The organism is Rhizobium sp. LjRoot254, assembly GCF_964254105.1.
Taxonomy (GTDB): Bacteria; Pseudomonadota; Alphaproteobacteria; order Rhizobiales; family Rhizobiaceae; genus Rhizobium_E.
Genome location: NZ_CAXUSM020000001.1, coordinates 1973292 through 2087052, shown reverse-complemented (window position 1 = coordinate 2087052; position 113761 = coordinate 1973292). Strand labels below are relative to the sequence as shown.

Here is a 113761-nt window from a genome sequence, read left to right as displayed (position 1 = left end):
GCCATATCCGCCTTACCGTTGCCGTCCACATCGGCATACAAGTGGGTGTCGCCGCGCTTGTGATCGACCCGAAGCTCGCCCGCATGGCCAGTGAAGTCGTGGTCGCCGATGAACTTGAAAGCCTGATTACCGTCCCTGTGGGTGTTGGCGTCGATGGACGAGAGATCAATGTGATCGCCGGACTTGCTGGTGCTGTCCTTCACTGATCCGAAGACGAAGGTATCGTTACCCGACCCGCCGTCGAGCCAGTCTGCGCCGCCACCGCCGTAGAGCCTGTCGCGGCCGCCGTAGGTGTTGAACCTGTCGGAGCCCTTGCCGCCGGAAAAGGTATCCGCGCCGTCCAAGACGCTGGCCATGAGGGCGAAGTCGTCGGCGGTCGAGTAGGTGCTTGCCGCTTGGTATAACGCGGTCACCGGGATAGCTACGCCCGTCATGATGACCGCCCTCGTCCCGCTTATATACGCCGAATAGCTCGTGACGGTGCCGCCATCAGGCGTGCCATATTGGTCGTAGTGAAAGCCGCTGCCGACGAAATACTCATATTTGTTGTCGTAGTGCGTCCGGAAGCTGGACGATCCCCGACTGTCGCTGTCGGCGTAAAGCAAATACGAAAAATCAAGTTTGTCGTGGTTGATCCAAAAGTTTGGATCGAGCGTGATATTTGCCATTCGGATGCTTCTCCTGATCGCTCCGGTTTTTTAATTCGTCAGCCTGCGCTTTGCGAGCTGGCCATAGAGCGTCTTCGGAAGCGATACACAATCGCGACGACGCCCAAGCTTCAGGACCCTGCTGTTGGCGGTGACGGCCCTACTTGCACGGCGGCATTGGCGCCGCTTCATCAGATATAGCAGGCGCGTTGAGCTGCTGATTGCTCGCCTCTGCCAATTGTTTGTGCCGTGCTGCCAAATGAGGCGTCTTCGAGCCTGACGCGGGGCCATTTTGGGGCGACTTCGGTGCCGACGGCTTTTTGGCCCTAGTTCGATGGCGACTTCGATGCCCAAGTCGGCTCGTTTTCATACAGACGACGATGCCAACGGCGACGGCCATCCTTCGGGTTTCCAGATAGGCGGCCTCGACGGTTTGGGGCAGTATAAAGCCTCAAGCGCGAGCTGGAGGGCATGGCGCGAAAGCGGTAAAATCGCTGAAATGCCCTGTTTTGCAAACGCCCAAAAATCATCCGCTGCAAGCCGCCACGGTTACGTCATGCGCGACGGCGCATGGGTCGCCGCCGCCTATCCGAAGACGATTGACCAGATTGCCGGAGCTAGGGCGCAAGCTTACGGCAACGCCTGTTGCGGCGATCAGCGAGGCGTGAAGATGAAAGGACATTGGATGGGTATGCTTCCACCGTATTTCGTGCTGCCCGTCACCACTTGCACGCTTCGACCTGTGAAATATTTGCAGTGCAGTTGTTCGTAGGGCGACCCGACTGGAACCCATGTTTTCAGAACGACGTTACCGTCTTGGCCGCTCGTTCTCCACTCCGAGATAAGCACCCATCGGTTCCCGACCAGAATGATCGCCTCTAGAACAATGAGGACTATTGCTGCCCACTTGGCAATACGAATGGTTGCTGGCCGTTTCGCGAAGTTCGTCAGCAGTTGAACGGCCGTCTCCATCCCTACCCCCGTTGTGTCGTCGCTCGTCAACCACCGGGTTCCGATCATTCAGCGTCACTCAGTTGATGTCAAATCGATTTGAGAAGCGCGGGATACTTCACACCATGGCCGTCCCAAACCGGCGTGCAGTGCCTTCATATGGGCGTGTAAGACGCGAGAGATGAGGTGTATAGCGGCGGCCCCAGGGAGTGGATCGCGCGTCAAGTTTGGAACAGGCATTTAACTTCAAGGAAACCGCTATCTCATCCGATCCGCAAATATTCTCGCTTGGGTGGCGAGAAGCCAACTTGCTTAATCTTAATTCGTCCAAGCAAAATAAAGTTTTTACCGTCTTGATAAAACAAAACGATGCGGAGACGCACAATCTATAAATAATGGAAAGCATACGATCAATCTAGCTGTGCTCGGCCATCTGAATAGACTGCGAGATTCAATCTTAGATTGTTATCCATCTTCCAAGGCAGAGTAGTAAAAATAAGTGATCGCAATAAAACGATCGAGAAACCGCGAAATCTTTTGGTAAACAAAACCTTAACATTATCTATTGATTCAAATAAAAATCGGAGTATTGTCTTATGTTCTTGCCATATGGGAGTGGAGTGTAGTTGCGTGGCACCGCATGAAGCAATTTACGAGAGTAACGTAGAAACGCCACACTGAGGCTGAGTTATCCCTGCGCTCATCTCAAGTTGCTTCGCATGGGAATTAGGAAACATTTCTAGCGCCTTACGACTGGCCGGACTGATACGTCTATGGCCGGATGGCTTTCTGTTTCCTGAAAACACGGAAATACACACGACCGTTCTCAAACGGCGAAGTTGTTCGATCATGCTCTGGGAGGAGAAGTGGTCTGTTTGAACGGGGACGCAATTCCCGAGGGAGCCGAAACCGGCGTCCGTAGGGCAGATGCCCGTCGTTTCCGATGAATTCGGGCCAGTGAATCCCAGCATAGCTTTAACAACGATGGGAGCGGAAACGCTCTCAGCAGACAACGTCTGTGCGCAAAAAGCCCACGGACTCAACAACCTCATGGGAGGATATAATGGTCGACATCAATCTTACCGCAGCTGGCGCGTCCACGACAATCAACGGCGCAATATTTGTCGATTCCGCAAATGTCGGATCTGGGACGGGCAACTACAATACAATCCTTGCCATCAGCGATAACGACGGCAACGAAACAGGTTTCAACTCGGATGATACACAGCCGTTGGACCCGTCCAACGAGGACATAGACCAAAGTAAGACGCACACGGTTTTGCTGTCCACGGTTCCGGTCACCATCGTCAATGGTGTTGAATATTACGAGTTCCGCGTCGATCTGAATGAAAGCAACAGCAATCCCGGAGGGCAGATTTCGCTCGATACGTTCAAGATTTACTCCTCGACCGACGGAACCATCCAGAAGCTGGCCGTACTGGAGGCCCAGACGGTCGCATATGACATGGACGCCGGCGGCGACAAGACGCTGCTGCTGAGCGAGGTTTCCACCGGCAGCGGCACCGATGACTACGCCGTACTGGTTCCGGTTTCCAGTTTCGCAGGCGCCGATCCTGCCACGACCTATATGTATCTCCAGGTCGGGATGGGGTTCAAGGGCGGCGACTATGTTTCACAGGGTGGCTTTGAAGAATGGAATCTCCAGTCGGCCGGCAGCCTGACGGGAACGAAGTTTGAAGACCTCGACGGCGATGGCATCAAGGATGCCGGCGAGCCCGGTATGGGCGGCGTCACCATCTTCATCGACACGGACAAGGATGGTGTGCGCGACGCGGGAGAACGATCGACGGTCACGGATGCGAACGGCAACTACACCTTCTTTGGCGTTCCGCTGGGAACGTACCAGATCGATGAAGAGGTGCCCGCGGGATCGACCCAGACCACCGGGGCCTTCGAAACGGTCACCGTCACGACCATAGGCCAAACTGCCGTGGTCGATCCAATCGGCAACTTCGTGCCGCGTCCCGGCATCGAACTGATCAAGACCGCCACGGCCGGCCAGATCGCCGACACCGCCGGCGAGGAGCTCGATTACACCATCACCGTCCGGAACACCGGCAATGTCACCCTGACCAACATTCTGGTCACTGACAACAATGCCGATGCCGGCAGCGTCCTCTATGCCAGCGGCGACACCGATGCCGACAACAAGCTCGATGTCGGCGAGACCTGGACCTACAATGCCACCCACACCGTCACCCAGGCCGAGCTTGACAGCAATGGCGGCGGCGACAGCGACATCGACAACATCGCCACGGTCACCACCCAGGAAGGCCCCACCGACGACGACGACGCCGTCGTGCCCCTCGACCAGAATGCCGGCATCGAACTGATCAAGACCGCCACGGCCGGCCAGATCGCCGACACCGCCGGCGAGGAGCTCGATTACACCATCACCGTCCGGAACACCGGCAATGTCACCCTGACCAACATTCTGGTCACTGACAACAATGCCGATGCCGGCAGCGTCCTCTATGCCAGCGGCGACACCGATGCCGACAACAAGCTCGATGTCGGCGAGACCTGGACCTACAATGCCACCCACACCGTCACCCAGGCCGAACTCGACAACAATGGCGGCGGCGACAACGACATCGACAACATCGCCACGGTCACCACCCAGGAAGGCCCCACCGACGACGACGACGCCGTCGTGCCCCTCGACCAGAATGCCGGCATCGAACTGATCAAGACCGCCACGGCCGGCCAGATCGCCGACACCGCCGGCGAGGAGCTCGATTACACCATCACCGTCCGGAACACCGGCAATGTCACCCTGACCAGCATTCTGGTCACTGACAACAATGCCGATGCCGGCAGCGTCCTCTATGCCAGCGGCGACACCGATGCCGACAACAAGCTCGATGTCGGCGAGACCTGGACCTACAATGCCACCCACACCGTCACCCAGGCCGAACTCGACAACAATGGCGGCGGCGACAGCGACATCGACAACATCGCCACGGTCACCACCCAGGAAGGCCCCACCGACGACGACGACGCCGTCGTGCCCCTCGACCAGAATGCCGGCATCGAACTGATCAAGACCGCCACGGCCGGCCAGATCGCCGACACCGCCGGCGAGGAGCTCGATTACACCATCACCGTCCGGAACACCGGCAATGTCACCCTGACCAACATTCTGGTCACTGACAACAATGCCGATGCCGGCAGCGTCCTCTATGCCAGCGGCGACACCGATGCCGACAACAAGCTCGATGTCGGCGAGACCTGGACCTACAATGCCACCCACACCGTCACCCAGGCCGAACTCGACAACAATGGCGGCGGCGACAACGACATCGACAACATCGCCACGGTCACCACCCAGGAAGGCCCCACCGACGACGACGACGCCGTCGTGCCCCTCGACCAGAATGCCGGCATCGAACTGATCAAGACCGCCACGGCCGGCCAGATCGCCGACACCGCCGGCGAGGAGCTCGATTACACCATCACCGTCCGGAACACCGGCAATGTCACCCTGACCAACATTCTGGTCACTGACAACAATGCCGATGCCGGCAGCGTCCTCTATGCCAGCGGCGACACCGATGCCGACAACAAGCTCGATGTCGGCGAGACCTGGACCTACAATGCCACCCACACCGTCACCCAGGCCGAACTCGACAACAATGGCGGCGGCGACAACGACATCGACAACATCGCCACGGTCACCACCCAGGAAGGCCCCACCGACGACGACGACGCCGTCGTGCCCCTCGACCAGAATGCCGGCATCGAACTGATCAAGACCGCCACGGCCGGCCAGATCGCCGACACCGCCGGCGAGGAGCTCGATTACACCATCACCGTCCGGAACACCGGCAATGTCACCCTGACCAACATTCTGGTCACTGACAACAATGCCGATGCCGGCAGCGTCCTCTATGCCAGCGGCGACACCGATGCCGACAACAAGCTCGATGTCGGCGAGACCTGGACCTACAATGCCACCCACACCGTCACCCAGGCCGAACTCGACAACAATGGCGGCGGCGACAACGACATCGACAACATCGCCACGGTCACCACCCAGGAAGGCCCCACCGACGACGACGACGCCGTCGTGCCCCTCGACCAGAATGCCGGCATCGAACTGATCAAGACCGCCACGGCCGGCCAGATCGCCGACACCGCCGGCGAGGAGCTCGATTACACCATCACCGTCCGGAACACCGGCAATGTCACCCTGACCAGCATTCTGGTCACTGACAACAATGCCGATGCCGGCAGCGTCCTCTATGCCAGTGGCGACACCGATGCCGACAACAAGCTCGATGTCGGCGAGACCTGGACCTACAATGCCACCCACACCGTCACCCAGGCCGAGCTTGACAGCAATGGCGGCGGCGACAGCGACATCGACAACATCGCCACGGTCACCACCCAGGAAGGTCCCACCGACAACGACGACGCCGTCGTGCCGGTCGACCAGAATGCCGATATCGATGTCGAGAAACTCGTGATCGTCAATGGTGGCACGCCTGAAGATGCCGACGTGCCGACCGGCCCGGAGGTAGCGGAACTCGGCGCCGACATCGACTTCCGCTTCGTCGTCAAGAATGAAGGCAATGTCACCCTGACGAACGTCAAGGTCACCGACTCGAAGTACAATCTGGACGGTCTCACCGGCGATGCCGTCTTGGGAGACAATGCCTATACTATCGGTAACCTTGCCGTCGGAGCTTCGATCACGTTCGACTTCAACGATGCGCCGTGGGAGGCCGGCCAGCATAAGAACACCGGCACCGCCGTCGGAAGTTACAGCGAAGGCACTGTGCAGGATTCCGACAATGCGCATTATTTCGGCCTGATCAATGAGGGGCCGGGTGTACGGACTCCCGGTTTCTGGTCCAATCTCGGCTCCACATTCTGGAATGGAATCATCGGCGATGAACCCAAGCAAGCCGGAACGCCGGGCTTCGCCGATGGCGAACTGCTCTACAAGGTCGATTGCAACGGCGACGGCGTGCTCGACAAGAAAGGCCTGCTGATCGGAGACTACAATAAAAACGGCCTGACGGATGGCGACGAAGACACGCTCTTCATCTCGATCAAGCTCGCCCAGACGCTGATCGACGCCTCGCAAAAGCAACAGCAGGACGGCCGTTACATGATCGGACGCGATGTGGTTGCCTCCTGGCTCAACTTCCTGGCCGGGAACGCCGTAGGCGACGGCTCGGACGACACCGCCCGACACTTTATCGATGAAGCCGTCGACTGGCTGGACTGGACGGACGGCACCAGGAATAACGGCAAGCTGGACGGACCCGATACGCTTTTGGGCAATGCGGTGAAGACCAGCTCGAACGCCTGGCAGCTCGGCATCAACACGGATGCGGATGTCGATCTGGAGATAGAAGCGGGCAAGGACATCCACAGCGCGCTTGATGAGTACAACAACCACGGAACCGTCAACGGCTTTGCCGTTGCCCATGATGCCGATAGCGCAGCATTCCTGACGGCGCTATCGATAGCCTCATCGGACACGCTGATGTAACGAGAACCGTGACGCTGCATCTCAGATGCAGCGTCACGACTCTTCCTTCGTCCGGCCGGCATCCGAATGGAACCGGCCGGCAGGTCGTTGCAAGCAATTCATTTTATGACAAAATCGGCAATGCGATCGCGGCCGAACGCTCCAAGGCATAGCGCTCCTATTCCGCCGCGCGAAAGCCGTATCATTCCTTCCAAGCCATGCAGTTGGTGCGAGAAGTAACCGGCTGCCACAACTAAGACCTTACGCAAGCAACATGGCGGCTTACCTCTCGATCAGCCTACCAGCCACGAGACAGCGTAGATTATCGCTAGCCAAATTATAATAAGAAGTTCTGCGCCTAGAATATACGCCTGAATCCTCATCACGTGTCCCCCGCGCCAAGCTCGCAGAGTATAGCTGCTGGGTGAAAGAATTCCACAAATAAAGTCGGACATTCAACGAAATACACAACATTTTCGTTATATATACACGGCCGAGCGGAAGTCACGCGTGAGATTCTCGGAATGACTGGCATACAGTCGGAAAAAAGACCGGCTCATCGGTAAGTTTTCTTAGGGCCAGCCCTCCGCAGGCAGGATTTTTGCGAGCGTGTTATTACCGGCCCGCTACTCAGACCACATGCCGGGCACAACTGGGAAACCCATTGAGCGCCTTCAATCCGTATCGCGTCCCAACGAAACTCGATCCCCACAACAGTGCCCCTGTCCCCAGCAATCTTTTTTGGTTTAATTGACCCAACGGCGCTATCATGGCCTATCCGAATCATCGGCAATCGGAGGGCGCCATGGAAACTGTCGGCATTGTCGCAACAAACCCTCTGTACCTGGGTAGCACTGTGCTTTGGATCATGGCCGTATGTGTCTGGATCACGGCAGTCGTTGATCTCTAGACGAAGTTCGCGCCGTCGAATGGACGACTGGGCGAACCGCCATAAGCCGGCCCTGAGCATCTCTATCAACCATTCCCAGCCACCGCGCGCCGGAAAGCCTGTTCCAGATCGTGGATCAGATCGTCGGGGTGCTCGAGACCGACCGAAAGCCGGATCAGCCCCTCGTTGACACCTGTCTGGCTACGTGCCTCGATCGGGACGCCGGAATGGGTTGTCGAGGCCGGATGGCAGGCCAGCGATTCCGAGCCGCCGAGCGAAACCGCCAGCTTGAAGATGCTGAGGTTGTTGAGAATGCGGAAGGCGAGAGCACGGTCGTCGGGGATGACGAAGGAAAAGGTCGAGCCCGCGCCTGAGCACTGGCGTGCATGGACCGCCTTTTCGGCCTCCGGCAGGTCGTGATCGACGTGAAGCACGCTTGCGGGAATGAATGGATTGCCGGCCAGCCAATCTGCGACCTTCTTCGCCGACTCCGCAGCGCGCTCCATGCGCAGCGCCAGGGTTTCCATCGATCGCGACAGCATCCAGCACGAATGCGGATCGAGCTGGAAACCATAGGCCGATCGGGCCTGGCGCACCGGCGCCAACAGTTCGCGCGACCCGGTGATACCGCCCGCAACCAGGTCGGAATGGCCGCCGACATACTTGGTCAGCGAGTAGACGCAGATATCGATGCCGAAATCGAGCGGGGTCTGGAAGACCGGCCCGAGCATCGTGTTGTCGCAGACGATGATCGGCTTCTGGCCGGTGGCGCGCGACCAGCTGTCGACCGTGCTGCGGATGAGCTGAAGATCGATCGTCGCGTTGGTCGGATTGGCGGGCGTTTCGAGGTAGACCATCTTGACCGGTCCGTGCCGCGCCGCCTTCTCAAGCATGTAGACCAGGGATTCGTCCTCGGTGCCATCGACGAAGGGGATGGGCTTGATTCCCCACTGGGTGAAAACCTTGCGAAAGAGCGTCTCGGTGCCGCCATAGAGCGGCGTGGAGTGCACCAGCGCATCGCCCGGCCGCAGGTAGGCAAGGGCGACGGCGCTGATCGCCGCCATGCCCGACGATGTCACCAGCGCCTTTTCCGCATGGTCGTAGATCGCCAGCCGGTCTTCCACGATTTCGAGGTTCGGATGGTTGAAGCGCGAATAGACGAGGCCTCCGGCGCCCATGCCCTCGGGTGCGGGCTTGCGGCCGGCGACGACGTCGAAGAAATCAGCGCCTTCCTCGGCACTGGCGAAAGCGAAGGTCGAGGTCAGGAACACCGGCGGCTTGACGGCACCTTCGGACAGAGAGGGATCATAGCCGAAGGCCGTCATCTGGGTGGATGGATGCAGCGGATGACCGTCAATATGTGTGCGTCGGAAATTCTTTGCCACGTCACGCTCCCAGCTGTGGATTTCTTTGACCATCATCTGCGCAGGCGAGCGAAAGAATCCCACTTGTTTTGGTCAAAATAATGAAGCTATTAGTCGATAATGACTACACTTGATAAAACCGACGCCAAAATCCTCCAAGTTCTGAGCCAGGATGCGCGGCAAAGCGTCGAGCGCGTGGCCGAGCAGGTGAACCGGTCGGCGACTCCGGTTCGCCGGCGCATCCGGCGGCTGGAAGACGAAGGCATCATCCGCCGCTATACGCTGGATGTCGACATGAAGGCCTGCGGCTATGGGCTCCAGCTCTTCGCCTTCATCAAGCTGCAGAGCCGCGATCGTCCGACGATTGCCGATTTCGAAGATCGCATTCGTCGACTGCCCGAGGTGACGACGTGCAATCTGGTGACGGGGGCTCATGACTATGTGCTCGAAATGCGCATGCCCGACATGGATACCTACAACAATTTCCTGCGCTCAGTGCTGTCCGAGCTGCCGGGTGTGTTCGGCATAGAAACGAGCGTTGTCATCGGGCCGGTCAAGGACGAGATCGCCCTGCCGTACTGATCTGTTTGAACGACAGGCTGTACTTGGACATGCAAACCCCCGGGGTTGGATGTCCAAGTCCCGGGGGTCAATTTAGACCTTGCTTCTTCTGATATCGTGGTCGCTTACTTCGGCAATTCGCCTTCGACGCCTTCGACGAAGAAGTTCAGGCCGCCGAGCACGCCGTCATCGGCGCTGACACCGGCCGCCAGCCACTCGGAACCGTCCTGCTTCTTGATCGGGCCGGTGAAGGGCTTCAGTTCCCCCGACTTGATCTTGGCTTCGGTCTCCTCGGCCATCTTCTTCACATCGTCGGGCATGTTGGTGTAGGGCGCCATGTAGAGCACGTTCTGCGCCAGGCCATCCCAGCTCATCTGGCTCTTCCACGTGCCGTCGAGGACCGCCTTGACGCGCTCGACATAATAGGCGCCCCAGTTGTCGACGATCGCCGTCAGCTGCGCATTCGGGCCGGCCTTGATCATGTCGGATGCCTGGCCGAAGGCGTGGATCTTGCGTTCCTCCGCGATCTGCATCGGGGCGGTCGAGTCGGTATGTTGCGTGATGATATCGACGCCCTGGTCGATCGCAGCCTTGGCGGCGTCAGCTTCCTTGCCGGCGTCGAACCAGGTGTTGACCCAGATGACCTTGAGTTTGAACTCGGGGTTGATCGAACGCGCGCCGATTACGAAGGAGTCGATGCCCTGCACGACTTCCGGGATCGGGAACGAGGCGATATAGGCAGCCGTGCCAGTCTTCGACATTTTCGCCGCGATCTGGCCGAGGATATAGCGGCCTTCATAGAAGCGCGAATTGTAGGCGGTCAGGTTCGGCGCCGTCTTGTAGCCGGTGGCGTGCTCGAACTTCACATCCGGGAATTTCGCGGCGACCTTGACGGTCTGGTCCATGAAGCCGAACGAGGTCGTGAAGACCAGACCGCAGCCCGAGCGGGCAAAACGCTCGATGGCGCGCTCGGCATCCGGACCCTCGGGCACGTTTTCGAGATACTGCGTCTCGATCTTGTCACCCAGTTCCTTTTCGAGCAATTGACGGCCGATTTCATGCGCCTGCGTCCAGCCGCCATCGGTCTTCGAGCCGACATAGAGGAAGCAGACTTTCAGCTTGTCGGCGGCTTGCGCACTGACCGAAAAGCCCAGGACGGCGGCGGTCGCCGCGAGTGCGAGGATCATTTTTTTCATTGTTAAACCCCTGTGGTTGGTACTCTTACATGTTGGTTCACCGGTCGGGAACGAAGCTCTTCCCGAGCGATGCGGGCGTGTTGATCAGCGTGAGCCGCCGATTCTGCGAAATGACGATCAGCACGAGGACTGTCGCCACATAAGGCAAAGCCGAGAGGAACTGAGCCGGAACGGCAATTCCAAAGGCCTGCGCATGGAGCTGCCCGATGGAGACAGCACCGAAGAGATAACCGCCGATCAGCAGCCGCCAGGGCCGCCATGAGGCAAAGACCACCAGTGCGAGCGCGATCCAGCCACGTCCCGCCGTCATGTTCTCCACCCATTGCGGCGTATAGACGAGGGAGAGATGCGCGCCGGCGAGACCTGCGCAGGCGCCGCCGAACATCACGGCGAGATAGCGGATGCCGATGACGTTCAAGCCCAGCGCATGCGCCGAGGCGTGATTGTCACCGACAGAGCGGAGCACGAGGCCCGACCGGGTGCGGAACAGAAACCAACTGACGCCGAAGACCAGCGCAATTGAAGTATAGAAGATCAAGTCCTGTCCCAGGATGACGCGCCCCACATAGGGAATATCGCTGAGCCAGGTCGGCAGCAACGCCGGCAGTTTGATGCCCTGGACGCCGACGAACGGCTCGCCGACCATGCCCGACAGTCCAAGCCCCAGGATGGTCAGCGCAAGACCCGTCGCGACCTGGTTGGCGACCAACGTCAGCGTGAGAAAACCAAACAGCAGCGACATCAGCATGCCGGCGCCGATGCCCCCGAGCACCCCGATATAGGGCGAACCACTCATCTGCGTCACGGCAAAGGCAACGACGGCGCCCATCACCATCATGCCTTCGACGCCGAGATTGAGCACGCCGGCGCGCTCCGTCACCAATTCACCGATGGAGGCGAGGAGCAGCGGTGTCGATGCGGTGATGATGGTGATCAGGATCGATTCGAAAACGGTCATGGCCGGGCTCCCGTCAGCCGCGTCCAGTTAAACCGGATCTTGTACATGATCAGCGTATCGCATGAGAGGACGAAGAACAGCAGCAGGCCCTGGAACAGCCGCGTGACCTTTTCCGATACGCCGAGCGACAGCTGTGCCGCCTCGCCACCGAGATAGGTGAGCGCCAGAATAAGTCCGGAAACAATGATGCCGATCGGGCTGAGCCGGCCGAGGAAGGCAACGATGATCGCGGTGAAGCCGTAGCCCGGCGATATCGACGGCCGGAGCTGACCCATCGCGCCCGAGACCTCGGCGATCCCGGCCAATCCGGCAAGCGCACCGGAGAGCAGGAACGAGAACCACACCATGCCCGAGGCCGAGAAGCCGGCAAACCGCCCTGCCCGCGAAGATTGGCCGAGCACCTTGACCTGATAGCCGCGCAGTGTGAATTCCATCATGAACCACAGGAGCACGGCGGCGACGATGGCGAAGACAAAGCCCCAATGCGCGCGCCCGGAACTTTCCCATATCGCGGGCAGCACGCCGGACGGATCGAACATCCGCGTCTCGGGAAAATTGTTGCCCTCGGGATTGCGCCACGGCCCGCGCACCAGCCAGTCGAGAAAGAGCTGTGCGACATAGACCAGCATCAGGCTGGTCAGGATTTCGTTGGTGTTGAATTTCGTCTTGAGCAGTGCCGGGATAGCGGCATAAAATGCACCGCCAACCATGCCCATCAGCATCATCAACGGCAGCAGCCACGGGCCTGTCCATGTGTGGAAAAGTACCGGGATGGCCGAGCCGAAAATGCCGCCGAAAATGAACTGCCCCTCGGCGCCGATATTCCAGTTGCCGGCGCGATAACAGACGGAAAGCCCGACGCCGATCAGGATCAGCGGCCCTGCCTTGATCGCCAGTTCATGCAGCGACCATTCCTCACGCAGCGGATCGATGAAGAACAGATAGAGCGCCTGCCAGGGATCCTTGCCGAGTGCGGCAAACAGGATGAAGCCGCAGATCAGCGTCAGCAGCAGCGCGATGAACGGCGAGAGAAACGTGAAGAGCTTCGACGCATTCGGGCGCTTTTCCAGTTCAATGTGCATTGACCGGCTCCCGGTGCGCATCCATGCCGCCCATCAGCAGGCCGATTTTCTCGCGGTCCATCTCGGCTGCGGGATACACCGCCGAAAGCTTGCCGTCATGGATGACCGCGACATGGGTTGCGACCTCGAAAATCTCGTCGAGATCCTGGCTGATCACCAGCACCGCCGAACCGGCTTTCGCCAGGTCGACCAACGCCTGGCGGATGCGGCTTGCTGCACCGGCATCCACGCCCCAGGTCGGCTGGTTGACCACCATCACACCAGGTTGCCTGTCGAGTTCGCGGCCGACGATGAATTTCTGCAGATTGCCGCCCGATAGCGAGCCCGCCGCCGGGTCCTCGCCGCTCTTGCGCACGTCCATCGTCTCGCAGATGCGCTTCGTGGCCGCCTTGATCGTCGATGAGCGGATGATCTTGAGCGCGCCGCCGGCGAGGAAGGCCTTCCGGTCCGACGCATTGCGCGACAGGACCATATTGTCCGACAGGCTCATGGCGGTGACGGCACCGTGGCCATGGCGCTCCTCGGGCACGAAAGCCGCACCGAGCAGCCGGCGCGCCGAGATGCCGGTCCGGCCGACCGAATTGCCACGGATCTTCACGGCGTCGTTGTCGGGCACGGTATATTCTCCGGAGAGCACGTCGAAAAGCTCCCCCTGTCCGTTGCCCGCGACACCGGCGATCGCCAGAACCTCGCCGGCATGGACATCCAGCGACACATTCTTGAGGGCGACAGCAAAAGGCGAACGACCAGGTGCACTGAGCGACCTCATTTCCAACCCGATCGGGCCGCTGGCATCCGAAACGGTCTTCTCGACCTCGGCAACGTTCGAACCCACCATCATGCGCGCCAGCGATGCCGGCGTCTCCTGCCGGGGGTCGCAGGCGCCAGTGACCTTGCCGTGGCGCAGCACGGTTGCCTTGTCGCAGATGCGCTGAACCTCCTCGAGCCGGTGGCTGATATAGAGCACCGAGCGCCCCTCGGCCTTCAGCTTCATCAATGTTTCGAACAGCTTGTCGGCCTCCTGCGGCGTCAGCACCGAGGTCGGCTCGTCAAGGATGATGAGTTTCGGGTTCTGCAGCAGCGCGCGGACGATCTCGATGCGCTGGCGTTCGCCGACCGAGAGATCGGCCACATGTGAATTGGGATCAAGCGGCAACCCATAGGCTTTGGATAGTTGCTCCGCTTCCTGTGCGATCTTTGAAAGCGGGATATTCGCGTCAAGCGAGAGCGCGATATTCTCGGCGACGGTCAAGGCCTCGAACAGCGAGAAATGCTGGAACACCATGCCGATGCCGGTCTTGCGCGCTTCGCCGGGGCTGCCGATCGTCACAGGCGCGCCATTCCAGATAATCTCGCCGGAACTCGGCGCCAGAACGCCGAACAGCATCTTCACCAGGGTGGATTTGCCGGCGCCGTTCTCCCCGAGCAATGCATGAATCTCACCGGGCGCGATCTTGAGGTCGATCCCGCTGCAGGCCGCGAACGACCCGAAGAGCTTGGTGATATTTCGCACCTCAAGGAGCGGGCTTACGTCGCCCGCAGCATTCTCCGTCACCGATTTCCCCAGTCTTACCTGATCCCTTTGTTTTTATTAGGGTATCAGCAATGTTGTTCCGCTCGTTCTTCTTGCCTCCAGATCGGCATGCGCTCTTGCGGCGTCAGCCAAAGGGTAGGTCTGATTGACATTGATAACCACTTTGTTGCCTCGCACAATAGCAAAAAGAGCCTCTGCACATTTGTTAAGCTCCTGCCGCGTCGCGATATAGTGGCCGAGTGTCGGCCGCGTCATGAAGAGCGAACCCTTCTGAAGAAGAACCAATGGTGCCAACGGCTCGACCGGACCCGATGCATTGCCAAACGTGACCCAGAGCCCGCGCGGCTTGAGGCAATCCAGCGACATCGGGAACGTATCCTTGCCGACCGAGTCGTAGACCACGTCCACACCTTTGCCAGCCGTCAGTTCCTTGACGCGTGCGGCAAAATCCTCCTCACGATAATTGATCACGTGGTCGCAGCCATGCTCCAGCGCCAGCTTGACCTTGTCGGCGCTGCCGGCCGTCCCGATCACGGTTGCGCCGAGTGCCTTTGCCCATTGGCAGGCGATAAGGCCGACACCGCCGGCGGCCGCGTGCCAGAGCAGAACCGTCTCCGGCCCCACCTGGTAGGTGCGGTTGAGCAGGAACTCCACCGTCATGCCCTTGGTCATCATCGCTGCGGCGACCTCGAACGGAATGTCGTCGGGCAGCGCCACCAAGGCGCTCGCACGGATATTGCGATAGTCGCAATAGGCTCCGTCGTTGTTGGGATAGGCGACACGGTCGCCGATGCGGAAGTCGTCCACCCCCTCGCCCACCGCAACCACGGTGCCCGCACCTTCGCTGCCCGCGACGAAGGGCAGGCCTCCGGCCGGCTTGTAGAGACCGGTCCGATAGTAGGTATCGGCGAAATTGAGACCGATCGCGGTGTGATGGATCTGCACTTCACCCGCGCCGGGAAGCGGCACGTCGATCTCGGCCAACTCCAGCACTTCGGGGCCGCCATAGCTGCGGATCAGAATAGCCCTGCTCTTCATGTCACTCACTCCGTCCGAGATTTGGGAAGATCTGCAGCACAAAGCCGATGCAGTACATATAGAGCCCCGTCGCCACCACGCCCCAGACGACCCAGTCCGGCGAATTGAAATGCTTGAGCAGGGCGATGCCGGACAGAACGGCCCAGACTGCGAAGACGGCGAGATTGACCAGCCTCAGCCGTTTGACGCGAACGGGATGCAGGAACCAGATCGGGAAGAAGGACAGTATCGCCGAGACGACGACGATGACGAATGCGACGTTCTCGCTCGGCTTGATGACGAAGAGCGTGAACACCACCATGTTCCACACGACGGGGAAGCCCGAGAAGAAATACTCATCCGTCTTCATGCCCATATCGGCATAGTAGATCGCCGAGGACACGACGATGATCCCGGCCGCGACGAAGGACCACGGCTCGCCGATCATGCCGCTCTGGTAGAGCGCGAATGCCGGCAGCAGCACGTAGGTCACGTAATCGATGATGTTGTCGAGTGTATCGCCCGACCAGTTGGGCAGCACTTCCTTGACGCGCACCTTGCGCGCAATCGGGCCATCGATGCCATCGACCACCAGCGCCAGGCCCAGCCACCAGAACATATCGACGAAGCGATGCTCTGCCGCGGCGACAACACCGAGAAAAGCGAGAAACGAACCGGACGCTGTCAGCAGGTGTACACAGAACGCCCGAATCTCGGCATAGGGAACGGCCTTGTAGTTGAATACATAGGAGAAAATCCGCATCCCCGTCCCGCCCTCCGGTTGCCTGGCGCCTTTCGGCCAGAAATTGATACAGGGGTTTTTGGCGGATCGCCAGCCAAAAGGTAGCCCCTTTCAAAGATGCCACCACGTGCAACCACGGTCACAAAAATTGCTACCGAAGATGGAGTTGCAATGCTATTCGTCGAGAATTCGGGGGCGGAAGCAGAAAGCGTCGGGGCCAGCGGCGCATCGATGGGGATAGGCCACATCGACATCAGGCGAGTGCCTCGCCTTCGAACGCGGAGGTGATCTATGTGGTGCAAACCATTTAGCGTCACGCTTACAGTGAGGAAAACCCGGACGGGCTGGTCAATGGCCGTCCGGGTTAATTTCACAAAAGCGTAAGTAAAACGATGGGCGGGGTTACCGCCTCGCCCATCACTCCGGCAATATAGCTGCCGAAGCTGTTTCAATCAAGGTCCGCCTCACTAGCCCTTCTTGGACACGTTTGGCACGCGCTTCTTCGGCTTGGGTGCCTCGTCCTCGGGCTCTGCGGAGGCGGTCACAACGACCGGCTCAACCTTGGCCTTTTTCGGTGCCTTGGTCGTGGCGGCGACTTCCGCTTCGTCCTTCGGCTTGACCGGCACGTTATCCGGCAGGCTTTCGAGCAGGATGCCCTGCTTGCCGTCAGGCTTGGTGCCGACCGAGACGCGGACGATGCCGCCCTTCTTGAGCTTGCCGAAAAGGATTTCCTCGGCGAGCGGCTTCTTGATGTTCTCCTGGATCACGCGGGCCAAAGGACGCGCGCCCATCTTGTCGTCGTAACCCTTCTCGGACAGCCATTTGGTGGCTTCCTCGGTGAGTTCGAAGGTAACGTGACGTTCGGCAAGCTGGCTTTCCAGCTGCATGACGAACTTCTGCACCACCTTGTGGACAACCGACATCGGCAGCGACGAGAACGGGATGATCGCGTCGAGACGATTGCGGAATTCCGGCGTGAACAGCTTGGTGATCGCCTCGATTTCGTCGCCTTCGCGCTTTGTCGAGCCGAAGCCAATCGCCGCACGTTGCGCGTCAGACGCACCGGCATTGGTGGTCATGATCAGGATCACGTTGCGGAAGTCGATCTTCTTGCCGTTGTTGTCGGTCAGCGAGCCGTTATCCATCACCTGCAGCAGGATGTTGTAGATATCCGGATGCGCCTTCTCGATTTCATCGAGCAGAAGCACGCAGTAAGGATGCTGGTCCACCTGGTCGGTCAAAAGTCCGCCCTGGTCGAAGCCGACATAGCCCGGAGGCGCACCGATCAGGCGCGAAACCGTATGCCGTTCCATATATTCCGACATGTCGAAGCGCAGCAATTCCACACCGAGAGAGCCAGCAAGCTGCTTTGCCGCTTCGGTCTTGCCGACGCCGGTCGGGCCGGAGAACAGGTAGGAACCGATCGGCTTGTTGGGCTCGCGCAGGCCGGCACGCGCCAGCTTGATCGCGGACGCCAAGGCCTCCATCGCCAGTTCCTGGCCGTAGACCACGGCGGCAAGCTCCGTCTGGAGATTGGCCAGCACCGCTTCGTCGTCCCGCGAAACAGTCTTTGGCGGTATCCGCGCCATGGTCGCGATCGTGACCTCGATCTCCTTTTCGGTAATCAGCTTGCGACGCTTCGAGATCGGCAGCAGCATCTGTGCCGCACCGGTTTCGTCGATCACGTCGATGGCCTTGTCGGGCAGCTTGCGGTCGGTGATGTAGCGCGCCGAGAGCTCGACCGCCGCCTTGATGGCGTCGTTCGTGTAACGGAGATGGTGGAACTCTTCGAAATAGGGCTTGAGACCCTTCATGATGTCGATCGCGTCGTCGATGGACGGCTCGTTGACATCTATCTTCTGGAACCGGCGCACCAGTGCGCGGTCCTTTTCGAAGAACTGGCGGTATTCCTTGTAGGTGGTCGAGCCGATGCAACGGATCGCACCCGAGGAGAGCGCGGGCTTCAGGAGGTTGGAGGCGTCCATAGCCCCACCCGATGTCGCACCGGCACCGATCACGGTGTGGATCTCGTCGATGAACAGCACGGCGCCCGGGAAATCCTCGAGTTCCTTGACGACCTGCTTCAGGCGCTCTTCGAAATCGCCGCGATAGCGGGTGCCGGCGAGCAGCGTGCCCATGTCGAGCGAGAAGATCGTCGCGTTCTGCAACGCCTCGGGAACCTGCTTTTCGACGATGCGCTTGGCAAGGCCCTCGGCGATCGCCGTCTTGCCGACGCCGGGGTCACCGACATAGAGCGGATTGTTCTTCGAACGGCGGCACAGGATCTGGATCGTCCGGTTGACTTCGGCCATGCGGCCGATCAGCGGATCGATGCGGCCGTTCCTGGCCTTCTCGTTGAGATTGACGCAGTAGGCCTTGAGCGCGTCGAGCGGCTTCTTCTGGCCGTCTTCGCTGTCCTTGGCGCCGGTCGGCTTGGCTTCCTGCTCGCTTTCCTCGACGCCCTTGGGAGAACGCGTCTCGGAAGCGCCGGGGCGCTTGGCAATGCCGTGCGAGATATAGTTGACCGCGTCGTAGCGGGTCATGTCCTGCTCCTGCAGGAAATAGGCGGCATGGCTCTCGCGCTCGGCGAAGATCGCCACCAGCACGTTGGCGCCGGTCACTTCTTCGCGGCCCGAGGATTGCACATGGATCACCGCGCGCTGGATGACGCGCTGGAAGCCGGATGTCGGCTTCGAATCCTCGTCATAGCCCGTTGCCAGGTTGGCCAGGTCGTTGTCGACATAGTCGCTGACGGCCTTCTTGAGCTTGTCGAGATCGACATTGCAAGCCTGCATCACCGCCGCAGCGTCGTTGTCGTCGATCAGTGAGAGCAGGAGATGTTCGAGAGTAGCGTATTCGTGTCGCCGCTCGTTGGCGAGCGTGAGTGCCCGATGAAGGGCCTTTTCAAGGCTTGACGAAAATGTGGGCACGATCAGAACCTCATTTCTTTTCCATAACACATTGCAGCGGATGCTGGTGTTCCCGGGCGAAATCCATGACTTGCATCACCTTCGTCTCGGCGACCTCGTAGGTGAAGACGCCGCATTCGCCGACACCATGATTGTGCACTTGCAGCATGATCCGCGTCGCCGCTTCCCGGTCCTTCTGGAAGAAGCGTTCCAGTGTATGGATCACGAATTCCATTGGCGTGTAGTCGTCGTTCAGAAGCAGGACGCGGTAGAGGCTCGGCTTCTTGACCTTCGGCTGGATACGGGTGATCACCGAGGTGCCTCGGCCTCCGGTGACGCCGCCACCTTCGTCTTCGCCCTGCATCCGGTATACGTATTCGCTCATGCCTGCCATTCTACCTTTTGGTTCCGCGTGCTGTTCACCAGGGCAAACCAGACGCCTTATGTGGTATCGCAAAGCAGTATTTTAAGAGCCTTTTTCTGGGTAGCAACACTAATCGCATTAACTTGCCCAGAAATGGAGACAAAATAGCGGCGGCGATGCCCTTGTCCCGGAATGAAAAAACCGGCCACCCCGCGGGCAGCCGGTTCTTTGAAAGGTTTGCCGATGGCGGATCAGGCGGCTGCGGCGGCAGCGGCCTTGGAAACATTCGACTTCACCGCTTCCGTCGCCTTGGCGGCAGCGGCCTGCGCCGGCTCATAGGTCTGCTTGGCGATGTCGGAATAGAGTTCACCGAGCTTGTTGAGTTCAGCGAGATAGCCTTCCACCGCGGACTTCGCGAAGGAGGTGTTGAGTTCGATCGCGGCTTCGAAGCTCTTGACCGACATCAGCTGCTCGAGATGGGCCACGTTGGCCTCATACGCCTTCTTGGAGTATTCAGCGGTTTCCGAAGCGATTGCCTGGAAGCCCTTGGCAGCCGTGGAATAGCTCTTCAGCACGGAGTCCACGGCTTCTTTCCCGTAGAGATTGGCGTCATCAAATTTAAACATGGTGGTGTCCCGTCGTGTTTGTTGTGACATCTCTAAAATACAGGTGCAGCGCACAAAAAGTCAATCGAACTTGTGCATCGCAAAAAGAAAACCCGCCTTGCGGCGGGTCTTGAAATTGCGATTTGTCAATCGTTTCAAAGGTCGACGTCGAGGATCGCCATCGAAAAATTATACGAGAGATCGCCGTCCTCGTCGTCGCGATAGATGACGCCAAGGAATTCCTCGCCGATATAGACCTCCGCCGAATCATTCTTGCGCGGACGCGCCTTGACGACCATGTTCGGGTTCAACGTGCGCTTGAAATAGGCGTCGAGCTTCTTGAGTTCCTCGGGCTTCACGTGGGCGTCTCCATCGGGGGTTTCTGTGATTTGCGCCGCTTTTGCCATCTTGGGTTCGGGCTGTAAACCCCGCAGACAGGCGGGCCGCCATCACGGCCCGCTTTGCCACGTCGCTCAGTCGATGGACGGCAGATGCACCTGGTCCATCGAACGCGACGGCTCGGAGCACCCCGCCTCGCCGACGATTCTCGCCGGCACGCCGGCAACCGTCGTGTTGTGCGGCACTGGCTTGAGCACGACCGAACCGGCGGCGATGCGCGAGCAATCGCCGACCGTGATATTGCCGAGCACCTTTGCGCCCGCACCGATCAGCACGCCGTTGCCGATCTTGGGGTGGCGGTCGCCCGCTTCCTTGCCGGTACCACCGAGCGTCACACCCTGCAGGATCGAGACATTGTCGCCGATCGAAGCCGTCTCACCGACGACCAGGCCCGTGGCATGATCGAGGAAGAATCCCTTGCCGATCCGCGCGGCCGGGTTGATGTCGGTCTGGAACACGCTCGAGGACCGGCTCTGGAGATAGAGCGCGAAATCCTTGCGACCCTGCCTCAAAAGCCAGTTCGCCAGCCGATAGGTCTGGATCGCGTGAAAGCCCTTGAAATAGAGCACCGGCTCGATGAACCGGGTGCAGACGGGATCGCGGTCGTAATAGGCCTGGATATCGGCGCGGATTGCGGCACTGAAACCCTGGTGGTCGTCGCACATTTCCTCGAAGGTCTGGCGCAGCAGCACTGCCGGCATGTCGGGGTGGTCGAGTCGCTCGCAGATCCGGTAGATCACGGCGTCTTCAAGACTCTTGTGGTTGATGACGGTCGAATAGAGAAAGGTCCCCATATAGGGGTCATGGTCGGCGGCAATGCGCGCCTCATTCTTCAGCGTATCCCAGATCGGGTCCACGGATGACAGGTGCTCGGCGGACCTGATTTCACTCTTTACGGCCATAGCCGCTCTCCTTCATTCATGCCTGAGGTCCATCAGTATAATGTATGTCCGGCGCTTTAGGAATGGGCCGCGCCGATCTCCTGGTGGAAGTCCAGCACCGCCGCCTTGAACACACGGTCCCCGACCGCCAGCATGTGGTCGCGATTGGGAATATCCACCGCCCGCGCATCCGCAAGCAGATCCGCCAGGTCATGGGGGGAACCCGCTATATCGTCCTTCGTTCCGACGCCGATGAGAACCGGCTGCACGACATGCGCCAACTCCGCCTCGCTCACCAGCGCCCTGTTGGAGGAAATACAGGCCGCCAGCGCCTGCCGGTCGCTTTGAGTCTTGTCGGCAAAGGCGCGAAACATACGGCCGCGCTCGTGGCTGACGTCGTCCAAAGAAGGCGCAAGCAGGGCCTCGGCGATCGGGTCCCAATCCCCTGCCCCATGGACGAGCCCCATTCCCAAGCCGCCCAGCACCAGCGAGCGGACACGCTCGGAATGTTCGAGCGCCATGAAGGTCGAGATTCTCGCCCCCATCGAATAACCCATGACATCGGCACGCGCGATGCCGAGATGATCGAGCAGAGCAGCCGCGTCCGCCGCCATCAGCGACGGATGATAGGCGGCGGGATCATGCGGCTTGGAGCTTCCTCCATGGCCGCGATTGTCGATGGCGATCACCCGCCTGCCCGCTTGACCGAGAGTCTGCAGCCAGCCCGGCTGCACCCAGTTGACCACGGCCGAGGATGCGAATCCGTGGATAAGCAGCGTCGGCGGTCCGTCCTTGTGCCCGGCATCGAAATAGGAAAATTCGAGGCCATCGTGCGAGAATGTCGAGAAAACAGGGCTGTTGAGATGCATTTTGGCGATCGTCTCCCGCATGTCAGTTATGCACCGATCTCATGAGACGGGCGCGTTTTGTCTCTACACTTTTGCTATGAACCACACTATGTTGCGGCACAACAAATATGGTCGGAGACTTGCATGGCCGGACACAGCATCCCACATTTCCAGAACGATGGCGGATATAAGACGATCGCGATCGGGGTCAAGGAATTCATGTGCACCGGTGCGTCGATTCCCTTCGATCATCCGCATATCTTCATCGACATGGGCGATGACAATGAGAATGTCTGTTCTTATTGCTCGACGCTCTACACGTATAACCCCGCTTTGAAAGCCAACCAGTCCGATCCGGCTGGCTGTGTCTTCGTTGATCGCGCCGCGTAGTTGCGCGAAGGCCCGGATGGGCCAAGGACAGAACAAATGAAATCCGTTGCTATTATGGGCGCCGGCGTTGCCGGCCTTGTGAGCGCGCTCGCCTTTGCGCGCAAGGGTGTCCGGTCCGTGATTCTCGAGCGTGCCTCAGCACTCCAGGAAGTCGGCGCAGGCCTGCAGCTGTCGCCCAATGCCACCTATGTGCTCGGCCAGCTCGGTCTGTCGGATGAACTCTCCGGCCTGTGGCGCGAACCCGACAATATCTGTCTGGTCTCCGGCCAGACGCTCGCCCCGATCACCTCGATCGCCACAAAGAGCCTGGCGCGCGAACGCTGGGGCGCACCCTATGCCTCGATCCATCGCGCCACCCTGCAAAAGGTGCTGATCGAGCGCGTCAAGGCCGAGCCGCTGATTTCGCTCAATCTCGATGTTGAAGCGCAGAACGAGAGCGAAATCCACGAACTGATCGGCGAGACTCCGGACCTCACGATCGGCGCCGATGGCGTCTGGTCGAAGTTCCGCCAGTTCGTGCCGCAGGCCGGCGCGCCGGAATTCTCAGGCATGGTCGCCTGGCGCTTCATCATTCCCGAGCGCGATGCGCCGTCTTTCCTCAATCCGCGCAATGTCACCGCCTTTGTCGGTCCGCGCGCCCATATCGTCGCCTATCCCTTGAAGGATGCCGGCGCGTTCAACGTCGTGGCGCTCTCGACCGGCCGTAACCCCGGCGAGACCTGGGCGGCCGATTGCAATCCGACCTTCCGCTCGGAAATGACATCGCAGTTCTGCAACTGGCACCGCGATATCCGCACGCTTCTGTCCTATGCGCCGAAGCCCACCTGGTGGCCGCTGTTCGGTGTCTCGAACGGCCGATGGACCGATGGCCAGAGCCGCATCCTGATCGGCGACGCCGCCCATGCCATGACCCCGTTTGCGGCGCAGGGTGCGGCGATGGCGATCGAGGATGCCTATGAACTCGCCGGCGTCTCGACCGGAAATGCGGCACTTTCCGATGCGCTGCTGTTCTTCGAGCGCAATCGCCAGCATCGCGTGTCGCGCGTCCGCTCGCGCGGCGCCTTCAACAAGTTCGCCTACCATGCCCGTGGGCCCGTACGCGTCGCCCGCGACTTCGTGCTGAAGATCCGCAAGCCGGAACACGTCGCGGCCGACCTCGATTGGCTCTACGGCTACAAGGCCCAGGGATAAGGACTGAGCGAATCGCTCAGCCTGCTGCCCTCGCCGCTGCAAGTCCACCCTCGATATCGCGCTTGAGGTCGACGACGTCCTCGAGCCCGATCTGCAGCCGGATCACCGGTCCGCCTTCGGGCGCCTTGGCGATCTTGCGGTCGCTGAGATTGGGCATGACGGCGAGGCTTTCATAGCCGCCCCAGGAATAGCCGAGCCCGAAGAATTTCAAGGCATCGAGGAAGGCAAAAGCGCGCGTCTTGTATTTCTCGGGATCGCTCTCCTTCAACACGATGGAAAACAGGCCGGACGCGCCCTTGAAGTCGCGCTTCCAGATTTCGTAACCTTCAAAGCTCGGCAGTGCCGGATGCAGCACCTTGGCGACATCCTCATGGCCTTCCAGCCACTGAGCCAGCGCCAGCGCGCTTTCCTGGTGCCGCTCCAGCCGCAATCCCATCGTCCTGAGCCCACGCAGGATCTGATAGCTGTCATCGGGCGATGCACAGACGCCGAGGGTGATATTGGCCTCGCGCAACTGGTCCCAGTGCTGGGCATTGGCCGAAACCGTGCCGAACAGCACGTCCGAATGGCCCGACGGATATTTGGTCGCCGCATGCATCGAAACGTCGGCGCCGAAATCGAGCGGCTTGAAATAGATCGGCGTCGCCCAGGTGTTGTCCATCATGACGACCGCGCCGCCGGCATGGGCCGCGTCGGCGATCGCCCGGATGTCCTGCATCTCGAACGTGTTCGAGCCGGGCGCCTCGGTGTGCACGATAGAGGTGTTCGGTCGCATCAGCTTGCTAATGCCTGCGCCGATCAGCGGGTCGTAATATTCGGTCTCGACGCCGAGCCGCTTCAAGATCGTGTCGCAGAAATTCCGCGTCGGATGATAGACAGAATCAACGACCAGCACATGGTCGCCGGCTTTGGCGAAGCCGAGGAACGGCACAGTCACGGCCGCAAGGCCCGATGGCACCAGGATCGTACCGGCAGAGCCTTCAAGTTCGTCGATCGCCTCGGCCAGCGCGTCGGTGGTCGGCGTTCCGCGCGTGCCATAGGTGTATTTCTGCGCCCGCTTGTCCATCGTCGCGGCATCCGGAAACAGCACCGTGGAGGCATGCACCACCGGCGGGTTGACGAAGCCATGGTAGTCGCGCGGATTGTAGCCGCCATGGGTCAGCCGAGTGTTAATGCCGAGTTCGCCGGCATCCTTCTTGTCATTGATCATGTGTGATGTCCGTATCGTGTAGCGGGTGAGAGCGCATTCTTAATGCCGCTTTGATCGCAAACGCAAATTCTGATTTGTCACAGGGACACGAAATCCGCCAGGCGCGCAAAATTATTCGCCAAAATGCTTCATTTGGCAGCGCAGTCTTGCCGGTTTTTTCGCATTTCAGGTGTTCCCCGCAAATTTTTTGGCAAAGTCGAAGGTTGGTCTTGACTAACGAGCTTTTTGATACTGTCTTAAGCATTCGTCCAGGCCGGCAGGGAAACCGGCTCGGCGCCTGACGTTCCGAAGGGGGATCGGCGGGGAACGACAACGACAACAAATCTCGAAAAAGGTTGGAGAAAATGACAAGCAAGCTTCTGACCGGTGCCATTGGCGCCGCAATCATTGCCATCGGCGCGTCCGCGGCGCATGCCGGCACGCTCGATGACGTCAAGGCGAAGGGCTTCGTGCAGTGCGGCGTCAACGGTTCGAACCTCGCAGGTTTCGGCGCCCAGGATGCGTCCGGCAACTGGTCCGGTCTCGACGTGGATCTCTGCAAAGCCGTCGCGGCCGCCGTGTTCGGCGATGCCACCAAGGTCAAGTACACGCCGCTCTCGGCCAAGGACCGTTTCCCGGCGCTGCAGTCCGGCGAAATCGACATGCTTGCGCGCAACACGACCTGGAGCGCCAGCCGCGACAGCCAGCTCGGCTTCGATTTCCGCGCCATCAACTATTTTGACGGCCAGGGCTTCATGGCGAAGAAGGAACTCGGCGTGAAGTCGGCTCTCGAACTCAACGGCGCATCCGTCTGCGTTCAGTCGGGCACGACCACCGAACTCAACCTCGCCGATTATTTCCGCGCCAACAAGATGGAATTCAAGCCTGTCGTGTTCGAAGCGCAGGATGAAGCCGACGCCGCTTATAACGCGGGCCGTTGCGACGTCTATACGACGGATGCCTCGGGCCTCTATTCGATCCGCCTGAAGATGGCCAACCCGGACGACCACGTGGTTCTGCCGGAAATCATCTCCAAGGAGCCGCTCGGACCGGCCGTTCGCCAGAACGACTCCAAGTGGTTCGACGTGGTGTCCTATGCGCATTTTGCCATGGTGACCGCCGAAGAAATGGGCATCACCCAGGCCAATGTCGAGGAAATGAAGAAGTCGGAAAATCCTGACATCAAGCGCTTCCTCGGTGAAGAAGCCGACTCCACCATCGGTGCCGACCTCGGTCTGCCGAAGGATTGGGCCGTGCAGATCGTCAAGGCTGTCGGTAACTACGGCGAATCCTTCGAGCGCAATGTCGGCGCCGGCTCGCCACTCAAGATCCAGCGCGGCCTGAATGCTCTTTGGAGCAAGGGTGGCCTGCAATACGCACCGCCGATCCGCTAAGACGCGATCGACCGGGGTTTCGGGAAGGCGGGGTGACCCGCCTTCCCTTTCCGGAAAAAACACCCGGCAAAAAGGGTGACGGAACAACAGGGGAATTTTGATGGCTGTAACCGACGCCCGATTGCGGGGCGGCGATGCTGAACCAAAGGTATCGCTACTGTATAACCCGGCTCTCAGGAGCTACGCCTATCAGGCGATCACGATCATCGTCATCGTCTGGGCCGTCTGGTATGCATGGACCAACGCGGCCGCCAACCTTGCCCGCGCTAATATGCAGGCGGGCTTCGGCTTCCTCAACAGCCGCGCCGGTTTCGACATCGCCCAGACCCTCATCAGCTATTCAAGCGATTCGACCTATTTCAGGGCCCTGGAAGTCGGCCTGCTCAACACCTTGGTGATCGCCTTCTTCGGCGTCATCACCGCGACGATCGTTGGCCTCATGATCGGCATCGGGCGTCTCTCGCCCAACTGGCTCATCGCACGGCTTTGCACCGTCTATGTCGAGATTTTCCGCAACATTCCGCCGCTGCTCGTCATCTTCTTCTGGTATCTCGGCGTGCTGGCGCTGCTGCCGACCATCCGCAGCATCCTGCAGAACATCAAGACCAATCCCGATGCCGCCGGCATCTTCTACATCTCCAACCGCGGCATCTACATGCCGGCGCCAGTTTTCGGCGAAGGTTTCGGCCTCGTCGTCGCGGCTTTCATCCTTGGCGTCGTCCTGGCCATCGTATTCACCATCTGGGCCAACCGGGAGCAATTGAGAACCGGCAAGCGCCCGCCCGTGCTGATCGTCAATCTAGCCCTCATCATCGGCCTGCCACTCCTGGTCTTCCTCGTACTCGGCATGCCGATGACGTTCGACTATGCCACCCCCGGCGGTTTCAACATGAGCGGCGGCATGGTCATCGGTCCGGAATTCCTGGCCCTTTATCTGGCACTCTCGCTTTATACCGCGTCCTTTATCGCCGAGATCGTGCGCGCCGGCATCCGCGGCGTGTCCAAGGGTCAGTCGGAAGCCGCCTACGCGCTCGGCATCCGGGCGGGACTGACCACGCGGCTCGTCGTGCTGCCTCAGGCACTCCGGATCATCATTCCGCCGCTGACCTCGCAATATCTCAACCTGATCAAGAACTCCTCGCTCGCGGTCGCCGTCGGCTATGCCGATCTGGTCGCGGTCGGTGGTACGATCCTCAACCAGTCGGGCAAGTCGATCGAGATCATCTCGATCTGGATGCTCATCTATGTCTCGATCAGCCTGATCACCTCGCTGTTCATGAACTGGTTCAACGCCAAAATGGCACTGGTGGAGCGCTGAGATGACCGACATTTCCTACGTCCGCCACGAATTCGTCCCGCCCGAAAAGGCACCGCTCTCCGATTCCACGGTCATCGGCTGGGCACGCAAGAACCTCTTTGCGTCGGTGACCGACTCCATCATGACGCTCGCGGCAATCGCCGTCCTTCTCTATTTCCTCCCTGGCCTCATCAACTGGCTGTTCGTTTCGGCGGTTTGGACCGGCACCGATCGCACGGCCTGCCTCACCACCGTGCAAGGCGGTGCGCTGCCGGAGGGCTGGAGCGGCGCCTGCTGGGCCTATGTCGGAAACCGCTTCCTGCAGTTCATGTTCGGCTCCTATCCGCGCGACCAGCTCTGGCGTCCGCTCCTGGTGGTCGCAATGTTTGTCGGATTGCTGATCCCGTTCCTGATGCCGAAGGTGCCGCGCAAGGGGCTCAATGCCCTGCTCCTGCTCGTCGCGCTGCCCATCGTCTCCTTCGTGCTCCTGCTCGGCGGGCTGTACCGATTCATTTATATCGACTTTTCAATCCCCCTCTACTTCTTCTCCATACCAGTCTATCTGAATATCCCACTGTTCAGCTTCGAGCTTCGCCACGTCGAGACCTCGCTCTGGGGCGGGCTGATGGTGACGCTCATCATCTCCTATGTCGGCATCGCGATATCGCTGCCCTTCGGCATTCTGCTGGCACTCGGGCGGCGTTCGCAGATGCCGATCCTCAAGACGGTCTGCGTCGTCTTCATCGAACTGATCCGCGGTGTGCCGCTGATCACCGTCCTCTTCATGGCGAGCGTGCTGCTGCCGCTCTTCCTGACGCCGGGCACCCATTTCGACAAGTTCCTGCGGGCGCTGGTCGGCGTGTCGATCTTCGCCTCGGCCTACATGGCCGAAGTGATCCGCGGCGGTCTGCAGGCGATCCCGAAGGGACAGTACGAGGCAGCCGACGCGGTTGGCCTTGGCTACCGGACGAAGATGGCCTTCGTCATCCTGCCGCAGGCGATCAAGCTGGTCATTCCCGGCATCGTCAACACCTTCATCGGCATGTTCAAGGACACGTCGCTCGTCACCATTATCTCGATGTACGACCTGCTCGGCATCGTGAAGGCGAGCTTCGGTGACTCCGGCTGGCAGACGCCTGTGACACCACTTACCGGCCTGATCTTCGCGGGCTTCACATTCTGGATCTTCTGCTTCGGCATGTCGCGCTATTCCGCCTTCATAGAGCGGCGCCTCGACACCGGCCACAAGCGATAACAATAAAAAGGAAAACAACATGGCTGACGCCGCACAGAAATTGACCGTTTCCAGCACCGATGTGGCGGTGGAAATGAACAGCATGAACAAGTGGTACGGCGAGTTCCACGTGCTCCGCGACATCAACCTCAAGGTCATGAAGGGCGAACGCATCGTCATTGCCGGACCGTCGGGCTCAGGCAAATCGACGATGATCCGCTGCATCAACCGCCTCGAGGAGCATCAGAAGGGCTCGATCGTCGTCGACGGCATCGAACTGACCAACGACCTCAAGAAGATCGACGAAGTGCGCCGCGAAGTCGGCATGGTGTTCCAGCACTTCAACCTCTTCCCGCATCTGACGATCCTGGAAAACTGCACGCTGGCACCGATCTGGGTCCGCAAGATGCCGAAGAAGCAGGCCGAGGAAATCGCCATGCATTTCCTCACCCGCGTCAAGATCCCGGAACAGGCGAAGAAATATCCCGGCCAGCTCTCCGGCGGCCAGCAGCAGCGCGTCGCAATCGCCCGTGCGCTCTGCATGCGCCCGAAGATCATGCTGTTCGACGAGCCCACCTCGGCGCTCGATCCGGAAATGGTCAAGGAAGTGCTCGACACCATGGTGGGCCTCGCCGAAGAAGGCATGACCATGCTCTGCGTGACCCACGAAATGGGCTTCGCCCGCCAGGTCGCCAACCGGGTGATCTTCATGGACCAGGGCCAGATCGTCGAGCAGAACGATCCGATCAGTTTCTTCGACAATCCGCAGCACGAGCGGACCAAGCTGTTCCTCAGCCAGATCCTCCACTGAGAGAAAGCAGCGGATCGTCATCGATCCCGATAAAAGAGGGCGCGGAACGATGGCTCCGCGCCCTTCTCGTTAGCCGAAACTAGGGTTTAATCTTTCCCGACGCCAAATGCTTCTGCCGCCTTTTGCGCGCCTCACGATAGACGGCAAGAGAATATCCGGTTGCCGCCAGTACCATCATCGGAACACAAAGGAAGGCGCCCACAATGAAGAGGCCTGACTTGGGCTGATCGGCGTTCAAATAAAAGAAGTTGAACATCAAAAAACAGGGTAGAACGACCACCAGCAGAAAGCCAGCCTTGTCCGATCCGGAACTATATCTCCAGATCGTGGTGGCTATTCGTAGCAACATTACCATCAGTCTCCAATGGCGCAGATGTCGACCTGTGGAGTCGGAGCGCTACTTGAAGGCATTCAAATCCCTGACCGCGCCACGGTCGGCACTTGTCGCGAAGGCAGCATAGGCCTTGAGTGCCGTCGTCACATTGCGCTTGCGCGGTGCGGCCGGCTTCCAGCCGAGTGCGTTCTGCTCCTCGCGGCGTTCGGCAAGCGTCGCCTCGTCGACACGCAGGGAGATCGTGCGGTTGGGGATGTCGATGTCGATCATGTCGCCCTCGCGCACCAGCCCGATCGTGCCGCCATTCGCCGCTTCCGGCGAGGCGTGGCCGATCGACAGGCCCGACGTGCCGCCGGAGAAGCGGCCATCGGTGATCAGCGCGCAGGCCTTGCCCAGGCCGCGGCTCTTGAGATAGCTGGTCGGATAGAGCATTTCCTGCATGCCCGGTCCGCCCTTGGGACCTTCATAGCGGATGACCACCACGTCGCCCTCGACCACATCGTTGTTGAGGATGCCCTTGACCGCCGCGTCCTGGCTCTCGAACACCTTGGCAGGCCCTGAGAATTTCAGGATGCTTTCATCCACGCCCGCCGTCTTGACGATGCAGCCGTTCACCGCGAGGTTGCCCTTGAGCACCGCCAGGCCGCCGTCCTTGGAGAACGGATGCTGCGCGTCGCGGATGACGCCCTTTTCGCGATCGAGGTCGAGGTCTTCCCAGCGCGCTTCCTGGCTGAAGGCGACCTGGGTCGGCACGCCGCCGGGCGCCGCGCTGAACAGCTTGAGCGCCGCCGGATTGTCAGTCACCGCGATATCCCATTGCGCCAGAGCATCGCCAAGGGTCTTTGCATGCACGGTCGGCAGGTCGGCATTGATCAGGCCGGCGCGATTGAGTTCGCCGAGGATCGCCATGATACCGCCGGCGCGGTGGACGTCTTCCATATGCACATCGCTCTTGGCCGGCGCGACCTTGGAAAGGCACGGCACCCGCCGGGATAGCTGATCGATATCGTCCATGGTGAAATCGATCTCGCCCTCATGCGCGGCGGCGAGAATGTGCAGCACCGTATTGGTCGAGCCACCCATCGCGATATCGAGCGCCATGGCGTTCTCGAAGGCGCCCTTGCTGGCAATATTGCGCGGCAGAGCAGTCTCGTCGTCGCCCTCGTAGTAGCGCTTGCAAAGATCGACGGCAGTGCGGCCCGCCTGCAGGAACAGTTCCCTGCGGTCGGCATGGGTGGCGAGCGTCGAGCCGTTGCCCGGCAGCGAGAGACCAAGGGCTTCGGTAAGGCAGTTCATCGAGTTGGCGGTGAACATGCCCGAGCATGAACCGCAAGTCGGACAGGCCGAACGCTCGATGACATTGACGTCCTCGTCGCTGATCTGGTCGTCTGCGGCGGCCACCATGGCATCGACCAGGTCGAGTGCCACCTTCTTGCCATGCATCACCACCTTGCCGGCCTCCATCGGCCCGCCCGAAACGAAGACGGCCGGGATATTCAGGCGCAACGCCGCCATCAGCATGCCGGGAGTGATCTTGTCGCAATTGGAAATGCAGACCATGGCATCGGCGCAGTGCGCGTTGACCATATATTCGACGCTGTCGGCAATCAGTTCGCGCGACGGCAGCGAATAGAGCATGCCGTCATGGCCCATGGCGATGCCGTCATCGACGGCGATCGTGTTGAATTCCTTGGCGACACCGCCTGACGCCTCGATCTCGCGCGCCACCAGTTGGCCGAGATCCTTCAAATGCACGTGACCCGGCACGAACTGGGTGAACGAGTTGACCACGGCAATGATCGGCTTGCCGAAATCGCTGTCCTTCATGCCGGTGGCGCGCCACAATCCGCGCGCGCCGGCCATGTTGCGGCCATGGGTGGTGGTTCTCGAGCGATAAGCAGGCATGGTCGTTTCCTCGGATATGACCGGATTATCCCCGGTTTTCAGTCGTGGTAACGCAAATGGGCAATTGTGTCACTATCATCAAGGCCCGATCCGGTACGGCTGCCGATGTTACCACAAATGCAAATCGCCGGCACATGGCCGGCGACGCGAAATCACAAATGTTGGATCGATCAATCCGCGCCCTTGCGAATATCGGCCGAAAGCGCCAGCGCCGTGCGGCGCTCGTCTTCGCTGACCAGCGAAAAGGCCTGTTCCTGCATCTGCTGCAGCCAGTCGCGGTCGCGCGGCTCACACGTGTCGAGGGCCGCCGTCATATAGGCGAGGCCGCGCACCGTCTGCCCCTCTTCGAAGAGCACGTTGCCGAACACGCCCATGGCGCCGACATGGCCTTCACGACGGGCATGGTTCAGCCACTTCTTGGCCTGGCGGATATTGACCTCGCCGCCCTCGCCCGAGAGCAGCATTTTGGCGAGCCGAAACTGCGCCTCGGCATTGCCGAAGGCGGATGCCGCCTGGAAATAGAGCTGCCTGGCCTGGCTGAGATCGGGCGAAACCGGGCTTTCCGGTATACCGCGCGAATAATAGTCGGCCAGCGCCATCAGCGCGTTGACGAAAAAGCCCGTATCGTTCGAGCCGGGCTCGACGCCCTGGGTCGCAATCTCGGAATAGATCTTGAAGGCTTCGAAATCGTTCTTCACCACGCCGTCGCCGTCGGCATACATGGTGGCGAGCGCCCACCGCGAACCAGTGTGCCCCTTTTCGGCGGCGTAGCGATAGGCCTCGACGGCCTCCTGCTTGTTACCCTCGCGATAGGCCTTGAAGCCCAGCTTGAACAGGTCGAACGGGCCGCGCTCCTTGGAAACACTGGCATTCGGGTCGAGCGCCAACGCACTTCCGGCGGCGCTCAGCACGATCAGCGCTGCGCCCAGTACCATCCCACTCAATCTGTTCAACGCAAGATTCGGCATATACTCGGTATCTTTCAAAGGGGAAGGAGACTGCCTTCCCGCGCAGCATGCCATTCTCGTCAGTTCCCTGGGAAAGTGCGGTCAGGCGTGCCGTCTTCGGGGAGAGCTTCCACTCCTCCGAACTCCGATTTAACGACTGGCGATTTCCCAAGCAGATCCGTTCATTCTGTCCTTGACGCAACGACGCGATAAATCCGTCACGTTCTCATGCAGCAATCGCTGCGCCTGTTTTGTGGCAGGAAATGGACCAACTTTCCACACATCCCGCACGGCCCAAATAATAACGGAAAATGTGTTGCCAAATCGTCACAAGAGCAAAAACGGCCGCTGAAATGCAAAAGCCGGGGCAAAATGCCCCGGCCAAGGATAGATTTATAAGAAAGTCCCGATATTTGCGGGATGTTTCAAATCTCGGAAATGCGCTTCAGAGCGATCTCCAGATTGGCCTTTTCGCGCTCGAGATCGGCCAGACGCTCGCGTTCAGCCTCCACCACTTCGGGCTTGGCATTGGCAACAAATTTTTCGTTGCCGAGCTTGCCGTTGATGCGGTCGATTTCGGCTTGCGCCTTGCCGAGGCCCTTTTCGAGCCGGCTCTGCTCAGCGTTGAGATCGATCAGCGAACCGAGCGGCAGGCACGCCGTCGCCTCGCCGATGACGATCTGCGCCGCGCCCTTGGGTGCCGTCTCGGCAAAGCTGATCGCTTCCACACGAGCCAGCCGCTTGATGGCACCGTCTTGGCGCTCGGCACGCGACCGCGTGATGTCGCTTGCTCCGACGATCACCAGCGGCGCGGTGGCGGCCGGGGGTACGTTCATCTCGGCGCGCGCCGAACGGATTCCGGTGACGACCTCGATCAGCCAGTTGATCTCGTCGGCGGCTGCCTTGTCGGCAAAGCCCGGCTTCGGCCAGTCGGCGTGGCAGAGCAGTTTCGACCGAGACGATGTGTGCTCCCAGAGCTCCTCCGTCATGAACGGCATGAACGGATGCAGCAGCTTGTAGGTCTCGTCGAGCACGTAGGCCGCACAGGCCTGCGCTTCGGCCTTGGCGGCCTCGTCGTCGCCCATGAAGATCGGCTTCAGAAGTTCGAGATACCAGTCGCAGAACTGGTTCCAGACGAAGCGATAAAGCGCACCCGCCGCCTCGTTGAAACGGAACTGCTCGATTCCCGTGGTGACCGCGCCAACGGTTTCCGCAAGTTCCGTCAGGATCCAGCGATTGACCGTGAGCTTCGCATTCTCGGGCTGGAAGGCCGGATCGTGCTTGACACCGTTCATGTCGGCAAAGCGCGTCGCGTTCCAGAGCTTGGTGCCGAAATTGCGGTAGCCGGCTATGCGCGCCGGATCGAGCTTCACGTCCCTGCCCTGCGCTGCCATGATCGCCAGCGTGAAGCGCAGCGCATCGGCGCCGTATTCGTCGATCAGTTCCAGTGGGTCGATGACATTGCCCTTGGACTTCGACATCTTCTGCCCGTTCTTGTCGCGCACCAGGGCATGGACATAGACGGTATGGAAAGGCTCGATCGGCACGCCGGCGCCGTCTTTCATCAAGTGCAGGCCCATCATCATCATGCGGGCGACCCAGAAGAAGATGATGTCGAAGCCGGTCACCAGCACGTCGGTCTGGTAATAGCGGGCAAGCTCCGGCGTCTTGTCCGGCCAGCCGAGCGTCGAGAACGGCCAGAGCGCCGACGAGAACCACGTATCGAGCACGTCCTCGTCACGGGTCAAAATCTGATCAGGCTTCATGTTTTCGAGGAGATCCTCGACCAGGGCCTTCATCGGGCCTTCATGGCTGAGGTAATGCTGGATGGCAGCGTGGAGCGCCTCCTCCTCCGTCTTTTCGACGAAGACGGTCCCATCCGGGCCGTACCAGGCCGGAATCTGGTGACCCCACCAGAGCTGCCGCGACACGCACCAGGGCTGGATGTTCTCCATCCATTCGAAATAGGTCTTTTCCCAGTTCTTCGGCACGAAATTGGTCCGGCCCTCGCGGACCGATTCGATCGCGGGCTTGGCCAGCGTCGCGGCATCGACATACCATTGCTCGGTCAGGCGCGGCTCGATCGGCACGCCGCCACGGTCGCCATGCGGTACCGTATGCGTATGCGGCTCGACCTTGTCGAGCAGGCCCCATTCCTCGAACAGCGCGACGATGGTCTTGCGCGCGGCGAAACGATCGGTGCCATCGACCGCCTTGATCAGGCTGGAAAGCGCGTCGGTCTGCGGCAGGCCTTCGAGGAATTCCTCGTTCTCGTCGAGCGTAACCCTGCCATCGACGGTCAGGATATTGACCATCCGGAGCCCGGTGCGCTTGCCGACATCGAAGTCGTTGAAATCATGCGCCGGCGTCATCTTCACCGCGCCGGTACCGGCATCGGGGTCGGGATATTCGTCGGCGACAATAGGTATGCGGCGACCAACGCCCGGCAGGATCACATGCTTGCCGATCAGCGACTGGTAGCGCGTGTCCTCGGGATTGACGGCAACGCCGGTATCACCGAGATAGGTCTCCGGCCGCGTCGTGGCGACGACCAGATAGTCGCGCGTTTCGGTGACCGAGGTCTGCGTCTCTTCATTGTAGGCGACGGGATGTTCATAGGTGACACCCGGCTCGAGCGGATAGCGCAGGTGCCAGAGATTGCCCTTGACCTCGATCTGCTCGACCTCGAGGTCCGAGATCGCGGTCAAGAGCTTCGGGTCCCAGTTGACCAGCCTCTTGTCCTTGTAGATCAGGCCTTCCTTATAAAGCTGTACGAAGACATCCAGCACCGCTTCGGAAAGTCCCTCGTCCATGGTGAAGCGCTCGCGCGACCAGTCGCAGGAGGCGCCCAGGCGCTTGAGCTGGTTGAAGATGATGCCGCCGGATTCGTCCTTCCACTGCCAGACACGCTCGACGAAGGCCTCGCGGCCCATGTCGCGGCGCGACGGCTGCTGGCGCTCCATCAGCTGCCGCTCGACGACCATCTGGGTGGCGATGCCGGCATGGTCCATGCCGGGCTGCCAAAGCACGTCCTTGCCACGCATCCGCTCGAAGCGGATCATGATGTCCTGCAGCGTGTTGTTGAGCGCGTGGCCCATATGCAGCGAGCCGGTCACGTTCGGCGGCGGGATCACGATGCAGAATGTTTCCGCGCCGGGCTTGGCATTGACGCCGGCAGCGAACGCGCGCGCATCCTCCCATTGCTTGGCGATCCGGGGTTCGATGGCGGCGGAATCGTAGGTTTTATCGAGCATCTGACATTACCACTCACTGAAATTTTGCTGCTTTCCGTAATCGCTTGCGGGTTTGGAAGTCAATGCGGAACGAAAAAAAGCCGCCTCGCGGCGGCTCTTCGAAGCCATGTCGGGAATTTCAGCGCCGCGGGCCGCGCGCCACGCGTTCGATTTCCTCGCGCACCAGCCGCTCCACCAGGGTCGGCAGGTTGTCGTCCAGCCAATCCTGAAGCATGGGGCGCAGCAGGTCCTCGGCGATCTCGTCGAACGACCGGCGTTCCGCACTGTCGACCGCTGCGGCCAGATCCTGGAACGCGCGCGCGACCTGCTGGCCGGTGCCCGCAGAGATCAGGCTCGGTGCCGCGATCATCTCCTCCACCACATCAGGCGCCGGCATCAGGTCCTCGCCGATTTCCAGATGCTCTTCCGTCACTGGAACGACCCAGGCCGGTTCCTGCACGAGCTCCGGTTCGACCACGGCACTCGCGCCGCCGACCAGCGTCATGCGGTTTGTCATGAGGGGGCTCGTGGCCTCCTCCACCGGCTCGGCCGGCTTCGGCGTCCGCTCGCGAAGGCCGGGATTGCGTTCGGATGCTGCGCGTACACGCGCGGCGACATCGGCGAGCGACAGTGATTTCTGCGGCTGGGCGGCTGGTTGTTCCAGAGCGTGCAATGGCGCTTCGAGCGTCGGCTCTTGCAGGCGGTCCTCGTACGTCTCGCGCGCCAGCCTGGCATCCGCTTCCTGCTGTTGCGCGAAAATCTCGTCGACCGTCAGCGGCACTTCTTCCGTATCGTCATTCGCGGCGTCACCGGAAAAGCCTTCCGGTTCAGCCATTCCGGTCGCGAGGCCCGGCTGGGGAACCGGGTCATTGCTCTCGATGATCCGGCGTATCGATGCCAGGATCTCGTCCATGGAAGGTTCACGCACTACATTTGGCTGAGCCATAGTCTTCCCCGCATTACCGCATTCTTTTCAAGCCGCCCGTCTGACCCGCGCGGACAACTTACGTCATCGCCCGGACGGAAAAAACGGCCGCGAATCAAATTCCGACCATGATGCACAGATTTATCGGCAAGATGAATCCCCGAAATGAGCGGGGCGATGTGTCACGATGACTCGGGGGAGCGTCTGGCCTCAGCGGCCATCCACGGTGCGCAGCCCAAACCAGGCGTCCTTGACCTTGTTGTAATGGACTTCCGGCTTGTATTCGGTGACCTGCAGGTTCTGGGTTTCCACCGTGAGCCGTCCCATCGAGGCGAGGATGGAAAAGCTTGCCACGACCGCGTCGCGATGGGCGACGGCCAGGCTTTCCTTGGCGTTGAGCACCACGGCCTGCGCGGTCAGCACGTCGAGCTGCGTCGCCTGCCCGGCCGCCCGCTCCTCGATAACCCCCGCCAATGCGTCGTTTGCAGCCTTGAGCTGCCTGTTGTTGGCGTCGATGATGGCGATCGCCGCGTCATATTGCGCCATGGCCGAGACGATGGTCTGCTGCACTTCCAACCGGGCCGAATCGAGCATGATCCGCTGCTGGCCGAGCCGCTCCTTGGCCTGCCGGATCTGTCCATACTCTGCTCCGCCCTGGTAAAGCGGCACGTTGAGACGGGCGGTGATCGACGATGTATTGTAGTTGGAAAGCGAGTTCACGCCCTCCGTGCCTTCCGTGCTCTGTATCTGGCCCTGGACGACAACGCCGGGAAGCATGGCACCCTCCGCCGATTTCACCTGGAAGCCGGCCGCGTCGATCGCATGCATGGTGGAGAGGATCGAAGGATGCTCGCGCCAGCCGGTTGCAACCGCCGTATCGATATTCTTGGGCAGGAGTTTGCTCACCGGCTTTGCCTGTCGCACGTCTTTCGGCGCATCGCCGACGATCTGTACATAGACCGCCTCGCTCTGCTTGAGTTGGGATATGGCAGCGGCAACCAGCGCCTGGGCTCGAGCAAGATCGGCTTCGGCGAGGCTGACATCCGTCGTGGTGCCGTCGCCGAGATCGAGACGGACCTTGGCGGCACTGACCTGCTCGCGAAGAAAGGCAATATTCTGCTTACGGAAGACGATAATCTGCTGGTCGCGGCCGATATTGGCATAGGCTTCGGCGGCGGAAAGCAGGATCTGGATCTCGCGTGCTCGAAGTGACGCGCGCTCGGAAAACACAGTGGACTCCGCCGCGCGGACATTGTTCAACGTTTGAAAACCATCGAAAATCTGTTGGGTGATGGTCAGGCCGCGCTGGTGAGTCGTGGCTTTGATACGGTCTGTCACCACGCCTGCAGGATTTTCGAGGCTCGGAGGCTCGATTTGAAACGTCGCGCCGCTATTGTCGTACCAGGTCTGGGTATTCTGCGCGAAAGCCGAGATCTGCGGCCGCCAGCCCGCCTTGGCGATCGTCACGCCTTCATCGGTGGCACGCAGCCCGGCGCGTGCGGCGTTGAGATCGGGATTGTTGTCATAAGCCTTGGCCATGGCGTCGAAAATCGTATCGGCCGCTACCGGCGCCGCAAGCAACACCGGCACCACGAACGCGGCAAGAAACGCCATTCTCAACTTCAGCACTACTTATCACCCTGCCTTCGGCATCATGCCGTCCGTCCGCGGGCTTGGACCCGTCTTGGTTCTGCCGAATCAATCAGCGCCGCGCCCTGGCCCGAAAGCACGGCTAGTCGATCGTCTGTCGCGCGGAATATGACTGCCGACAGCGATCCGGGCAATCGCCAATAACGCCGCGACGGGCGAATGAAAAGCCTCGTTGCGGATCAGCAACAATTTTAGATAATCAAAATATACGTTTCGGGCGGCTCAGAACAGGAATTCCGCGACCTTCTCGAAGCCCGGCAGCATCCGCACCGAGGCGTTGAAGGCAAAGCGTTCCGAATGGCTGTTGCCCTCGCGCACGAAGATGTGCGTGCCGGACGACTGGCCGCGCCCGACGACGGCGACCAGCCTGCCGCCCTGCTTGAGTTGGGAAAACAATACCTCGGGAATCGTCTCGACCCCACCGTTGACCAGGATCACATCGTAGGGCGCCTTGGCGGAACAGCCGGCCGCGAGATCGCCCTCGACAACAGTCGCATTGGAAAGCCCCATCGCATCCAGATTGGCCTTCGCCTGCGCCGCGAGCCCTGCGTCGCTTTCCAGCCCCACGACCGATCCGGCAACATGCGCCAGCAGCGCCGTCGCGTAGCCCGTGCCGGCGCCGAGATCGAGCACATGGTCGGTGGGCTGGATTTCGAGGAGCTGCAGCATCTTAGCAAGCGGCGAAGGCGCCATCATGTAGCGGCCCGGTGCGATTTCGATGTCATTGTCGATATAGGCGACGGGCTTCAGGCGCTCGGCCACGAAGTCTTCGCGCCTGACCGCGATGAAGGCATTCAGGATCGGATGGTTGGTGACGTCGGTCGTCCGGATCTGGCCATCGACCATCTTCATGCGGAGCGCTGCATAATCCATTGTCGTCGCCATGCCGGGGGCCTTCTCGATAGAATTCTATGATCCGGTCATAATTGGCCGCTGACCGGCTTTCAAGCGGCAAAACGCAGCAGCGGGAAATTAGGACGAGCATCATGAGACGATGGGAAGAAGCGAGGCGCCCTCGCGCGGAATTGGTATCCGTTTCCAAATAGCCAGCTCATAAGCTGCATATTCATGCTACATTCACTTAGAAGCATATACGCTCGCTGAGCGCATGCACCAGGGACGGAGAGTTCCAATGAAGAAATTCTTAATGGTCAGCGTCGCGGCCATATTTGCAGCGACCTCGTTTGCCCCCGTAGCGGAAGCAGGACATCGTGGATGGAAGTGGCGCAATGGTGGCCATCATCATGGCTGGAACCATCGCGGCTGGCGCGGTCATCGTTACGCCTATCGTCATGGCCGCTACTATGGCCGTTATCACGGGCGCCGCTACGGCAGATACTGGGGACCGGGAGTCATTGTCATCGCACCGGGCTATTACGGTGGGTACAACGACGGCTATTACTATGATGAGCAACCCCGTGAAAGTGGACGATAGAGAGCGCTGAACTGCGCCCTCGTTCGCTTGACGCCATGCCTGGGAGTGCTTGGCGCTGGCGTAGTCTGCTGTCGCGCGCCCACCGCCAAGGCGTCATAGAAAGGCGCTAGGCGCCCTGCCCGCAAACTTATCTGATGGCGTTTTCCGAGCTAAATCGAGTGGAGGCCTCGCCCGGAATTGGGTGATCGAACGTTGCCAATCTCTTAGGTCCGTCGCTGCCACACCCTCGCTTTCTGGCGAGATGAAATAACCCGCAACAAAATACTTTGCGAATGATTCCAGCGGTGCTCGCTTTTATCTCTCGCCTCCGCTCTTAGAATGTCCGTGCTCCGAAGTTACTCAGAATTTCAAAATGATAGCAGCCCGAACGTGCGACCTGATGTGAACATGGAGGACTGTTGATCGGGGCGATTTACATCGTCAAGTCCTGGAACACGTGACCCACCGCTGTGAGGTTGCCGGCGGCATCGATGAGTTCGGTGTTGATGTTGAAGTTCCAGCCGTCGGCGGCCTCATAGGCGCCGAACCAGGCATGACGCTTCACGAACTTCAGATCATCCATCATCTGGATCGCTTCGGCAGCAAAATCGGCTGCTTCGTCGGCCGTGAACCGGTCCCGATCCGACCAATCGACCAGAGCCCATTCGGTCACCCATACAGGCTTGTGATATTCCTGCCTTACGTCCCTAAGGAAGGATTTGAAATCCGCAACGCTGCCGTCGTCGGAATAGTAATGCACAGCGACAAAATCTACCTGATAATCTTTGCGATCCGCCTTATCCATGAACCTGCCAAGCCATGAATCGTCACCGAGCGTCTCTGTCTGCGTGCAAGCCGGGGAGCCGAGCTCTAGGTTTTTGTCCATCAGCTTTGGCCAAAGCTTAAGCGCCTCTCCGACGCTGAGATTGGACTGACCCGCATTGTCTGGCTCGTTGAATCCAAGCAGATAGCCGGACGGCGCGCTGGCAAGCCGCTCGAAGTTGGCAGTCGCGATTTCATCCCTGCCCCAGATCATCGGTACGAAACGCTCATCATTCCTGCCAGCCCCACCGGCCGACCAGAGACGATGGTGACCCCAGTTTGTGTACCAGCTGAAATCGAACTGCCTGAGATCGGATAACGCTGTGCCTAGCCCGTCGAGGTCCCAGGTACCGATACCGATCTTCCCCGGGTGTTCCACGAGATCTGGATTCGGCCTGGCTGCGGATTTGTTCTGCGACGTTGGCACAGCAGCAGAGTTGAAAATGAACTCATCATCTTCAGCCGTCCCGTCCAAAATATCCAAGCCTGTTCCCCGATGTGCATTCCTATGACGACCGTCGATATTGATCTCAAACATTAGAGCCCCTGAATAAACGAGGTCGCTTTGCCAGTACTGAACCCCCCTGTCAAGGCGACACTTTCACCCTAGCCGGTGCGGCCCAAAGAGACGGCTTGGTCTTAAATTGCTGTTCAACGTTATGTTGAATTAGTTAAAGACTCAACATAGGATTGATTTTTCCCGTTGCTCTGTCATAGTGGCTTGCTTATCAAGGAAGGCTATGCCCGAGAGCAAATGATCAGCGGATCGCTGCGCCTGACAGCTGCTCGCCTCCTCGGGCAAACGCTCCAGGAGAGGCATGGGGACAACGAACTAGAGAACGGCATCCAGCGGATGGAGCAGGTCTGCGAGGAGCTCCGGAAGAGACGAGCCGACGAAGCGCGGCAAGCAAGAGCCGCGACGAACCCGAAAGCTAAACCGAAGTCAAAGAAGCCCGCAGGAAAACCCAAGAAAACGCTGGAGGAGTGGTAGGAAGTTGTGCGCATGTGACACAGCGCACGCGGGAGTCAGCCGCTTGCATTTGTGAGCTCAATGGAGCCATGCTGGTCGAGATGGCTCAAGGGTGAAGAAGTTTACCGTGCTTTGGATATCGATTCTTTGTGGCGCGGCTTCGGCAGGCGCTTGGCTTGCTTCTGCACTGGTGACACCCGTTATTACAGCTTCGTACTCGGACGGCCCACCGGCCCCTCTAGTACGGCGTATGAAACTGGGTTCAGGCCTTAACGCTCTCGGTGCAATTTTGGCATCTATCTCGATCGCGGCCCAGACCTATTTGACGACGATCTAGGTCGTGTGGACTCTTGGGATTCCCAAGGCTGAGCAAATCAGATTCAAGACTGTCTTTTGGAGGCAGTCATGGGTGTATTGGACCGGTTGATCCTTCGGGACGAGCAGTGGGAGCGGATATCGCCGCACATCATTGGTGACGATCGCACGCGCGGTTCGTCCGGTCGCGACAATCGTATGTTCGTGGAAGCAGTGCTTTGGATCGTGCGCACCGGCTCACCCTGGCGTGACCTGCCGGAGGTGTTCGGCGAGTGGAACAGTGTCTTCCGCCGCTTCAGCCGCTGGAGCGAGAAGGGCATCTGGTGGCGCATGTTTGCGGCGATGTCCGATGATCCGGACTTCGAGTATCTGATCGTCGATTCCACCATCATCCGCGCTCATCAGCACGCCGCCGGCGCAAAAAGGGGGCTGAAGATCAAGCCCTTGGCCGCTCTCGCGGCGGACTGAGCACCAAAATCCACATGGCGGTGCGTGGTCTCGGCTGCCCGGTCCGCTTCACACTGACCGCCGGCCAGAAAGGCGATGCGCCACAAGCCGATGTCCTGATCGAGGGCCTGCCTGCCGATATCGTCATGGCCGACACCGCCTATGACAGCGACCGTCTGCGCGACGCCATCGCGGACAAAGGCGCTGTGGCGGTGATCCCCAACAATCCCTCCCGTGCTCAGAAATACCCGCTCGACAAGGACCTCTATGCCCAGCGCCACCTCATTGAATGCTGCTTCTCCAAGCTCAAGCACTTCCGCAGGGTCGCGACACGTTTCGAGAAAACCGCACGAAACTACCTAGCCGTCGTCACAATCGCAGCTATCGTACTATGGATCAGGTAAGTGTCCACACGACCTAAAGCGTCACACCGATCGTGCCAAGCACAATGAGGAATGTCCCCACACAGTATGATCCTCTGAAGAGAAATTGATTGACCTGCTCACTGAGTGTTACGCCCTTATTCGATTGGATATCCCAACCCCGCACAGTCAGCGTAGCCCACAAAATCAACACGGTGCCTATAACTACGAAAGACGCAGCGGGTCGGACTGGGGGCGTCCAAATGATTGTAAGTAGCAGCGCTGCGAAACATGAACCAAAGCAGATCAAGAACGACCACCACATCGCACTGCGCAATGTACGAAGCCTAGCACCTGGCGATTCGTCCGATCGCCCGAGCCGATTGACAATCTGGTGATGCTCCTCCTCGGCGCGGATAAATGAGGAAGGCGCAAATATCGACTGAAGGGCGTGACCCAGTAATGGAAAAAAACCGATATCGGCCTCCGGATAATCCGTCATTCAATCCTCCCGCAAATGCCATGTTGCATATCATGTCGCGTGGATTTGCCGTGGTCAATTTGTAACCGCTGGAAACCTCGGTAAACTCATTGCAACACGAATGCGACATGGCGGGCAAATAAGCGCCCTGCCCGGTCGTGATATCTAATTGATTTTGCTGTGAAATTCGGATGGAGGCCTCGCCCGGAATCGAACCGGGATGCAAGGATTTGCAGTCCTCTGCGTAACCACTCCGCCACGAGGCCTCATCTCGAAAACGGATAAGCCAGAAAGCTTAATTCTCCGTTGTCTGCCGGACGCTTCTTAGGGCGCCCTTGCGGAATGGCCGGGCTTCTAACAGGAAGGTTTGAGCTCCGCAAGACGATTTTGGAATCTTTGTAAAGTGGGACGGAACAGGAGGAGCGAGCATGAAAGAAAAAGCACTCCAGTGTGGTTAGCCTCTGGCAACAGCACAAAAACAAAACCCCTCCAGTGCGCATTCGCATCTGAAGGGGTATGAGATAAGGACCGATCCGATATCCAGATTGTCCTGAATTTGGCTCCCCGGGCCGGATTCGAACCGGCGACCTGTCGATTAACAGTCGAATGCTCTACCGCTGAGCTACCAGGGAATGTCTGCGTTGCCGCAGCGTTGGGTGGCCTAATACAAATGCTTTCCCGATTTGCCAAGCGATTTTTTGAAGATTCTGCGGAAAAGCGGGGATAGCAGGCATTTCGTGCGATTGGACTATACACTTCACCCACTATCCGCGCCACTTTTGTATCGCGAACTCGCATCAAAACGCAGTTCCACCGGAATCGCGGTATGCCGCCATCCGGCGTTCGAAATGCTGCGGGAAATGTTTTCCCCGCTCTCCACCAGCGGCAGCAACATATTTCTTGCGCTCGAACCCTTGCCGATGAAATAGACGCGGCATAGTTTCACGCCATGAAAACGGAATGATCCCATGCCGACGCATGACAATGTCCTCGAAGCCATCGGCAATACGCCGCTCATCAAGCTCAACCGCGCCTCGGAGCTGACCGGCTGCACGATTTATGGCAAGGCCGAGTTCATGAATCCCGGCCAGTCGGTCAAGGACCGCGCGGCGCTCTACATCATCCGGGATGCCGAGAAGCGCGGCCGGCTGAAGCCGGGCGGCGTCATCGTCGAAGGCACCGCCGGCAATACCGGCATCGGTCTTGCCATGGTCGCTCAGGCGCTCGGCTATCGCACCGTCATCGTCATTCCGGAGACACAGAGCCAGGAAAAGAAGGACGCGCTGAAGCTGCTCGGTGCCGAACTGGTGGAAGTTCCGGCGGTTCCCTACAAGAACCCGAACAATTACGTGAAGCTTTCGGGCCGCCTCGCCGACGAACTCGCCAGGACCGAGCCCAACGGCGCGATCTGGGCCAACCAGTTCGACAACACGATCAACCGCCAGGCCCATATCGAAACCACGGCGCCCGAGATCTGGTCGGACACGTCCGGCCAGGTCGATGGCTTCGTCTGCGCCGTCGGCTCCGGCGGCACGCTGGCCGGCGTTGCGGCCGGTCTCAAGGGCTTCAACCCGGATATCAAGATCGGCCTCGCCGATCCGGAAGGCGCCGCACTCTACGAATATTACACATCGGGCGAGTTCAAATCCCCCGGCTCCTCGATCACCGAGGGCATCGGCCAGGGCCGCATCACCGCCAATCTTGAAGGCTTCGTGCCCGATTACGCCTACCGGATCCCGGATTCTGAGGCGATTCCGCTGGTCTTCGACCTGATCCAGCATGAAGGCCTCTGCCTCGGCGGTTCCTCGGGCATCAATATCGCCGGCGCGATCAGGCTTGCCAGGGATCTTGGCCCGGGCCATACGATCGTCACCGTGCTTTGCGACTACGGCAACCGCTACCAGTCGAAGCTCTTCAACCCGGAATTCCTCGCCTCCAAGGGCCTGCCGATCCCCGAATGGATCGCGCGCAAGTCCACCATCAAGCCGCCTTACGAAATAGCCGAGTAGTCCATGCCCACGCTTCCGCTTTTCCGCGACGATTTCTATCTCTCGACAGCGGAGGCGACCGTGACGGCGGTGCGGGAAACCGGAGCGATCGAGCTCGACCAGACCTGCTTCTATGCCACGTCGGGCGGCCAGCCGGGCGACACAGGCTTTCTGGAGCGCGCCGATGGTTCCCGGATCGAACTCGGCGTCACCGTCAATGGCGAGGACAAGAGCGTCATCCTGCATGTCCCGCTCGAGGGTCAGCCCGTTGCTGAGGTCGGCGAGAAGCTGGCGATCCATGTCGACTGGCCGCGCCGCTACAAGCTCATGCGCATGCACACCGCCTGCCACATCCTCTCCGTCGTCTGCCAGTTCCCGATCACGGGTGCCGCCGTCGGCGAGGATGAGAGCCGCGTCGATTTCGACATGGTGGAGACTTCAGACAAGGATGCAGTGACATCAGCGATGATGGAGATCGTCCGTGCCAACCATCCGGTCTATCTGCAATGGATCACCGATGCGGAACTCGCGGCCAATCCGGGCATTGTCAAATCCAAGAACGTCCGCCCGCCCTTGGGCCTCGGCCGCGTCAGCCTCGTCTGCATCGGCGAGAATGCCGCCATCGACAGCCAGCCCTGCGGCGGCACGCATGTCTCCGAGACCCAGGAGGTCGGCGATATCCACATCGCCAGGATCGAGAAGAAGGGCAAGGAAAACAGGCGCTTCCGGATAAAGTTTGGCACGCCGGAAGCCTGACCTTCACCTAACGTCAAGTCACCGAGAGGAGACTATTATGTCCGAAGAGAGAAGCCGTTTCGTCGTCTCCGCCGATTGGGTCGAGAAGAACCTCGGTGCGCCCGAATTCAGGATCGTCGACGCGTCCTGGTACCTGCCGGCGCAAAACCGCAATGCGGCCGACGAATATGCAACAGGCCATATCCCCGGTGCCGTCTTCTTCGATCAGGACGCGACCGCCGATCACTCGACCAGCCTTCCGCACACCATTCCCTCGGCGCGGGTCTTCTCCGACGCCATCGGCGGATCAGGCATTTCGGACACGGACACAATCGTTGTCTACGACGGCCCGGGCTTCTTCTCCGCTCCTCGTGTCTGGTGGCTCTTCCGCCTTTTCGGCGTCGGGAATGTCTACGTGCTCGACGGCGGGCTGGATGGTTGGAAGCGCGAGGGCCGCGCCCTGACTTCCGATCTTTCCGAACCGGCGCCAGCGGTCTTCAAGGCGCGTTACGACGCTTCGAAAGTCACCACGCTCGAGGCGATGAAGAATATCGTGGCAGGTGCACGCGCCCAGATCGCCGATGCCCGTGGCCCCGGCCGTTTCCAGGGCACCGAGCCCGAGCCTCGCAGCGGTGTCCGCTCCGGCCACATGCCCGGTGCGAAGAACGTACCGGCCGCCATCCTCTCCGAAAACGGCAAGTTCAAGTCGCTGCCGGAGCTGAAACAGACGATCGAATCCGCAGGCATCGATCTCTCGAAGCCCGTCGTCACGTCGTGCGGTTCGGGCATAACAGCGGCGATCATCACGCTGGCTCTGACATCGCTTGGCCACGCCGACAACACGCTCTATGATGGTTCCTGGACTGAATGGGGCGGCCTTGACGATACACCTGTCGTCACCGGCAAGGATTGAGATTTGAAAATCACATCACGGAAGACGCCACGGGCACTCAAGGCGCATATCACGCGGCTGGAAATGACCGCACCGCCGCGCCAGAGCATCGCCCTCCCGGTCAATCTGCACACAGCCGTGATGCGCGTGCCTGACATTCCGCTGCCTTACTATCGTTACCTCTACGATCAGGTCGGCCGCCGCTGGCACTGGGTCGACCGCCTCAGGATGAGCGACGAAGCCTTGACGGCGATCCTGCGCGACAAGCGCACCGAAGTCACGGTGCTCTACGTCAACGGCGCGCCGGCGGGCTTCTATGAATTCTTCTGTGAGGACGCGGACACCGTCGAACTCTGCCATTTTGGGCTGATGGAGCATGCGCGGGGCCTCGGCGTCGGCAAGTGGTTCCTGCTGCAGACACTTTACGCAGCCTGGGCGCATGAGCCGAAAAAGGTCGCGGTCACCACCAACAATCTCGACCATCCCCGCGCGCTGCAGCTCTACCAGATGTTCGGCTTTTCGCCCGTTTCCACCTCGGACGCGCTGGTGCGCCCGCTCAGCGACGACGAGATCCTGAGAATTCACAAAGGCGGCTGACGGATGAATACCGAGGGCCAACCGGTTGTCGTCAGGCGGAGGTTCCGCTGGCAGTACGCCCTCATCATCATCGCCGCCGCGATTCTGTTCTTCTGGGAACCGATCGACAACTGGCTGAATTTCGAGACCCAGACCGTCGAGGTCAAATCGGTCCAAACGCTCTGCACGGCTTTCGATAATGGCAGCCCGGTGCCGCGCGAAGTCGGCCCATGCGACGATATCCGGGCCGAGTATGGAAGTGATGCAACGGTGGAGATCCGCGAGCAGACCTTCGTCGCCTTCGACTACACCTCTCCCGCCGATGGCAAGGTCCACAGTACCAAGATCGTCCGCGACAAGGATGATGCCGGCCAGCCGATCCATGCCGGGAGCCGCATCACGGTCAGGCTGTCGGGCAAGCAGGCCGACTTCGTGAAGTAGAGGTTTTCGGGTGGCTTGGCCCGCAAAGCCGATGGATAATCTGGCACATTCCCTGAACAAGGAGCCTGTCATGTCCATCCATTTCACCGCCATGCCGACCGAAGATGCCGAAACCCTCTGGAACGGCGGCACCGATGCCTACGGCCTCACGCCCGACACCATGGTGTCCGACGGCCCGGGCCATCCCTGTCGCCATTGCCTTGCCAATATCGACGCGGGCGAGGAACTGTTCGTTTTTGCTTACCGGCCCTTCCCTGATGTCCAGGCATTCGCCGAGACCGGACCGATCTTCCTGCACGCCAAACCCTGTAAGCGCTATGCCGCCGAGGAGGTCAGCCCAGCCATCCTCGCCACCAGCCCGGATTTCATCCTGCGCGGTTACAACGATCAGAACAAGATCGTCTACGGCACGGGCAAGGTCACACCTATTGCCGACATCTCCGGCTATTCCGAGGCGCTTTTCGAGCGCGACGACATCGCCTATGTCCACGTCCGCTCCGCCCGCAACAATTGCTACCAGTGCCGCATCGACCGGGCGTGAACGCGCTTTGAAAAGCGGTATCACCGAGGCTTTTGGTCAACCCGCTGACTCCCGGTCAGCGGGTCGTATATGTCAGGCATTTACTGTAACGTACTTGCGGGACACCATTCTTTTCGACAGGCTGCCTCGTCATGGGCGCGGCCGCACCCGCCCGAAAAACAGAGGGGGGACAAGCATGTTTCAACAAGCATTCCGAGCGTTGCGGATAGTGGCTTGACCGGCCGCCTTCCCTGATACCGATCCGGGCGGCACCCGGTGTGAGTTACCTACGGAGATGCCAACATGCGAAAGCCATTTCTCGTCCTCATCGCAGCCGCAGTGGCCCTGTCGATGGGGACCGCCATAGCTGGTCCGCTGCAGGTGCCGTCGCACCCGACGGTGTCGAGCGACAACGGACTGTTCGTCACTGTCGCCAAGAAGAAGAAAAAGACCGTCAAGAAGAAGAAGACGGTCAAGAAGACGAATAAGAACGGCAAGACGACCAAGAAAACCACGACGACGAAAAAGACGACAAAAAAGAACTACAACAACAACAACAGATATCATAACAACCGCTACAACCACGGCTACAGGGCTTGGAACCGGCGGCCGTACTACGGCAGCGTCGTCGCCGGCGTGGCGCTCGGCACGGTCATCGTCGTGGGCGCATCGCGCGTGCCGGTGCAGCCTGATCCGGATCTGTGCTGGTACTGGTCGAACAGCGGCCAGACCAGCGGCTATTGGGACTATTGCGTCCCGCGCTGACGCCGCGCATATCCCGAACGAACAAGGCCGGCGGATCGCTCCGCCGGCCTTTTGAATTTTCTCGCGGGCCGGATCAGGCAGCGAGCGCTGCTTCCGGCTCGATCATCTGCAGGCCAAGCGCCTCTGCCACCGGCAGGTTGGTGATCTTGCCCTTGTGGACGTTGAGGCCGTTGCGCAGGTGCTTGTCGGCGAGGATCGCCTTGATGCCCCGGTCGGCGAGCGCCAGGCCGTGGAAGATCGTGGCATTGTTCAGCGCATGCGCCGAGGTCACCGGCACGGCGCCCGGCATGTTGGCGACGCAATAATGGATGATGCCATCGACCTCGTAGGTCGGGTCGGAATGGGTCGTGGCATGCGAGGTCTCGAAGCAGCCGCCCTGGTCGATGGCGACGTCGACGATCACGGCACCCTTCTTCATGCCGCCGAGCATCTTGCGCGTCACCAGCTTCGGCGCCGCAGCACCCGGGATCAGCACAGCGCCGATGACGAGGTCGGCCGAGAAGACTTCGCTTTCCAGCGCGTCGATCGACGAGAAGCGGGTATGCACGCGGCCGTGGAAGATGTCGTCGAGTTGGCGCAGGCGCGGCAGCGAACGGTCGAGGATGGTGACATCGGCACCGAGGCCGACCGCCATATTGGCCGCATGCAGGCCGACGACGCCGCCGCCGATGACGACGACCTTGCCCGGCAGCACGCCCGGCACGCCGCCGAGCAGCACGCCACGGCCGCCATAGGCCTTCTGCAGTGCCACCGCGCCGGCCTGGATCGACAGGCGACCCGCGACTTCCGACATCGGCGCGAGCAGCGGCAGGCCGCCGCGATCGTCGGTCACGGTCTCATAGGCGACGCCCGTGACGCCCGAAGCCAGCAGGCCCTTGGTCTGTTCCGGATCCGGAGCCAGGTGCAGGTAGGTATAGAGAATCTGGCCTTCGCGCAGCTGCACCCATTCCGACGGCTGCGGCTCCTTGACCTTGACGATCATGTCGGAATTCTGGAAGACTTCCGAGGCCGTGCCGGCGATTTTCGCGCCGGCGGCGACATAATCGGCGTCCGAGGCGCCGATGCCGGCACCGGCATTGGTCTCGATGAGAACGGAATGGCCATGCGCGACATATTCGCGGACCGAGGCCGGCGTCAGGCCGACGCGGTATTCATGATTCTTGATTTCCTTCGGGCAACCGACGCGCATGGATATTCCCCTGTCTTTGTGTTCTGAGCGGGTTTCGATATGCGCGGGATTAGACTGCAAAGCCCGCGAAATGTCCTTGCAAAGTTGCATTGCCGGAAGGCCGTCATTCGAATATTATTGCAATTCAAAACGATTAATTCGAAGGATGTTCGGATGGACAAGCTGGATCAAATCGATCTCGCCATTTTGAAGACTCTCCAGCAGGATGGCCGGATCTCCAATGCGGACCTCGCCGGCAAGGTCGGGCTATCGCCCTCCTCCTGCTCGCGCCGCCTCGATATCCTCGAAAAATCCGGTGTCATATCGGGCTATTATGCCCAGGTGTCGCACAAGGCGCTCGACTACAAGATGATCGCCATCGTCCATATCTCGCTATCCGGCCAGTTCGCCAAGACGCTCGCCGAATTCGAGGCGGCGGTAAAGCGCGTTCCGAACATCCTCGTCTGCTACCTGATGTCGGGCGAATACGATTACATCCTGCGCATCGCCTGCAAGGATCTCGAGGATTACGAGCGCATCCACCGCGACTGGCTCTCGGCCCTGCCCCATGTGGTCAAGATCAATTCGAGCTTTGCGCTCCGCGAAATCATCGATCGCCCGAATGTGGCGGCGTTTGGGTGAATTTCATACGCTCGGAGTCATTTTCTTCCCAACCAAATCAATCCCTTAGTTAAAGTATAAGAAAAAATTCCTCACCCCTCATCCCCGCCCTCCAAACCCGTGAGAGAATCACCCCGTTCTACCCTCGGCTACCCCGCATGGCGATGCGGGCGAGGCAGAACCGGTGCCTGTTGCGGGAAGACGACGTAAAGTCCCGCTTCGGGCGTCCGCGAGAAGGGGCCTCCCCCGGGTGCCGCCGAAAGGTGAGTACGCGTGGCGTGCGTTGTACCGCACACAGGCCCGCCCCCCCGGATCCGACACATCCGGGATCGGGTTGGGCGCAGACGGTCGAGTTCGCGGATGAAAATACACCGAACGGGGCACGGATACGTGTCTTACCGGCTGCCGCAAGGCAGCCATATAACTCGGCACGGAGACGTGCCCCGGCCGATCCTTAGCGACCAGCGAAGGGATTGGGGACGTGCATGGTCATACCACGGGGCGGAACCGCCCGCGTGAACGATAAATCGCGTCTATAAGTTTCCGCTCACATTTCACTTGATATCAGTCAAATGACCAGTTTTTATCAACCGGTAAAAAATACGTCACGAAGCGGGTATACCGCCTTATCCGATCACAGATGAAGAGGAGAACATCATGACCCAGCTGCCGGACTTCACCCCCACCCGCCGCAGCCTGCTCAAGGGCATGGCGGCGAGTTCCGCGCTTGTCATGCTGCACCCCTTCGCCGCCCATGCGCAGGCCAACCAGGCCCATCTCCGGATCATGGAAACCACCGACATCCACGTCGCCGTCTACCCGTACGACTATTATGCCGACGCACCCGACGACAAGCTCGGCCTGTCGCGCACCGCCTCGATCATCGACACGATCCGTGCAGAAGCCGGCAATTCCATGCTGATCGACAATGGCGACTTCCTGCAAGGCAATCCGCTCGGCGATTTCATCGCCTATGAGCGCGGCATGAACAATGGCGAGGTCCATCCCGTGATCAAGGCGATGAACACGCTCGGTTACGATTGCGGCACGCTCGGCAATCACGAATTCAACTACGGCCTCGACTATCTCTTCAAGGTCACGAAGGGCGCGAACTTCCCTTACGTCTGCGCCAACCTGACCAAGGGCCGGCTCGCCGAGGACGCCCGCAAGGACGAACTCTTCCTCAAGCCCTACATGATCATCGAAAAGACGGTGAAGGACGGTTCGGGCGCTGAGAGCACGATCAAAGTCGGCTTCATCGGCTTCGTGCCGCCGCAGATCATGGTCTGGGATTCCAAGAACCTCGAGGGCAAGGCCAATACCCGCGACATCGTGCAGGCGGCCAAGGCTTGGGTGCCCGAGATGAAGGAGGAAGGTGCGGATATCATCATCGCGCTCTCCCATTCCGGCATCGACGGCGCGGGCGAAAAGGAGCGCATGGAGAATGCCTCGCTCTATCTCGCCGGGGTCGAGGGCATCGATGCTGTTTTCACCGGCCACCAGCATCTCGTCTTCCCGGGACCCAAGGGCTGGGATGGCATCGCGGGCGCCGATCCGGTCAAGGGCACGCTGCAGGGCAAACCGGCCGTGATGGGCGGCTTCTGGGGCTCGCATCTCGGCCTGATCGATCTCCTGATCGAGAAGGACGGCGGCAAATGGAAGATCGTCGATTTCACCACAGAGGCACGCGGCATCTATCACCGCGAGGAGAAAAAGGTGATTCCCGACGTCAAGGACAAGGCCGAAGTGCTTGATTCGGTGAAGGAAGAGCATGAAGCGACGCTGGCCTATGTCCGCCGGCCCGTCGGCAAGACCTCGGCACCGCTCTATTCCTACTTCGCGCTGGTCGCCGATGACCCATCAGTGCAGATCGTCAGCCAGGCCCAGCTCTGGTACGTCAAGGACCTGATGGCAAAGACCGAATACAAGGATCTTCCCATCCTCTCGGCCGCCGCACCCTTCAAGGCTGGCGGCCGTGGCGGCGCAGAGTATTATACGGATGTTCCGGTCGGTGCCGTGGCGATCAAGAACGTCGCCGATCTCTACCTCTATCCCAACACGCTGCGTGCCGTGGTCATCACGGGCGAGCAGGTCAAGAACTGGCTCGAAATGTCGGCCGGCATCTTCAACCATGTCGAGCCCGGCGCCCGGGATGCCACCCTGATCAATGCCGATTTCCCGTCCTACAATTACGATGTCATCGACGGCGTGACCTATCAGATCGACTTGAGCCAAAAGCCGAAATACGACAAGGACGGCAATGTGATCAACGCCGATTCAAACCGGATTCAAAACCTGAGCTATGACGGAAAACCGATTGATCCCGCTCAGAAATTCGTCGTCGCGACAAACAACTACCGCGCCGGCGGCGGCGGCAATTTCCCTGATATCAAGGACGACAAGGTGGTGCTGGTGGCGCCCGATACCAACCGCGACGTACTGGTGCGCTACATCATCAGCGAAGGCACGATCAATCCATCCGCCGATGCCAACTGGACGTTCAAGCCGATGGCCGGCACGACCGTGCTCTTCGAAACCGGCCCCAAGGCCCGCTCCTTCATGGCTGACGTCAAGGGCGCGAAAATCGAGGATGCCGGCGAAGGCGCCGACGGCTTCGCGAAATTCCGCATGACCCTCTGACACGGAATAATTTGAGCGTCGGGCGGCAGCCATTGCCGCCCGGCGCATTGACCCGGCGACGCAGGCAGCGCATTTTGGCGTCACACGAATTCAGGGAGAACCCGATGTCCGCCAACGTTGCTTCGATGCCGAAACTGACCAACCTGCCCTTCTACGAAGAGCGCGTCGATCTCGCCGCCGCCTTCCGCTGGACCGCTCGCCTCAACATGCATGAAGCGGTCGCCAACCACTTCTCGCTCGCCGTCAACGACGAGGGCACCAGGTTCCTGATGAATCCGAACCAAGTGCATTTTTCCCTGATCAAGGCCTCATCCCTGCTTCTCCTCGATGCCAACGATCCCAAGACCATGGAGCAGCCCGACGCGCCGGATCCGACAGCCTGGGGCCTGCACGGCTCGATCCACCGCCACCTGCCGCATGCCCGCTGCGTCATGCATGTCCATTCGATCTATGCGACCGTGCTGGCTTCCCTCGCCGACTCGCGCCTGCTGCCGATCGACCAGAACTGTGCCACCTTCTTCAACCGCTATGCGATCGACGACAGCTACGGCGGCCTGGCTTTCGAGGACGAAGGCGAACGCTGCGCCCGCCTGCTCAAGAATCCCAAACATAAAGTCCTTGTTATGGGCAATCACGGCGTGCTGGTGCTCGGCAGGGACGTCGCCGATGCCTTCAACCGGATGTACTATTTCGAGCGCGCCGCCGAGACCTATATCAAGGCGCTGCAGACCGGCCAGAAACTCCGCGTCCTATCCGATGACGTTGCCGAAAAGGTCGCCCAGGAGATCGAGGATTATCCCGGCCAGTGCGAACGCCACCTCGCCGACCTGAAAATCCTGCTTGAGCAGCAGGAGCCGGATTATTTGAATTGATGACAGAAACGGAAACGGCCCCGCGAGGGGCCGATTTCATTGAACAAATACGCGTCAATCTCAGACCTGGCGTTCCGCCGCCCCGTCGCCGAATAGGCCAGCACCATGCTGGTCGATGATCTGCTTGGCCTTGCGGAACGTGGTCTCCACCGCATCGTCTTCGCTGGAGAAAATATCGGCGCGGATGAACTTGCGGACCTTCACTCCGTCGGGCGTATCGCTCTCGATCCGGCCGGCCAACCGCCACTGGCCGCCCTCCTTCATCGGCGTCGCGTAGACGGCATATTCGCCGATCCGCTCCATCCGCTGCTTGCCGCCAGTGGGAGCAGCAGCCTCGCCGCCGCCAAATCCAAACAATTTTGAAAGAAATCCTGCCATATGCTTCGTCTAGCATAGCGATTTGGGCCAAGGAAGCCTCATTCGCATGCTAATATCGTCTTCCGCTCGGTCGGCCCGATGCGCGGGAGGCACAATTTGACGAGGACGTCCAAGATCATACTTCCTGTTACGATCATCGCAGTCATTGTGATCCTGCTTCTCGGCGCGGCATGGCTGTTCGGCCCGCGAACCCCGGTCGATACCACCATCACCTTCGATCCGGCGACAATCGGCGACGATCTCGACGCTTATCTCGACAAGGCGGAAGCGAAAATCCGCGGCATCCAGCCCAACCAGCACAAGGACATCGTCTGGGCCGATCCGGAGACCAAAGCCAGGACGCCGATCTCGATCATCTACATCCACGGCTTCTCGGCCTCTCCCGGAGAGATGCGGCCCCTGCCCGACATCATCGCCGGCAACCTCAGGGCCAATCTCTATTTCGCCCGCCTCAAGGGGCACGGCACGACGACCGACGCCATGGCTGATGTCAGCGTCAACGCCTGGGTCAACGATCTTGCCGAAGCGGTGGCGATCGGCGAACGGCTCGGCGAACGCGTCGTCGTGATGGGCACATCCACCGGCGGCGCGCTTGCGACCTGGTCCTTGACGCGACCGGAATTCAAGAACCGCATCCATGCCGCAGTCTTCTTCTCGCCGAACTATGGCGTCCAGGCGTTCGGCTCATCGCTGCTGACCGTGCCATTCGCCCGCGAACTCTCCCGCCTCGTACTCGGCGAGACCCGCTCCTTCGAGCCCGGCAACGAACGCCAGCGGGTCTTCTGGACCACGAGCTATCCCGTCGAAGCGCTGCTGCCAATGGCCGAAACGGTAAAGATGGCTGTCAACGCACCGGTCGAGACCATCTCGGCGCCGGCGCTTTTCCTGATCTCAGCAGAGGACAAGGTCGTCCAACCCGCCATCACCCGCGCAATCGAGAAGCGCTGGGGCGGACCGCACAATCTCATCCAGGTCGATGGCGTCGAGGATCCCAACCGTCACGTCCTTGCCGGTGATGCCATGTCACCCGCCACAACGGTGCAGCTCGCCGGCCTGGTCGCAAGCTGGCTCAAGGAAACGCTAGAATTGCCGCGTTGACGCAATCTTGACTGGCGCCTTCCTTGACCCTGCCACAAGCCGCGTCTCTTATTCTGCCTGACAGCAGATGATTCCCGGCGGAGAAGACGTTGAAGATATCCCAGCTTCTTGCGGCAGCGATGATGATGGCAGCGCCCGGACCAACATTCGCCGGCCAGGTCACCGATCTAGCCATCGAGGCCGAGGAATTGATCGGCAAGGGCGATGGACCGGCGGCTTATGACAAGATGCGTCAATCACTGGCGGCCGTCTCCGACACCATTCCCTTCGATATCCGCAAGGCATTCTTCGTCAGCGAGAAGCCATTGATCTTCGGCAGCTACAAGCGCGTTGCCTCGAACGAATTCCCCAAGGGCTCGTCCCTGATCACCTATGCCGAGCCGATCGGCCTTGCCTGGGTCGCCAACGGCGACGGGGTGAAGAGCGCCTTCACCGTCGATTTCGAACTGCGCAATCCCGCCGGCGAAATCCTCGCCGAGCAAAAGGCATTCGGCAATTTCAAGGTGGAAAGCCGCGAACCGCTTTTCGAGATCTACACGCCGTTGACGCTGGATGTATCCGCCGTGCCGGCCGGCGACTATGTGCTGAAATACACGTTCAACGACGTGAACTCGAAAAAGAGTTCGAGCATCGAACAACGATTCAAACTGAAATAATCAAACCTCGACGACCCGGCCCTCTTCGAGCGTCACACGTCGGTCCATGCGGGCTGCAAGCTCGTGATTGTGCGTGGCGATGAGGGCGGCAAGGCCGGATTGGCGCACCAGAGCTTCCAGCGCGTCGAAGACATAATGCGCGGTCACCGGATCGAGATTGCCCGTCGGCTCGTCGGCGAGTAGCACCAGCGGTGCATTCGCCACGGCACGGGCAATCGCGACACGCTGCTGCTCGCCACCCGAAAGCTCGGCCGGACGATGGTGGCCGCGATGGCCGACGCGGAGATAGTCGAGAAGCTGGGCGGCGCGCTGCTCGGCCTCCTTGCGGGAAAGCCCGGCAATCATCTGCGGCATCATCACATTCTCGGTGGCCGAGAATTCCGGCAGCAGGTGATGGAACTGATAGACGAAGCCGATCTCCATGCGGCGGATCGACGTGCGATCGCCGTCGGACAGCGAGCCGCAATCGACGCCGTTGACCAGAACCCGGCCGCTATCCGGCTTTTCCAGGAGGCCCGCGAGATGCAGCAGGGTCGACTTGCCGGTGCCCGAAGGCGCGACGAGGCCAACAATTTCACCCTTCCGCATGGTGAAATTCGCATCCTTGAGAATATCGAGACGTTGCTCGTTTTCACCGAAATGACGCGATACATTGTGGATCTGAAGGACGTCGGCAGTCAGTTCATTCATATCTGAGAGCCTGCACAGGATCGATGGTGGATGCCCGCCAGGCTGGCAGGATGGTGGCGATGAAGGAAAGCGTCAGTGCCATGACGACGACGGTGACGGTCTCGCTCAGGTTCATTTCCGCCGGCAACTGGCTGAGGAAATAGAGCTCGGGGTTGAAGATCGTCGTACCCGACAGCCACGAGAAGAATTGCCGGATACTCTCGACATTGAGGCAGACGATGACACCAAGGATGACACCGGCAAACGTCCCGACGACGCCGATCGTCGCCCCCGTCATGAAGAATATCCGCATGATGGCTCCTGATGTCGCGCCCATGGTCCGGAGAATAGCGATATCCGGGCCCTTGGATTTCACCAGCATGATCAGGCCCGAGATGATGTTGAGCGCCGCGACCAGCACAATCAGCGTCAGGATCATGAACATCACGTTGCGTTCGACAGAGAGCGCCGAGAAGAAGGTGCGGTTGCGCTGCCGCCAGTCGGTGATGAATATCTGCCGTTCCGCCGATTGCTCGATCAGCGACCGCATCTCGTCGATCGCCTCGGGATGATCGAGAAAGAGCTCGATCGACTGCGCGATGCCCTCGGCGTTGAAATAAAGCTGCGCTTCCTCGAACGGCATGAAGATGATCGAGGCGTCATATTCCGACATGCCGATCTCGAAGATCGCCGAGACCTTGTAGGATTTGACGCGGGGATTGACGCCCAGCGGCGTAACGTCGCCCTCCGGCGAGATCAGCGTGATCGTGTCGCCGGCGGAGAGCCCGAGTTGCTCGGCCATGCGGGTGCCGATCGCCACGCCTTCGCCGGCGGCAAAGGGGATCAGATCGCCCTGCCTGATATTGTCGGAGATCATCTTGAGCCTGGAAAGATCGTCGGCACGAACACCGCGGACGAGCGCGCCGGTGCCGGCGCCCGCCTTGCCCGATGCAAGCGTCTGGCCCTCGACCAGCGGGATAGCCTCCCTGACGCCGGGGATCTTTGAGAACCGGTCGGCAAGATCGGCGTAATTGTCGAGCACGCCGTCGATCGGCTGCACGATCATGTGGCCGTTGATGCCGAGAATGCGGGTGATCAGCTCGGTGCGGAAGCCGTTCATCACGGCCATCACGATAATTAGCGTCGCAACGCCGAGTACGATCCCGATGAAGGAAAAGATCGCGATTACCGAAATGAACGCTTCCTTGCGGCGCGGCTGCAGGTAGCGCAGCGCCACCATGCGCTCGAAGGTCGAGAACGGACGAGCAGAGGGCCTCGGCGCCTCATCTCGCTCCTCGGCGGTTGTCCCCGCATCGGCCGTTTCGCTCACCATTCCCGCTCCGTTCAACCGGCTGCCGTGATCTTGTTGATCGCGGCCTCAATAGACAGTGTCTCGCGTGCGCCAGACTTGCGGTCCTTGAGTTCGACCTCGCCTGATGCCACCGAGCGCGGCCCGACCACGATCTGTGTCGGCACGCCGATGAGGTCGGCCGTCGCAAACTTCGCGCCGGCACGGTCGTCGGTGTCATCGTAAAGCACGTCGAGCCCCGCCTTGGAGAGTGATGCGTAGAGCCCCTCGCTCGCAGCATCGCAGGCCTGATCGCCCACCTTCATATTGATGATCGAGACATCGAAGGGCGCCACGGATTTCGGCCAGATGATTCCGTTCTCGTCATGTGAGGCTTCAATGATGGCTGGAACAAGGCGTGTGGGGCCGATGCCGTACGAACCCATATGCACCGCATGCTGCTTGCCATCGGGGCCTTGCACGGTCCCACCCATGGGCTCGGAATACTTGGTGCCGAAATAGAAGATATGGCCGACTTCGATGCCACGCGCCGAAAGCCGGTCGGTTTCCGGAATCGCGTCGAAGGCCGCCGCGTCATGCATTTCCGACGTCGCGGCATAGACCGACGTCCATTTGTCGAAGATCGCCTTCAGACCGGCGACATCATCGAAATCGGTATCGACGCCGGGAATGTCGAAATTCACGAAATCCCGGTGCGAGAAGACTTCCGACTCGCCGGTATCGGCCAGGATGATGAATTCGTGGCTGAGATCGCCGCCGATCGGACCGGTATCGGCGCGCATGGGAATGGCGCGCAGGCCCAGCCGGTCGAAGGTGCGCAGATAGGCCGTGAACATCTTGCGATAGGAATGCTCGGCGGCTTCCTTGGTCAGGTCGAAGGAATAGGCATCCTTCATCAGGAATTCGCGCGAGCGCATGGTGCCGAAGCGCGGCCGCATCTCATCGCGGAACTTTATCTGGATATGATAGAGATTGAGTGGCAGATCCTTGTAAGACTTGACGTAGGACCGGAAGATCTCGGTGATCATTTCCTCATTGGTGGGACCGTAAAGCATGTCGCGGTCCTGGCGGTCCTTGATGCGCAGCATTTCCTTGCCATAGGCATCGTAGCGGCCGCTTTCGCGCCAGAGATCGGCCGACTGCAGGGTGGGCATGATGAGCTCGATCGCGCCCGAGCGGTTCTGCTCCTCGCGGATGATCCTGTTGACCTTGTCGAGCACGCGCTTTCCCAGCGGCAGCCACGAATAGATTCCCTGGCTCTGCTGGCGGATCATACCCGCGCGCAGCATCAGCCGGTGCGACACGATCTCGGCTTCCTTGGGGTTCTCTTTCAGGATGGGCAGGAAATAACGGGAAAGGCGCATGGAAGGTCCAATTTGCTGTAAGGTCACTGGAATCGCCGCATCGGCACGGGATTGGTCAGGCGTTCATAACGGCTTCCGGCGCCGAAGAAAACCCGGCATCGGCCCGATCAGGCAATTGTGGCGGAAGTATGCGTCGCTCGGAAACGTTTCCGGCGGCGAGCGATTGCTTAACTCTAGGAATAGTTGCCCACTCGCAAAACACGCCAAAGGGTCGCTTGAAATTTGTCAACAATTTGAGGCACTTTGCCCCAACCGGTGTGGCACATGGAACACATCCGCTACACTTCCCAAAATTCTTTTGTCAACGAAAAAATTTACCCATACTGTCTCATATTTGCAAAAAAACGGATGACAGCGCTTATTCTTTAAGCTACGGTCAGGTCATAAAAGAGGCATGGAGGTCAACTCCGAGCCATTCTTCGCGGTCAAGTCTTGGGAGGATGGGATCTTAGGCGCGTTCATTCGCCGCCGCCCTTAATTGGGAATGGATCACGCGAAATTACCTAGAAAACAAGGCTTTCAGCCTTGTTTTTTTTTGCCCGAAGTCCGGCATTATGCAGGCTCGCTCAGCCCTGTCATCTATCCCCTGCTTGTGACAGTTTTATGAAAATCGGCTGGCCCGACTCTATTTGAAGTCGGGCACGAAGCGCGGCAGCGACATGGCATTGAGGCCATAGACGTTGATCAAGGTGTACCAGCCGGCATAGATGACGGCCGAAATGGCCGTCGTCATGAGGAATATCCGCCAGAACCGGAATCGCGCCGGGGCACTTTTCACCGTGCCGTTGACCACTTCATTCTCATCGGCCTGCGTGCGCAGGCCGATCGGCAGGACCATGAAGAGCGTGATCCACCAACAGATGAAATACTCGGCGAAGATGGAGATGAAGCTGACCATGGTAGATTCTAGATCCGGGTGACGAAAACCGTGACGACCGGCTTCTTACCCCAACTCTGGTTCGCTGCCGCCCGGACCGATCGCCGCACCGCTTCCTTGACCATGTCGAGATCCTTGCGCCGGACGCGCGGAATACTTTCGACCGCGCCGAGAATGGCGTCATAGAGCAGGTCTTCCATGTCTTCGCCCTCCTCGTCGAAGGCCGGCAGGCCGACCGCGGTCACGTCAGGATCGTCGACGAACTCGTAGCGCGTGTCGAGGATGACATTGACCGCGACATGGCCGACGAAGGAGAGCTTGCGGCGGTCGCCGATGCCCATCTCGTCGAATTCGCCCACCAGCTTGCCATCCTTGAAGATCCGGCCATGCGGCGCCTCATCGACGATTTCGGCGGGACCGGGTGCGAGCCGGATCATGAAACCGTTGCGCACTTCCGCGACCTGCGGAATGCCGACAGAGCGTCCGAGTTCGGCCTGCGCCACCAGGTGGGCGGCCTCGCCATGCACCGGCACCAGGACCTGCGGCCGGACCCATTCATACATGCGCTTGAGCTCGTTGCGCCGGGGATGGCCGGAAACATGGACCAGCGCATCGGTATCGGAGATGACGATCATGCCCTGGTCGATCAGCGCGTTCTTAATGTCGAGGATTGCCTTCTCGTTGCCCGGGATGGTCCGCGAGGAGAAAACGAACGTGTCGCCCTTGGTGAAACCGATATTGCGCATCTCGTCGCGGGCGATCTTGGCGAGCGCCGCGCGCGCCTCGCCCTGGCTGCCGGTGAGAATCACGACGGATTTTTCACGCGGCAGGAAGCCGAATTCATCCTCGGCGACGAATGGCTTGATGCCTTCCATCAGGCCGAGATCGCGCGCCACTTCCGTGGTCCGCCGCATCGACGTGCCGAGCAGGAGAACCTCGCGGCCAGCCTGCTCGGCGGCCATGGCGATCGACTTGATACGGCCGACATTCGACGAGAAGGTGGTGATCGCCACCCTGCCCTCGGCGCGCTCGATAATGTCCTGCAGGCCCTTGGAGACCTCGAGTTCGGATGGCGATTCGCCTTCGCGCTGGGCATTGGTGGAATCGCAGACCAGTGCAAGAACGCCCTCATCGCCGATCGCGCGGAACTTCTTCTCGTCGGTGCCTTTGCCCATCGTCGGGCCGGGATCGATCTTCCAGTCGCCGGTATGGACGACATTGCCGAGCGGCGTGCGGATGATCAGCGCCATCGGCTCGGGGATTGAATGCGCGACCTCCACCGGTTCGATGGTGAACGGGCCGACCGTCACCTTCATGCCGACCTGCAGGTTCTGCACGGGAATCGGATCGCCGGAATCGTCGTAGTCGCCCTTGGCTTCGAGTAGCCCGGCGGTGAACGGCGAGGCATAGAGCGGTACGCGGAGTTTCGGCCACAGGTCCTTGACCGCGCCGTAATGGTCTTCATGCGCATGCGTGATGAACATGCCGAGCAGGTTATGCTTCTCGCCGATAGCGAAGCGGATATCCGGCAGGACGAGATCGACGCCGGGCAGATCAGGACCGGGGAAGGAGACACCGCAATCGACCATGATCCACTGGCGGTTCTGCGCCGGGCCGAAGCCGTAAAGCGCCAGATTCATGCCGATTTCGCCGACGCCGCCCAATGGCAAGAATACCAGTTCGTCCGTGCCTGCCATCAATGTGATCCATCATTTCGAGAAAAAAAGACATCGCCCGAGGCAATGCGCATGGTGTCGCCGGAATCGAGCCGGAGCGCGAGCAGTCCGTCTTTGTCGATGCCGGCAAATATGCCGGAAATGGACCTGTCTGGCAAATTCACCGTGATCGGCTGGCCGATGCCATGGACGAGCGCCTTCCACTGCGAAACGATCTCCGAAACGCCCTCCCCACGATCCCAGACGTCGAGCGCACCAGCGAGTTCTATCATCAGATGGGCGAAAAGCGTGTCTGGAGAGGTCGAGACGCCGGCCTCGGAAAGCGAGATCGCGGGGTAGAGCGGATTGTCGGGCTTGTGGGCGATATTGACGCCGCAGCCGATGACCACGGCGCTCCTGCCGTCGGCAAGCGTCTCGGCCTCGATGAGGATGCCGGAGATCTTCTTGCGATCCACCAGAATGTCGTTTGGCCATTTGATCGCCACCCGGTCCTCGCCATAGGGCATCTCGGCGACGATGGCGCGGTACAGCGCCAGCGCCACGACGAGCGGCAGCGACGCCAGTTCCGCCTGCGGTGCGGGATCGATCAGTAGCAGCGAGGCATAGAGATTGCCGGGCTCGGACACCCAGACGCGGCCGCGACGGCCACGACCGCCGAGCTGCCGGCGGCCGGTGATCCAGAGCTTGCCGGGATCCCCAGTGCGGGCATGTTCGAAACACACCGTATTGGTGGACGTGACGTCGTCGAGGGCAATGTGCCGGAACGTCTCCGGCGCGTGTGCGCCCGCGGGTTTCGCCATCAGAACAGCGTTGCCGCCGCCGCCTCGGCCGCCGCACCGATGCGTCCGCCGAACACGACATAACCGACGACGAACAGGCCCGACAGGCCATAGACCAGCTTGAGCGCACCCGGCGCCCGGCCGATCGTGATCGTCGAGGCATCGAACCACATCAGCTTGACGATGCGGAGATAATAATAGGCGCCGACGACGGAGGCGAGCACGCCGATGACCGACAGCGCGTAGAGCCCGGCCTTGATGGCGGCGACGAAGACGAAATACTTGGCGAAGAACCCTGCCAGCGGCGGAATGCCGGCAAGCGAGAACATCAGGATGGTCAGCACGGTGGCCATGACGGGATTGGTCGCGGACAGGCCGGCGAGATCATCGACTCGTTCCAGCGCTTCGCCCTCGGGCGTGCGCATGGACAGGATAACGGCGAAAGAGCCGAGCGTCATGACCATGTAGATCGCCATGTAGAGTGCGACGCCGGAGACGCCTTCCTGATTGCCGGCGGCAAGGCCGACAAGCGCATAGCCGACATGGCCGATCGAGGAATAAGCCATCAGCCGCTTGATATTGGTCTGGCCGATGGCGGCGAAGGAGCCGAGCAGCATCGAGGCGATCGAGATGAACACCACGATCTGCCGCCAGTCGGCGAACACCGGCTGGAAGGCATCGATCGAGATCCGAACCGTCATCGCCATTGCGGCGACCTTGGGGGCTGCGGCAAAGAACGCCGTGACCGGCGTGGGCGCGCCTTCATAGACATCGGGCGTCCACATGTGGAACGGCACGGCGGAGATTTTGAATGCGAGACCGGCAAAGACGAAGACCAGGCCGAACACAAGCCCGAGCGAACGGGTTTCGGCGGCGAGCGCCTCGGCGATCTGCGGGAAAGCGGTATGGCCGGTGAAGCCGTAGACCAGCGACATGCCGTAGAGCATCAGGCCGGAGGACAGCGCGCCGAGGACGAAATATTTCAGGCCCGCTTCCGTGGATTTCGCCGATTCACGGTTCATCGCGGCCACGACATAGAGCGCCAGCGACTGCAGTTCGAGCGACATGTAGAGCGAGATCAGGTCATTGGCCGAAATCATCAGCAGCATGCCGAGCGTGGCCAGCACGATCAGCACCGGATATTCGAACTTGTCGATCTTCTCGGCCCGGGCCATGGCGATCGACATGATCAGCGCGCCCGCCGAGCCGACCAGCACCAGCACCTTCATGAAGCGGCCGAAGCCGTCGGAGATGAAGGCATTGCCATAGGCGCCGCCATCGGCCGGATTGAACAGGATCCAGCCGCCCGCCATGATGATGACCAGCACCGCGAGCCAGGACACCGGCTCGGAGGATTTTTCGCCTGCAAACACGCCGACCATGAGCAGCAAGAGCGCACCGACAGCGAGGATCAACTCCGGCGCCGAGAGTGTGAAGCTTGCAAGGATTGTGCTTTCAACGGTCATTTTGCAGTATCCTAGTGCGCCGTGGACGCGACATCATGGGCTGCCTGGATGGCCGCCGTGTAATTGTTGACGAGGAGATCGACGGAGGCCGCGGTCGCATCGAAGACGGGCGCCGGATAGACGCCGAAGAAGATGGTCAGCACAACAAGCGGATAGAGGATCAACTGCTCGCGCGGGCTGAGATCCAGCAGCGCCTTCAGCTTTTCCTTTTCCAGCGCGCCGAAAATCACCCGGCGATAGAGCCAGAGCGCATAGGCTGCCGAGAGGATGACACCCGTCGTCGCGAAGATCGCCACCCAGGTATTGGCGCGGAAGGCGCCGACCAGGGTCAGGAACTCGCCGACGAAGCCGGATGTGCCGGGAAGACCGACATTGGCCATGGTGAAGACCATGAAGACCGCGGCATATCTCGGCATGTTGTTGACGAGGCCGCCATAGGCGTCGATGTCGCGGGTGTGCATGCGGTCATAGATCACGCCGACGCAGAGGAAGAGCGCGCCGGAGACGATCCCGTGCGACAGCATCTGGAACAATGCGCCCTGTACGCCCTGCACATTGGCGGCGAAGATACCCATCGTCACATAGCCCATATGGGCGACGGAGGAATAGGCGATCAGCTTCTTCATGTCCTCCTGCATCATCGCCACCAGCGAGGTGTAGATGATCGCGATTATCGAGAGGGCAAAGACGAAGGGTGCGAAATATTCGGATGCCAACGGGAACATCGGCAGCGAGAAGCGCAGGAAGCCGTATCCGCCGAGCTTCAGCAGGATCGCTGCCAGGATCACCGAGCCCGCTGTCGGCGCCTGCACGTGCGCATCCGGGAGCCAGGTATGGACCGGCCACATCGGCATCTTCACCGCAAAGGAGGCGAAGAAGGCCAGCCACAGATATGTCTGCATCTGCGCCGGGAACTTGTGTGCCAGAAGCGCCGTGATGTCGGTGGTCCCAGCATCCCAGTACATCGCCATGATGGCGAGCAGCATCAGCACCGATCCGAGCAGGGTGTAGAGGAAGAACTTGTAGGATGCGTAGACGCGGTCCTTGCCGCCCCAGACGCCGATGATGATGAACATCGGGATCAGGCCCGCTTCGAAGAACACGTAGAACAGAACGATATCGAGCGACACGAAGACGCCGAGCATCAGCGTTTCGAGCAGCAGGAAGGCGATCATGTATTCCTTGAGCCGCTTCTCGATCGAGATCCAGCTTGCCAGCACGCAGAATGGCATGAGGAATGTCGTCAGCACCACGAACAGCATCGAGATGCCATCGACGCCGAGATGGTATGAAATCCCGGTGTTCAGCCAATTCATCTTCTCGACGAACTGGAAGCCGGCATTGGCATTGTCGAAGCCGATCCAGACGACCAGCGACAGAAGGAAGGTCGCGACCGTGGTGAACAGCGAGATGTAGAGCACGTTCTGGCGCCCGCTCTCGCCATCGCCGCGCATGGCGAGCAGGATCGCCACGCCGACCAGCGGCAGGAAGGTGACCGTTGAAAGAAGTGGCCAATCGGTCATCAGAAGGAACTCCCGAGCATCATCCAGGTAACAAGGCCGGCGATACCGATCAGCATCACGAAGGCATAGTGATAGAGGTAGCCGGTCTGCACACGCACGACCTGGCCGGTAACGTCGACGACGCGGGCGGCAATACCGTTCGGCCCCAGGCCGTCGATGACGGTGCCGTCACCCTGCTTCCACAGGAACCGGCCCAGCCATTTGGCGGTACGGACGAACAGGAAATCGTAGAGTTCGTCGAAATACCACTTGTTGAGCAGGAACTGGTAAAGGCCGCTCTGCTGCCTGGCGAAATAGCCGGGCAGCGAGGGTGTGCGGATGTAGAAGAGGTATGCAACGGCAAAACCGATCACCATCGAAATAAAGGCCGACCATTTTACCAGCAGCGGAACGTGATGATAGTGCTCGACAATCTCGTTGCCTGCAGCGGTAAACAGCGCACCCTTCCAGAAGCTGGCATATTCCTCGCCGAAGAACTGGTCGTGGAAGATGAAGCCGGCAAAAACGGCGCCTATCGCCAGCAGGTAAAGCGGCACCAGCATGACATTCGGTGACTCGTGCACATGGTGCATCACATCATGCGATGCGCGCGGCTTGCCGAAAAACGTCATGAAGATCAGGCGCCACGAATAGAAGCTGGTGAACACGGCGGCGATGACCAGAAGCGCGAAGGCGAAGCCGGCGAGCGGGCTGTGCGAGGCCCATGCGGATTCGATGATCGCGTCCTTGGAGAAGAAGCCTGCGAAGCCGATAGAGGTGCCCGGGATGCCGAGACCCGTGATCGCGAGCGTACCGATCGTCATCATCCAGAAGGTCTTCGGGATGTGCGTCCTGAGGCCGCCCATGTAGCGCATGTCCTGTTCGTCGGAGACGGCATGGATGACCGAGCCGGCGCAGAGGAACAGAAGCGCCTTGAAGAAGGCGTGGGTGAAGAGGTGGAAGATCGCCGCACCATAGGCACCGAGCCCGAGCGCCACGAACATATAACCGAGCTGCGAGCAGGTCGAATAGGCGATGACGCGCTTGATGTCGTTCTGCACCAAGCCGACCGAGGCTGCGAAGAAAGCGGTGATCGCACCGACCAGCGTCACGACCATCAGCGCCGTGTGCGAATGCTCGAACAGTGGCGACATGCGGGCGACGAGGAAGACGCCGGCGGTGACCATGGTCGCGGCATGGATGAGGGCCGAGACCGGGGTCGGGCCCTCCATGGCATCAGGCAGCCAGGTGTGGAGCAGGAACTGCGCCGACTTGCCCATCGCACCCATGAACAGCAGCAGGCAGACGCCTGTCACGGCACCGGCCTTGTCGAGGTGATAGCCGAACAGGGTCAGCACGGTATCGCCTGCGGCATGCGCCGCACCTTCGGCGGTGGCTGCGGCTTCTGCGCCATGCTCGGCGGCAGCCGGCACATAGGTCGCGGCGGCGGCGAAGATCGATTCCAGGTTGATCGAGCCGAACAGTACGAAGCAACCGGCGATACCAAGCACGAAGCCGAAGTCACCAATTCGGTTGACGACGAAGGCCTTGATTGCGGCGGCATTGGCCGAGGGCTTCTTGTACCAGAAGCCGATGAGCAGGTAGGACGCGAGACCGACGCCTTCCCAGCCGAAGAACATCTGCAGCAGGTTGTCGGCGGTCACCAGCATCAGCATCGCGAAGGTGAATAGCGAGAGATAGGCGAAGAAGCGCGGCCGGTGCGGATCGTGATGCATGTAGCCGATCGAATAGACATGCACGAGGCTCGACACCGAATTGACGACGACGAACATGACGGCCGTCAGCGTATCGATGCGTAGCGCCCATTCGACATCGACGCCGCCGGACTGGACCCAGCGCATGACGGGAACGGTGATGTGCTGGCCGGTTTCTGCCATCGCGACATCGAAGAAGACGTACCACGACAGCACGGCCGCGATCAGCATCAGGCCGGTCGTGATATATTCGGAAGCTTTGGCGCCGATCGACGAACCGCCGAGACCGGCGATGAAGGCGCCGAGAAGAGGCAGGAAGACGATGAGTTTGTAGATGAGCATAGCGTCCTCAGCCCTTCATCATATTGACGTCTTCGACGGCGATCGTTCCGCGGTTGCGGTAGAAGACGACGAGAATTGCAAGACCGATCGCAGCCTCAGCCGCGGCAACAGTCAGGATAAACAGCGCGAACACCTGGCCGGTGATGTCGTTCAGGAAGGACGAGAAGGCCACCATGTTGATGTTGACGGCGAGCAGCATGAGCTCGATCGACATCAGGATGATGATGACGTTCTTGCGGTTCAGGAAGATGCCGAAGACGCCCAGCATGAACAGGATGGCGCTGACGGTGAGGTAATGGCCGAGAGTGATTTCCATTTGACTTGTCCTTCGCCTCAGAGGCCCTCACCGGGTTTCGGATTGACAACCGCGATCGCGGTTTCAGGCGTGCGCGCCACCTGCCGGGCGACGTTCTGGCGCTTGATGTCGGTGCGGTGCTTGAGAGTCAGCACGATCGCGCCGATCATGGCGACCAAGAGAACGAGGCCGGCGATCTGGAAGAAATAGACGTAGTGGGTGTAGAGCACGTCGCCGAGGGCTGCCGTATTGGTCCGTTCCGTGACCGGCGGGATCGGCATGGCAATGCTCTTGGCCACATCAGGCGTGAAGCTCGAACCGCCGATGACGATGACCAGTTCGGCGGCGAGGATCAGGCCGATCAGCACGCCGATCGGCGCGTAGTCCAGCGCGGTCGCCCTCAATTTGGTGAAATCGATATCCAGCATCATGACGACGAAGAGGAACAGCACCGCCACGGCGCCGACATAAACGACGAGCAGGATCATCGCCAGGAACTCGGCGCCGGTCAGCAGGAACAGCCCCGCCGCATTGACGAAGGTGAGGATCAGGAAGAGCACGGAATGAACCGGATTCTTCGCCCAGATGACCATGAACGCCGACGCCACTGCGACGAACGCGAACAGATAGAAAAACAGAGCCTGCAGACCCATAATGGCGCCTTTTTCGTCCCCGGGCGATGAGGCCTGACGGCCCTGCCCTGTCCTTGCCCGGAGCGGATGCTTTGTCCGCCGCCGTGGCCTTCCTTAGAATTCCGCCCGGCGCGAACCGGGCAATCTCATGTTCGACGGATCAGCGGTAAGGCGAATCCATAGCGATGTTGCGGGCGATTTCCCGCTCCCACCTGTCACCGTTCTCCAAGAGCCGCTCCTTGTCGTAGTAGAGCTCCTCGCGGCTTTCGGTGGCGAATTCGAAATTCGGCCCCTCGACGATCGCGTCCACCGGGCAGGCCTCCTGGCAGAAGCCGCAATAGATGCACTTCACCATGTCGATGTCGTAACGCACCGTGCGGCGGGTGCCATCATTGCGGCGCGGGCCGGCTTCGATGGTAATAGCCTGGGCAGGACAGATCGCCTCGCAGAGCTTGCAGGCGATGCAGCGTTCCTCGCCGTTCGGATAGCGGCGCAGCGCATGCTCGCCACGGAAACGCGGGCTGAGCGGGCCTTTTTCGAACGGATAGTTGATCGTCGCCTTGGCCTTGAAGAAGTAGCGCATGGTCAGGAAGAACGCGCCGACGAATTCCAGAAGGAACAGCGAGCGGATGGATTGCTTGATCGTGCTCATGCCAGAACTCGCGGCAGGCGTCGAAGCGACAGCGTGATCGTGACCGGCCATTATGCCCACCCCGTCAATTTAAGTACGAATGCAGTGATGACGACCATGGCCAGCGAGAGAGGCAGGAAGACCTTCCAGCCCAGACGCATCAGCTGGTCGTAGCGGTAGCGCGGCACGAAGGCTTTCACCATGGCGAACATGAAGAAGCACATGCACACCTTGAGCAAGAACCAGACGATACCCGGCACCCAGTTGATCAGCCAGAAATCGACCGGCGGCAGCCAGCCGCCCAGAAACAGGATGGTGGTCAGCGAGCACATCAGCACGATGGCCGCATATTCGCCGAGCATGAACATCATGTAGGGCGTCGAGCCATATTCGACCATGAAGCCGGCGACCAGTTCCGATTCCGCTTCCGGAAGGTCGAAGGGCGGACGATTGGTCTCGGCGAGCGCCGAAATGAAGAACACGATGAACATCGGAAACAGCGACAGCCAATGCCAGTCGAGGAAGGACGGGATCAGGCCAAGCTTGGTGCCGAGGCCATCCTGCTGGGCAAGCACGATGTCGGTCAGGTTCAGCGAGCCGACGGTGAGCAATACGCAGACGATGACGAAACCGATCGAGACTTCGTAGGACACCATCTGCGCCGCCGAACGCAGCGCGCCGAGGAACGGATATTTCGAATTCGACGCCCAGCCGCCCATGATCACGCCATAGACCTCGAGCGAGGAAATGGCGAAGACGTAGAGGATGCCGACGTTGATATTGGCGATCACCCAGCCGTTGTCGAGCGGAATGACGGCGTAGGTCGCAAGCGCCAGCGTCACGGCCACCAGCGGTGCCAGCAGGAATACGCCCTTATTGGCGCCCGACGGGATGACAGGCTCCTTGAAGACGAACTTCAGGAGGTCGGCGAAGGACTGGAAGAGCCCGAACGGACCGACCACATTCGGTCCGCGGCGCAACTGCACGGCGGCCCAGATCTTGCGGTCGGCGAGCAGGATGAAGGCGATAAAGATCAGAAGCGTCACAAGCAGCAGCAGCGACTGCGCGACCATGATCAGAAGCGGCCAGACGTAGGTTGAAATGAATGCGTCCATAATCCCTTGCCTTCAGCCTATTCCGCCGCAGCTTTGAAGTTGTTGCGGGCCAATGCAGAGCATTCCGCCATGACGGCCGAAGCGCGCGCTATCGGGTTCGTCAAATAGAAGTCTTTGACCGGAGAAGCAAACCCGGACTTGCCCATTTTCCTCGGTTTTTTCGCCACTGCGGCAATTTCGTCGGCAACGCCCTGCTTGATCTCGTCCTCATCAGCGAGATGCGGGAAGGCGGCATAGAGTTTCGAACGCAATTGCGAAAGCGAATCAAAGGGCAAGCGCTTGCCGAGCGTGTCGGAGAGCGCGCGGATGATCGCCCAGTCTTCCCGCGCATCGCCCGGTGCGAAATTGGCGCGCTGGCTCATCTGCACCCGGCCTTCGGTATTGACGTAGATGCCCGACTTTTCCGTATAGGCGGCACCCGGCAGGATGACATCGGCGTTGGATGCGCCATTGTCGCCATGCGAGCCGATATAGACGGTGAGGTTAGCGCCCTTCTTGGAAAGGTTGATTTCGTCGGCGCCAAGCAGGAACAGCACGTCCATCGTGGTGACCTGCGTTACCGCATCGACGCCATTCACACCAGGCACAAAGCCGATATCGAGGCCACCGACGCGAGATGCTGCCGTGTGCAGCACGCCCAGGCCGTTCCAGCCGTCCTTGATCGCGCCCGCCGCATAGGCGAGCGAGGCGATGCTGGCGAGCACGCCCTTGCCGTCATTGCGAGAGAGCGCCCCCTGCCCGACGATGATCATCGGCTTCTTGGCGCGCTTGAGCTTGGCGAAGAATTTCGACGTGCCATCCACCACTTCGGTCAGCGTCTCAGGACCGGCGCCGAGATGTTCGTAATCGTAGCGCAGGTCCGCCTGTTCGCCGATCAGGCCAACGGGGAAATCCCCGCGGCGCCAGCGCTTGCGGATGCGGGCATTGAGGAGCGCGGCTTCCCAACGCGGATTGGCGCCGATGATCAGCAGCGCGTCAGCCTCTTCGATGCGTGCGATGGTCGGGTTGAAGATGTAGCTCGAACGGCCGAACGACGGATCGAGCGCCGAGCCATCCTGGCGGCAATCGATGTTCTCCGAGCCGAGTGACTTCATTAGTTCGCCGAGCGCATACATTTCCTCGACGGTCGCGAGGTCACCGGCGATCGCACCGATCTTGTCACCGGTCGTGGCTGCCACCGCCGACCGGATGGTCGAGAAGGCTTCCGCCCAGGTCGCCGGCACCAGACGGCCATCCTTGCGGACATAGGGCCGGTCGAGGCGCTGGGTCCGGAGACCATCCACGACGTGGCGGGTCTTGTCGGAAATCCACTCCTCGTTGATGTCCTCGTTGACGCGCGGCAGGATGCGCATGACCTCGCGGCCACGGCTGTCGATGCGGATCGCGGAGCCGAGCGCATCCATCACGTCGATGGATTCGGTCTTGTTGAGTTCCCAGGGACGCGCCGTAAACGCGAACGGTTTGGAAGTCAGTGCGCCGACCGGGCAGAGATCGACGACATTGCCCTGAAGCTCCGACGTCATTGCCTGTTCGAGATAGGTGGTGATCTCCGCATCCTCGCCACGCCCGATCAGGCCGAGTTCGCTGATACCGGCGACTTCGGTGGTGAAGCGGACGCAGCGCGTGCAATGGATGCAGCGGTTCATCACGGTCTTGACCAGCGGGCCGATATACTTGTCTTCGACGGCGCGCTTGTTCTCTGAGTAACGCGAGGCATCGACGCCGAAGGTCATTGCCTGGTCCTGCAGGTCGCATTCGCCGCCCTGGTCACAGATCGGGCAATCCAAGGGATGGTTGATCAGCAGGAATTCCATCACGCCTTCGCGGGCCTTCTTGACCATCGGCGTGTTGGTGAAGATTTCGGGAAGTTCGCCATTCGGGCCGCCGCGGACGTCGCGCACACCCATGGCACAGGAGGCCGCAGGCTTCGGCGGCCCACCCTTCACCTCGATCAGGCACATGCGGCAATTGCCGGCAACCGACAGCCGCTCGTGAAAACAGAAGCGCGGAACTTCGGCGCCGGCCTCCTCGCACGCCTGCAACAGCGTGAAGTGATCCGGCACTTCGATTTCTTTTCCGTCAACTTTCAGCTTCGTCATATTCGCCTTCCCGCCTCACGCACAACGCGCTTCAAGCCAGAGCCTTGCCTGCGGCACATAGGACCAGCCGAAGGCCTGGTCGCTATCGCCATATTGATTGAGATGATCGAGCCGGTCCTTGGCTTCCGCCAGCGTCGGCTCGTGCCCGTCCTCGACCGGCCACATCACGAAATTCTGTCTTTCCAGCACTTCGAACCACTGTTCACGACGCTCGTAGAACGTCTTGTGCACCGTCTTCCAGACAAAATTCTCGAGCGAACCGATATCGCTCCAGACACTGAGATTGGGCACGATCTTCGGGTCGTCGTAGACCTGAATGTCAGTGGCGTTACCGGAGTCGCTCTTGAGCCGCCAGACGAAACCCGGCATGCGCTCGGCGATCCCGTTGACCATGTCGAGCGCCATCACGAAGCGCCGCACGCGCGGATCGTCGATCGGATAACGGAGGTGCCCCACATTGAACTCCGCAAGCTGCATCAGCCCTTCCCTCCGGAAAGTGCCTTCGCCTGCCCTGCCCAATCGTCGCGGATCACGCGGCCTTCAAGACCGAGTTCGCCGTCGAGTTTCTTCAGTGCCGCCTTGCTGAGCCCCGAGATGTCGCCAAAACGGGCGATGCCGCGATCGTTCAAAACCTTTTCAAGCCGTGGACCGATGCCCGGGATCTTCTTGAGATCGTCGCCGGACGCCGCCACTGCCTTAACCGCCGGCTTCGTAGTCGCGGTCTTCGGGGCGATGGCTTCCGCCTTGCCAGCCGTCGGCTTGGAAGTCGCTGGCTTACGAGCCGGTGCCTTCGCAACGGGCGCCTTGACGGGCGCATGCGGCTTGGTCTCCTGCACAGGACGCAGTGGAACGACATTGCCTTTGGCTTCAGCGTCGGTCTGCGGCTGCGCCTCGGCTTTGGTCGGCTCGTCGGCTTCAGCCGGGCCGCGGAACGCCCCGAGCATCATGCCGGTCATCTGGGTCGCAACACTCATGCCATACGCCGTGAAGACCGCCATGGCGGCGGCTTGCTCAGCGAAAAGCTTGGCCGAGGCGCCGGCAAGATTCGAGAGCGAAGCGGCTTCATCAGCCACCTTCTTCTCGTCATCCTGTTTGCCGGCCTTGACCATCATCATCCCTTACTCGGCGGCTTCGAGAACCGCGCCATGGGCGCTGGCATTGCGGGTATACTCGTCGATACGGGCTTCCATGACAGGACGGAAATGCCTGATCAGGCCCTGGATCGGCCACGCGGCCGCATCACCGAGCGCACAGATCGTATGGCCTTCCACCTGCTTGGTGACCTGGAACAGCATGTCGATCTCACGCTTCTGCGCCTGACCGCGCACCATGCGCTCCATCACCCGCATCATCCAGCCGGTGCCTTCGCGGCACGGCGTGCACTGGCCGCAGCTCTCATGCTTGTAGAAGGCCGAGAGGCGCCAGATCGCTTTGACGATATCCGTCGATTTATCCATGACGATGACGGCAGCCGTGCCGAGGCCTGAACCGTGCTCGCGGAGACCATCGAAATCCATGATCGCATTGCGCATGGTCGCGCCTGGCACGCAAGGCACCGAGGCACCGCCGGGAATGACGGCGAGCAGGTTGTCCCAACCGCCGCGGATACCGCCGCAATGCTTCTCGATCAGTTCCTCGAAGGTGATCGACATCGCATCTTCCACCGTGCAGGGACGATTGACGTGGCCCGAGATCGAATAGAGCTTGGTGCCGACATTGTTCGGGCGGCCGAAGGACGCGAACCAGGTTGCACCACGACGCAGGATGGTCGGCGTCACCGCGATCGACTCGACATTGTTGACCGTGGTCGGGCAGCCATAGAGGCCCATATTGGCCGGGAACGGCGGCTTCAGGCGCGGCTGGCCCTTCTTGCCCTCCAGGCTTTCGAGAAGCGCGGTCTCCTCGCCACAGATATAGGCGCCGGCGCCGTGATGAACGTAAATATCAATATCGTAGCCGAGCTTGTTGTTTTTGCCCAGCAATCCGGCTTCGTAGCATTCGTCGATCGCGGCCTGCAGTGCCTCGCGCTCGCGGATGAATTCGCCGCGCACATAGATATAGGCGACATGGGCAGCCATCGCGAACGAAGCCACGACGCAACCCTCGATCAGCGTATGCGGATCGTGGCGCATGATATCGCGGTCCTTGCAGGTACCGGGCTCGGATTCGTCGGCATTGACCACGAGGTAATGCGGCCGGCCGTCGTTTTCCTTCGGCATGAAGGACCATTTGAGGCCGGTCGGGAAGCCCGCGCCGCCACGGCCGCGCAGGCCCGAGGCCTTAACCTCGTTGACGATCCAGTCGCGGCCCTTTTCGAGCAGGCCCTTGGTATTGTCCCAATGGCCGCGCGCCATCGCGCCCTTCAAGGACTTGTCCTTGAGGCCGTAGATGTTGGTAAAAATGCGATCCTTGTCAGTCAGCATGGCGTCATTCCGCGGGTTCGTCGATTATTTCGAGGCGTTTCTCGATCCGCTTGAGGCGACCGTCGAGATGGCCCAGAGAAATGTAGATATTGGCAGTGTCACCATGTGCTGCATCGACACTCGAAGACAGACCACGCAGTTGCGTGGTCATCGATGCGAGCCGATTGTCCACCTCACCCAGCTTGTGGTCGATGTTGGTGAGTCGACCCTGCATCTGCTTCAAGACTTCGTATATCAGTTCGTTGGTGACTTCCGCCATGGTTGATCCTATCTCGGCTTCTTGCCGAAGACACGAATATACTCGGCTTCACCGCCATCGGCCAAGGCCTTGGCTTGACGCACCCAATCGTCGCGATCGATGCGGCCCTTGAAATTCAGGTAGCCATCGACCCATTCGCGTTCATTCTGCTGCCAGCTTGCGACTTGCGCATAGGTAAAGATACCCAAGCCATTCAGGATGCCCTCGATCTTCGGGCCGACGCCCGAGATCAGCTTGAGGTCATCCGGCGCCGCAGGCTTTTCGATACCCTTGGGGCGGCTGGCATCTTCCAGCGAAGGCTTCGACACGACAGCGGTTGGCGTCGCGACTACAGGTGATGCCGCTGGTGCTTCAGCCGCTTTTGCCTCGGCCTTGGCTGCAGGCTCGGCGACCTTGCCATCGGCGGGCGACTTGATCGCCGGACTGGTTTCGATCGCATCCGTCTTCGGCTTGGCGGCATTGGACGGCGGAACGCTCACGCCCTCGGCAACATCAGCGGCGGTTGCCTTTGCGCGCGATGCCTTCGGCTTGGCAGCAACCGGTTCCGGCTCGTTGAGCGACGTCAGCCCGCCGAACGGCGCCGAGAAGATGCGGTCGATCTGCGTGCCCGTCTTCACATCATCAGGCTTGCCGGCTTCGAAGCGCTCGATGATATATTCGAGCTGCCGCGGCGTGAGATCCTCATAGGTGTCTTTGAAGATCGCCACCATCGGCGCATTGACGCAGGCGCCGAGACATTCGACCTCTTCCCACGACAGGGTACCATCTGCGTTGAGATGATGCGCATCGTGATGGATCTTCGACTTGCAGACGGCGATCAGGTCTTCCGAGCCGCGCAGCATGCAGGGCGTGGTGCCGCAGACCTGGATATGGGCGCGCGTGCCGACCGGCTGCAGCTGGAACTGCGTGTAGAAGGTCGCGACCTCGAGCGCACGGATATAGGCCATGCCGAGCATGTCGGCGATCGATTCGATCGCAGCCTTGGTCACCCAGCCGTCCTGGTCCTGGGCGCGCATCATCAGCGGGATGATCGCGGATTGCTCGCGGCCCTTCGGGTATTTCTTGATCGTTGCCTTGGCCCAGACCGCATTTTCCTTGCTGAAGGCAAAGCTCGGCGGCTGGACGCTGTCATCGGCTAATCGACGTACGGACATTCTCTTTCGCGCCCTATCAATTTATCTTGCCGCATACCGCGCGCGACAAGGTCGTCATCTGGCATGCGTAACCTGTTGAATCTTTTTGCAGGAAGACAACGAAGGACTTGCCGTTGGGAACGGCCGCCTTGATCTCGTAGCCTTGCGCAATGAGTTGGCCCATGGAAGCGCCGCTGGTCAGACTCGGAACCTCCTCCTGCGCGATCGCCGCGGCAGGCATAAGTCCAATCATCGTGAGCAGGACAGCGGTCGCTCTCATCAGCGATCGACCTCCCCGAACACGATGTCGAGCGAACCCAGCACCGCCGAGACGTCGGCAAGTTGATGGCCCTTGCAGAGGAAGTCCATCGCCTGCAGATGCGCATAGCCCGGTGCCCGTATCTTGCAGCGGTAAGGCTTGTTGGTGCCATCCGCCACGACATAGACGCCGAATTCGCCCTTCGGCGCTTCGACGGCGGCATAGACCTCGCCGGCGGGCACGTGGTAGCCCTCGGTATAGAGCTTGAAGTGGTGGATCAGCGCTTCCATCGAGCGCTTCATCTCGCCACGCTTCGGCGGCACGACCTTGCCGTCGGTGGACGACACCGGACCGGTCTTTTCCTTGCCGAGAAGCAGCTCGACGCATTGCTTCATGATCTTGTTGGACTGGCGCATCTCGAACATGCGGATCAGGTAGCGATCGAAACAATCGCCATTCTTGCCGACCGCGATCTCGAAATCCAGTTCCGAATAGCATTCGTAAGGCTGCGAGCGACGCAGATCCCAGGCGGCACCCGAGCCGCGCACCATGACGCCGGAGAAGCCCCAGGCCCATGCATCTGCCAGCGACACCACGCCGATATCGACATTGCGCTGCTTGAAGATGCGGTTGCCGGTCAACAGGCCTTCGATGTCGTCGCATTTCTCATCGAACTGGTCGCACCACTTGCCGATATCCTCGACCAGTTCCGGCGGCAGATCCTGGTGAACGCCGCCCGGACGGAAATAGGCCGAGTGCATGCGCGCGCCGCAGGCACGCTCATAGAACACCATCAGCTTTTCGCGCTCTTCGAAGCCCCAGAGCGGCGGCGTCAGCGCGCCGACGTCCATCGCCTGAGTGGTGACGTTCATCAGATGCGAAAGGATACGGCCGATCTCGGAGTAGAGCACGCGAATGAGCTGCCCGCGCTTCGGGATCTCGATGCCGCAAAGCTTTTCGACGGCGAGCGCGAAAGCATGCTCCTGGTTCATCGGCGCGACGTAATCGAGCCGGTCGAAATAGGGGACCGCCTGGAGATAGGTCTTGGTCTCGATCAGCTTCTCGGTGCCGCGATGCAGCAGGCCGATATGCGGATCGACGCGCTCGACGATTTCCCCGTCCAATTCGAGGACGAGTCGAAGAACGCCGTGAGCCGACGGATGCTCGGGGCCAAAATTGATCGTAAAGTTGCGAACGTTATGTTCGGTCATTCCATGTGCTCCGAAGTGGAAGCGAATACTGTACCGGATTTAGGCAACGCTAAAGCCGAGGCAATTCCCTACTGGCTCTTCTTCTCGTCACCTGGGAGCACGTAATCAGTGCCTTCCCACGGAGACAAGAAATCGAAATTGCGGAATTCCTGCCGCAGCTGAACCGGTTCATACACGACCCGCTTGACCGTATCGTCGTAGCGAACCTCGACGTAGCCCGTCGTCGGGAAATCCTTGCGCATCGGATAGCCTTCGAAGCCGTAATCCGTCAGCAGGCGCCTGAGGTCGGGATGGCCGGAGAACAGGATGCCGTACATATCGTAGGCTTCGCGCTCAAACCAGTCGGCACCGATGAATACGGACGTAGCCGAGGCGATCGTTTCATCCTCGCCGACCGCTACCTTGACGCGGATGCGGGTATTGACCTTCGGCGACAGCAGATGGACGACCACGTCGAAACGCTTCTCGCGCTCCGGATAGTCGACACCGCAGAGATCGATGAAGCTGATGAATTGGCAGCGCGGGTCGTCGCGCAGGAAGGTCAGGAGAGCAATATAGCTATCGACAGTAGTCGTGATGTTCAGCTCACCCCAGGCGATTTCCGCCGAGACGATCGCCTCGCCGCGGCTCTCCCTGAGATAGACCGAAAGCTCTTCGAGTGTATTCGACATGCCCTGCCCTCAGCGCTCGATCGTGCCGGTGCGGCGGATTTTCTTCTGCAGAAGCAGCACCCCGTAGAGGAGCGCTTCTGCCGTGGGGGGACAGCCCGGCACGTAGATATCCACCGGCACCACGCGGTCGCAACCGCGCACCACCGAGTAAGAATAATGGTAGTATCCGCCGCCATTGGCGCAGGAGCCCATGGAGATGACATAGCGCGGCTCCGGCATCTGGTCATAGACCTTGCGCAGTGCCGGCGCCATCTTGTTGGTCAGCGTGCCGGCGACGATCATCACGTCGGACTGGCGCGGCGAGGCGCGCGGCGCGACGCCGAAGCGCTCCATGTCGTAACGCGGACCCGAGACCTGCATCAGGCCTTCGACGGCGCAGCAGGCCAGGCCGAACTGCATCCACATCAGCGAGCCGGTGCGCGCCCAGGTGATCAGTTCGTCGGTCGAGGTGACGAGAAAACCTTTGTCGGCGAGTTCGTTATCGATCTCGCCGAAGAAGGCATCATTGGCGCCGATGGGCTTGCCCGTGGAAGGGTCGATAACGCCCTTCGGCTGGGGGGCGACGAGCGTAGCGTCGGAGGATGTCAATCCCATTCGAGCGCTCCTTTCTTCCATTCATAGATAAAGCCGATGGTCAGCACGAGAAGGAAGACCATCATGGACCAGAAGCCGAACCAGCCGATCGCGCCGAAAGACACGGCCCAGGGAAACAGGAAGGCGACTTCGAGGTCGAAGATGATGAAGAGGATCGAAACCAGGTAGAAGCGGATATCGAACTTCATGCGTGCGTCGTCGAAGGCGTTGAAACCGCACTCGTAAGCCGAGAGCTTTTCCGAGTCGGGCGCCTTGTAAGCCACGATGAAGGGGGCGACGAGAAGCGCCAGACCTATCACCAGAGCAATACCGATAAAGATGGCGATCGGGAGGTAGGAGCCGAGAAGTTCAGTCATTTGACCTGGTCCCTGCCTGGCTTGCCGGAGAGCGTTTCGCAAGCGCGATAGCCGTCCCTGGCCAGGCCGAAATTTGTTGCATCGCAGTCGTGGTTAGCGCAGCTATGTGTGATTAGCAAGACGTTGAAACCATTTTCAACGCATTGCCGCCACATTTGCCCGGACCGCGTCAATTCGCGCGTTTCAAACGTTTGAAGTCATTTGAAATTAAGACTGTTAGAGCCACTTACATTGAAATGGAGCCGGTTCTGTTGGCTCAAGCGGAGTCGCATGTTTGACCGGTGGGCCACGCGTCGTAGCCAAAGCATACGGCCAAGCCGGCCGGTCAAAGAGGCGGCCCGCTTCAGCCAACCCGAAGGGCCGGGCATCTTTCCGCCAGGATCAGAGGCGATCGGCTCGGCCGTACATCTGGGTACGACCTTCGCCAATCGCCTCTGCCCTGACGAAAACCTGCTCCGGCAGAACCGATTCCATTTCAATGCAAAGAGGCTCTAGGAAGAAGATGCGATCGCTCGCGGCGTTAGCAGGCAATGCAATCACTGCCGATTTGACATGGTGTTGGACGCGACCTATCTCCTGTTGCAGGAGTGGATCGCAATCAATCGCGGCCGCCGCTCGGGATTGACGCCTATCAAGGAGACTGAGAGATGCGTTTTGCGCTTTTTCTAGCCGGCACAATCGCCATGCTGACACTTGCGAGCTGCCAGGGTGCCGCGCCTATCAGTCCGAAAGATCGCTCGGTCAACGATACGGGCAGGTATGGCGGGCAGAAGGGCAATTTCCACACCAAGTAGCGGAAAGACTGGCATCGCACAGCTGAGCCGAAAAGCTGCAGAGAAAAGCGTTGACGGCACCCGTCATCTCGCCGACGTGAAAGGACGCTGTCCAACTGCTCGCCCTCGTTCGAGGGCTGACCGCCGATGACGCATATCCTCGAAGACCTCCTCCGGCCGAACCTGCGCCTCGTGATTTGTGGAACCGCCGCCGGCACCCATTCGGCCCGGATCGGCGCTTATTACGCCGGTCCCGGAAACAAGTTCTGGCGCACGATCCATGTCATCGGCCTCACCCCACATCTCGTCGCCCCGAAGGAATGGCGATCGCTCGATGCGTTCCGGATCGGCTTCACCGATATGGCGAAGCACCATTTCGGAATGGACAAGGATCTGCCAGCCGGCTGCTTCGATGCCGGCCGCCTGCGGGCAGTTATGGAAGAGATTCAGCCCGGCGTCCTCGCCTTCAACGGCAAAGCCGCGGCGCAGGCATTCTTCGGCCGGAAGCCGATTGATTATGGACGGCGTGAGGAGAGAATCGGAACGACGGCGATATGGGTTCTTCCATCCACGTCGGGCGCCGCGTCAGGCGCGTGGCGTATCGGGCCATGGCAAGAGCTGGCGGACGCAGTTCGAGCAACATCCGCTGGATGAGCGTACAACGTTCTTCGATTTTCACTTGGAGACAGGATGATCAAACTTTTGATCTGTAAGAGAGAAATGGCGCGAGTGACGGGGCTCGAACCCGCGACCTCCGGCGTGACAGGCCGGCACTCTAACCAACTGAGCTACACCCGCGCATTTCTTTCCGAAGCGGCTTGTTCGCCGTCCGTGAGCGGCTAACTAAGGGGTGCCGGTGGAAGTGTCAAGCAGGTTTTGTGACAAAATGGAAAAGGGCACCGAGTTTTTCGAGGATTTTCCTTCAAGCCATTGTCTTAACTTGGGAAATCGATAAGCCGATCGCGGCGGCGCGCCGTCGCTGGAGCCTCGCCCGTACCTGAATCTCGGGGCTCCTTCAGGGAAAATCGGGCTCTGCGAGCGAGATCGCCGAATCCGTTTCCCTCGACAAAACCAATGCACGCCAGAGGATCAAGGACCCTGCGTATCGAGCTTCAGCGTGATGCGTTCGGCTGCGAAAATAGTGCGCGAGAACTGGATGGGTTGCCCCGAAGAATCGGCATTGACCGCCAGCGTTTCCAGGACGACAGCCGCCGACGAGAGCCGGAGCCTCGAACTCTCTTCCGTTGTCGCCAGGCGTCCCGTCACCTCCGTCGAAATGCGGACGTAATCCTCGACTCCCTGTTCGGCCAATGCGCGCGTGATCGAATGAAAGCGTTCGAAGTGGATCGCCATCTCTGGAAAACGACGCTCATCGAAATAGTGGCTTGAAAGCGAGATCGGATCGCCATCGGCCATGCTCAGGGTTTCGAGCTTCAAGACAGCCTCAGTTGCCGGAATACCAAGTGCTGCTGCGATCTGTTCGGGCGCTGCGAGGGATTGCGCGGAAAGCAGCCGCATCGCCAGCTCTTGCGCCTGGCTACCGAGTCCATCGGAGAATCGTGTTCGTCGGCCGACCGGATAGACAAGCCTCTCGCGTTTCTCGATCAGCGTGCCCCTGCCCTGCACCCGGCGCAGCATGCCATCCTCGGCCAGTGCCGCAATCGCGTTGCGCACCGTATGGCGGTTGACCCCGAAACGTTCGGCCAGAACAGTTTCCGGAGGCACCATGCCCGTCTCGTCATATTCGCCTGACATAATGGAGCGGCTGACCTGGTCGGCGATCTGTTTCCAGGCGGAGATGCCGCGCCGGCGATCGATGGGGAAATGTTCGTTCATGTCACATGTCTGTCATTGTCAGGGCTTAATTGCCGATATAGATGTCTAGTTATCTAGACTAATAGACATTTGGAGAATGTTCAATGCCTCTGGAAAATTCGAGTTCAGGCCTGGACGGACAGAATGACCGGCGCCGGCACATTATGGAGATTCTGGCAAAGGCGGATGACGGCAGGCTCGAACGCGCCTGGGAGGAATGGCTGGACAAGCCGGATGTCTTTGCCGTGCGCGGGCCGGAAACCGGTCTGGTCATGATCCGCGGCCGCATCGGCGGCGGCGGCGCACCCTTCAATCTCGGCGAAGCCAGTATCAGCCGCGCGACGGTTCGCCTTGGCACCGGCGAAATCGGTTTCGGCCAGACCCTTGGGCTGACGCCGCGCAAGGCAGAACTTGCAGCGATTTTCGATGCCCTCGGCCAGCGGCCGGAAACAAGCGATGCTGTCAATGCGCTCGCCGCCGATATCGAACGGGGCATCGCAGAGGCCGACGAGACAAGCCGCCGAGAGACCGCGGCGACGCGGGTCGATTTCTTCACGATGGTCAGGGGAGAAGACTGATGGCCTATCGCACCGAATCCTATACCGGCGGTTTTGCCGACCCGGTCTTCGAAGCCCAGTCGACATTCAAGATATTGATGGATTGCATGGCGCGGCCCGGCACGATCGCGACCGTGAGCGCGCCATCCGCCCCGCCTTTGCCCTTGGGTCCGGGCGCAGGCGCGATCGCGCTGACGCTCTGCGACCATGACACGCCGGTCTATCTGTCACCGGCGCTGATGGGAGCGGGCGTACAGGGCTGGCTCGCGTTCCAGACCGGATCGCTGTTGACCGAAGATCGCGCCGAGGCGGCATTCGCCTTCTTCGAAAAGGGCGCGGCACTCCCTGCCCTCTCGACCTTCTCGATGGGTTCGCAGGAATATCCGGATCGATCCACGACCATCATCGCCGAACTGCCTGATTTGACCGGCGGCGCAGCGCTCACGCTTTCTGGGCCGGGTATCGATGGAGAAGCGACCATTGCGCCGCAGGGCCTGCCGCCACATTTCGAAAATATGTGGCGGGAAAATGCCGCTCTTTATCCACGCGGCGTGGATCTGGTCCTGGTCTCGGGCAGCGACATTCTCTGCCTGCCGCGCACAACCAAAATCGCAAAGAGAGGGGCATGACATGTATGTAGCTGTCAAAGGCGGCGAAACGGCAATCGCCAATGCCCATCGGCTGCTGGCCGACAAGCGGCGCGGCGACCGCAGCCTGCCCTCGGTCACCATCGAACAGATCGTCGAGCAGTTCGGACTGGCTATCGATCGCGTCATGGCCGAAGGCTCGCTCTACGATCGCCCGCTGGCAGCCATCGCGCTGAAGCAGGCACGCGGCGACATGATCGAGGCGATCTTCATCCTGCGCGCCCATCGCACCACGCTGCCCCGTTTCGGCTATACCAAGCCGATCGATACGGCTCAAATGCTGGTCGCCCGCCGAGTCTCGGCGACCTACAAGGACCTGCCGGGCGGCCAGCTTCTGGGACCGACCTTCGACTATACCCACCGCCTGATCGACCCGTCACTGGCAGGCAACACAGAGCCTGAGACTCCCGTCGAGCGTGAAGCGCCCGACGAAGGCGTGATGCGCGTCTCCGAAATACTCGCCCAAGAAGGCCTGATCGAGGCCGACGGCATCATGCCCGGCGACCATCAGACCGGCGACATCACGCGGACGCCGCTCGAATTTCCGATGACACGCGATTCACGCCTGCAGGCGCTGGCGCGTGGTGACGAGGGTTTCCTGCTGGCGCTCGGCTATTCCACCCAGCGTGGCTATGCCCGGACCCATCCCTTTGCCGGCGAAATCCGCATCGGTGAAGTGGAGGTCGAGATGGACATTCCGGAACTCGGCTTCTCCGTGTCGCTCGGGCGCATCCAGGTGACCGAATGCCAGATGGTCAACCAGTTCAAGGGTTCGGCCAAGGAGCCACCGCAGTTCACCCGCGGCTATGGCCTGGTCTTTGGCCAGTCCGAACGCAAGGCCATGGCGATGGCGCTCTGCGACCGCGCGCTCCGCGCCAGGGAATTCGACGAGGATGTCGTGGCGCCTGCGCAGGACGAGGAATTCGTCATCTCGCATTCCGACAATGTGCAGGCGACGGGCTTCGTCGAACACCTGAAGCTGCCGCACTACGTGGATTTCCAGGCCGAACTCGATCTCGTGCGGCGCATGCGGGCCGATTACGAGGCGGCCAAATCGCGCAAGCCGGGCGATGACGCACGCAAGGAGGCTGCGGAGTAATGACCTCAGTCGCCCCCGCCTCCTCCGTCACCACCGCCATCTGCACCATCGGGTGCCCAACTTCCGCTTCCCGAATCCCTGGAGTTGCGATCGGGACGGCTCTTCGCCGCCTTGAGAAAGAAATAGCCGATGATGGCCCCGATCGCGGCCATCAGAACCAACCCGACGACAAAACTGTCCATGCAATGAAACCCCTATCCGCGGGCGTGCCCGCGTGGCGAGAAGGTAAGCTAAGATGACAACTCTCGCCACCTACAATTTCGCCTATCTCGACGAACAGACCAAGCGGATGATCCGCCGCGCGATCCTCAAGGCGATCGCCATTCCCGGCTACCAAGTGCCCTTCTCATCTCGTGAAATGCCGATGCCCTATGGCTGGGGCACCGGCGGCGTCCAGGTGACCGCCGCGATCATCGGCCCGGACGATGTTTTGAAGGTCATCGACCAGGGCGCCGACGACACGACCAATGCCGTTTCCATCCGCGCCTTCTTCCAGAAGGTCGCCAATGTCGCGGTTACGACCAAAACGTCCGAGGCCACCATCATCCAGACGCGCCACCGCATTCCCGAGGAAGCGTTGAAGGCCGGCCAGACGCTGGTCTATCAGGTGCCGATCCCCGAACCCTTGCGCTTCCTCGAACCGCGCGAGACCGAGACCCGCAAGATGCATGCGCTCGAGGAATACGGCCTCATGCATGTGAAACTCTACGAGGACATCGCCCGCAACGGCGAGATCGCCACGACCTATGCCTATCCGGTGAAGATCGAGGGCCGCTATGTCATGGACCCATCGCCGATCCCGAAATTCGACAATCCGAAAATGCACCGCTCGGAAGCGCTGCAGCTGTTCGGCGCCGGGCGCGAGAAGCGCATCTATGCCGTGCCGCCCTTCACCGAAGTCGTGAGCCTCGATTTCGAGGATTATCCCTTCACGGTGCAATCGTTCAACAAGCCCTGCGCGCTCTGCGGCGCCCACGGCGTCTACCTTGATGAGGTGGTGCTGGACGATAAGGGCAAGCGCATGTTCGTCTGCTCCGACACCGATTATTGCGAGGATCGTCGGGCGCAGGGCCATATCGGCGAACAGGCCGGACTGGAGGCCGCCGAATGACCGACACACCGCTTCTCAAAGTCCAGGGTCTTTCCAAATTCTACGGCAGCCGCATCGGCTGCATGAATGTCAGCTTCGATCTCTGGCCCGGCGAAGTGCTGGCCGTGGTCGGCGAATCCGGCTCCGGCAAGACGACGTTGTTGAATTGCCTCGCAACCCGACTGCAGGCCGATAGCGGCATGATCCAGTACCGCATGCGCGACGACGCCTTCCGCGACATCGCCCGGATGAGCGAGGCGGAACGCCGCCTCCTGATGCGGACCGACTGGGGTTTCGTGCACCAGAACCCTGCCGACGGCTTGCGTATGGCGGTGTCGGCCGGCGCCAATGTCGGGGAGCGGCTGATGGCGGTCGGCGACCGGCATTATGGCAATATCCGCACCACTGCGACCGACTGGCTTTCCCGAGTCGAGATCGACGAGGACCGCATCGACGATCAGCCGCGTGCCTTTTCGGGCGGCATGCGCCAGCGCCTGCAGATCGCCCGCAACCTGGTGACCTCGCCGCGCCTCGTCTTCATGGATGAGCCGACCGGCGGCCTCGACGTCTCGGTGCAGGCGCGCCTGCTCGACCTGCTGCGCGGCCTCGTCCAAGATCTCGGCCTGTCAGTGATCATCGTGACGCATGATCTCGCGGTCGCCCGGCTGATCTCGCATCGCATGATGGTGATGAAGAACGGGCTCGTCATCGAACATGGCCTGACGGATCGCGTGCTCGACGATCCGCAGGAGCCCTACACGCAATTGCTCGTTTCATCGATCCTGCAGGTCTGAGGAGAATGGATATGTCATCACCATTGATTGTCACCGGCCTCGAAAAGACCTTCACCATGCATCTGCGCGGCGGGCTGAAGCTACCCGTCATGTCGAATGCCTCGCTCAATGTCGGCGCGGGTGAATGCGTGGTGCTCGGCGGCCCCTCGGGCATCGGCAAGAGTTCGATCCTCAAGATGATCTACGGCAATTATGCCGTCGATCACGGCGAGATCCTGATCATGCATGATGGCGAGCCGCACGACATCGCCACGGCGAGCCCGCGCCAGGTGCTGGAAATCCGCCGCCGCACGCTCGGCTATGTCAGCCAGTTCCTGCGCACCGTACCTCGCGTCGGTGCCCTCGATATCGTCGCCGAACCGCTGACGGCCCGCGGCACGCCGGTGGAACAGGCACGGAAGGCGGCCGCCATCCTGCTCGCACGGCTCAACCTACCGGACACGCTCTGGCAATTGCCGCCCGCGACCTTCTCCGGCGGTGAACAGCAGCGCGTCAACATCGCACGCGGCTTCATCACAGATCATCCGGTCCTGCTGCTCGACGAACCAACAGCATCGCTCGACGCCGCCAACCGCGCCGTGGTGGTCGAGATGATTCGCGAAAAGAAGCAAAAAGGCGTCGCCCTGCTCGGCATCTTCCACGACGAGGATGTCCGCAGCCAGGTCGCCGACCGCATCGTCGATGTCAGCGCATTCTCCGCACGAAAGCAGGCAGCATGACCAAGCTCTCCGAAACCCCGCTGATCCATGAAACCGCCAATGTCACCAATACGAGACTTGGCCGCTACACCGAGATCGCCGAACATTGCCGGATCGCCGAGGCCACGATCGACGATTATTCCTATGTCATGGAATACGGCATGATCTGGTGCACCACGATCGGCAAGTTCGCCAATATCGCGGCGAATGTGCGGATCAACGCCACCAATCATCCGCTCTGGCGGCCGACGCTGCATCACTTCACCTACCGCTCCGGCGACTACTGGCCGGACGCCGATACGGACGAGGCATTCTTCGGCTGGCGGCGCGATCACGCGATCACCATCGGCCACGACGTGTGGATCGGCCACGGTGCGACAATTCTTCCGGGCGTGACGATCGGCAATGGCGCGGCAATCGGCGCCGGCGCAGTGGTGACCAAGGATGTCGAACCCTACATGGTCGTCGGCGGCGTCGCGGCCAAGCCGATCCGCGAACGCTTCTCGCGCGATATTGCCGAGCGCTACGAAAAACTCGCCTGGTGGGATTGGGATCATCTCCGGCTGCGCGATGCGCTGGAGGATTTCAGAAACCTGGGTGCCGAGGCGTTTCTCGACAGGTATGAGGATATGGCGACAGCGGCAGCCTAGAAGGCCTTGGGCAGACCCGCCTGCTTCAGGGTTTCATTGGCCGTATGACGGGACTTCGTACCTTGATCGACCGCGAAATGGCGATTGGTGATCGGGCTGAACCAGACTTCATGGTCACCTTTCCCGAACCGCACACGATAGCAGCCGGCATCTTCAAGCAGTTTCTTGAGTTCGCGAAGGAAGCCGGCCATGTTCAATAACTGGGATTGGGAATGCGAACCAACTGTTCGGTCATGATGTGAACAGGAATTTCCGGCAGGTCGGATTCTATGCCGTTCAGTTCGATCAGATCACTGAGCACGGCAAGCACCTTCGGTTCCAAGGCCTCGATGGTAGCCGCTTCTACCACCAGACCGTCGATGTCGGTGCTTGTAGCCACCCAAACGCCAGCTTCGTCGTCCCACGCCGCTCGCACGATGATTGAGGAATGTCGCATAAGTTCACTCTTTGACATAAGCGTCGATGCTACATGCTTATCATAGTAGGAAGCGCCATGTGAATTTCCTAGCCCTTTTTCACATCGAGATGTGAATTCGATCGTCTGACATGTCCGGGATATTTACCGTCCGCCATTTTTCCGGTTCCTCATAAAACAAATTCGACTATAGCTCGCCGTATAAACGTCCATCATAATATGGGCGTCATGCCGGTTCTATAAATGGTCCAGATATCGGAGACCGAATGCATTCGAGCAACCGCGGCAGACCCTATTCCACCGTCGAACGGGCAGACATAGAGGCTGCCCGGCGGGAGCGCTTTGCACTCGTGCCCTCGGCGACGGTCGCGCGCGTGCTTCTGGTCCTTGTGATCCTGGCCGGCGTCTATTTCTTCCACGGCTTTATCGTGCCGGTGCTTGCCGCACTGGTGATCGGTTTCGCCAGCTGGCCGATCTACCGCCGTATCCTCAATGCCATCGGCGGCAATCGCACGCTCGGCGCCACGATCGCCCTGCTGCTGGTTTTGTCCTTCATCATCATCCCGATTACGATCGCCACCATCTATGCGATGAAGGAGATCAAGGTCTGGGCGCTCTGGGCGATCGAGGCGAACAAGCATGGAGCGCCCGTTCCGGTCTGGCTGCAGGGGCTGCCCTTCGCCGGTGAAATGCTGAGCGAGCAATGGGTGCGATATGCCGGCCACGAGGGCGGCCTCGGCGAGCTGGTTCAGCTGATCAGCGGCTCCAACATCGGCAATATCTATCGCGGCGTCGTCACATTCGGCGCCACCGCCTTCCAGGCGCTGCTCACGCTTCTCTTCATGCTGATCACGCTGTTCTTCGTCTATCGCAATGGCGAGGACCTAGTAGCCCAGCTCGACCGCGTCGGCGAACGCATCCTCCCCGAACGCTGGGAGCGGGTATCGCGGATCGTCCCACTGACGATCAGCTCGACGGTGACGGGGATGACCATCATCGCCATCGGCGAAGGCATCGTGCTCGGCATCGCCTACTGGATCGCCGGTGTCCCCTCGCCCGTGACGCTCGGCGTGATCACCGGCATCATGGCGCTTATTCCCGGCGGCGCGCCGCTGAGTTTCACGCTGGTTTCGATCTATCTCGTTGCGAGCGGCTCGCATTTCGCCGGTGCAGCGTTGCTGATCTGGGGGTCCGTGGAACTTTTCATCGTCGACAAGACGCTCAGGCCGAAGCTCGTCGGCGGGCCGATCAAGCTGCCGTTCCTGCCGACATTCTTCGGCCTGATCGGCGGCGTCAAGACGATGGGCTTTCTCGGCCTCTTCGTCGGCCCGGTGCTGATGGCGCTGCTGGTCGCGATATGGCGCGAATGGCTCCATACGGATGCCGTGGCGACGCAGGTCGAGGCCGAACGCGAGCAGATCGCTCAAAGGGCTGCGGAATAGGCTCTCCCCGGCAATCCCGGCTGTGGATTGTCATCCAACTGTCATCAAATCGACACCGGACCTTTAATCTAGCGCTCTAGACCCGATCCCAACAACGGCGAAAAGTCGAAACAGGGATTTGGCGGAATGTTTGAATTCAGGAATGTCACGCGACGATTCGGATCCAAGACCGCCGTCGACAGCGTCACAACAGACATTCCCGCTGGCCAAATGGTCGGCATCATCGGTCGCTCCGGCGCCGGAAAATCCACCTTCCTTCGCATGATCAACCGGTTGGCGGACCCGTCGGCCGGTTCGATTATTTTTGACGGCCGTGAAGTGTCCTCGCTTAAGGGCGCCGAGCTGCGCCGCTGGCAGCGCGATTGCGCCATGATCTTCCAGCAGTTCAACCTCGTGCCGCGCCTCGACGTGCTGACCAACGTCCTGCTCGGCCGGCTCAACCATCGTTCGACGGTGACCAGCATCCTCAACATGTTCACCCGCGAAGAGCGGATCATGGCGATCGCAGCACTCGAGCGGCTCGGCATCGAACAATCCGCACTGCAGCCGGCCGGCACGCTGTCGGGCGGCCAGCAGCAGCGCGTCGCCATCGCCCGCGCCCTGATGCAGGAGCCGAAGGTGCTGCTCGCCGACGAGCCGATCGCCTCGCTCGATCCTCTCAACGCGAAGATCGTCATGGATGCGCTGCGCGACATCAACGAACGCGAAGGCATCACCGTCATCTGCAATCTTCACACGCTCGATACCGCCCGCGCCTATTGCCAGCGCATCATCGGCATGGCTGCGGGCAAGGTCGTGTTCGACGGCGGCCCGGATGAACTCACGCGCGATGCGGTGTCGGCCATCTATGGCTCCGAGGGCGCGCTTGACGAGTCCATGACCTCCACCAGCATCAATATTCCGGCGGTGGCGATGGTGCCCGTTCCGGACAATGCACCGAAGCCACTGGTTTTGCTGGGCGTCTGAGACGCCCGACCCGATCGCCCGCCCGCGTCAAAGGCAGTTCCCGAATCGACATGAACATCCGGTTTGACCGGACCGACCAGGAGAAACACCATGCTGAAGAAGACCCTTCTTGCCGCCACCGCGCTTCTCGCGCTGGCTTCCGCCGCTGCTGCCGAAGACCTCAAGGAATTCCGCATCGGCATTCTCGGCGGCGAAAATGAAGCCGACCGCCTCAAGTCCTACCAGTGCCTCGTCGACCAGCTTCCCGCTGCCATCGGCGTCGAAAAGGTTTCGTTGTTCCCGGCTGCCGATTATGACGGCGTCGTACAGGGCCTGCTCGGCGGCACGCTCGATTACGCCGAACTCGGCGCTTCCGGCTTCGCCAAGATCTATCTGGCCGATGCCAAGGCCGTCGAGCCGATCCTGACCACCATCCAGACCGACGGCTCGATGGGCTATTATTCCATCATGGTCGCCCGCAAGGACAAGGGTTACAAGACCCTCGAGGATCTCAAGGGCAAGAAGCTCGGCTTTGCCGATCCGGACTCCACCTCGGGCTATCTGATCCCACTCGTCACCCTGCCCGAGAAGATCGGCGCGCCAGTGAAGGAATATTTCGCCGAGACTGGTTTCGGCGGCGGCCATGAGAACCTCGTTCTCGAAGTCCTGAAGGGCAATTTCGACGCCGGCACGACCTTCGGTTCGGGCGTGGGCGACTTCAAGGACGGCTACACCTCGGGCAACCTGCGCAAGATGGTCGACAAGGGCGTCCTCAACATGGACGACCTGGTCGAGCTCTGGAAGTCCCCGCTGATCCCGAACGGCCCGATCGTCGTCCGCTCGTCGATGAACGACGACATGAAGAAGAAGTTCAAGGACTTCATGGTCAAGCTGCCGGAAACCGACGCCGCTTGCTTCTCCGCCATCCAGGGCGGCGATTTCAAGAGCTACACCGAAGTGACGGTCGACTTCTACAAGCCGATCATCGATGCCCGCAAGGCAACCATCGGCGGCTGACAGGCCCAATAGGAATGAGCGCCGCCGGAGCAATCCCGCGGCGCTCTTCTTGCGACCGGGGATATGGAATTTCATGGGCATGGCAACCACCCAGACATTGGGCGAAGGCGGCGCGCTGATCGAGCGCCACTGGCGCGAACTCGCGGGCAAGCGCCGGCTGTATACGCTGATCGGCTTCGCGATTTTCGCGATCGCGCTTTCCGGCTCGCTGTGGTTCGCCAATGACAGCAATTCCGGCAAGTTCCTCGACCGCTTGCCCTATCTCTTCGATTTCATCGGCGAACTGGTCCCGCGCGATCCGTGGGAGATTTTCCGGGCGATGTTCGACCTGCCCTCGCCCTATGACGACGGTAGTTTCAAGTACAATTATCCCGACGGCCGCTACTACATCACGTCGAACATCTACATTCCCGAATATTTCTACAAGATGATCGAGACCGTGAACATCGCGATCTTCTCGACGTTGATCGGGCTGGTCATCGGTTTTCCGCTGAGTTTCTTCGCGGCCAGGAACATGATGCCGAATCCGTTCGTGCGCGGCTTTGTCCGCCGAGTGATGGAAGTGTTGCGCGCCTTTCCCGAAGTGGTCATCGCCGGCTTCTTCCTCGCCATCCTGTCGCTGGGACCAATCCCGGCGATCATCGCCGTGGCCATCCACACGATCGGCGCGCTCGGCAAGATGTTCTATGAAGTCATCGAAAACGCCGACATGAAGCCCGACGAGGGCCTGCGCGCATCAGGCGGCAACTGGATCGAGCGGGTGCGCTTCGGCATGGTGCCACAGGTCATGCCCAATTTCGCCTCTTATGCGCTGCTGAGACTTGAGATCAATGTCCGCGCCTCCACCATTATCGGTGCGGTCGGCGGCGGCGGTATCGGCGAATTGCTCAGGCTCTCGATCAGCCAGGGCCATGAAGCCAAGACGCTGGCGATCATGCTGCTGCTCTTCATCACCATCATCTCGGTCGACCAGTTTTCCGCCTGGTTGCGCCAGCGACTGACCGGCGACCACGCCTTCCAGCTCGTTCATTGAGGGGCGACGACATGAACGCAATCGACATGGAAGCGATCGCCGCCCGCCACCCTGACCTGATCTCGGCGCCCTTGCATCAGCGACTACGCATTCCGCTGATCGTGCTGGTTGCGGTTCTCTATGTGATCTTCTGCTTCTGGTTCTTTTCCATCGGCAAGGTTCTGGGCACCGCCAACTGGGGGATTGCCGGCAGCTATCTCGCCGACTGGGTGAGTTACGAGGAACGCCCCGACATCGATATCGCGCCTGAGGGCATGCGGGTCGACTTCCCCAACAATTCCACGCTCGGCAAGAACCCGCAGCCGGAATGGCTGAAGAAGGACGAGACGACAGTTACACGCGCCGCCGAAAGCGCCGTCACCACACCAGACGCCGTTGCGCCGGCCGAAGCGGAAAAGAAGTCTGCCTTCAATTTCATGGGCACGCCCGATACAACGGACAAGACGCTGGCGGTCGAACCTACCGCAAAGGCGGAGATTACCGAACAGGTCGTCTCCCACGCCGTGATCGAATTCAGTACATCGGCCACGGCAGACATCACCCCGGAGCGGGCAATCGTCACTCACAATGGCGAGGTGCTGACCATCCCGCTCGGCGGAACCGAGATCAAGCTCGATGCAGCTTTGCCCTCCTGGGCCAGCCAGCCGCATGCCGGCGGCAAGATCATCATCAGCTTCGGCTTGCCCGGCTGGATGGAGGTCGAGCCGGATCGTGTGAGAATCCGCAAGCGGTTCTTCGGCTGGGCGAATTTCATATTCGACACCAATTCCAAATTCTTCGGCAAATCCACCGGCGAGGTCGTCTCGCTGATCACATCGGGCGAACGCCTCGATCCCGCCCGAAGCAATGCCGCGCTGGCGGCCAACGACATTCTTTACAATCCATCCTGGCAGCATCTCGACGTCTGGACAAAGCTGTTGCAGACGATCGTCATGGCCTTCGTCGGAACGCTGTTTGCCGCGATCGTCTCCTTCCCGCTGTCCTTCATTGCGGCGCGCAATATCACGCGCTCGAAGATCGCCAACCAGATCACCAAGCGCTTCTTCGATTTCCAGCGTTCGGTGGATATGCTGATCTGGGCTCTGTTCTTCACCCGCGCCTTCGGACCCGGACCGCTGGCCGGCATCTCGGCGATCTTCTTCACCGACACCGGCACGCTCGGCAAGCTTTATGCCGAGGCGCTGGAGAATATCGACAACAAGCCGCGCGAAGGCGTCAAATCCGTCGGCGCATCGACGATTGCCGTGCAGCGTTTCGGCGTCCTGCCGCAGGTTCTGCCGGTCTTTGCCAGCCAGGCGCTCTATTTCTGGGAATCCAATACGCGCTCGGCGACCATTATCGGGGCAGTCGGCGCCGGTGGCATCGGCCTCAAACTCTGGGAAGCGATGCGCACAAATTCCGACTGGGAGAACGTCGCCTATATGGTGGTGCTCATCCTGCTCGTGGTCTACATATTCGACACCGCTTCGAATATGCTGCGCTCTCGATTGATGGGCTCCGCATCACGATAGTGTCATAATACGGCGTTAGAGCCTGCACTCAACATCAGGGACGCAGCGGGAATCGCCCGCGCGGCATCATTCATGCGTTATGCCATTTATTTCACACCGCCCGCGGATGACCCGCTGACGCGGTTGGCGGCCGAGTGGCTCGGCCGCGATGCATTCACCGATGCGGCCATCAAGCAGCCGGCCGTCGAAGGTTTTAGTGCAGACGCGTTCAAGGCGCTCACAGACGACGCCCGCCGCTACGGCTTTCACGCGACGATGAAGGCACCCTTCGCGCTTGCCGACGGTCGGACCGAGGCTGAACTCATCGCGGCGCTCGAGGATTTCTCGGCCGGCACCTCGGCTTTCACTCTTCCTGAACTGGTGCTTGGCCAGATCGGCCGTTTCTTCGCGCTCATTCCCGCCGACTGGAGTGCCGAACTGCAGATGCTCGCCGACGACTGCGTCAGCCGCTTCGACAGTTTCCGTGCACCGCTCAGTGATAACGATTTCGCACGTCGCAACCCGGATCAACTAACGCCGGAGCTGCGTGAGAACCTCGTCAACTGGGGCTATCCTTACGTTTTCGACGATTTCCGCTTCCACATGACGCTGACAGCGCAGGTCGAGCCGGCTGAGCAGCCGGCGATGCGCGCCGCGATTGAAAATTTCTTCGGAGACTATGTATCGGCACAACGCCGCATCGGCCATCTCGCGCTATTCGTCGAACCCGAACGCGGAGCGCCCTTCGTTCTGAAGCACCTCGTCCAACTCCCAGAACCCGCCATCAGAAAGACCGCCTGACATGACAAAGGAAACCGTCTTCTCCAATGCCCGCATCGTTCTCGACGACGCGATCGTCGATGGCAGCGTCTTGATCAGGGACGGCAAAATCGCCGAGATTTCGCAGGGGAACAAGGCGACCGGCGAGGATTTCGGCGGCGACTATGTCATTCCGGGCCTCATCGAATTGCACACCGATCACCTCGAAGCACATTACTCTCCCCGCCCCGGCGTCCGCTGGATGACCACCGCGGCAATCCAGGCGCATGACGCGCAGGTGGCATCGTCAGGAATCACGACGGTGTTCGATTGCCTGCGCATGGGAAGCGACGAGGACGGCGGCTTCGCGGCGGGCGAAATGCGGGAAATGGCGGACGCCCTGGCCAATGCCGCAAGCGAGGATCGGCTCAAGGCTTCGCACCTCATCCATCTCCGCTGCGAAGTCTCGGCCGCAAACGTGCTCGACGACTTCTCGGATTTCGAGAAGGATTCGCAGGTTCGCCTGGTGTCTCTGATGGACCACGCGCCTGGCCAGCGTCAGTTCCAGACTATGGAACAATACACGCTCTACTACAAAACCAAGCGCGGCCTGTCCGACGAGGCCTTTGCCGAATTCTGCAGGGTCCGCCAGGAGGCATCGGCACGCTATGCCAAGCGCCACCGCGACGTCATCGCCGGCTTCTGCAATCAACATGGGATCACCATCGCCTCGCACGATGATGCGACGCTGGATCATGTCGAGGAATCGATCGAGTACGGCGTTCGCCTAGCCGAATTTCCCACCAGTCTTGAGGCGGCTCGCGCGTCGCACGAAGCGGGCTTGAGCGTGCTGATGGGCGCGCCCAACATCGTGCGCGGCAAATCTCATTCCGGCAATATCTCGGCCCGCGACCTCGCAAATCACGGCATTCTCGACGTGCTCTCTTCGGATTACGTTCCGCTCAGCCTGATCCACGCGCCCTTCGTACTGAGCGAAGGCGAAGATGCGATCAGCCTGCCCCAGGCCATCGCCATGGTGACATCGACGCCCGCACGCACTGTCGGCCTCGACGACCGGGGTTCGATACGGCCGGGCCTGCGTGCCGACCTCGTGCGGGTGCGGTATACCGGCGGCGTGCCTGTTGTGCGTTCGGTCTGGCGCGAAGGCCAGCGTGTCGCCTGATGGACGGCGGACAACCGGGCACAATGATCGTCGTGGTCGGCCCTAGCGGCGCCGGCAAGGACAGCCTGATCAATGCGGCGCGGGATCATTTCCGCAACGATCCACGCGTGGGATTCGTTCAGCGTGTGATTACCCGGGCCGCCGATGGCGAGACGGAAGATCATAGAAGCGTCTCGCCCGAGGATTTCGCGGCGATGAAACACGACGGCCGCTTCGCGGTCTCGTGGCAGGCGCATGGTCTTCACTATGGTATTCCGGCCGAGACGCAGGCTGAACTCGCCGCCGGACGGACATTGATCGCCAACGGATCGCGTGGTGCCTTGGCGGGCTTCATCGATGCCTTCGCTTCCCTCGCCGTGATCGAGGTGACCGCACGGCCCGATGTGATCGCCGAACGCCTGAAACTGCGCGGCCGGGAAACGCCTGATGAGATCGAACGGCGCCTCACACGCGTGACGCATGACTGGCAGCCCGATTGCAAGTTCGCCGTTGTCGATAACAGCGGTGTGCTGGGTGACGCCCAACGGGCTTTCATCGATGCGATAGGCCGATTGTCCAGCCCCTAAGGTCTGGGGAAAGCAGCCAATCGGCAGCGTCGCAAGCCTTTTCGTGCATCAGCGAAGTGCCATGTATTGCCGGCCGCGCTTATCTTGACAAAAATAATCATGAAAAATCTCTTAATCGACATCTAGTTTGTTGACTAGGTTTGTCATGTTTACTAGAACGCCTTTCAATCTCGAACATTCAGGCATCCGCCGCTGAAATCTCCTTGAGGTCGGCCCGGTACCCAAATCGGACAGTTGCTCGCTGGCATTCCGCCGGCGCGTGTTTCGCTGTGCTTTTTGTGGCCCGGCGGAGGGACAACAGGGCGCGCCTCGCCCGGTATCAAGGAGTAGGAATATGGCAGAAAAGTTTATGACGATCGACGCTTCGGCATCAACGGTCGGTGTCGATTATGCAGCGTATCTGGCGGATTATTTCGCCGAGCAGGCAGTTGCGACGACACGCGGTGCGACCACCTACTACGACAGCACGTTTCATGCGCCATATGGCTACTACGACGGCAGCCAGGTCGGCGTTCGCTACTCGGCGAGCACGAACGACGCGCAGGTGCTGATGGAAGGCGCCCACATGCAATACGACGGCATTGACGGCATCGACGGTAGCTATTCCGGTTCCGTGAACTCGGTCACATTCGGATATCGCGATGCTGGCACGATGTGGGTCGAAAACGGCGAGGAGCGGTCCACACTTATCGGTGTTGTCCAGGAACTCAAAATCTCCGGCCTCGACATCTTCGAAAAGGTCGGTGCAGGCGCAGGCGCGGACAACGCCTTCTTTCAATTGATGAGCGCTCTTCGTGACGCGCATCTCACGGACGCCTCTGGTGATACCACAAAGGGCGCGCTCGCCATCCAGGCGCTCTATGACATGTTCAACGTCAAAGCGCAGTACTTCATCGGCTCCGAAGGCGACGACACCTATGTCGGCACCAAGTTTGCCGACAAGATCGATGGCGGCGCTGGCACCGACACGCTGACCGGCGGTAAGGGCAAGGACATCTTCGTCTTCGATCTTGACGACTCGTCCGCGACGCTGGAAGACTCCGACCACATCCTCGGCTTCAACGCCAAGCAGGATCGCTTCGACCTGCGCCTGATCGACACCAACCCTGAAAAAGACGGCGACCAGGCCTTCAAGTTCCTCGGCACGGCTGACTTCACCGGCAAGGCTGGCCAGGTCAACTACGAGCGCGTTGACGGCCAGACCATCGTTCATCTCGATATCGATGGCAATTCCGAGGCCGACATGAGCTTTATCCTCGATGGCAGCTTCAAGCTCGACGCGGGCGACTTCCTCCTCTGATATCGAGCGATGTCTTGATTTTTATAGAGGCGGGCCAAAAGCCCGCCTCTTGCTTTTGAGCCATTGGTCTTAAAGCAGGCCGCGACGGGCGAGATTGGCCATCAGGGCGCGGGTCCCGAACGTCCAGGCCGGGCACTCAGTCGACAGCCGCACGGTGTTTACGAGACTGCCGAGATGGCTGTTCGAGATGGTCACGATATCGCCCAGCTTGTGGGTGAAGCCCTGCCCCTTGTGATCGCGATCCTCGACCGGCGCAAACAGCGTGCCCATGAACAGCATGAAACCGTCGGGATACTGGTGGTGCCGGCCGATGGTCTGCGCGACCAGATCGAGCGGATCGCGGCTGATCTCCCTCATCGAGCTCTTGCCCGAGAGCCTGAAACCATCCTCGCCTTCCACCGAAAGATCGAGATCGGCATTGCGCACGTCATCGATCGAATAGGTCTCGTCGAACAGCCGGATGAAGGGTCCGATCGAGCAGGACGCGTTGTTGTCCTTGGCCTTGCCAAGCAGCAGCGCTGAACGGCCCTCGACGTCGCGAAGATTGACGTCGTTGCCGAGCGCGGCACCCTTGACCTCGCCCCGGGAATTCACCGCAAGCACGATTTCGGGTTCAGGATTGTTCCATCGCGAGATCGGGTGCAGGCCGACATCCGCACCATAGCCGACCGATGCCATGGGCTGGGCCTTGGAGAAGACTTCTGCATCCGGACCGATGCCAACTTCGAGATATTGCGACCAGATGCCTTCCTCGATCAGCGCCGCTTTCACCTTGGCGGCTTCGGGCGAGCCAGCTTTCAGGTTGCGAAGCGAATCGCCGATCAGCGCCGTGACCTTCTTGCGCATCGTCTCGGCCAGGTCCGGATTGCCCGCCGCCTTTTCCTCGATGACGCGCTCTATCATCGACCGGGCGAAGGTGACGCCGCAGGCCTTGACTGCCTGAAGGTCATTGGGTGCGAGCAGAACGCCCGACGCCGCCGCGTCGGCCAGCGCCATCAAGGGCCTGTCCGGCTGCGCATTCAGCCATGCGACGGCGTCGTCGCGCTCAAGAAGGTCGTGCATTGTCGGCGATTGTTTCGACGTTACGTCATGCAGAATGCCACGGCGCAGATGGACGATAGCCGGCCCGTCATCCTCGGTCGACCAGATGCGGCCGACAAACGTTCCCGTTGCGAATATCTCGTTGTTCAAGCTCACACGATCCTCCCTCGTTCTTGAGGATAAAAGAATAGCGGTTCGGGCGCGCCACGAAAAGCCGCGTTGTGGTCATTCCGGTACTTTCAGCCGCCCGAGATAGAGCGACATCAGCTGTGCCTGCGAGGATATGCCGAGCTTGCGATAGATGTTGCGGCGGTGCACCTTGACGGTTCCGGTCGCCACGCCGAGCCTCAACCCGATCGATTCCGAGGAATGGCCCTGCAACACGAGTTCGATGATCGAGGTTTCCCGCGCCGTCAGCCGCTGGCTGATACGGGCGCGGGCACTGGCTCCTTCACTGGCTGCGCCGTGTCTCCGCCCGGTGACGGCGCGATCGAAACGCGGACCGAGCCTGCCCCAGACATGGCGAACCATGGCGGCGACGAAAGGCTCCGCCTTGCGCATCAGCCCATATTCGGCATCCCGGAACACGCCGAGCGCCTCGCCGCGCATCAACGATAGAACCACGGTGACGCTCTCGCCTGCCGGTACGAAGAAGCCGACCTCCTCGGAAAGCCCGGTCTTCACATAATAGCTGCGGTAATATTCCGAGGCGAAGAAGCGATCGGGCGCCAGCGCCCGCATCCGCCATACCCCCGGCTTGGGGAGTGAAGCCGCCGAGAAGAACGGGTCCAGCAAATAGGGACCGTCCTGATACATGCGCACGAAGATCTCGTATTCCCTGGCGTCGAATGTCGAGAAGAGATCGATTGGCCGCTCGGCTCCGCGATAGGCGAAGATGACACAATAGTCGAATGGAAACAACGACTTCATCAGGTTGACGAAAGCCTTGCCTGCCTCATCGTCGGCAAGTGCCGCCACGCCGACAAAGGCCGCTGCCGCCTCGAACAAATGGTCGAAATCCGTCCGCATGGTTCGCCTGCTCTACTCCCCCAAACGCAATAATTCTACAGAAATACCACTCTGAGGGTATATACCCCGCAAGCGGTATTTGAATAGTCTCGTGTCCAGTGGGGCTTAATGAGGCAGCGACAGACTGCCGCACAAACCGAAGAGCCACGGGGAATGATCAGTGAGCACTGGGTCCGAATTCGACGTTGAATTCCGGGCGGTCGCAAAGCGTTTCGGCAACGTGACCGCGGTTTCGGAAACCGACTTCCAGCTTCCGCGCGGCTCCTTCGTGGCGCTGCTTGGACCCTCCGGCTGTGGCAAGACCACGTGCCTCAGAATGATCGGCGGTTTTGAACAGCCGAGCACCGGCCAGGTGCTGATCGGAGGCGAGGACATGACCGGCGTGCCGCCCTATCGCCGTCCGGTCAACATGGTATTCCAGCACTACGCGCTTTTTCCGCATTTCGATGTCGAGACCAATATCGCCTATGGGCTGAGGCAGATCCGTCCCCGCCTGGATGATGCCGAGGTGATGCGGCGCGTAGGCGATGCGTTGGAAATGGTCCATCTCGAACGCTTCGCCAAGCGCCGCATCCATGAAATGTCGGGCGGCCAGCAACAGCGCGTGGCGCTCGCGCGTGCCATCGTCAACAAGCCGCGCGTGCTGCTGCTCGACGAACCGCTTGCAGCGCTCGACAAGAAGCTCCGCACCGCCATGCAGATGGAATTGCAGAACCTGCATCGCAATCTCGGCATCACCTTCCTCTTGGTGACACATGACCAGGAAGAGGCGCTTTCGATGAGCGACCGGGTCTGCGTGATGAATGCCGGCAGGATCGTGCAGTTCGCCTCGCCGCAGGAAATCTACGACCAGCCGGCCGACCTCTTCGTCGCCGATTTCGTCGGCAAGACCAACAAGGTCGATGCCACCATTTCTGGCTCCGATGGAAAGTCGGGCGTCGCGACGCTCGCCAATGGCGCTGCACTGTCTGTCACCGCACCGGGACTTGCCAACGGCAAGGCAACGCTTTCCATCCGGCCCGAGGCGATCTCTGTATCTCGGCCGGGCGCCGGCGGAACCATCCGCGGCGCCGTCACGCATCGCATCTTCCTCGGCGCATCGGCCGAATACTCCATCGAAGTCCCTGATATCGGCAGCATTCTGGTCTTTTCCGGCCGGAGCGCGGGCGGGCCTGCCGAACTCTTCGAGCCGGGCGCCGAGGTTGACCTTTCGATCGCAGCCAATGCCTCGCATGTCTTCGCAGTTCAACAATAAACAAGGGAACAGTGCCATGACGAAAATCGACAATGACAAGCTTACGCAGGCCCAATTCGCCGACGAGCTGATGCGCTACAAGCGCGGCTCGGTGACCCGCCGCCATTTCCTCGCTATCACCGGGTTGGGATTGGCGACGGCTGTGCTCGGCCGTAATTTCGGCCCGTTCTCGGACGAAGCTCAGGCGCAGGAGCTCGGCACCCAGATGTCGATCGCCACCTGGCCGAACTACCACGATCCCGCGACCTTCGAGGCATTCACCGCCAAGACAGGCGTCGCGGTCGAGGTCAATGTCTTCGGCTCCAATGAAGAGATGCTGGCCAAGCTGCAGGCCGGCGCGTCGGGCTGGGACCTGTTCGTGCCGACCAACTACACGATTTCGACCTATCAGAAGCTCGGCCTGATCGATGAGCTCGATCTGGCAAAGCTGCCGAATTTCTCGGATGCGACGCAGAACCAGCGCTTCACCCATGAGGGCAAGATCGACGGCAAGACCTATGCCGTGCCGAAGAACTGGGGCACGACGGGCATCGCCTTCAACTCGGCCAAGATGAAGACCCCGGTCACAAGCTGGAAGGAATTCTTCGAGGTCGCGCAGGGCGAAGCCACCGGCCGCGCCATGGTCCACGATTACCAGCTGACCACCATCGGCAACGCGCTGGTTGCCCAAGGCTACAGCTTCAATTCCGTCAAGGCTGACGAACTCGCCAAGGCCGAGGAACTGCTGATCAAGGTCAAGCCGCATCTCTTCGCGATCAATTCCGACTACCAGCCCTCGATGCGTGCGACCGATGCCTGGATGACCATGTGCTGGACCAATGACGGCGCGCAGCTTAACCGCGATATCCCCGACATCAAGTTCGTGCTCGGCAAGGACGGCGGCGAGATCTGGTGCGATTTCTATGCGATCCCGAAGGATGCAGCCAACAAGCCGGCCGGCTATGCGCTGCTCAACTATCTCATGGACCCGGAAGTCGCCAAGAAGGAGCACATCTTCAACGGCGCGCCAACCACGGATTCCCGCACCTTCAGCCTGCTTCCGAAGGAAGTGACATCGAACCTGATCGTCTATCCCGACGAGGCATCGCTGACGCCGCTCGAATTCGGCGCCGCCGTGACGCTGACCGACCCGGCGCGTGCGGAAGTGATGGCACGCTTCAAGTCGGCCTGATCGACAGCCATGGCAACGAATCTCGCAAGACGAAAGACCCTGGTGACGGCGGCGCTGATGGCGCCGGCCGCCATCTGGCTGTTCGTCTTCCTGGTCCTGCCGTTCATCGCCATGCTGGTGTTCGCATTCGGCGAACGCGCGCCGGAAGGCGGCTATCAGGCCGCCTTCACCCTTGAGCAGTTCGGCAAGCTGCCATCGCGCTCGACGGCGTTCTGGAACACGCTGATCCTGGCACCACTCGGGGCGTTCGTCTGCCTCGTCGTCGCCTACCCCGTCGCCTATTATCTCGCAATCAAGGCCGACCGGCGCTACCGGCTGCTGCTGGTGTCGCTGGTCATCGTGCCCTTCTGGACCAGTCTTCTTGTGCGCACCTATGCCTGGATGTTCATCCTCGGCTCGCGCGGCATACCCAACCTGCTCGCAATGATCGGGCTCGATGATGTCAGGCTGATCAACACGCCCTTTGCGGTGCTGGTCGGCATCGTCTATGGCTATCTTCCGTTGATGATCATGCCGATCTATGTGAGCCTGGAGAAGCTCGACCGCCGGCTGATCGATGCGTCGTCCGACCTCGGTGCGCATCCACTGACCACATTCTTCAAGGTGACGCTGCCGCTGTCACTGCCCGGTGTCATGACCGGCGTGGCGCTGGTCACCATCCTGCTGCTCGGCGAATACCTGATCCCGCAGCTGCTCGGTGGCGGTAAGGTGTTCTTCATCGGCAATGCGCTGGTCGACCTCTTCCTGCAGTCGCGCAACTGGCCCTTCGGCTCGGCGATCGCGGTGACGCTGGTATTCGTCGTGGTCATCGTGCTGATGGCCGCGATGAGGATCGCATGGCGCATCGCCGGAACCCGCCAGGTGGACCTGATATGAGGGCGCTGGTCACCGCGGTCTATGTTTTCCTCTACGCGCCGATCGCGCTCGTCGTGCTGTTCTCGTTCAATGCCGGACGCAATGCCAGCGAGTTCACCGGCTTCTCGCTCGAATGGTACGGCAAGGCCTTCGCCAATCGCTTCCTCACCGACGCCTTGCAGAACAGCCTGATCATCGCCTTCACCTCCGCGGCGCTCGCGGCCGTTTTCGGCACCATGGCGGCGCTCGGCATGGAGCGAATGAGTGCACGCAGCCGCGCGATATTCGACGGCATGTTCGCGGCAGCCATCGTCGTGCCCGGCGTGGTGATCGGCATCGCGACGCTGGTGGCGCTTGTCGCCGTTTTCGGCGCGGTCAATCCGGCGCTCGCCAGCCTCTGGCCATCCGAAACGCCGCCGAAACTCGGGTTAGGCTACGGCTCGATCATCGCCGCCCACGGGCTGTTTTCGCTGGCGCTAGTCACCATGATCGTCAAGGCGCGGGTAGCGACACTCGGCCGCGACATCGTCGAAGCGTCCTCCGACCTCAACGCCACGCCGCTGACCACATTCCGCAAGATCGTGCTGCCACAGATCATGCCGTCTGTTGTCGCGGGTTTCCTGCTCGCTTTCACTTTTTCCTTCGATGATTTCATCATTGCGTTTTTCGTTGCCGGTTCGAAGACAACGCTGCCGATCTATGTCTTCGCCTCGATCCGGCGCGGCGTGACGCCGGAGATCAATGCCATTGCCACGTCGGTCCTCGTCGCCTCGCTGATCCTGATCGGCATGGCGCGCGTGCTGATGCGCGAGAAAAAGCACGGGAGTGCAGACGGAGAATGAGATGATCCTTCAAGATCAGGTCGCCATCGTCACGGGCGCCGGTTCCGGCATCGGCCGCGCGGGCGCGGAGATCATGGCGCGCGAGGGCGCGCATGTGGTCGTGCTGGATCGCGACGGCGCAGGTGCTGCCGAAACCGCATCGAAAATCGTGGGGTCTGGCGGCAACGCCGAAGCGATTGAAGTCGATGTCACGGACGACGCCAAACTCGGCGAGACCATTGCCGATATCCATCGCCGACATCGCCGCATCGACATCCTGCACAATCACGCCGGCGCGCAGGTCGAGGGCAATCTCGAGGATGTCGCGGTCGAGGGCTTCGACAAATCGTGGGATCTCAATGTCCGGGCCCATTTCATCGCTGCTCGCGCCGTCATGCCCTTCATGAAGGCGGCCGGGCGTGGCGTCATCCTCAATACGTCATCGAGTTCCGGCATTCTCTATGATCGGGAAATGATCGCCTACACCACCACCAAGCATGCGGTGATCGCGATGACGCGGCAGATGGCGGGTGATTATGGGAAATTCGGTATCCGCGTGAATGCGCTCTGCCCCGGCTGGGTCGATACGCCGTTCAACGAGCCGTTTATCCGCCAGGTCGGCGGCCGGGCCGAGATCGAGGCCTATATCAAGCGGCGCGTGCCGATGGGCCGCTGGGCCGATGTCGAGGAGATCGCCGAACCGATATTGTTCCTGGTCTCCAGCCGGTCATCCTATGTGACCGGCCAGATTCTGGTGTGCGACGGTGGCGAGACGGTCGCGTGATGCGACCCGAACTCAGCAACCCATATTGTTTTCCTGGCGTTTGATCTGCTGGATCTGGCGCTGCTCGCGGCGCGTGAAATCCGGATCGTCCGTATAGCAATCGCTGTTGTCGAACGCGTCCATGCCGTCCCGCGTCTTGAAGCAGAAGCCATTGCGGTTATAGATTTCGTTGCGCTGCCACCAGAGATCGTAACAGCTGTCCGCCCATGCAGGCTGCACGGAAGAGATCGTCCCCACTGCCGCAAGTATCGCCAAAGTTGAAAAACGCATTGCCCCACTCCTTTTGTCAATCAGGATCAACTATATGATTTAAAGGACGTTTTCAAAGCCCGATTTATTCCGAGTGCGATTGCCCCAAAAATGGTCGGCAGCGCCTGCCTGATGTGGTGATTGCATATGACGACTGAAAAGCGGGAGATCGGGAGCCAAGAGATCGAAACGCCGCGCCTGCGCGATCTCTTCACGCGATCACGGACGCCGGCGACGCTTCTGCTCGGCGCGGGCGTCGGGCTCGAGGCGCTGGAATTTTATGTCACGACCAGCCTGATGCCCTCAATGGTGCGCGACATTGGCGGGCTGGAACTGCTCGCATGGACCGCTTCGCTGTTCGTCGCGGCCATCGTGCTGGGCTCGATCTGCGTGGTGATCCGGCCGCGCAATGTGACATTGAACCAGACCTACATTGCAGGCGCGCTGCTCTTCGCGGTTGGCTGCGCGATCATCGGACTGGCGCCCAACATGATCATGGTTCTGGTCGGCCGCGTCGTGCAGGGGTTTGGCGCCGGGCTGCTGGTCACCATGGCCTATTCCTTCATCCGCTTCGTCTATCCGCCCGGCCTGCAGAATGCGGCATCGGCGCTCTATACATCGCTATGGGGTGTCTCGGTTTTCCTGGGGCCGACGATGGGCGGCATGTTTGCCAATGGCAGCCAGTGGCGCTGGGCCTTCCTGATCCTCATCCCGTTTGCCGTGATCATGGCCCTCGCCGCGCCGAAATGGCTGCCGGAGGGTGAGGACGACCGCGCGCCGGAAGATGTGCCGCTCCCGCAGATCCTGCTGATTCTCGGCGCGATCCTGGCGATCTCCTTCGCCGGCACGGCCGAGACCCATCTCTGGCGCACGCTGCTCGTCGGTGGCGGGCTGGCGGCGATCGCAGCCCTGCTCTTCTGGGAGCGGCACTCCGCCGCGCGGCTTTTTCCGGCGCAGGCGACGTGGCCGGGTCATCCGCTCGCCAAGGTCTACCTCGTGATGTTCCTGGTCATCGTGTCGCTGAATTCGGATATCTATGCGCCCTATTTCCTCCAGACGCTGCATGCCGTCACGCCGCTTGTTGCCGGCTATCTCGTAGCGCTCGTCGCTTTGGGCTGGACCGCCGCCGGTCTCGGCACCGCTTCTTTCCAGGGGCGCAAGGCTATTGTCGCAATCGTAGCGGGAACGATCGTATTGTCCGCGTCGACCTTCGTTCTGGCGCTGTTGATCAGCCAGGCCAATATGTCGGGCAACATCTGGATCGTGGTGGCGATCTCGGCCCTGCTGTTCGGCATGGGCGTAGGGACGGGCCTCGGTTGGGCTCATCTCGTCTCGCTGGTGCTGACCCGGTCCGACGATGCGGAAGCCGACAAGGCGTCCGCCTCGATCAATCTCATCCAGTCGTTGGGAGCGGCCTTCGGCGCGGCCGTTGCGGGTGTGGTCGCCAATTCCTCAGGCCTCGTCACGCCAGGCGGCACCGAGGGTGCGATCAGCGCCGGCTTCTGGCTTTATGCATCGATGGCGGTTCCGGCGCTTGTCGCCCTCTTCGTGGCGCTGCCACTGTTCAGAAAGACCTGACGCATCAGCTCTTGCGCGCTTGCCACGCCATATTCGCGATTGCGGCGCCGATGCTGATTAACTGCACGCCCAGCATCAGTCCGACAAGCCAGATGGCCGTCACCTTCAGGAACGCCAGCAGCAGGACCGACAGGATGACACCGACGAGGCCGCTGGCCAACACCCAGCCCCATTGCGGCATGGGCCGGATCGTCAGCGCAAAGACGATCTTGGACACGCCCTCGATCATGAAGAAGATGATCAGAAGCAGCGTGAGGGTCACAAGGCCCTGCCCGGGTTCGCGGACAAACAGGAAACCCACCAGGATCGCGAGGATCGCCGAGATCAGTTGCAGCCAGAAATGCGGCGCGTGCTTGGCCCCGATCAGGCTGATCGCCTGGATAATGCCGCTGAACATGAGAAGCCAGCCGATCAGCACCACCACCGCAACCGCCGACATCAGCGGATAGATGATCGCCAGCATGCCGGCGACGACCAGCAGCGCCCCCTGTATCAGATACCAGGTCGAATGCTTCCTGAATGCTTCCCTCATCGCGTTGCGGAACAGAACGGATGCGGTTTCGAGATCATTTGCCATCGATTGCCCCTCCTTCTCAGCCAAGGTGGACAGCCTAGCGCATTCTGGAAACCGCCACAACTGTGGGAAGAATCGTGCCTAAAATTGCGTGATCACGCTGATGCCGATCTCGCGCGACGTCTCCATGCCCATCAGCGCCGGCACCGCCTCTTCCAGCGTTATCGTGCGGCCGATCAGCTTCGCCGGCGCGAGCTTGCCCACGGCGATCATGTCGAGCATCGCCCCATAGCGCCAGGCCTGCATGCCATGGCTGCCATAGATTTCGAGTTCGTGGCCGATCACCTTGGCCATCGGAATCCTCGCCGTCGCATCATCGCCCAACATCAGCCCGACCTGCACATGCCGGCCACGGCGCCGGAGATTGTCGATCGAGTTGAAGCTCGTGACCTTATGGCCGAGCGCGTCAATCGAGACATGCGCGCCGCCGCGCGTGATCTCCCGCACCGCCTCAGGTACATCGGTAACGCTGCCCGCATTGATGCCGGCAACCGCGCCCATCGATTGGGCGAATTTCAGCTTGTCGTCCGCCACGTCGATCGCCACGACATTGGCGCCGAGCGCCGAGGCGATCATGATCGCCGACATGCCCACGCCGCCGCAGCCATGCACCGCGACCCATTCGCCAGGCCTTGTGCGCGCCTGGTCGACGACCGCGCGGAACGAGGTGGCGAAGCGGCAGCCGAGGCTGGCGGCCGTGGCAAAATCGACATCATCGGGCAGGTGTACCAGATTGGTATCGGCATAGTGGATGCCAACAAATTCCGCGAACGAACCCCAATGGGTGAAGCCGGGCTGGAACTGGTGCGAGCAGACCTGCTGGTTGCCGGAATGGCACTCCTCGCAGCGCCCGCATCCGGATACGAAGGGCACAGTGACGCGCTCGCCAACCTTGAACCGCATCACATCCTTGCCGACTGCTGATATCACGCCGGCCAGTTCATGGCCCGGCACATGCGGCAGCACGATATCCGGATCATGTCCCACCCAGCCATGCCAGTCGCTGCGGCAGACGCCCGATGCTTCGACCTTGATCACCACGCCATGCGGTTCCGGCATGGGATCAGGCAAAGTGCGGATATCGGGTCGCTCGCCGTAGCGCTCGTAATACATGGCCTTCATGGAAGCATTCTCCGTCGTTCAGTGCCACGGAGGATCGCATGCCGGGCAGCCGCGATAAAGCGCCCGCACGGATGATATTTGCTGATGCACCGATCGTGTTCTCGCCCGCTCAGCCCTCGCCGGCATATTGCGTGTCTGTCACGTGTTCCAGCCAGTCGACATGCTTGCCGTCAAGCGCTTCATGGATCGCGATATGGGTCATCGCCACCGAGGGCGAGGCGCCGTGCCAATGCTTCTCATCGGGCGCGAACCAGACCGTGTCTCCCGCCCGGATCGTCTCCATCTTGCCGCCCCAGACCTGGCACAGCCCGACGCCCGACGTCACGACCAATGTCTGGCCCAGCGGATGCGTGTGCCACGCCGTGCGAGCCCCCGGCTCGAATGTGACCGCCGCCGCCCTCACCCGCGCCGGATCCGGCGCCTCGACCAACGGATCCTGCCGCACGCGGCCGGAGAAATAATCGGCGGACGGAATGGAAGACGGACGCGAACCGGCGGGGTGGATTTTCATGGGGGTGCTCCTGAGCGATGGTTGGCGGAGTATAAAGCCACAGGATGATCGCGCAATGTCAAAGCATGATAATGAAATTGGAATAAAATGGTGGGCGATGACGGGCTCGAACCGCCGACATCTTCGGTGTAAACGAAGCGCTCTACCAACTGAGCTAATCGCCCCCTGACCCGAGGGTGCGGCGGATGTAATCTGTTCGCGGGCGAAGCGCAAGACGAAATTTTGCCTCTGTGAATAATCCGCCGGCTTTGGCCGGAGGTGTTCAGCCAGCCGGTTCGTCACATATATTTACCGGGCCGGTCGTTCTCGTCCGGGTTCGGTAAGGGCTCCTCGTCGGGCAGCCGGTCGGGTTCTGGTTCCTTGATCGGCGGGTCGACATCCGGCGGCATGGGCGGCACCGGATTGCCGGGAATGGGCTCGTAGCCGGGCACGGGTTCGAAGAAATCGAGCATGGAAACCTCCTGCTGTTTTTCGACCAATCCCTGCCTTTCCAATTGGTTCCGCCCGACGGCCTCGACAGCGGCCAAATTTGCCCTGACAAACACTTTGACTTTCCCCTTAGTGCGGCGCAACATCGCGGGGAAAAGACGATGCAGAATCCGCGTCGTCACACCCCGAATCGAGGAACTGAAATTAAGCTCTGGCGTTATCCGATCGGGTAAGCACGCATTAAGAGAGTTTGCCTATTTTGAGTGACATTCTGGCTAGGATTGGGCGGTCCGCATGAAGGTACTTTCCGTGACATCGGAGGTGTTTCCGTTCGTCAAGACCGGCGGACTGGCCGATGTTACCGGGGCACTGCCGAAGGCCCTTCAAAAGTTCGGCATCCGTACCATCACCCTCGTCCCCGGCTACCCCGCCCTGCTGCCCATGGCGCGTGCCGGCGCGCCCCTTCTGGTGTTCGATGAGATTTTGGGCGAAGCCGCCTCGCTCCGCCATTTCCAGTCCGAGGACCAGATCTATTTCGTGCTTGATATCCCGACGCTCTATGACCGTCCCGGCGGGCTCTATGTCGATCAGGCCGGACGCGATCATGCCGACAACTGGAAACGGTTTGCCGCGCTGTCGCTCGCCGCGGCCCGCATCGCCGACGGCATCCTTCCCGGCTGGACACCCGATATCGTCCATACCCATGATTGGCAGTCAGCGCTGACCTCGGTCTATATGCGTGAGATGGGCAACGACAAACCCGTCGTCCTGACCATCCACAACCTCGCCTTCCAGGGCCAGTACCCCTCGGGTCTTTTTCCCTACCTGCATCTGCCGGTGCGCGCCTATTCCCTTGATTGCCTGGAATATTATGGCGACATGTCCTACCTCAAGGGTGGACTGATGACCTCGGATGCGATCACCACGGTCAGCCCGACCTACAGCCGCGAGATTCTCACGCCGCGCTTCGGCATGGGGATGGAGGGCGTGCTCAATGCCCGGCGCGACAAGCTCAAGGGCATCCTCAACGGAATAGATGATGACGTCTGGGACCCCTCGACCGACGCCTATCTTGCCCGGCCGTTCGATGCAGCGACGCCCGAACTGCGGCGGGAAAACCGCGCCGCGCTGATCCGGGAACTTGGCATCGACGAGGATGAAGGCCCGATTTTCGCCAGCGTCAGCCGCCTGACCTGGCAGAAGGGCATGGATATGCTCGCCGACGTGGCCGAAGAGATCGTCTATCGCGGCGGCAAGCTGATTGTTTGCGGCCAGGGCGACGCCGCGATCCAGGACCTTCTTGCCGCGAAGGCAAGCCGGTTTCCGGGACGGGTGGCGGTGCATATCGGCTATGACGAGCGGCTGGCGCATCTCATCCACAGCGGCTCGGATTCGATCATCCAGCCGTCGCGCTTCGAGCCCTGCGGGCTGACCCAGCTCTACGGCCTGCGCTATGGCGCCGTGCCGATCGTCTCGCGCACCGGCGGCCTTGCCGAAACCGTGATCGATGCCAACGATGCCGCGATGGGGGCCGGCGTTGCCACCGGCTTCCAGTTCCATCCGATCACCACCGAGGGCCTCCGCCACGGCCTGCGCCGCGCCATCGAGGTTTTCCAGTCGCCCGACCAGTGGCAGCGCCTGCAGAACCAGGGCATGACCGCCCGTTTCTCCTGGGAGCGGAGCGCCGGCCTCTACGCCATCCTCTATCGCCGTCTTCAGGATGAGGCCGAGAGTGGCAACGACAATTTCCAGACCCTCGCGACGGGCTGATTGCAGCCTTCCCGGGTGCGGTCATTTTCTTCAAAATTTATTGGAACCCGATCCCATCCCACCCGTTGAGTACAATAAGCGGACGACCGCCTTCACGCGTCCGCGCTCAAAAAGAGGAAGGGACATGTTACACATTGAGACTTACTGGAAAGCACATCCGCATGCGGTCGATGAGACCGGTACCGCATGCGCGATTGAGGACATCGCCTTGGGGGCGGCACATGTGATGGTTCCCGAGGAGGTCGATATCCCGCTTCCGCGCGATACGGCGGAGCAGATTGCAGTGCCGGCATCGATCAACGGCCGCGACCTATCGCGGGGCAAGCCCTGACGCGCGCTGCAGCGCCAGCATTGCCGCCGATCCAGTCCAGAGCGTCCTTGTAGGTCAGCGCTGTCTATTCCGAGCGCAACCTGATCACGATCCGTGACCGCCGCGCCCTCGAACTCTTCGCGGGCGATGCCTATGGCGTGCCGGAACAGGAATACCAGCGCTCATCGATCCGATGCAATGACCCCGGCCGCAGAGATTTTCAGGGCAGCCTGAGCACGCTGCGGAACGGAACGCGTGCAAGCACTGTGCCCGCCTCATCCGAAATCTCGAAAACCTGGCCATCGAGCACTTCGCCCTCTCTCAGCAGGGCCGCAAGCAGATCGCGTGCGGAGTGCCCGGCTTCGGAGCGCGCCGCATCGAGGTCCGGAAGGTCGCTGCCATCGGGATCGCGGATGAAGACGTCGTCGGTCCTGATGTGAAAGAAATATCGTGGCATGAAGCGGTTCGCCCGTATCAGGTTGCTGATTTGGGGCTGCGTGGCTTTTGTCCTGTCGAAGCTTTGGGTTTTGTCGCGGCCTTCTTTTTCGTATCCGAATTCGGCAGGTCTTCGAGACCATGCACCTCGGATTTGGCGCGCCGCCAATGCTCGTCATGCTTGCCGTGCGGACGGCCTTCTTCTTCCCATATTTGGTGAGCACGTTTCCGGATTGGGTGGTCTTGTGTGTCGTCCATGAGCCTCTCCCTTTTCCCGCTGACATTGAAATGATCGAAGCGGCAGAAGGTTTCCGTGCGGTTGCGTACCGGCGGCCGGCCCTCGACCATACTGTACGAAACGATAAATGGTTTTAAGTTACGGCTGAACGGCTTGTCCTCCGAAGAATCGGTTTTGCGGCCGTGGCAGCCCCAGATGCCCCCGCAGTGTCGTTCCCGCATATTCCTTCCTGAACAGGTTCCGCTTCTGAAGTTCAGGCACCAGCCGATCCGTGACGTCGTGTAGCCCTTCCGGAAGATAGGGGAAAACGACATTGAACCCATCACATCCCCGTTCATCGAGCCATGCTTCCATCTCATCGGCGACCGAGCTGGCCGTGCCGACAAACGCGAGACCGGCATAGCCGCCATAGCGCTGGGCGAGTTGACGCACCGTCAGCCGCTCCGTTTCGGCAAGGCGCAAGACCTGCTCACGTCCCGATTTGGAGGCATTGGTTTCGGGTATTGGAGGTAAAGGCAGATCCGGGTCGAACTGCGACGCATCGTGTCCCAAGGCAATCGACAGCGAAGCGATGGCGCTCTCGTAGTGGACCAGACTATCAAGCTTCAGCCGCTTTGCCTGTGCCTGTTCCACGCTGTCTCCGATGAAAATCATCGCGGCCGGCAGCAGCTTGATATGGTCCGGATCGCGGCCGGCCTTTACCGTGCGGTTCTTGATATCGGCATAGAGGAGTTTGCCGTCCGCCAGGGTACGGGGTGAACAGAAAACCGCCTCGGCCGTTTCGGCCGCAAGCTGCCGGCCGGCGTCCGATTGACCCGCCTGCACGAT

At 60.5% G+C, this 113761-nt stretch carries 112 protein-coding genes and 4 tRNA genes (2 of these 116 only partly in view); 49 read left to right on the top strand and 67 right to left on the bottom strand.

Translation table 11 applies throughout. The annotated features are described in order from the left end of the window. Positions 1–668, bottom strand: the 5' portion of a protein-coding gene (locus ACSQ26_RS10220; protein ID WP_436008429.1) for a M10 family metallopeptidase C-terminal domain-containing protein. 52 nt of this gene lie to the left of the window's left edge; only the first 668 of its 720 coding nucleotides appear in the window; it begins with the start codon at positions 666–668; its stop codon lies off the left edge, out of view. Between the two features lie 325 nt (positions 669–993). Here ACSQ26_RS10220 and ACSQ26_RS10215 point away from each other — a divergent pair, with 325 nt between their 5' ends. Then, positions 994–1419 carry a hypothetical protein gene (locus ACSQ26_RS10215; RefSeq protein WP_436008428.1) on the top strand — a complete coding sequence of 142 codons (426 nt, stop codon included), beginning with the start codon at positions 994–996 and terminating at the stop codon, positions 1417–1419. A gap of 1242 nt (positions 1420–2661) precedes the next feature. Beyond that, a complete protein-coding gene (locus ACSQ26_RS10210; protein WP_436008427.1) occupies positions 2662–7122 on the top strand; it encodes a beta strand repeat-containing protein in 4461 nt (1486 codons plus the stop codon). Positions 7123–8076: 954 nt separating this feature from the next. Here the strand turns inward: ACSQ26_RS10210 and ACSQ26_RS10205 are convergent. Next, a complete protein-coding gene (locus ACSQ26_RS10205; RefSeq protein ID WP_436008426.1) occupies positions 8077–9375 on the bottom strand; it encodes a cystathionine gamma-synthase family protein in 1299 nt (432 codons plus the stop codon). Positions 9376–9474: 99 nt separating this feature from the next. On the opposite strand from ACSQ26_RS10205, the gene ACSQ26_RS10200 reads away from it, so the two are divergent. Further along, a complete protein-coding gene (locus tag ACSQ26_RS10200) occupies positions 9475–9936 on the top strand; it encodes an Lrp/AsnC family transcriptional regulator (RefSeq protein WP_258162095.1) in 462 nt (153 codons plus the stop codon). A gap of 104 nt (positions 9937–10040) precedes the next feature. Here the strand turns inward: ACSQ26_RS10200 and ACSQ26_RS10195 are convergent, their stop codons facing one another. The 12 genes from ACSQ26_RS10195 to ACSQ26_RS10140 form a co-directional block, all read right to left on the bottom strand. After that, positions 10041–11111, bottom strand: a complete 1071-nt coding sequence (locus ACSQ26_RS10195) for a BMP family ABC transporter substrate-binding protein (protein ID WP_436008425.1) — start codon at positions 11109–11111, stop codon at positions 10041–10043. Positions 11112–11148: 37 nt separating this feature from the next. After that, positions 11149–12069 (bottom strand): ABC transporter permease, encoded by a 921-nt coding sequence (locus ACSQ26_RS10190; protein ID WP_436008424.1) that lies wholly within the window; start codon positions 12067–12069, stop codon positions 11149–11151. After that, positions 12066–13151, bottom strand: a complete 1086-nt coding sequence (locus ACSQ26_RS10185; protein ID WP_436008423.1) for an ABC transporter permease — start codon at positions 13149–13151, stop codon at positions 12066–12068. Before ACSQ26_RS10185 ends, ACSQ26_RS10190 begins: the two co-directional genes overlap by 4 nt. Beyond that, a complete protein-coding gene (locus ACSQ26_RS10180; RefSeq protein WP_436008422.1) occupies positions 13141–14706 on the bottom strand; it encodes an ABC transporter ATP-binding protein in 1566 nt (521 codons plus the stop codon). The genes ACSQ26_RS10185 and ACSQ26_RS10180 overlap by 11 nt, the downstream gene beginning before the upstream one ends. A gap of 36 nt (positions 14707–14742) precedes the next feature. Next, complete coding sequence (locus ACSQ26_RS10175; RefSeq protein WP_436008421.1) at positions 14743–15723, bottom strand: quinone oxidoreductase family protein; 981 nt, start codon at positions 15721–15723, stop codon at positions 14743–14745. A 1-nt stretch (position 15724) separates the two neighbouring features. After that, the gene (pcsA, locus tag ACSQ26_RS10170; protein ID WP_436008420.1) at positions 15725–16465 is read right to left on the bottom strand and encodes a phosphatidylcholine synthase; all 741 of its coding nucleotides are present in this window, start codon (positions 16463–16465) and stop codon (positions 15725–15727) included. Positions 16466–16911: 446 nt separating this feature from the next. Then, on the bottom strand, positions 16912–19374 hold the full coding sequence (clpA, locus tag ACSQ26_RS10165) for an ATP-dependent Clp protease ATP-binding subunit ClpA (protein WP_436008419.1): 2463 nt from the start codon (positions 19372–19374) through the stop codon (positions 16912–16914). Positions 19375–19384: 10 nt separating this feature from the next. Next, positions 19385–19738, bottom strand: coding sequence for an ATP-dependent Clp protease adapter ClpS (gene clpS, locus ACSQ26_RS10160; RefSeq protein ID WP_436008418.1), 354 nt, complete (start codon positions 19736–19738; stop codon positions 19385–19387). A 230-nt stretch (positions 19739–19968) separates the two neighbouring features. After that, positions 19969–20343 carry a phasin family protein gene (locus ACSQ26_RS10155; RefSeq protein ID WP_436008417.1) on the bottom strand — a complete coding sequence of 125 codons (375 nt, stop codon included), beginning with the start codon at positions 20341–20343 and terminating at the stop codon, positions 19969–19971. Positions 20344–20477: 134 nt separating this feature from the next. Next, positions 20478–20681: a DUF3126 family protein gene (locus tag ACSQ26_RS10150; protein ID WP_436008416.1), complete on the bottom strand. Its 204-nt coding sequence runs from the start codon at positions 20679–20681 to the stop codon at positions 20478–20480. A 114-nt stretch (positions 20682–20795) separates the two neighbouring features. Further along, positions 20796–21623 carry a serine O-acetyltransferase gene (gene cysE / locus ACSQ26_RS10145; protein ID WP_436008415.1) on the bottom strand — a complete coding sequence of 276 codons (828 nt, stop codon included), beginning with the start codon at positions 21621–21623 and terminating at the stop codon, positions 20796–20798. 56 nt (positions 21624–21679) lie between these two features. After that, the gene (locus ACSQ26_RS10140; RefSeq protein ID WP_436015189.1) at positions 21680–22471 is read right to left on the bottom strand and encodes an alpha/beta fold hydrolase; all 792 of its coding nucleotides are present in this window, start codon (positions 22469–22471) and stop codon (positions 21680–21682) included. A 123-nt stretch (positions 22472–22594) separates the two neighbouring features. On the opposite strand from ACSQ26_RS10140, the gene ACSQ26_RS10135 reads away from it, so the two are divergent. Together ACSQ26_RS10135 and ACSQ26_RS10130 are read left to right on the top strand one after the other, a co-directional pair. Continuing rightward, the gene (locus tag ACSQ26_RS10135) at positions 22595–22840 is read left to right on the top strand and encodes a zinc-finger domain-containing protein (protein WP_436008414.1); all 246 of its coding nucleotides are present in this window, start codon (positions 22595–22597) and stop codon (positions 22838–22840) included. Positions 22841–22876: 36 nt separating this feature from the next. Next, positions 22877–24031 carry an FAD-dependent monooxygenase gene (locus ACSQ26_RS10130; RefSeq protein WP_436008413.1) on the top strand — a complete coding sequence of 385 codons (1155 nt, stop codon included), beginning with the start codon at positions 22877–22879 and terminating at the stop codon, positions 24029–24031. Between the two features lie 16 nt (positions 24032–24047). Here ACSQ26_RS10130 and ACSQ26_RS10125 read toward each other — a convergent pair whose 3' ends face one another. Then, positions 24048–25241 (bottom strand): cystathionine beta-lyase, encoded by a 1194-nt coding sequence (locus ACSQ26_RS10125; RefSeq protein ID WP_436008412.1) that lies wholly within the window; start codon positions 25239–25241, stop codon positions 24048–24050. A gap of 344 nt (positions 25242–25585) precedes the next feature. Between ACSQ26_RS10125 and ACSQ26_RS10120 the strand changes: the two genes are divergently transcribed. The 4 genes from ACSQ26_RS10120 (at position 25586) to ACSQ26_RS10105 (ending at position 29956) form a co-directional block, all read left to right on the top strand. Next, a complete protein-coding gene (locus ACSQ26_RS10120) occupies positions 25586–26614 on the top strand; it encodes an amino acid ABC transporter substrate-binding protein (RefSeq protein WP_436008411.1) in 1029 nt (342 codons plus the stop codon). Positions 26615–26714: 100 nt separating this feature from the next. Beyond that, positions 26715–27932, top strand: coding sequence for an amino acid ABC transporter permease (locus ACSQ26_RS10115; protein ID WP_436008410.1), 1218 nt, complete (start codon positions 26715–26717; stop codon positions 27930–27932). A gap of 1 nt (position 27933) precedes the next feature. Continuing rightward, complete coding sequence (locus ACSQ26_RS10110; RefSeq protein ID WP_436008409.1) at positions 27934–29166, top strand: amino acid ABC transporter permease; 1233 nt, start codon at positions 27934–27936, stop codon at positions 29164–29166. A 19-nt stretch (positions 29167–29185) separates the two neighbouring features. Then, positions 29186–29956 (top strand): amino acid ABC transporter ATP-binding protein, encoded by a 771-nt coding sequence (locus ACSQ26_RS10105; RefSeq protein ID WP_258162112.1) that lies wholly within the window; start codon positions 29186–29188, stop codon positions 29954–29956. Positions 29957–30035: 79 nt separating this feature from the next. Here the strand turns inward: ACSQ26_RS10105 and ACSQ26_RS10100 are convergent, their stop codons facing one another. From ACSQ26_RS10100 to ACSQ26_RS10070, 7 genes are all read right to left on the bottom strand, one after another. After that, the gene (locus ACSQ26_RS10100; RefSeq protein WP_436008408.1) at positions 30036–30311 is read right to left on the bottom strand and encodes a hypothetical protein; all 276 of its coding nucleotides are present in this window, start codon (positions 30309–30311) and stop codon (positions 30036–30038) included. Between the two features lie 42 nt (positions 30312–30353). Then, complete coding sequence (gene ilvD, locus ACSQ26_RS10095) at positions 30354–32195, bottom strand: dihydroxy-acid dehydratase (protein WP_436008407.1); 1842 nt, start codon at positions 32193–32195, stop codon at positions 30354–30356. A gap of 170 nt (positions 32196–32365) precedes the next feature. Continuing rightward, on the bottom strand, positions 32366–33163 hold the full coding sequence (gene exoR / locus ACSQ26_RS10090; RefSeq protein WP_436008406.1) for an exopolysaccharide production regulator ExoR: 798 nt from the start codon (positions 33161–33163) through the stop codon (positions 32366–32368). A gap of 404 nt (positions 33164–33567) precedes the next feature. Continuing rightward, positions 33568–36396, bottom strand: coding sequence for a valine--tRNA ligase (locus ACSQ26_RS10085; RefSeq protein ID WP_436008405.1), 2829 nt, complete (start codon positions 36394–36396; stop codon positions 33568–33570). Between the two features lie 118 nt (positions 36397–36514). Next, a complete protein-coding gene (locus ACSQ26_RS10080) occupies positions 36515–37288 on the bottom strand; it encodes a PopZ family protein (protein WP_436008404.1) in 774 nt (257 codons plus the stop codon). Positions 37289–37510: 222 nt separating this feature from the next. Next, a complete protein-coding gene (locus tag ACSQ26_RS10075) occupies positions 37511–38914 on the bottom strand; it encodes a TolC family outer membrane protein (RefSeq protein ID WP_436008403.1) in 1404 nt (467 codons plus the stop codon). Between the two features lie 258 nt (positions 38915–39172). Then, positions 39173–39823 (bottom strand): protein-L-isoaspartate O-methyltransferase family protein, encoded by a 651-nt coding sequence (locus tag ACSQ26_RS10070; protein WP_436015187.1) that lies wholly within the window; start codon positions 39821–39823, stop codon positions 39173–39175. 259 nt (positions 39824–40082) lie between these two features. Here ACSQ26_RS10070 and ACSQ26_RS10065 point away from each other — a divergent pair, with 259 nt between their 5' ends. Further along, a complete protein-coding gene (locus tag ACSQ26_RS10065) occupies positions 40083–40385 on the top strand; it encodes a hypothetical protein (protein ID WP_436008402.1) in 303 nt (100 codons plus the stop codon). Between the two features lie 412 nt (positions 40386–40797). Here ACSQ26_RS10065 and ACSQ26_RS10060 read toward each other — a convergent pair whose 3' ends face one another. After that, entirely contained in the window at positions 40798–41724 is a 927-nt protein-coding gene (locus ACSQ26_RS10060; protein ID WP_436008401.1) for a glycosyl hydrolase, read from the bottom strand. Positions 41725–42561: 837 nt separating this feature from the next. Between ACSQ26_RS10060 and ACSQ26_RS10055 the strand changes: the two genes are divergently transcribed. Beyond that, positions 42562–43322, top strand: a protein-coding gene (locus ACSQ26_RS10055; RefSeq protein WP_436008400.1) for an IS5 family transposase whose coding sequence is annotated in 2 segments (ribosomal slippage) — positions 42562–42889 and positions 42889–43322 — 762 coding nt in all. Because the reading frame shifts where the segments join, the coding sequence is not laid out codon by codon here. 631 nt (positions 43323–43953) lie between these two features. Here the strand turns inward: ACSQ26_RS10055 and ACSQ26_RS10050 are convergent. Both ACSQ26_RS10050 and ACSQ26_RS10045 read right to left on the bottom strand, forming a co-directional pair. Continuing rightward, positions 43954–44027, bottom strand: a tRNA-Cys gene (locus ACSQ26_RS10050). A 291-nt stretch (positions 44028–44318) separates the two neighbouring features. Then, positions 44319–44393 (bottom strand) — tRNA-Asn (locus ACSQ26_RS10045). Between the two features lie 336 nt (positions 44394–44729). On the opposite strand from ACSQ26_RS10045, the gene ACSQ26_RS10040 reads away from it, so the two are divergent. From ACSQ26_RS10040 to ACSQ26_RS10010, 7 genes are all read left to right on the top strand, one after another. After that, positions 44730–45770, top strand: a complete 1041-nt coding sequence (locus tag ACSQ26_RS10040) for a cysteine synthase A (RefSeq protein WP_436008399.1) — start codon at positions 44730–44732, stop codon at positions 45768–45770. A gap of 3 nt (positions 45771–45773) precedes the next feature. Further along, entirely contained in the window at positions 45774–46505 is a 732-nt protein-coding gene (locus ACSQ26_RS10035) for an alanyl-tRNA editing protein (RefSeq protein WP_436008398.1), read from the top strand. Between the two features lie 37 nt (positions 46506–46542). Continuing rightward, positions 46543–47397, top strand: coding sequence for a 3-mercaptopyruvate sulfurtransferase (gene sseA / locus ACSQ26_RS10030; RefSeq protein ID WP_436008397.1), 855 nt, complete (start codon positions 46543–46545; stop codon positions 47395–47397). Between the two features lie 63 nt (positions 47398–47460). Further along, positions 47461–47973, top strand: coding sequence for a GNAT family N-acetyltransferase (locus tag ACSQ26_RS10025; protein WP_436015185.1), 513 nt, complete (start codon positions 47461–47463; stop codon positions 47971–47973). 3 nt (positions 47974–47976) lie between these two features. Then, the gene (locus ACSQ26_RS10020) at positions 47977–48393 is read left to right on the top strand and encodes a hypothetical protein (protein WP_436008396.1); all 417 of its coding nucleotides are present in this window, start codon (positions 47977–47979) and stop codon (positions 48391–48393) included. A gap of 70 nt (positions 48394–48463) precedes the next feature. Next, complete coding sequence (locus tag ACSQ26_RS10015) at positions 48464–48934, top strand: DUF1203 domain-containing protein (protein ID WP_436008395.1); 471 nt, start codon at positions 48464–48466, stop codon at positions 48932–48934. Positions 48935–49216: 282 nt separating this feature from the next. After that, on the top strand, positions 49217–49678 hold the full coding sequence (locus ACSQ26_RS10010) for a hypothetical protein (protein ID WP_436008394.1): 462 nt from the start codon (positions 49217–49219) through the stop codon (positions 49676–49678). Positions 49679–49751: 73 nt separating this feature from the next. On the opposite strand, the gene ald is transcribed toward ACSQ26_RS10010, so the two are convergent. Beyond that, positions 49752–50867, bottom strand: a complete 1116-nt coding sequence (ald, locus tag ACSQ26_RS10005; RefSeq protein ID WP_436008393.1) for an alanine dehydrogenase — start codon at positions 50865–50867, stop codon at positions 49752–49754. A 153-nt stretch (positions 50868–51020) separates the two neighbouring features. On the opposite strand from ald, the gene ACSQ26_RS10000 reads away from it, so the two are divergent. From ACSQ26_RS10000 to ACSQ26_RS09990, 3 genes are all read left to right on the top strand, one after another. Further along, positions 51021–51488 (top strand): Lrp/AsnC family transcriptional regulator, encoded by a 468-nt coding sequence (locus ACSQ26_RS10000; RefSeq protein WP_436008392.1) that lies wholly within the window; start codon positions 51021–51023, stop codon positions 51486–51488. A 636-nt stretch (positions 51489–52124) separates the two neighbouring features. After that, positions 52125–54107, top strand: coding sequence for a bifunctional 2',3'-cyclic-nucleotide 2'-phosphodiesterase/3'-nucleotidase (locus tag ACSQ26_RS09995; RefSeq protein WP_436008391.1), 1983 nt, complete (start codon positions 52125–52127; stop codon positions 54105–54107). A 104-nt stretch (positions 54108–54211) separates the two neighbouring features. Beyond that, complete coding sequence (locus ACSQ26_RS09990) at positions 54212–54979, top strand: class II aldolase and adducin N-terminal domain-containing protein (protein ID WP_436008390.1); 768 nt, start codon at positions 54212–54214, stop codon at positions 54977–54979. Positions 54980–55039: 60 nt separating this feature from the next. Here ACSQ26_RS09990 and ACSQ26_RS09985 read toward each other — a convergent pair whose 3' ends face one another. Further along, positions 55040–55357: an HlyU family transcriptional regulator gene (locus tag ACSQ26_RS09985; protein WP_436008389.1), complete on the bottom strand. Its 318-nt coding sequence runs from the start codon at positions 55355–55357 to the stop codon at positions 55040–55042. A gap of 96 nt (positions 55358–55453) precedes the next feature. On the opposite strand from ACSQ26_RS09985, the gene ACSQ26_RS09980 reads away from it, so the two are divergent. Both ACSQ26_RS09980 and ACSQ26_RS09975 read left to right on the top strand, forming a co-directional pair. After that, entirely contained in the window at positions 55454–56455 is a 1002-nt protein-coding gene (locus tag ACSQ26_RS09980; protein WP_436008388.1) for an alpha/beta hydrolase, read from the top strand. An 89-nt stretch (positions 56456–56544) separates the two neighbouring features. Then, positions 56545–57111: a hypothetical protein gene (locus ACSQ26_RS09975; RefSeq protein ID WP_436008387.1), complete on the top strand. Its 567-nt coding sequence runs from the start codon at positions 56545–56547 to the stop codon at positions 57109–57111. Here ACSQ26_RS09975 and ACSQ26_RS09970 read toward each other — a convergent pair whose 3' ends face one another. The 24 genes from ACSQ26_RS09970 to ACSQ26_RS09855 form a co-directional block, all read right to left on the bottom strand. Continuing rightward, positions 57112–57801 carry an ABC transporter ATP-binding protein gene (locus ACSQ26_RS09970; RefSeq protein WP_436008386.1) on the bottom strand — a complete coding sequence of 230 codons (690 nt, stop codon included), beginning with the start codon at positions 57799–57801 and terminating at the stop codon, positions 57112–57114. Then, the gene (locus tag ACSQ26_RS09965; protein ID WP_436008385.1) at positions 57794–59113 is read right to left on the bottom strand and encodes a lipoprotein-releasing ABC transporter permease subunit; all 1320 of its coding nucleotides are present in this window, start codon (positions 59111–59113) and stop codon (positions 57794–57796) included. Before ACSQ26_RS09965 ends, ACSQ26_RS09970 begins: the two co-directional genes overlap by 8 nt. 11 nt (positions 59114–59124) lie before the next feature. Next, positions 59125–60453, bottom strand: a complete 1329-nt coding sequence (proS, locus tag ACSQ26_RS09960) for a proline--tRNA ligase (protein ID WP_436008384.1) — start codon at positions 60451–60453, stop codon at positions 59125–59127. Positions 60454–61078: 625 nt separating this feature from the next. Then, positions 61079–61351, bottom strand: coding sequence for a DUF1467 family protein (locus ACSQ26_RS09955; protein ID WP_258162175.1), 273 nt, complete (start codon positions 61349–61351; stop codon positions 61079–61081). 8 nt (positions 61352–61359) lie between these two features. Beyond that, positions 61360–63027, bottom strand: a complete 1668-nt coding sequence (locus ACSQ26_RS09950; RefSeq protein ID WP_436008383.1) for a ribonuclease J — start codon at positions 63025–63027, stop codon at positions 61360–61362. Then, complete coding sequence (locus tag ACSQ26_RS09945; protein WP_436008382.1) at positions 63027–63806, bottom strand: biotin--[acetyl-CoA-carboxylase] ligase; 780 nt, start codon at positions 63804–63806, stop codon at positions 63027–63029. Before ACSQ26_RS09945 ends, ACSQ26_RS09950 begins: the two co-directional genes overlap by 1 nt. Further along, positions 63806–65251 carry an NADH-quinone oxidoreductase subunit NuoN gene (nuoN, locus tag ACSQ26_RS09940; RefSeq protein ID WP_436008381.1) on the bottom strand — a complete coding sequence of 482 codons (1446 nt, stop codon included), beginning with the start codon at positions 65249–65251 and terminating at the stop codon, positions 63806–63808. The genes ACSQ26_RS09945 and nuoN overlap by 1 nt, the downstream gene beginning before the upstream one ends. 11 nt (positions 65252–65262) lie before the next feature. Continuing rightward, positions 65263–66774, bottom strand: coding sequence for an NADH-quinone oxidoreductase subunit M (locus ACSQ26_RS09935; RefSeq protein ID WP_436008380.1), 1512 nt, complete (start codon positions 66772–66774; stop codon positions 65263–65265). Then, positions 66774–68810 (bottom strand): NADH-quinone oxidoreductase subunit L, encoded by a 2037-nt coding sequence (gene nuoL / locus ACSQ26_RS09930; protein WP_436008379.1) that lies wholly within the window; start codon positions 68808–68810, stop codon positions 66774–66776. The genes ACSQ26_RS09935 and nuoL overlap by 1 nt, the downstream gene beginning before the upstream one ends. Positions 68811–68817: 7 nt before the next feature. Then, positions 68818–69126, bottom strand: a complete 309-nt coding sequence (gene nuoK / locus ACSQ26_RS09925; RefSeq protein WP_258162181.1) for an NADH-quinone oxidoreductase subunit NuoK — start codon at positions 69124–69126, stop codon at positions 68818–68820. 17 nt (positions 69127–69143) lie between these two features. Continuing rightward, positions 69144–69758 carry an NADH-quinone oxidoreductase subunit J gene (locus ACSQ26_RS09920; protein WP_436008378.1) on the bottom strand — a complete coding sequence of 205 codons (615 nt, stop codon included), beginning with the start codon at positions 69756–69758 and terminating at the stop codon, positions 69144–69146. A gap of 139 nt (positions 69759–69897) precedes the next feature. Further along, positions 69898–70389: an NADH-quinone oxidoreductase subunit NuoI gene (gene nuoI, locus ACSQ26_RS09915; protein ID WP_436008377.1), complete on the bottom strand. Its 492-nt coding sequence runs from the start codon at positions 70387–70389 to the stop codon at positions 69898–69900. 50 nt (positions 70390–70439) lie between these two features. Then, entirely contained in the window at positions 70440–71483 is a 1044-nt protein-coding gene (gene nuoH, locus ACSQ26_RS09910; RefSeq protein WP_436008376.1) for an NADH-quinone oxidoreductase subunit NuoH, read from the bottom strand. A 17-nt stretch (positions 71484–71500) separates the two neighbouring features. Continuing rightward, entirely contained in the window at positions 71501–73582 is a 2082-nt protein-coding gene (gene nuoG, locus ACSQ26_RS09905) for an NADH-quinone oxidoreductase subunit NuoG (protein WP_436008375.1), read from the bottom strand. A gap of 15 nt (positions 73583–73597) precedes the next feature. Beyond that, positions 73598–74059, bottom strand: a complete 462-nt coding sequence (locus tag ACSQ26_RS09900) for a DUF3291 domain-containing protein (RefSeq protein WP_436008374.1) — start codon at positions 74057–74059, stop codon at positions 73598–73600. Continuing rightward, positions 74059–74697, bottom strand: a complete 639-nt coding sequence (locus ACSQ26_RS09895; protein WP_436008373.1) for an NADH:ubiquinone oxidoreductase — start codon at positions 74695–74697, stop codon at positions 74059–74061. Before ACSQ26_RS09895 ends, ACSQ26_RS09900 begins: the two co-directional genes overlap by 1 nt. Before the next feature lie 3 nt (positions 74698–74700). Then, entirely contained in the window at positions 74701–76005 is a 1305-nt protein-coding gene (nuoF, locus tag ACSQ26_RS09890; protein WP_436008372.1) for an NADH-quinone oxidoreductase subunit NuoF, read from the bottom strand. A 4-nt stretch (positions 76006–76009) separates the two neighbouring features. Continuing rightward, entirely contained in the window at positions 76010–76264 is a 255-nt protein-coding gene (locus tag ACSQ26_RS09885) for a hypothetical protein (protein ID WP_258162189.1), read from the bottom strand. A gap of 8 nt (positions 76265–76272) precedes the next feature. After that, positions 76273–77418 (bottom strand): NADH-quinone oxidoreductase subunit E, encoded by a 1146-nt coding sequence (locus ACSQ26_RS09880; protein WP_436008371.1) that lies wholly within the window; start codon positions 77416–77418, stop codon positions 76273–76275. 16 nt (positions 77419–77434) lie between these two features. Next, a complete protein-coding gene (locus ACSQ26_RS09875; RefSeq protein ID WP_436008370.1) occupies positions 77435–77677 on the bottom strand; it encodes a hypothetical protein in 243 nt (80 codons plus the stop codon). Next, entirely contained in the window at positions 77677–78867 is a 1191-nt protein-coding gene (locus tag ACSQ26_RS09870; RefSeq protein WP_258162192.1) for an NADH-quinone oxidoreductase subunit D, read from the bottom strand. Before ACSQ26_RS09870 ends, ACSQ26_RS09875 begins: the two co-directional genes overlap by 1 nt. Before the next feature lie 68 nt (positions 78868–78935). Continuing rightward, entirely contained in the window at positions 78936–79538 is a 603-nt protein-coding gene (locus tag ACSQ26_RS09865; RefSeq protein WP_436008369.1) for an NADH-quinone oxidoreductase subunit C, read from the bottom strand. Positions 79539–79547: 9 nt separating this feature from the next. After that, positions 79548–80132, bottom strand: coding sequence for a NuoB/complex I 20 kDa subunit family protein (locus ACSQ26_RS09860; protein ID WP_258162194.1), 585 nt, complete (start codon positions 80130–80132; stop codon positions 79548–79550). Continuing rightward, a complete protein-coding gene (locus ACSQ26_RS09855; RefSeq protein WP_258162195.1) occupies positions 80123–80488 on the bottom strand; it encodes an NADH-quinone oxidoreductase subunit A in 366 nt (121 codons plus the stop codon). Before ACSQ26_RS09855 ends, ACSQ26_RS09860 begins: the two co-directional genes overlap by 10 nt. 647 nt (positions 80489–81135) lie before the next feature. On the opposite strand from ACSQ26_RS09855, the gene ACSQ26_RS09850 reads away from it, so the two are divergent. After that, positions 81136–81282: a hypothetical protein gene (locus ACSQ26_RS09850; protein WP_436008368.1), complete on the top strand. Its 147-nt coding sequence runs from the start codon at positions 81136–81138 to the stop codon at positions 81280–81282. 126 nt (positions 81283–81408) lie between these two features. Next, positions 81409–81915, top strand: coding sequence for a mismatch-specific DNA-glycosylase (locus tag ACSQ26_RS09845; RefSeq protein WP_436008367.1), 507 nt, complete (start codon positions 81409–81411; stop codon positions 81913–81915). 67 nt (positions 81916–81982) lie between these two features. On the opposite strand, the gene ACSQ26_RS09840 is transcribed toward ACSQ26_RS09845, so the two are convergent. Together ACSQ26_RS09840 and phnF are read right to left on the bottom strand one after the other, a co-directional pair. Continuing rightward, positions 81983–82059, bottom strand: a tRNA-Asp gene (locus ACSQ26_RS09840). 291 nt (positions 82060–82350) lie between these two features. Beyond that, positions 82351–83097, bottom strand: a complete 747-nt coding sequence (phnF, locus tag ACSQ26_RS09835; RefSeq protein ID WP_436008366.1) for a phosphonate metabolism transcriptional regulator PhnF — start codon at positions 83095–83097, stop codon at positions 82351–82353. Between the two features lie 83 nt (positions 83098–83180). Here phnF and phnG point away from each other — a divergent pair, with 83 nt between their 5' ends. The 3 genes from phnG to ACSQ26_RS09820 are packed head-to-tail and all read left to right on the top strand — an operon-like array spanning position 83181 to position 85379. Continuing rightward, on the top strand, positions 83181–83654 hold the full coding sequence (gene phnG / locus ACSQ26_RS09830) for a phosphonate C-P lyase system protein PhnG (protein ID WP_436008365.1): 474 nt from the start codon (positions 83181–83183) through the stop codon (positions 83652–83654). Continuing rightward, positions 83654–84262, top strand: coding sequence for a phosphonate C-P lyase system protein PhnH (phnH, locus tag ACSQ26_RS09825; RefSeq protein WP_436008364.1), 609 nt, complete (start codon positions 83654–83656; stop codon positions 84260–84262). Before phnG ends, phnH begins: the two co-directional genes overlap by 1 nt. A 1-nt stretch (position 84263) precedes the next feature. Continuing rightward, positions 84264–85379 carry a carbon-phosphorus lyase complex subunit PhnI gene (locus tag ACSQ26_RS09820; RefSeq protein ID WP_436008363.1) on the top strand — a complete coding sequence of 372 codons (1116 nt, stop codon included), beginning with the start codon at positions 84264–84266 and terminating at the stop codon, positions 85377–85379. A 5-nt stretch (positions 85380–85384) separates the two neighbouring features. Here the strand turns inward: ACSQ26_RS09820 and ACSQ26_RS09815 are convergent, their stop codons facing one another. Further along, a complete protein-coding gene (locus tag ACSQ26_RS09815; RefSeq protein WP_436008362.1) occupies positions 85385–85561 on the bottom strand; it encodes a hypothetical protein in 177 nt (58 codons plus the stop codon). 53 nt (positions 85562–85614) lie between these two features. On the opposite strand from ACSQ26_RS09815, the gene ACSQ26_RS09810 reads away from it, so the two are divergent. The 4 genes from ACSQ26_RS09810 to ACSQ26_RS09795 are packed head-to-tail and all read left to right on the top strand — an operon-like array spanning position 85615 to position 88611. After that, positions 85615–86490: an alpha-D-ribose 1-methylphosphonate 5-phosphate C-P-lyase PhnJ gene (locus ACSQ26_RS09810; protein WP_436008361.1), complete on the top strand. Its 876-nt coding sequence runs from the start codon at positions 85615–85617 to the stop codon at positions 86488–86490. Continuing rightward, positions 86487–87263: a phosphonate C-P lyase system protein PhnK gene (gene phnK, locus ACSQ26_RS09805; protein ID WP_436008360.1), complete on the top strand. Its 777-nt coding sequence runs from the start codon at positions 86487–86489 to the stop codon at positions 87261–87263. The genes ACSQ26_RS09810 and phnK overlap by 4 nt, the downstream gene beginning before the upstream one ends. Positions 87264–87274: 11 nt before the next feature. Then, complete coding sequence (gene phnL, locus ACSQ26_RS09800) at positions 87275–87982, top strand: phosphonate C-P lyase system protein PhnL (RefSeq protein WP_436008359.1); 708 nt, start codon at positions 87275–87277, stop codon at positions 87980–87982. After that, complete coding sequence (locus ACSQ26_RS09795; RefSeq protein ID WP_436008358.1) at positions 87979–88611, top strand: DapH/DapD/GlmU-related protein; 633 nt, start codon at positions 87979–87981, stop codon at positions 88609–88611. The genes phnL and ACSQ26_RS09795 overlap by 4 nt, the downstream gene beginning before the upstream one ends. On the opposite strand, the gene ACSQ26_RS09790 is transcribed toward ACSQ26_RS09795, so the two are convergent. Together ACSQ26_RS09790 and ACSQ26_RS09785 are read right to left on the bottom strand one after the other, a co-directional pair. After that, positions 88608–88802, bottom strand: a complete 195-nt coding sequence (locus ACSQ26_RS09790) for a type II toxin-antitoxin system HicA family toxin (RefSeq protein WP_436008357.1) — start codon at positions 88800–88802, stop codon at positions 88608–88610. The two genes, ACSQ26_RS09795 and ACSQ26_RS09790, sit on opposite strands and share 4 nt — an antisense overlap. Positions 88803–88804: 2 nt before the next feature. Continuing rightward, positions 88805–89047, bottom strand: coding sequence for a DUF1902 domain-containing protein (locus ACSQ26_RS09785; RefSeq protein WP_436008356.1), 243 nt, complete (start codon positions 89045–89047; stop codon positions 88805–88807). Positions 89048–89292: 245 nt separating this feature from the next. On the opposite strand from ACSQ26_RS09785, the gene ACSQ26_RS09780 reads away from it, so the two are divergent. The 9 genes from ACSQ26_RS09780 (at position 89293) to ACSQ26_RS09740 (ending at position 98761) form a co-directional block, all read left to right on the top strand. Then, positions 89293–90468 carry an AI-2E family transporter gene (locus tag ACSQ26_RS09780; protein ID WP_436008355.1) on the top strand — a complete coding sequence of 392 codons (1176 nt, stop codon included), beginning with the start codon at positions 89293–89295 and terminating at the stop codon, positions 90466–90468. A 126-nt stretch (positions 90469–90594) separates the two neighbouring features. After that, positions 90595–91434 carry a phosphonate ABC transporter ATP-binding protein gene (phnC, locus tag ACSQ26_RS09775; RefSeq protein ID WP_436008354.1) on the top strand — a complete coding sequence of 280 codons (840 nt, stop codon included), beginning with the start codon at positions 90595–90597 and terminating at the stop codon, positions 91432–91434. 90 nt (positions 91435–91524) lie between these two features. Then, positions 91525–92430, top strand: coding sequence for a phosphonate ABC transporter substrate-binding protein (gene phnD, locus ACSQ26_RS09770; RefSeq protein WP_436008353.1), 906 nt, complete (start codon positions 91525–91527; stop codon positions 92428–92430). 73 nt (positions 92431–92503) lie between these two features. Then, on the top strand, positions 92504–93463 hold the full coding sequence (gene phnE / locus ACSQ26_RS09765; RefSeq protein WP_436008352.1) for a phosphonate ABC transporter, permease protein PhnE: 960 nt from the start codon (positions 92504–92506) through the stop codon (positions 93461–93463). Between the two features lie 11 nt (positions 93464–93474). Then, positions 93475–94974, top strand: coding sequence for a phosphonate ABC transporter, permease protein PhnE (phnE, locus tag ACSQ26_RS09760; protein WP_436008351.1), 1500 nt, complete (start codon positions 93475–93477; stop codon positions 94972–94974). A gap of 72 nt (positions 94975–95046) precedes the next feature. Beyond that, complete coding sequence (locus ACSQ26_RS09755) at positions 95047–95754, top strand: DUF1045 domain-containing protein (RefSeq protein WP_436008350.1); 708 nt, start codon at positions 95047–95049, stop codon at positions 95752–95754. Between the two features lies 1 nt (position 95755). Then, entirely contained in the window at positions 95756–96895 is a 1140-nt protein-coding gene (locus ACSQ26_RS09750) for an alpha-D-ribose 1-methylphosphonate 5-triphosphate diphosphatase (RefSeq protein ID WP_436008349.1), read from the top strand. Then, a complete protein-coding gene (phnN, locus tag ACSQ26_RS09745) occupies positions 96895–97461 on the top strand; it encodes a phosphonate metabolism protein/1,5-bisphosphokinase (PRPP-forming) PhnN (RefSeq protein WP_436008348.1) in 567 nt (188 codons plus the stop codon). Before ACSQ26_RS09750 ends, phnN begins: the two co-directional genes overlap by 1 nt. A gap of 334 nt (positions 97462–97795) precedes the next feature. Next, positions 97796–98761, top strand: a complete 966-nt coding sequence (locus tag ACSQ26_RS09740) for a hypothetical protein (RefSeq protein ID WP_436008347.1) — start codon at positions 97796–97798, stop codon at positions 98759–98761. Positions 98762–98830: 69 nt separating this feature from the next. Here the strand turns inward: ACSQ26_RS09740 and ACSQ26_RS09735 are convergent, their stop codons facing one another. Together ACSQ26_RS09735 and ACSQ26_RS09730 are read right to left on the bottom strand one after the other, a co-directional pair. Further along, a complete protein-coding gene (locus ACSQ26_RS09735; protein ID WP_436008346.1) occupies positions 98831–99958 on the bottom strand; it encodes a fumarylacetoacetate hydrolase family protein in 1128 nt (375 codons plus the stop codon). A gap of 69 nt (positions 99959–100027) precedes the next feature. Further along, positions 100028–100831 (bottom strand): helix-turn-helix transcriptional regulator, encoded by an 804-nt coding sequence (locus tag ACSQ26_RS09730; RefSeq protein WP_436008345.1) that lies wholly within the window; start codon positions 100829–100831, stop codon positions 100028–100030. Positions 100832–100991: 160 nt separating this feature from the next. On the opposite strand from ACSQ26_RS09730, the gene ACSQ26_RS09725 reads away from it, so the two are divergent. Genes ACSQ26_RS09725 through ACSQ26_RS09705 form a run of 5 tightly spaced genes read left to right on the top strand, consistent with a single transcriptional unit; the run spans position 100992 to position 105717 of the window. Continuing rightward, entirely contained in the window at positions 100992–102086 is a 1095-nt protein-coding gene (locus tag ACSQ26_RS09725) for an ABC transporter ATP-binding protein (protein WP_436008344.1), read from the top strand. A gap of 16 nt (positions 102087–102102) precedes the next feature. Then, positions 102103–103257, top strand: a complete 1155-nt coding sequence (locus ACSQ26_RS09720) for a polyamine ABC transporter substrate-binding protein (RefSeq protein ID WP_436008343.1) — start codon at positions 102103–102105, stop codon at positions 103255–103257. A 9-nt stretch (positions 103258–103266) separates the two neighbouring features. Continuing rightward, positions 103267–104133, top strand: a complete 867-nt coding sequence (locus ACSQ26_RS09715) for an ABC transporter permease (protein ID WP_436008342.1) — start codon at positions 103267–103269, stop codon at positions 104131–104133. Beyond that, entirely contained in the window at positions 104130–104954 is an 825-nt protein-coding gene (locus ACSQ26_RS09710) for an ABC transporter permease (RefSeq protein ID WP_436015183.1), read from the top strand. The genes ACSQ26_RS09715 and ACSQ26_RS09710 overlap by 4 nt, the downstream gene beginning before the upstream one ends. Position 104955: 1 nt before the next feature. Continuing rightward, positions 104956–105717, top strand: a complete 762-nt coding sequence (locus tag ACSQ26_RS09705) for an SDR family NAD(P)-dependent oxidoreductase (RefSeq protein ID WP_436008341.1) — start codon at positions 104956–104958, stop codon at positions 105715–105717. A gap of 12 nt (positions 105718–105729) precedes the next feature. Here ACSQ26_RS09705 and ACSQ26_RS09700 read toward each other — a convergent pair whose 3' ends face one another. Further along, on the bottom strand, positions 105730–105987 hold the full coding sequence (locus tag ACSQ26_RS09700) for a YARHG domain-containing protein (RefSeq protein ID WP_436008340.1): 258 nt from the start codon (positions 105985–105987) through the stop codon (positions 105730–105732). Between the two features lie 126 nt (positions 105988–106113). Between ACSQ26_RS09700 and ACSQ26_RS09695 the strand changes: the two genes are divergently transcribed. Then, positions 106114–107544 (top strand): MFS transporter, encoded by a 1431-nt coding sequence (locus tag ACSQ26_RS09695; protein WP_436008339.1) that lies wholly within the window; start codon positions 106114–106116, stop codon positions 107542–107544. 4 nt (positions 107545–107548) lie between these two features. Here ACSQ26_RS09695 and ACSQ26_RS09690 read toward each other — a convergent pair whose 3' ends face one another. The 5 genes from ACSQ26_RS09690 to ACSQ26_RS09670 all read right to left on the bottom strand — a co-directional run bounded on the left by ACSQ26_RS09690 (position 107549) and on the right by ACSQ26_RS09670 (position 110203). After that, positions 107549–108121, bottom strand: coding sequence for an HdeD family acid-resistance protein (locus tag ACSQ26_RS09690; RefSeq protein ID WP_436008338.1), 573 nt, complete (start codon positions 108119–108121; stop codon positions 107549–107551). Between the two features lie 78 nt (positions 108122–108199). After that, positions 108200–109240, bottom strand: coding sequence for a zinc-dependent alcohol dehydrogenase family protein (locus ACSQ26_RS09685; protein ID WP_436008337.1), 1041 nt, complete (start codon positions 109238–109240; stop codon positions 108200–108202). A 109-nt stretch (positions 109241–109349) separates the two neighbouring features. After that, on the bottom strand, positions 109350–109751 hold the full coding sequence (locus ACSQ26_RS09680) for a (R)-mandelonitrile lyase (RefSeq protein WP_436008336.1): 402 nt from the start codon (positions 109749–109751) through the stop codon (positions 109350–109352). Positions 109752–109839: 88 nt separating this feature from the next. Continuing rightward, positions 109840–109915, bottom strand: a tRNA-Val gene (locus ACSQ26_RS09675). A 114-nt stretch (positions 109916–110029) separates the two neighbouring features. Continuing rightward, complete coding sequence (locus ACSQ26_RS09670) at positions 110030–110203, bottom strand: hypothetical protein (RefSeq protein WP_436008335.1); 174 nt, start codon at positions 110201–110203, stop codon at positions 110030–110032. Positions 110204–110474: 271 nt separating this feature from the next. Between ACSQ26_RS09670 and glgA the strand changes: the two genes are divergently transcribed. Both glgA and ACSQ26_RS09660 read left to right on the top strand, forming a co-directional pair. Further along, positions 110475–111950, top strand: coding sequence for a glycogen synthase GlgA (glgA, locus tag ACSQ26_RS09665; protein ID WP_436008334.1), 1476 nt, complete (start codon positions 110475–110477; stop codon positions 111948–111950). A gap of 124 nt (positions 111951–112074) precedes the next feature. Continuing rightward, complete coding sequence (locus ACSQ26_RS09660) at positions 112075–112281, top strand: hypothetical protein (RefSeq protein ID WP_436008333.1); 207 nt, start codon at positions 112075–112077, stop codon at positions 112279–112281. Positions 112282–112480: 199 nt separating this feature from the next. Here the strand turns inward: ACSQ26_RS09660 and ACSQ26_RS09655 are convergent, their stop codons facing one another. The 3 genes from ACSQ26_RS09655 to ACSQ26_RS09645 form a co-directional block, all read right to left on the bottom strand. Further along, positions 112481–112717, bottom strand: a complete 237-nt coding sequence (locus ACSQ26_RS09655; protein ID WP_436008332.1) for a DUF6894 family protein — start codon at positions 112715–112717, stop codon at positions 112481–112483. Between the two features lie 17 nt (positions 112718–112734). After that, positions 112735–112953 (bottom strand): DUF2934 domain-containing protein, encoded by a 219-nt coding sequence (locus ACSQ26_RS09650; protein ID WP_436008331.1) that lies wholly within the window; start codon positions 112951–112953, stop codon positions 112735–112737. Positions 112954–113071: 118 nt separating this feature from the next. Then, positions 113072–113761: the 3' portion of an LLM class flavin-dependent oxidoreductase gene (locus ACSQ26_RS09645; RefSeq protein WP_436015181.1), read on the bottom strand. Its footprint extends 636 nt past the window's final position; only the last 690 of its 1326 coding nucleotides appear in the window; its start codon lies beyond the right edge, outside the window; the stop codon is at positions 113072–113074.

Bases quoted from the DNA above. Each gene is read 5' to 3' on its own strand.
- ald (WP_436008393.1), bottom strand. From the start codon at position 50,867: ATGCGCGTCGGTTGCCCGAAGGAAATCAAGAATCATGAATACCGCGTC.
- nuoK (WP_258162181.1), bottom strand. From the start codon at position 69,126: ATGGAAATCACTCTCGGCCATTACCTCACCGTCAGCGCCATCCTGTTC.
- ACSQ26_RS10140 (WP_436015189.1), bottom strand. From the start codon at position 22,471: ATGCATCTCAACAGCCCTGTTTTCTCGACATTCTCGCACGATGGCCTC.
- ACSQ26_RS10060 (WP_436008401.1), bottom strand. From the start codon at position 41,724: ATGTTTGAGATCAATATCGACGGTCGTCATAGGAATGCACATCGGGGA.
- ACSQ26_RS10025 (WP_436015185.1), top strand. From the start codon at position 47,461: ATGACCGCACCGCCGCGCCAGAGCATCGCCCTCCCGGTCAATCTGCAC.
- ACSQ26_RS09720 (WP_436008343.1), top strand. From the start codon at position 102,103: ATGACGAAAATCGACAATGACAAGCTTACGCAGGCCCAATTCGCCGAC.
- ACSQ26_RS09810 (WP_436008361.1), top strand. From the start codon at position 85,615: ATGACAACTCTCGCCACCTACAATTTCGCCTATCTCGACGAACAGACC.
- ACSQ26_RS09870 (WP_258162192.1), bottom strand. From the start codon at position 78,867: ATGACCGAACATAACGTTCGCAACTTTACGATCAATTTTGGCCCCGAG.
- ACSQ26_RS09795 (WP_436008358.1), top strand. From the start codon at position 87,979: ATGACCAAGCTCTCCGAAACCCCGCTGATCCATGAAACCGCCAATGTC.
- phnE (WP_436008351.1), top strand. From the start codon at position 93,475: ATGAACGCAATCGACATGGAAGCGATCGCCGCCCGCCACCCTGACCTG.
- ilvD (WP_436008407.1), bottom strand. From the start codon at position 32,195: ATGCCTGCTTATCGCTCGAGAACCACCACCCATGGCCGCAACATGGCC.
- ACSQ26_RS09945 (WP_436008382.1), bottom strand. From the start codon at position 63,806: ATGGCGAAACCCGCGGGCGCACACGCGCCGGAGACGTTCCGGCACATT.
- ACSQ26_RS09885 (WP_258162189.1), bottom strand. From the start codon at position 76,264: ATGGCGGAAGTCACCAACGAACTGATATACGAAGTCTTGAAGCAGATG.
- ACSQ26_RS09700 (WP_436008340.1), bottom strand. From the start codon at position 105,987: ATGCGTTTTTCAACTTTGGCGATACTTGCGGCAGTGGGGACGATCTCT.
- ACSQ26_RS10110 (WP_436008409.1), top strand. From the start codon at position 27,934: ATGACCGACATTTCCTACGTCCGCCACGAATTCGTCCCGCCCGAAAAG.
- ACSQ26_RS10100 (WP_436008408.1), bottom strand. From the start codon at position 30,311: ATGGTAATGTTGCTACGAATAGCCACCACGATCTGGAGATATAGTTCC.
- ACSQ26_RS10105 (WP_258162112.1), top strand. From the start codon at position 29,186: ATGGCTGACGCCGCACAGAAATTGACCGTTTCCAGCACCGATGTGGCG.
- ACSQ26_RS10070 (WP_436015187.1), bottom strand. From the start codon at position 39,823: ATGGATTATGCAGCGCTCCGCATGAAGATGGTCGATGGCCAGATCCGG.
- ACSQ26_RS10210 (WP_436008427.1), top strand. From the start codon at position 2,662: ATGGTCGACATCAATCTTACCGCAGCTGGCGCGTCCACGACAATCAAC.
- ACSQ26_RS10155 (WP_436008417.1), bottom strand. From the start codon at position 20,343: ATGTTTAAATTTGATGACGCCAATCTCTACGGGAAAGAAGCCGTGGAC.
- ACSQ26_RS09705 (WP_436008341.1), top strand. From the start codon at position 104,956: ATGATCCTTCAAGATCAGGTCGCCATCGTCACGGGCGCCGGTTCCGGC.
- nuoF (WP_436008372.1), bottom strand. From the start codon at position 76,005: ATGCTGACTGACAAGGATCGCATTTTTACCAACATCTACGGCCTCAAG.
- ACSQ26_RS09855 (WP_258162195.1), bottom strand. From the start codon at position 80,488: ATGACTGAACTTCTCGGCTCCTACCTCCCGATCGCCATCTTTATCGGT.
- ACSQ26_RS09715 (WP_436008342.1), top strand. From the start codon at position 103,267: ATGGCAACGAATCTCGCAAGACGAAAGACCCTGGTGACGGCGGCGCTG.
- ACSQ26_RS10215 (WP_436008428.1), top strand. From the start codon at position 994: ATGCCCAAGTCGGCTCGTTTTCATACAGACGACGATGCCAACGGCGAC.
- ACSQ26_RS09740 (WP_436008347.1), top strand. From the start codon at position 97,796: ATGGCAGAAAAGTTTATGACGATCGACGCTTCGGCATCAACGGTCGGT.
- ACSQ26_RS09985 (WP_436008389.1), bottom strand. From the start codon at position 55,357: ATGGCAGGATTTCTTTCAAAATTGTTTGGATTTGGCGGCGGCGAGGCT.
- ACSQ26_RS09790 (WP_436008357.1), bottom strand. From the start codon at position 88,802: ATGGCCGGCTTCCTTCGCGAACTCAAGAAACTGCTTGAAGATGCCGGC.
- pcsA (WP_436008420.1), bottom strand. From the start codon at position 16,465: ATGCGGATTTTCTCCTATGTATTCAACTACAAGGCCGTTCCCTATGCC.
- ACSQ26_RS10080 (WP_436008404.1), bottom strand. From the start codon at position 37,288: ATGGACGAGATCCTGGCATCGATACGCCGGATCATCGAGAGCAATGAC.
- ACSQ26_RS09670 (WP_436008335.1), bottom strand. From the start codon at position 110,203: ATGCTCGATTTCTTCGAACCCGTGCCCGGCTACGAGCCCATTCCCGGC.
- ACSQ26_RS09875 (WP_436008370.1), bottom strand. From the start codon at position 77,677: ATGAGAGCGACCGCTGTCCTGCTCACGATGATTGGACTTATGCCTGCC.
- nuoN (WP_436008381.1), bottom strand. From the start codon at position 65,251: ATGACCGTTGAAAGCACAATCCTTGCAAGCTTCACACTCTCGGCGCCG.
- sseA (WP_436008397.1), top strand. From the start codon at position 46,543: ATGTCCGAAGAGAGAAGCCGTTTCGTCGTCTCCGCCGATTGGGTCGAG.
- ACSQ26_RS09680 (WP_436008336.1), bottom strand. From the start codon at position 109,751: ATGAAAATCCACCCCGCCGGTTCGCGTCCGTCTTCCATTCCGTCCGCC.
- phnD (WP_436008353.1), top strand. From the start codon at position 91,525: ATGCTGAAGAAGACCCTTCTTGCCGCCACCGCGCTTCTCGCGCTGGCT.
- ACSQ26_RS09935 (WP_436008380.1), bottom strand. From the start codon at position 66,774: ATGACCGATTGGCCACTTCTTTCAACGGTCACCTTCCTGCCGCTGGTC.
- ACSQ26_RS10040 (WP_436008399.1), top strand. From the start codon at position 44,730: ATGCCGACGCATGACAATGTCCTCGAAGCCATCGGCAATACGCCGCTC.
- ACSQ26_RS09710 (WP_436015183.1), top strand. From the start codon at position 104,130: ATGAGGGCGCTGGTCACCGCGGTCTATGTTTTCCTCTACGCGCCGATC.
- ACSQ26_RS09850 (WP_436008368.1), top strand. From the start codon at position 81,136: ATGCGTTTTGCGCTTTTTCTAGCCGGCACAATCGCCATGCTGACACTT.
- ACSQ26_RS09995 (WP_436008391.1), top strand. From the start codon at position 52,125: ATGACCCAGCTGCCGGACTTCACCCCCACCCGCCGCAGCCTGCTCAAG.
- ACSQ26_RS10000 (WP_436008392.1), top strand. From the start codon at position 51,021: ATGGACAAGCTGGATCAAATCGATCTCGCCATTTTGAAGACTCTCCAG.
- ACSQ26_RS09955 (WP_258162175.1), bottom strand. From the start codon at position 61,351: ATGGTCAGCTTCATCTCCATCTTCGCCGAGTATTTCATCTGTTGGTGG.
- ACSQ26_RS09965 (WP_436008385.1), bottom strand. From the start codon at position 59,113: ATGGTGAGCGAAACGGCCGATGCGGGGACAACCGCCGAGGAGCGAGAT.
- ACSQ26_RS10035 (WP_436008398.1), top strand. From the start codon at position 45,774: ATGCCCACGCTTCCGCTTTTCCGCGACGATTTCTATCTCTCGACAGCG.
- nuoI (WP_436008377.1), bottom strand. From the start codon at position 70,389: ATGAGCACGATCAAGCAATCCATCCGCTCGCTGTTCCTTCTGGAATTC.
- ACSQ26_RS09785 (WP_436008356.1), bottom strand. From the start codon at position 89,047: ATGCGACATTCCTCAATCATCGTGCGAGCGGCGTGGGACGACGAAGCT.
- nuoL (WP_436008379.1), bottom strand. From the start codon at position 68,810: ATGCTCATCTACAAACTCATCGTCTTCCTGCCTCTTCTCGGCGCCTTC.
- ACSQ26_RS10075 (WP_436008403.1), bottom strand. From the start codon at position 38,914: ATGGCGTTTCTTGCCGCGTTCGTGGTGCCGGTGTTGCTTGCGGCGCCG.
- exoR (WP_436008406.1), bottom strand. From the start codon at position 33,163: ATGCCGAATCTTGCGTTGAACAGATTGAGTGGGATGGTACTGGGCGCA.
- ACSQ26_RS10200 (WP_258162095.1), top strand. From the start codon at position 9,475: ATGACTACACTTGATAAAACCGACGCCAAAATCCTCCAAGTTCTGAGC.
- ACSQ26_RS09990 (WP_436008390.1), top strand. From the start codon at position 54,212: ATGTCCGCCAACGTTGCTTCGATGCCGAAACTGACCAACCTGCCCTTC.
- proS (WP_436008384.1), bottom strand. From the start codon at position 60,453: ATGCGCCTTTCCCGTTATTTCCTGCCCATCCTGAAAGAGAACCCCAAG.
- ACSQ26_RS09820 (WP_436008363.1), top strand. From the start codon at position 84,264: ATGTATGTAGCTGTCAAAGGCGGCGAAACGGCAATCGCCAATGCCCAT.
- ACSQ26_RS10065 (WP_436008402.1), top strand. From the start codon at position 40,083: ATGAAGAAATTCTTAATGGTCAGCGTCGCGGCCATATTTGCAGCGACC.
- ACSQ26_RS10190 (WP_436008424.1), bottom strand. From the start codon at position 12,069: ATGACCGTTTTCGAATCGATCCTGATCACCATCATCACCGCATCGACA.
- ACSQ26_RS09880 (WP_436008371.1), bottom strand. From the start codon at position 77,418: ATGTCCGTACGTCGATTAGCCGATGACAGCGTCCAGCCGCCGAGCTTT.
- ACSQ26_RS09970 (WP_436008386.1), bottom strand. From the start codon at position 57,801: ATGAATGAACTGACTGCCGACGTCCTTCAGATCCACAATGTATCGCGT.
- ACSQ26_RS10120 (WP_436008411.1), top strand. From the start codon at position 25,586: ATGACAAGCAAGCTTCTGACCGGTGCCATTGGCGCCGCAATCATTGCC.
- ACSQ26_RS10115 (WP_436008410.1), top strand. From the start codon at position 26,715: ATGGCTGTAACCGACGCCCGATTGCGGGGCGGCGATGCTGAACCAAAG.
- ACSQ26_RS09900 (WP_436008374.1), bottom strand. From the start codon at position 74,059: ATGCAGCTTGCGGAGTTCAATGTGGGGCACCTCCGTTATCCGATCGAC.
- phnK (WP_436008360.1), top strand. From the start codon at position 86,487: ATGACCGACACACCGCTTCTCAAAGTCCAGGGTCTTTCCAAATTCTAC.
- ACSQ26_RS09650 (WP_436008331.1), bottom strand. From the start codon at position 112,953: ATGGACGACACACAAGACCACCCAATCCGGAAACGTGCTCACCAAATA.
- ACSQ26_RS09690 (WP_436008338.1), bottom strand. From the start codon at position 108,121: ATGGCAAATGATCTCGAAACCGCATCCGTTCTGTTCCGCAACGCGATG.
- ACSQ26_RS09920 (WP_436008378.1), bottom strand. From the start codon at position 69,758: ATGGGTCTGCAGGCTCTGTTTTTCTATCTGTTCGCGTTCGTCGCAGTG.
- clpS (WP_436008418.1), bottom strand. From the start codon at position 19,738: ATGAGCGAATACGTATACCGGATGCAGGGCGAAGACGAAGGTGGCGGC.
- phnN (WP_436008348.1), top strand. From the start codon at position 96,895: ATGGACGGCGGACAACCGGGCACAATGATCGTCGTGGTCGGCCCTAGC.
- ACSQ26_RS10175 (WP_436008421.1), bottom strand. From the start codon at position 15,723: ATGAAGAGCAGGGCTATTCTGATCCGCAGCTATGGCGGCCCCGAAGTG.
- phnG (WP_436008365.1), top strand. From the start codon at position 83,181: ATGCCTCTGGAAAATTCGAGTTCAGGCCTGGACGGACAGAATGACCGG.
- ACSQ26_RS09750 (WP_436008349.1), top strand. From the start codon at position 95,756: ATGACAAAGGAAACCGTCTTCTCCAATGCCCGCATCGTTCTCGACGAC.
- nuoG (WP_436008375.1), bottom strand. From the start codon at position 73,582: ATGACGAAGCTGAAAGTTGACGGAAAAGAAATCGAAGTGCCGGATCAC.
- ACSQ26_RS09845 (WP_436008367.1), top strand. From the start codon at position 81,409: ATGACGCATATCCTCGAAGACCTCCTCCGGCCGAACCTGCGCCTCGTG.
- ACSQ26_RS10015 (WP_436008395.1), top strand. From the start codon at position 48,464: ATGTCCATCCATTTCACCGCCATGCCGACCGAAGATGCCGAAACCCTC.
- ACSQ26_RS10195 (WP_436008425.1), bottom strand. From the start codon at position 11,111: ATGAAAAAAATGATCCTCGCACTCGCGGCGACCGCCGCCGTCCTGGGC.
- ACSQ26_RS09780 (WP_436008355.1), top strand. From the start codon at position 89,293: ATGCATTCGAGCAACCGCGGCAGACCCTATTCCACCGTCGAACGGGCA.
- ACSQ26_RS10020 (WP_436008396.1), top strand. From the start codon at position 47,977: ATGAATACCGAGGGCCAACCGGTTGTCGTCAGGCGGAGGTTCCGCTGG.
- ACSQ26_RS09660 (WP_436008333.1), top strand. From the start codon at position 112,075: ATGTTACACATTGAGACTTACTGGAAAGCACATCCGCATGCGGTCGAT.
- ACSQ26_RS10010 (WP_436008394.1), top strand. From the start codon at position 49,217: ATGCGAAAGCCATTTCTCGTCCTCATCGCAGCCGCAGTGGCCCTGTCG.
- nuoH (WP_436008376.1), bottom strand. From the start codon at position 71,483: ATGGACGCATTCATTTCAACCTACGTCTGGCCGCTTCTGATCATGGTC.
- ACSQ26_RS09895 (WP_436008373.1), bottom strand. From the start codon at position 74,697: ATGATGATGGTCAAGGCCGGCAAACAGGATGACGAGAAGAAGGTGGCT.
- ACSQ26_RS09695 (WP_436008339.1), top strand. From the start codon at position 106,114: ATGACGACTGAAAAGCGGGAGATCGGGAGCCAAGAGATCGAAACGCCG.
- ACSQ26_RS09950 (WP_436008383.1), bottom strand. From the start codon at position 63,027: ATGGCAGGCACGGACGAACTGGTATTCTTGCCATTGGGCGGCGTCGGC.
- ACSQ26_RS09865 (WP_436008369.1), bottom strand. From the start codon at position 79,538: ATGTCGAATACACTCGAAGAGCTTTCGGTCTATCTCAGGGAGAGCCGC.
- phnC (WP_436008354.1), top strand. From the start codon at position 90,595: ATGTTTGAATTCAGGAATGTCACGCGACGATTCGGATCCAAGACCGCC.
- phnH (WP_436008364.1), top strand. From the start codon at position 83,654: ATGGCCTATCGCACCGAATCCTATACCGGCGGTTTTGCCGACCCGGTC.
- ACSQ26_RS09860 (WP_258162194.1), bottom strand. From the start codon at position 80,132: ATGGGATTGACATCCTCCGACGCTACGCTCGTCGCCCCCCAGCCGAAG.
- phnF (WP_436008366.1), bottom strand. From the start codon at position 83,097: ATGAACGAACATTTCCCCATCGATCGCCGGCGCGGCATCTCCGCCTGG.
- ACSQ26_RS10130 (WP_436008413.1), top strand. From the start codon at position 22,877: ATGAAATCCGTTGCTATTATGGGCGCCGGCGTTGCCGGCCTTGTGAGC.
- cysE (WP_436008415.1), bottom strand. From the start codon at position 21,623: ATGGCCGTAAAGAGTGAAATCAGGTCCGCCGAGCACCTGTCATCCGTG.
- ACSQ26_RS10085 (WP_436008405.1), bottom strand. From the start codon at position 36,396: ATGCTCGATAAAACCTACGATTCCGCCGCCATCGAACCCCGGATCGCC.
- ACSQ26_RS09655 (WP_436008332.1), bottom strand. From the start codon at position 112,717: ATGCCACGATATTTCTTTCACATCAGGACCGACGACGTCTTCATCCGC.
- ACSQ26_RS10125 (WP_436008412.1), bottom strand. From the start codon at position 25,241: ATGATCAATGACAAGAAGGATGCCGGCGAACTCGGCATTAACACTCGG.
- ACSQ26_RS09685 (WP_436008337.1), bottom strand. From the start codon at position 109,240: ATGAAGGCCATGTATTACGAGCGCTACGGCGAGCGACCCGATATCCGC.
- ACSQ26_RS09755 (WP_436008350.1), top strand. From the start codon at position 95,047: ATGCGTTATGCCATTTATTTCACACCGCCCGCGGATGACCCGCTGACG.
- phnE (WP_436008352.1), top strand. From the start codon at position 92,504: ATGGGCATGGCAACCACCCAGACATTGGGCGAAGGCGGCGCGCTGATC.
- ACSQ26_RS10185 (WP_436008423.1), bottom strand. From the start codon at position 13,151: ATGCACATTGAACTGGAAAAGCGCCCGAATGCGTCGAAGCTCTTCACG.
- glgA (WP_436008334.1), top strand. From the start codon at position 110,475: ATGAAGGTACTTTCCGTGACATCGGAGGTGTTTCCGTTCGTCAAGACC.
- ACSQ26_RS09815 (WP_436008362.1), bottom strand. From the start codon at position 85,561: ATGGACAGTTTTGTCGTCGGGTTGGTTCTGATGGCCGCGATCGGGGCC.
- ACSQ26_RS10135 (WP_436008414.1), top strand. From the start codon at position 22,595: ATGGCCGGACACAGCATCCCACATTTCCAGAACGATGGCGGATATAAG.
- ACSQ26_RS09730 (WP_436008345.1), bottom strand. From the start codon at position 100,831: ATGCGGACGGATTTCGACCATTTGTTCGAGGCGGCAGCGGCCTTTGTC.
- phnL (WP_436008359.1), top strand. From the start codon at position 87,275: ATGTCATCACCATTGATTGTCACCGGCCTCGAAAAGACCTTCACCATG.